This window comes from Sphingomonas sp. ID1715 (genome assembly GCF_013044515.1).
In the GTDB taxonomy this organism is placed as follows: Bacteria; Pseudomonadota; Alphaproteobacteria; order Sphingomonadales; family Sphingomonadaceae; genus Sphingomonas_B.
The window spans coordinates 166,802-279,884 of record NZ_JABEPR010000001.1; the positions used below are offsets into that span (position 1 = coordinate 166,802).

103 protein-coding genes, 4 tRNA genes and 1 other RNA gene (2 of these 108 cut by a window edge) are annotated in these 113,083 nt (G+C 66.4%); 43 read left to right on the forward strand and 65 right to left on the reverse strand.

Annotated features, from left to right (window positions below; all coding sequences use genetic code 11):
- From HJG53_RS00830 to tkt, 5 genes are all read right to left on the reverse strand, one after another.
- Positions 1-433 carry the 5' end (the start) of a fructose bisphosphate aldolase gene (locus tag HJG53_RS00830; RefSeq protein WP_171127350.1) on the reverse strand. Its footprint begins 473 nt before the window's first position, so only the first 433 of its 906 coding nucleotides appear in the window; it begins with the start codon at positions 431-433; the stop codon falls past the left edge of the window.
- 69 nt (positions 434-502) lie between these two features.
- Positions 503-1,684, reverse strand: a complete 1,182-nt coding sequence (pgk, locus tag HJG53_RS00835; RefSeq protein WP_171127351.1) for a phosphoglycerate kinase — start codon at positions 1,682-1,684, stop codon at positions 503-505.
- Complete coding sequence (locus HJG53_RS00840; protein ID WP_368039475.1) at positions 1,681-2,196, reverse strand: MOSC domain-containing protein; 516 nt, start codon at positions 2,194-2,196, stop codon at positions 1,681-1,683. The genes pgk and HJG53_RS00840 overlap by 4 nt, the downstream gene beginning before the upstream one ends.
- Positions 2,139-3,146, reverse strand: coding sequence for a type I glyceraldehyde-3-phosphate dehydrogenase (gene gap, locus HJG53_RS00845; protein ID WP_171127352.1), 1,008 nt, complete (start codon positions 3,144-3,146; stop codon positions 2,139-2,141). The genes HJG53_RS00840 and gap overlap by 58 nt, the downstream gene beginning before the upstream one ends.
- 9 nt (positions 3,147-3,155) lie before the next feature.
- On the reverse strand, positions 3,156-5,123 hold the full coding sequence (gene tkt, locus HJG53_RS00850) for a transketolase (protein WP_171127353.1): 1,968 nt from the start codon (positions 5,121-5,123) through the stop codon (positions 3,156-3,158).
- Between the two features lie 140 nt (positions 5,124-5,263).
- Here tkt and HJG53_RS00855 point away from each other — a divergent pair, with 140 nt between their 5' ends.
- The 3 genes from HJG53_RS00855 to ssrS all read left to right on the forward strand — a co-directional run bounded on the left by HJG53_RS00855 (position 5,264) and on the right by ssrS (position 5,967).
- Complete coding sequence (locus HJG53_RS00855) at positions 5,264-5,455, forward strand: hypothetical protein (protein WP_171127354.1); 192 nt, start codon at positions 5,264-5,266, stop codon at positions 5,453-5,455.
- A 21-nt stretch (positions 5,456-5,476) separates the two neighbouring features.
- Positions 5,477-5,800, forward strand: a complete 324-nt coding sequence (locus HJG53_RS00860) for a cell division protein ZapA (RefSeq protein ID WP_171127355.1) — start codon at positions 5,477-5,479, stop codon at positions 5,798-5,800.
- 11 nt (positions 5,801-5,811) lie between these two features.
- A non-coding RNA gene (ssrS, locus tag HJG53_RS00865) (6S RNA) lies at positions 5,812-5,967 on the forward strand.
- 4 nt (positions 5,968-5,971) lie between these two features.
- On the opposite strand, the gene HJG53_RS00870 is transcribed toward ssrS, so the two are convergent.
- The 7 genes from HJG53_RS00870 to HJG53_RS00900 are packed head-to-tail and all read right to left on the reverse strand — an operon-like array spanning position 5,972 to position 11,151.
- The gene (locus HJG53_RS00870) at positions 5,972-6,724 is read right to left on the reverse strand and encodes an SPOR domain-containing protein (RefSeq protein ID WP_171127356.1); all 753 of its coding nucleotides are present in this window, start codon (positions 6,722-6,724) and stop codon (positions 5,972-5,974) included.
- Positions 6,725-6,775: 51 nt separating this feature from the next.
- Positions 6,776-7,045, reverse strand: a complete 270-nt coding sequence (locus HJG53_RS00875; protein WP_171127357.1) for a DUF1294 domain-containing protein — start codon at positions 7,043-7,045, stop codon at positions 6,776-6,778.
- 42 nt (positions 7,046-7,087) lie between these two features.
- The gene (fabG, locus tag HJG53_RS00880; protein ID WP_171127358.1) at positions 7,088-7,828 is read right to left on the reverse strand and encodes a 3-oxoacyl-[acyl-carrier-protein] reductase; all 741 of its coding nucleotides are present in this window, start codon (positions 7,826-7,828) and stop codon (positions 7,088-7,090) included.
- Between the two features lie 4 nt (positions 7,829-7,832).
- Positions 7,833-8,258: a GxxExxY protein gene (locus HJG53_RS00885; RefSeq protein ID WP_171127359.1), complete on the reverse strand. Its 426-nt coding sequence runs from the start codon at positions 8,256-8,258 to the stop codon at positions 7,833-7,835.
- A gap of 39 nt (positions 8,259-8,297) precedes the next feature.
- Positions 8,298-9,230 carry an ACP S-malonyltransferase gene (gene fabD / locus HJG53_RS00890; protein WP_171127360.1) on the reverse strand — a complete coding sequence of 311 codons (933 nt, stop codon included), beginning with the start codon at positions 9,228-9,230 and terminating at the stop codon, positions 8,298-8,300.
- 37 nt (positions 9,231-9,267) lie between these two features.
- Positions 9,268-10,452, reverse strand: a complete 1,185-nt coding sequence (locus tag HJG53_RS00895; protein ID WP_171127361.1) for an aromatic ring-hydroxylating dioxygenase subunit alpha — start codon at positions 10,450-10,452, stop codon at positions 9,268-9,270.
- Positions 10,453-10,503: 51 nt separating this feature from the next.
- A complete protein-coding gene (locus tag HJG53_RS00900) occupies positions 10,504-11,151 on the reverse strand; it encodes a hypothetical protein (RefSeq protein WP_217352555.1) in 648 nt (215 codons plus the stop codon).
- A gap of 208 nt (positions 11,152-11,359) precedes the next feature.
- Here HJG53_RS00900 and HJG53_RS00905 point away from each other — a divergent pair, with 208 nt between their 5' ends.
- A complete protein-coding gene (locus tag HJG53_RS00905; protein WP_171127363.1) occupies positions 11,360-13,105 on the forward strand; it encodes an amidohydrolase family protein in 1,746 nt (581 codons plus the stop codon).
- Positions 13,106-13,120: 15 nt separating this feature from the next.
- Here HJG53_RS00905 and HJG53_RS18470 read toward each other — a convergent pair whose 3' ends face one another.
- Together HJG53_RS18470 and uvsE are read right to left on the reverse strand one after the other, a co-directional pair.
- Positions 13,121-13,846, reverse strand: a complete 726-nt coding sequence (locus tag HJG53_RS18470) for a PEPxxWA-CTERM sorting domain-containing protein (protein WP_368039476.1) — start codon at positions 13,844-13,846, stop codon at positions 13,121-13,123.
- 185 nt (positions 13,847-14,031) lie between these two features.
- A complete protein-coding gene (gene uvsE / locus HJG53_RS00915; protein ID WP_171127364.1) occupies positions 14,032-15,198 on the reverse strand; it encodes a UV DNA damage repair endonuclease UvsE in 1,167 nt (388 codons plus the stop codon).
- Between the two features lie 166 nt (positions 15,199-15,364).
- On the opposite strand from uvsE, the gene rpsF reads away from it, so the two are divergent.
- The 3 genes from rpsF to rplI are packed head-to-tail and all read left to right on the forward strand — an operon-like array spanning position 15,365 to position 16,612.
- Positions 15,365-15,772, forward strand: coding sequence for a 30S ribosomal protein S6 (gene rpsF / locus HJG53_RS00920; RefSeq protein ID WP_171127365.1), 408 nt, complete (start codon positions 15,365-15,367; stop codon positions 15,770-15,772).
- 3 nt (positions 15,773-15,775) lie between these two features.
- Positions 15,776-16,000, forward strand: a complete 225-nt coding sequence (gene rpsR, locus HJG53_RS00925) for a 30S ribosomal protein S18 (RefSeq protein WP_171127366.1) — start codon at positions 15,776-15,778, stop codon at positions 15,998-16,000.
- A 12-nt stretch (positions 16,001-16,012) separates the two neighbouring features.
- On the forward strand, positions 16,013-16,612 hold the full coding sequence (gene rplI / locus HJG53_RS00930) for a 50S ribosomal protein L9 (protein ID WP_171127367.1): 600 nt from the start codon (positions 16,013-16,015) through the stop codon (positions 16,610-16,612).
- 170 nt (positions 16,613-16,782) lie between these two features.
- On the opposite strand, the gene HJG53_RS00935 is transcribed toward rplI, so the two are convergent.
- From HJG53_RS00935 to HJG53_RS00945, 3 genes are read right to left on the reverse strand one after another with little or no spacing between them, the layout of a single operon-like run.
- On the reverse strand, positions 16,783-17,163 hold the full coding sequence (locus tag HJG53_RS00935; RefSeq protein WP_171127368.1) for a DUF1318 domain-containing protein: 381 nt from the start codon (positions 17,161-17,163) through the stop codon (positions 16,783-16,785).
- Complete coding sequence (locus HJG53_RS00940) at positions 17,160-17,336, reverse strand: YnbE family lipoprotein (RefSeq protein ID WP_171127369.1); 177 nt, start codon at positions 17,334-17,336, stop codon at positions 17,160-17,162. The genes HJG53_RS00935 and HJG53_RS00940 overlap by 4 nt, the downstream gene beginning before the upstream one ends.
- Positions 17,337-17,383: 47 nt before the next feature.
- The gene (locus HJG53_RS00945) at positions 17,384-20,521 is read right to left on the reverse strand and encodes a YdbH domain-containing protein (RefSeq protein WP_171127370.1); all 3,138 of its coding nucleotides are present in this window, start codon (positions 20,519-20,521) and stop codon (positions 17,384-17,386) included.
- Between the two features lie 23 nt (positions 20,522-20,544).
- Between HJG53_RS00945 and radC the strand changes: the two genes are divergently transcribed.
- Both radC and HJG53_RS00955 read left to right on the forward strand, forming a co-directional pair.
- A complete protein-coding gene (gene radC / locus HJG53_RS00950) occupies positions 20,545-21,222 on the forward strand; it encodes a DNA repair protein RadC (RefSeq protein ID WP_171127371.1) in 678 nt (225 codons plus the stop codon).
- 79 nt (positions 21,223-21,301) lie between these two features.
- Positions 21,302-21,514, forward strand: a complete 213-nt coding sequence (locus tag HJG53_RS00955) for a hypothetical protein (protein WP_171127372.1) — start codon at positions 21,302-21,304, stop codon at positions 21,512-21,514.
- A gap of 65 nt (positions 21,515-21,579) precedes the next feature.
- Here the strand turns inward: HJG53_RS00955 and HJG53_RS00960 are convergent, their stop codons facing one another.
- The 3 genes from HJG53_RS00960 to HJG53_RS00970 form a co-directional block, all read right to left on the reverse strand.
- On the reverse strand, positions 21,580-21,798 hold the full coding sequence (locus HJG53_RS00960) for a hypothetical protein (protein WP_254447459.1): 219 nt from the start codon (positions 21,796-21,798) through the stop codon (positions 21,580-21,582).
- 64 nt (positions 21,799-21,862) lie between these two features.
- On the reverse strand, positions 21,863-22,219 hold the full coding sequence (locus tag HJG53_RS00965; RefSeq protein ID WP_171127204.1) for a hypothetical protein: 357 nt from the start codon (positions 22,217-22,219) through the stop codon (positions 21,863-21,865).
- Between the two features lie 79 nt (positions 22,220-22,298).
- Positions 22,299-22,925, reverse strand: a complete 627-nt coding sequence (locus HJG53_RS00970) for a hemerythrin domain-containing protein (RefSeq protein ID WP_171127374.1) — start codon at positions 22,923-22,925, stop codon at positions 22,299-22,301.
- Positions 22,926-23,048: 123 nt separating this feature from the next.
- Between HJG53_RS00970 and HJG53_RS00975 the strand changes: the two genes are divergently transcribed.
- The gene (locus tag HJG53_RS00975) at positions 23,049-23,594 is read left to right on the forward strand and encodes a DUF4142 domain-containing protein (RefSeq protein ID WP_171127375.1); all 546 of its coding nucleotides are present in this window, start codon (positions 23,049-23,051) and stop codon (positions 23,592-23,594) included.
- Here the strand turns inward: HJG53_RS00975 and mtnA are convergent, their stop codons facing one another.
- The 5 genes from mtnA to HJG53_RS01000 are packed head-to-tail and all read right to left on the reverse strand — an operon-like array spanning position 23,595 to position 26,875.
- A complete protein-coding gene (gene mtnA / locus HJG53_RS00980; RefSeq protein ID WP_171127376.1) occupies positions 23,595-24,629 on the reverse strand; it encodes an S-methyl-5-thioribose-1-phosphate isomerase in 1,035 nt (344 codons plus the stop codon).
- Positions 24,626-25,216, reverse strand: coding sequence for an acireductone synthase (gene mtnC, locus HJG53_RS00985; RefSeq protein ID WP_171127377.1), 591 nt, complete (start codon positions 25,214-25,216; stop codon positions 24,626-24,628). Before mtnC ends, mtnA begins: the two co-directional genes overlap by 4 nt.
- The gene (locus HJG53_RS00990; protein ID WP_171127378.1) at positions 25,213-25,710 is read right to left on the reverse strand and encodes an acireductone dioxygenase; all 498 of its coding nucleotides are present in this window, start codon (positions 25,708-25,710) and stop codon (positions 25,213-25,215) included. Before HJG53_RS00990 ends, mtnC begins: the two co-directional genes overlap by 4 nt.
- Positions 25,698-26,291 carry a methylthioribulose 1-phosphate dehydratase gene (gene mtnB, locus HJG53_RS00995; RefSeq protein WP_171127379.1) on the reverse strand — a complete coding sequence of 198 codons (594 nt, stop codon included), beginning with the start codon at positions 26,289-26,291 and terminating at the stop codon, positions 25,698-25,700. The genes HJG53_RS00990 and mtnB overlap by 13 nt, the downstream gene beginning before the upstream one ends.
- On the reverse strand, positions 26,291-26,875 hold the full coding sequence (locus HJG53_RS01000) for an NADPH-dependent FMN reductase (protein WP_171127380.1): 585 nt from the start codon (positions 26,873-26,875) through the stop codon (positions 26,291-26,293). Before HJG53_RS01000 ends, mtnB begins: the two co-directional genes overlap by 1 nt.
- A gap of 62 nt (positions 26,876-26,937) precedes the next feature.
- On the opposite strand from HJG53_RS01000, the gene HJG53_RS01005 reads away from it, so the two are divergent.
- Complete coding sequence (locus HJG53_RS01005; RefSeq protein ID WP_171127381.1) at positions 26,938-28,095, forward strand: aminotransferase; 1,158 nt, start codon at positions 26,938-26,940, stop codon at positions 28,093-28,095.
- Here the strand turns inward: HJG53_RS01005 and HJG53_RS01010 are convergent.
- The 4 genes from HJG53_RS01010 to HJG53_RS01025 form a co-directional block, all read right to left on the reverse strand.
- On the reverse strand, positions 28,084-28,962 hold the full coding sequence (locus HJG53_RS01010) for a phosphodiesterase (protein WP_171127382.1): 879 nt from the start codon (positions 28,960-28,962) through the stop codon (positions 28,084-28,086). The two genes, HJG53_RS01005 and HJG53_RS01010, sit on opposite strands and share 12 nt — an antisense overlap.
- 81 nt (positions 28,963-29,043) lie before the next feature.
- Positions 29,044-31,035: a cytochrome c3 family protein gene (locus HJG53_RS01015; RefSeq protein ID WP_171127383.1), complete on the reverse strand. Its 1,992-nt coding sequence runs from the start codon at positions 31,033-31,035 to the stop codon at positions 29,044-29,046.
- Between the two features lie 16 nt (positions 31,036-31,051).
- Positions 31,052-31,930, reverse strand: coding sequence for a hypothetical protein (locus HJG53_RS01020; RefSeq protein WP_171127384.1), 879 nt, complete (start codon positions 31,928-31,930; stop codon positions 31,052-31,054).
- Positions 31,930-34,455, reverse strand: a complete 2,526-nt coding sequence (locus HJG53_RS01025) for a cyclic nucleotide-binding domain-containing protein (protein WP_171127385.1) — start codon at positions 34,453-34,455, stop codon at positions 31,930-31,932. The genes HJG53_RS01020 and HJG53_RS01025 overlap by 1 nt, the downstream gene beginning before the upstream one ends.
- Before the next feature lie 123 nt (positions 34,456-34,578).
- Here HJG53_RS01025 and HJG53_RS01030 point away from each other — a divergent pair, with 123 nt between their 5' ends.
- Both HJG53_RS01030 and HJG53_RS01035 read left to right on the forward strand, forming a co-directional pair.
- On the forward strand, positions 34,579-35,526 hold the full coding sequence (locus tag HJG53_RS01030; RefSeq protein ID WP_171127386.1) for a tetratricopeptide repeat protein: 948 nt from the start codon (positions 34,579-34,581) through the stop codon (positions 35,524-35,526).
- A gap of 172 nt (positions 35,527-35,698) precedes the next feature.
- Positions 35,699-37,072 carry a class II 3-deoxy-7-phosphoheptulonate synthase gene (locus tag HJG53_RS01035; RefSeq protein ID WP_171127387.1) on the forward strand — a complete coding sequence of 458 codons (1,374 nt, stop codon included), beginning with the start codon at positions 35,699-35,701 and terminating at the stop codon, positions 37,070-37,072.
- Between the two features lie 3 nt (positions 37,073-37,075).
- Here HJG53_RS01035 and HJG53_RS01040 read toward each other — a convergent pair whose 3' ends face one another.
- Positions 37,076-38,104: an aspartate-semialdehyde dehydrogenase gene (locus HJG53_RS01040; protein ID WP_171127388.1), complete on the reverse strand. Its 1,029-nt coding sequence runs from the start codon at positions 38,102-38,104 to the stop codon at positions 37,076-37,078.
- Positions 38,105-38,255: 151 nt separating this feature from the next.
- On the opposite strand from HJG53_RS01040, the gene HJG53_RS01045 reads away from it, so the two are divergent.
- The gene (locus tag HJG53_RS01045; protein WP_171127389.1) at positions 38,256-39,212 is read left to right on the forward strand and encodes a hypothetical protein; all 957 of its coding nucleotides are present in this window, start codon (positions 38,256-38,258) and stop codon (positions 39,210-39,212) included.
- 160 nt (positions 39,213-39,372) lie between these two features.
- Here HJG53_RS01045 and HJG53_RS01050 read toward each other — a convergent pair whose 3' ends face one another.
- The 5 genes from HJG53_RS01050 to HJG53_RS01070 form a co-directional block, all read right to left on the reverse strand.
- Positions 39,373-41,172, reverse strand: coding sequence for a tetratricopeptide repeat protein (locus tag HJG53_RS01050; RefSeq protein ID WP_171127390.1), 1,800 nt, complete (start codon positions 41,170-41,172; stop codon positions 39,373-39,375).
- Between the two features lie 42 nt (positions 41,173-41,214).
- On the reverse strand, positions 41,215-42,165 hold the full coding sequence (locus tag HJG53_RS01055; RefSeq protein WP_171127391.1) for an aldo/keto reductase family protein: 951 nt from the start codon (positions 42,163-42,165) through the stop codon (positions 41,215-41,217).
- Positions 42,166-42,232: 67 nt separating this feature from the next.
- Positions 42,233-42,904: a hypothetical protein gene (locus HJG53_RS01060; protein ID WP_171127392.1), complete on the reverse strand. Its 672-nt coding sequence runs from the start codon at positions 42,902-42,904 to the stop codon at positions 42,233-42,235.
- A gap of 57 nt (positions 42,905-42,961) precedes the next feature.
- Positions 42,962-43,420, reverse strand: coding sequence for a hypothetical protein (locus HJG53_RS01065; RefSeq protein ID WP_171127393.1), 459 nt, complete (start codon positions 43,418-43,420; stop codon positions 42,962-42,964).
- Positions 43,421-43,470: 50 nt separating this feature from the next.
- Positions 43,471-45,084, reverse strand: a complete 1,614-nt coding sequence (locus HJG53_RS01070) for a phosphoenolpyruvate carboxykinase (RefSeq protein WP_171127394.1) — start codon at positions 45,082-45,084, stop codon at positions 43,471-43,473.
- Positions 45,085-45,457: 373 nt separating this feature from the next.
- On the opposite strand from HJG53_RS01070, the gene rpsA reads away from it, so the two are divergent.
- From rpsA to HJG53_RS01085, 3 genes are all read left to right on the forward strand, one after another.
- A complete protein-coding gene (gene rpsA, locus HJG53_RS01075; RefSeq protein WP_171127395.1) occupies positions 45,458-47,170 on the forward strand; it encodes a 30S ribosomal protein S1 in 1,713 nt (570 codons plus the stop codon).
- A 210-nt stretch (positions 47,171-47,380) separates the two neighbouring features.
- On the forward strand, positions 47,381-47,659 hold the full coding sequence (locus tag HJG53_RS01080) for an integration host factor subunit beta (RefSeq protein ID WP_171127396.1): 279 nt from the start codon (positions 47,381-47,383) through the stop codon (positions 47,657-47,659).
- Positions 47,656-48,639: a quinone oxidoreductase gene (locus HJG53_RS01085; protein WP_171127397.1), complete on the forward strand. Its 984-nt coding sequence runs from the start codon at positions 47,656-47,658 to the stop codon at positions 48,637-48,639. Before HJG53_RS01080 ends, HJG53_RS01085 begins: the two co-directional genes overlap by 4 nt.
- A gap of 6 nt (positions 48,640-48,645) precedes the next feature.
- Here the strand turns inward: HJG53_RS01085 and HJG53_RS01090 are convergent, their stop codons facing one another.
- Positions 48,646-49,407 (reverse strand): ABC transporter permease, encoded by a 762-nt coding sequence (locus tag HJG53_RS01090; protein WP_171127398.1) that lies wholly within the window; start codon positions 49,405-49,407, stop codon positions 48,646-48,648.
- Entirely contained in the window at positions 49,404-50,336 is a 933-nt protein-coding gene (locus HJG53_RS01095) for an ABC transporter ATP-binding protein (protein ID WP_171127399.1), read from the reverse strand. Before HJG53_RS01095 ends, HJG53_RS01090 begins: the two co-directional genes overlap by 4 nt.
- Positions 50,337-50,420: 84 nt before the next feature.
- Between HJG53_RS01095 and HJG53_RS01100 the strand changes: the two genes are divergently transcribed.
- Positions 50,421-50,506 (forward strand) — tRNA-Leu (locus HJG53_RS01100).
- Between the two features lie 5 nt (positions 50,507-50,511).
- Here the strand turns inward: HJG53_RS01100 and HJG53_RS01105 are convergent.
- The 7 genes from HJG53_RS01105 to HJG53_RS01135 form a co-directional block, all read right to left on the reverse strand.
- A complete protein-coding gene (locus HJG53_RS01105) occupies positions 50,512-50,937 on the reverse strand; it encodes an OsmC family protein (protein WP_171127400.1) in 426 nt (141 codons plus the stop codon).
- 127 nt (positions 50,938-51,064) lie between these two features.
- Positions 51,065-53,566, reverse strand: coding sequence for an ABC transporter permease (locus tag HJG53_RS01110; RefSeq protein ID WP_171127401.1), 2,502 nt, complete (start codon positions 53,564-53,566; stop codon positions 51,065-51,067).
- Between the two features lie 12 nt (positions 53,567-53,578).
- On the reverse strand, positions 53,579-56,086 hold the full coding sequence (locus tag HJG53_RS01115; protein ID WP_171127402.1) for an ABC transporter permease: 2,508 nt from the start codon (positions 56,084-56,086) through the stop codon (positions 53,579-53,581).
- 66 nt (positions 56,087-56,152) lie between these two features.
- Complete coding sequence (locus HJG53_RS01120) at positions 56,153-56,416, reverse strand: hypothetical protein (protein WP_171127403.1); 264 nt, start codon at positions 56,414-56,416, stop codon at positions 56,153-56,155.
- Positions 56,413-57,093, reverse strand: a complete 681-nt coding sequence (locus tag HJG53_RS01125; protein WP_171127404.1) for an ABC transporter ATP-binding protein — start codon at positions 57,091-57,093, stop codon at positions 56,413-56,415. The genes HJG53_RS01120 and HJG53_RS01125 overlap by 4 nt, the downstream gene beginning before the upstream one ends.
- Positions 57,094-57,106: 13 nt before the next feature.
- On the reverse strand, positions 57,107-58,408 hold the full coding sequence (locus HJG53_RS01130; RefSeq protein ID WP_254447460.1) for an efflux RND transporter periplasmic adaptor subunit: 1,302 nt from the start codon (positions 58,406-58,408) through the stop codon (positions 57,107-57,109).
- A gap of 162 nt (positions 58,409-58,570) precedes the next feature.
- Positions 58,571-58,711, reverse strand: a complete 141-nt coding sequence (locus HJG53_RS01135; protein ID WP_171127405.1) for a hypothetical protein — start codon at positions 58,709-58,711, stop codon at positions 58,571-58,573.
- Positions 58,712-58,909: 198 nt separating this feature from the next.
- On the opposite strand from HJG53_RS01135, the gene HJG53_RS01140 reads away from it, so the two are divergent.
- From HJG53_RS01140 to aroB, 7 genes are all read left to right on the forward strand, one after another.
- Complete coding sequence (locus tag HJG53_RS01140; RefSeq protein WP_171127406.1) at positions 58,910-60,298, forward strand: sigma-54 dependent transcriptional regulator; 1,389 nt, start codon at positions 58,910-58,912, stop codon at positions 60,296-60,298.
- 12 nt (positions 60,299-60,310) lie between these two features.
- On the forward strand, positions 60,311-61,675 hold the full coding sequence (locus HJG53_RS01145; protein ID WP_254447461.1) for a PAS domain-containing sensor histidine kinase: 1,365 nt from the start codon (positions 60,311-60,313) through the stop codon (positions 61,673-61,675).
- A 62-nt stretch (positions 61,676-61,737) separates the two neighbouring features.
- Positions 61,738-63,030, forward strand: a complete 1,293-nt coding sequence (locus HJG53_RS01150; protein WP_171127407.1) for an MFS transporter — start codon at positions 61,738-61,740, stop codon at positions 63,028-63,030.
- Positions 63,027-63,947, forward strand: coding sequence for a cysteine synthase A (gene cysK / locus HJG53_RS01155; protein WP_171127408.1), 921 nt, complete (start codon positions 63,027-63,029; stop codon positions 63,945-63,947). The genes HJG53_RS01150 and cysK overlap by 4 nt, the downstream gene beginning before the upstream one ends.
- Positions 63,948-64,039: 92 nt before the next feature.
- The gene (locus HJG53_RS01160) at positions 64,040-65,206 is read left to right on the forward strand and encodes a cell wall hydrolase (protein ID WP_171127409.1); all 1,167 of its coding nucleotides are present in this window, start codon (positions 64,040-64,042) and stop codon (positions 65,204-65,206) included.
- 41 nt (positions 65,207-65,247) lie between these two features.
- Positions 65,248-65,778 carry a shikimate kinase gene (locus tag HJG53_RS01165; RefSeq protein ID WP_171127410.1) on the forward strand — a complete coding sequence of 177 codons (531 nt, stop codon included), beginning with the start codon at positions 65,248-65,250 and terminating at the stop codon, positions 65,776-65,778.
- On the forward strand, positions 65,775-66,857 hold the full coding sequence (aroB, locus tag HJG53_RS01170) for a 3-dehydroquinate synthase (RefSeq protein ID WP_171127411.1): 1,083 nt from the start codon (positions 65,775-65,777) through the stop codon (positions 66,855-66,857). The genes HJG53_RS01165 and aroB overlap by 4 nt, the downstream gene beginning before the upstream one ends.
- On the opposite strand, the gene HJG53_RS01175 is transcribed toward aroB, so the two are convergent.
- Genes HJG53_RS01175 through HJG53_RS01200 form a run of 6 tightly spaced genes read right to left on the reverse strand, consistent with a single transcriptional unit; the run spans position 66,854 to position 72,630 of the window.
- On the reverse strand, positions 66,854-67,180 hold the full coding sequence (locus HJG53_RS01175) for a DUF423 domain-containing protein (protein ID WP_171127412.1): 327 nt from the start codon (positions 67,178-67,180) through the stop codon (positions 66,854-66,856). The two genes, aroB and HJG53_RS01175, sit on opposite strands and share 4 nt — an antisense overlap.
- Complete coding sequence (locus HJG53_RS01180) at positions 67,180-68,967, reverse strand: monovalent cation:proton antiporter-2 (CPA2) family protein (RefSeq protein ID WP_254447462.1); 1,788 nt, start codon at positions 68,965-68,967, stop codon at positions 67,180-67,182. The genes HJG53_RS01175 and HJG53_RS01180 overlap by 1 nt, the downstream gene beginning before the upstream one ends.
- The gene (locus HJG53_RS01185; protein WP_171127413.1) at positions 68,967-69,392 is read right to left on the reverse strand and encodes an iron-sulfur cluster assembly scaffold protein; all 426 of its coding nucleotides are present in this window, start codon (positions 69,390-69,392) and stop codon (positions 68,967-68,969) included. Before HJG53_RS01185 ends, HJG53_RS01180 begins: the two co-directional genes overlap by 1 nt.
- Positions 69,389-69,907, reverse strand: a complete 519-nt coding sequence (locus HJG53_RS01190) for a CvpA family protein (protein ID WP_171127414.1) — start codon at positions 69,905-69,907, stop codon at positions 69,389-69,391. Before HJG53_RS01190 ends, HJG53_RS01185 begins: the two co-directional genes overlap by 4 nt.
- A 9-nt stretch (positions 69,908-69,916) precedes the next feature.
- On the reverse strand, positions 69,917-71,284 hold the full coding sequence (radA, locus tag HJG53_RS01195) for a DNA repair protein RadA (RefSeq protein WP_171127415.1): 1,368 nt from the start codon (positions 71,282-71,284) through the stop codon (positions 69,917-69,919).
- A gap of 32 nt (positions 71,285-71,316) precedes the next feature.
- Entirely contained in the window at positions 71,317-72,630 is a 1,314-nt protein-coding gene (locus HJG53_RS01200; protein WP_217352557.1) for an erythromycin esterase family protein, read from the reverse strand.
- Positions 72,631-72,736: 106 nt separating this feature from the next.
- On the opposite strand from HJG53_RS01200, the gene HJG53_RS01205 reads away from it, so the two are divergent.
- On the forward strand, positions 72,737-73,447 hold the full coding sequence (locus HJG53_RS01205) for an NYN domain-containing protein (protein WP_171127417.1): 711 nt from the start codon (positions 72,737-72,739) through the stop codon (positions 73,445-73,447).
- Positions 73,448-73,453: 6 nt separating this feature from the next.
- Here the strand turns inward: HJG53_RS01205 and ettA are convergent, their stop codons facing one another.
- Entirely contained in the window at positions 73,454-75,127 is a 1,674-nt protein-coding gene (gene ettA, locus HJG53_RS01210; RefSeq protein WP_171127418.1) for an energy-dependent translational throttle protein EttA, read from the reverse strand.
- A gap of 106 nt (positions 75,128-75,233) precedes the next feature.
- On the opposite strand from ettA, the gene HJG53_RS01215 reads away from it, so the two are divergent.
- From HJG53_RS01215 to HJG53_RS01225, 3 genes are all read left to right on the forward strand, one after another.
- Positions 75,234-76,601: a M20/M25/M40 family metallo-hydrolase gene (locus HJG53_RS01215; RefSeq protein ID WP_171127419.1), complete on the forward strand. Its 1,368-nt coding sequence runs from the start codon at positions 75,234-75,236 to the stop codon at positions 76,599-76,601.
- 85 nt (positions 76,602-76,686) lie between these two features.
- Positions 76,687-76,965, forward strand: coding sequence for a hypothetical protein (locus HJG53_RS01220; protein ID WP_171127420.1), 279 nt, complete (start codon positions 76,687-76,689; stop codon positions 76,963-76,965).
- Positions 76,966-77,069: 104 nt separating this feature from the next.
- Positions 77,070-77,146 (forward strand) — tRNA-Pro (locus HJG53_RS01225).
- Between the two features lie 260 nt (positions 77,147-77,406).
- Here the strand turns inward: HJG53_RS01225 and HJG53_RS01230 are convergent.
- Together HJG53_RS01230 and HJG53_RS18935 are read right to left on the reverse strand one after the other, a co-directional pair.
- Positions 77,407-77,478: transfer RNA gene (locus HJG53_RS01230), tRNA-Ile, on the reverse strand.
- Entirely contained in the window at positions 77,458-79,080 is a 1,623-nt protein-coding gene (locus HJG53_RS18935) for a HAMP domain-containing sensor histidine kinase (protein ID WP_171127421.1), read from the reverse strand. Before HJG53_RS18935 ends, HJG53_RS01230 begins: the two co-directional genes overlap by 21 nt.
- A 154-nt stretch (positions 79,081-79,234) precedes the next feature.
- On the opposite strand from HJG53_RS18935, the gene HJG53_RS01240 reads away from it, so the two are divergent.
- Complete coding sequence (locus HJG53_RS01240; RefSeq protein WP_171127422.1) at positions 79,235-79,744, forward strand: Lrp/AsnC family transcriptional regulator; 510 nt, start codon at positions 79,235-79,237, stop codon at positions 79,742-79,744.
- Here the strand turns inward: HJG53_RS01240 and HJG53_RS01245 are convergent.
- On the reverse strand, positions 79,720-81,000 hold the full coding sequence (locus HJG53_RS01245; protein ID WP_171127423.1) for a hypothetical protein: 1,281 nt from the start codon (positions 80,998-81,000) through the stop codon (positions 79,720-79,722). The genes HJG53_RS01240 and HJG53_RS01245 overlap by 25 nt on opposite strands.
- A gap of 145 nt (positions 81,001-81,145) precedes the next feature.
- On the opposite strand from HJG53_RS01245, the gene HJG53_RS01250 reads away from it, so the two are divergent.
- From HJG53_RS01250 to HJG53_RS01260, 3 genes are all read left to right on the forward strand, one after another.
- A complete protein-coding gene (locus HJG53_RS01250) occupies positions 81,146-81,817 on the forward strand; it encodes an SDR family NAD(P)-dependent oxidoreductase (protein WP_171127424.1) in 672 nt (223 codons plus the stop codon).
- A gap of 122 nt (positions 81,818-81,939) precedes the next feature.
- Entirely contained in the window at positions 81,940-84,690 is a 2,751-nt protein-coding gene (gene gyrA, locus HJG53_RS01255; protein ID WP_171127425.1) for a DNA gyrase subunit A, read from the forward strand.
- Positions 84,691-84,779: 89 nt separating this feature from the next.
- On the forward strand, positions 84,780-85,355 hold the full coding sequence (locus HJG53_RS01260; RefSeq protein WP_171127426.1) for a peptidylprolyl isomerase: 576 nt from the start codon (positions 84,780-84,782) through the stop codon (positions 85,353-85,355).
- Here HJG53_RS01260 and HJG53_RS01265 read toward each other — a convergent pair.
- Positions 85,352-86,146 carry an SDR family NAD(P)-dependent oxidoreductase gene (locus HJG53_RS01265; protein WP_368039478.1) on the reverse strand — a complete coding sequence of 265 codons (795 nt, stop codon included), beginning with the start codon at positions 86,144-86,146 and terminating at the stop codon, positions 85,352-85,354. The genes HJG53_RS01260 and HJG53_RS01265 overlap by 4 nt on opposite strands.
- Before the next feature lie 46 nt (positions 86,147-86,192).
- Positions 86,193-86,268, reverse strand: a tRNA-Thr gene (locus tag HJG53_RS01270).
- Positions 86,269-86,343: 75 nt separating this feature from the next.
- On the opposite strand from HJG53_RS01270, the gene HJG53_RS01275 reads away from it, so the two are divergent.
- From HJG53_RS01275 to HJG53_RS18940, 4 genes are all read left to right on the forward strand, one after another.
- The gene (locus HJG53_RS01275) at positions 86,344-87,210 is read left to right on the forward strand and encodes an oxygenase MpaB family protein (RefSeq protein ID WP_254447463.1); all 867 of its coding nucleotides are present in this window, start codon (positions 86,344-86,346) and stop codon (positions 87,208-87,210) included.
- A gap of 67 nt (positions 87,211-87,277) precedes the next feature.
- The gene (locus HJG53_RS01280) at positions 87,278-87,862 is read left to right on the forward strand and encodes a hypothetical protein (RefSeq protein WP_171127429.1); all 585 of its coding nucleotides are present in this window, start codon (positions 87,278-87,280) and stop codon (positions 87,860-87,862) included.
- Positions 87,863-87,958: 96 nt separating this feature from the next.
- Entirely contained in the window at positions 87,959-92,605 is a 4,647-nt protein-coding gene (locus HJG53_RS01285) for an NAD-glutamate dehydrogenase domain-containing protein (RefSeq protein ID WP_171127430.1), read from the forward strand.
- A 4-nt stretch (positions 92,606-92,609) separates the two neighbouring features.
- Positions 92,610-92,945 carry a TfoX/Sxy family protein gene (locus HJG53_RS18940; RefSeq protein ID WP_171127431.1) on the forward strand — a complete coding sequence of 112 codons (336 nt, stop codon included), beginning with the start codon at positions 92,610-92,612 and terminating at the stop codon, positions 92,943-92,945.
- Between the two features lie 86 nt (positions 92,946-93,031).
- Here HJG53_RS18940 and HJG53_RS01295 read toward each other — a convergent pair whose 3' ends face one another.
- Positions 93,032-93,781: an energy transducer TonB gene (locus HJG53_RS01295; protein ID WP_171127432.1), complete on the reverse strand. Its 750-nt coding sequence runs from the start codon at positions 93,779-93,781 to the stop codon at positions 93,032-93,034.
- Between the two features lie 78 nt (positions 93,782-93,859).
- Complete coding sequence (locus HJG53_RS01300; RefSeq protein ID WP_171127433.1) at positions 93,860-94,783, reverse strand: SMP-30/gluconolactonase/LRE family protein; 924 nt, start codon at positions 94,781-94,783, stop codon at positions 93,860-93,862.
- Between the two features lie 133 nt (positions 94,784-94,916).
- Between HJG53_RS01300 and HJG53_RS01305 the strand changes: the two genes are divergently transcribed.
- From HJG53_RS01305 to HJG53_RS01315, 3 genes are all read left to right on the forward strand, one after another.
- On the forward strand, positions 94,917-96,347 hold the full coding sequence (locus HJG53_RS01305; RefSeq protein ID WP_171127434.1) for an NAD-dependent succinate-semialdehyde dehydrogenase: 1,431 nt from the start codon (positions 94,917-94,919) through the stop codon (positions 96,345-96,347).
- A gap of 162 nt (positions 96,348-96,509) precedes the next feature.
- On the forward strand, positions 96,510-98,159 hold the full coding sequence (locus HJG53_RS01310) for a thiamine pyrophosphate-binding protein (protein WP_171127435.1): 1,650 nt from the start codon (positions 96,510-96,512) through the stop codon (positions 98,157-98,159).
- Between the two features lie 34 nt (positions 98,160-98,193).
- Positions 98,194-99,777 carry an amidohydrolase family protein gene (locus HJG53_RS01315; protein ID WP_254447464.1) on the forward strand — a complete coding sequence of 528 codons (1,584 nt, stop codon included), beginning with the start codon at positions 98,194-98,196 and terminating at the stop codon, positions 99,775-99,777.
- Positions 99,778-99,862: 85 nt separating this feature from the next.
- On the opposite strand, the gene HJG53_RS01320 is transcribed toward HJG53_RS01315, so the two are convergent.
- The 6 genes from HJG53_RS01320 to ndk form a co-directional block, all read right to left on the reverse strand.
- Entirely contained in the window at positions 99,863-100,636 is a 774-nt protein-coding gene (locus HJG53_RS01320) for a MipA/OmpV family protein (RefSeq protein ID WP_171127437.1), read from the reverse strand.
- A gap of 35 nt (positions 100,637-100,671) precedes the next feature.
- Complete coding sequence (locus HJG53_RS01325) at positions 100,672-102,492, reverse strand: DUF885 family protein (protein ID WP_171127438.1); 1,821 nt, start codon at positions 102,490-102,492, stop codon at positions 100,672-100,674.
- Positions 102,493-102,551: 59 nt separating this feature from the next.
- Complete coding sequence (locus HJG53_RS01330; RefSeq protein ID WP_171127439.1) at positions 102,552-103,691, reverse strand: acyl-CoA dehydrogenase family protein; 1,140 nt, start codon at positions 103,689-103,691, stop codon at positions 102,552-102,554.
- A gap of 111 nt (positions 103,692-103,802) precedes the next feature.
- On the reverse strand, positions 103,803-104,996 hold the full coding sequence (locus tag HJG53_RS01335; protein ID WP_171127440.1) for an acyl-CoA dehydrogenase family protein: 1,194 nt from the start codon (positions 104,994-104,996) through the stop codon (positions 103,803-103,805).
- 81 nt (positions 104,997-105,077) lie between these two features.
- Positions 105,078-107,120: a transglycosylase domain-containing protein gene (locus HJG53_RS01340; protein WP_171127441.1), complete on the reverse strand. Its 2,043-nt coding sequence runs from the start codon at positions 107,118-107,120 to the stop codon at positions 105,078-105,080.
- Positions 107,121-107,290: 170 nt separating this feature from the next.
- Complete coding sequence (gene ndk / locus HJG53_RS01345) at positions 107,291-107,713, reverse strand: nucleoside-diphosphate kinase (protein WP_171127442.1); 423 nt, start codon at positions 107,711-107,713, stop codon at positions 107,291-107,293.
- An 88-nt stretch (positions 107,714-107,801) separates the two neighbouring features.
- On the opposite strand from ndk, the gene HJG53_RS01350 reads away from it, so the two are divergent.
- Positions 107,802-108,584, forward strand: coding sequence for a hypothetical protein (locus tag HJG53_RS01350; protein ID WP_171127443.1), 783 nt, complete (start codon positions 107,802-107,804; stop codon positions 108,582-108,584).
- Here the strand turns inward: HJG53_RS01350 and HJG53_RS01355 are convergent.
- On the reverse strand, positions 108,581-110,029 hold the full coding sequence (locus tag HJG53_RS01355) for a leucyl aminopeptidase (protein ID WP_171127444.1): 1,449 nt from the start codon (positions 110,027-110,029) through the stop codon (positions 108,581-108,583). The genes HJG53_RS01350 and HJG53_RS01355 overlap by 4 nt on opposite strands.
- Before the next feature lie 148 nt (positions 110,030-110,177).
- Between HJG53_RS01355 and HJG53_RS01360 the strand changes: the two genes are divergently transcribed.
- Positions 110,178-112,406, forward strand: coding sequence for an LPS assembly protein LptD (locus tag HJG53_RS01360; RefSeq protein WP_171127445.1), 2,229 nt, complete (start codon positions 110,178-110,180; stop codon positions 112,404-112,406).
- A gap of 123 nt (positions 112,407-112,529) precedes the next feature.
- Positions 112,530-113,083, forward strand: partial view of a peptidylprolyl isomerase gene (locus HJG53_RS01365; protein ID WP_368039506.1) — the beginning only. 733 nt of this gene lie beyond the right edge of the window; only the first 554 of its 1,287 coding nucleotides appear in the window; the start codon lies at positions 112,530-112,532; the stop codon falls past the right edge of the window.

A 113,083-nucleotide genomic window follows, 5' to 3' on the forward strand; every position in this document is an offset into this window, starting at 1 on the left:
TGATGACGGACCGTTCCTTGGTGCCGAACACGCCCAGACCCTTGGCGCGGGTGAGCAACTGATCGAGCTCCGGCATCGGTTTCATCAGCTGGACGCCGTCCGCTTCCGCCTCCAGACCCTTGTCGATCTTGATAAAGGGCACCACGCCCTTCTCGATCAGCGCCTGGGGAACGGGCTTGCCTTCCACCTGCCCGTCCATGGTGCGCTCGAACAGGATCGCGCCGATGACCTTGTCGCCGTTGAAACAACCGGCCTTGATGATCCGGCTGCGCATATCGTGGATCAGCGCGAACATCTCTTCGTCGCTGCTCCACGCGCCTTCCTCGATGCCATAGCCCTTGAGCGCCTTGGGCGTGGACCCGCCGCTCTGGTCCAGTGCGGCGATGAAGCCGTTCCCCGCAGCGATCTTCGCAGTCATTTCGGCCGTGTTCATGATATCCCCTGAGATGTGATTTTGCTTCGCGCTAGAGCCGCGCGCCGGATTGCACAACGTATCGGATGCTTAACGGTTCAGCGCCGCGACGCCCGGCAGTTCCTTCCCTTCCATCCACTCCAGGAATGCGCCGCCCGCCGTCGACACGAAGGTGAAGTCGTCGGCCACGCCCGCCTGGTTCAGCGCCGCGACCGTGTCGCCGCCGCCGGCGACGGACACGAGCGAGCCTTCGCGGGTCAGCGCCGCCGCCGTCCGCGCGAGGCTGACGGTCGCCGCGTCGAAAGGCGCCGTCTCGAACGCGCCGAGCGGGCCGTTCCAGACGAGCGTCCGGCAGGTCTTGAGCACATCGGCCAGCGCCTCGGTCGCGGCCGGGCCGACATCGAGAATCATCTCATCCGCCCCCACCTCGTGCACGTTGACGATGCGCGTCGGCGGGTTGGGCCTGAACTCGGTTGCGACCACCACGTCATAGGGCAGGTGCACGGTGCAGTTGGCCCGGTCGGCAGCTTCCAGGATCTGCTCGGCGGTGCCGGTCAGGTCATGCTCGCATAGCGACTTGCCGACATTCACCCCGCGCGCGGCGAGGAAGGTGTTGGCCATGCCGCCGCCGATGATCAGGTGATCGACCTTGGTGACGAGGTGCGTCAGCACGTCCAGCTTGGTCGAGACCTTGGCGCCGCCGACCACCGCTGCGACCGGATGCTCCGGGTTGCCCAGCGCTTTCCCAAGTGCCGCAAGCTCCGCCTCCATCTGCCGCCCGGCAAAGGCGGGCAGCCTGTGCGCCAGCCCCTCGGTCGAAGCATGCGCCCGGTGAGCAGCGGAGAAGGCATCGTTGACGTACAGATCGCCGAGGGCAGCGAAGCGGTCGATCACCGCGGGATCATTCTTCTCTTCGCCGCCGAAGAAGCGCGTATTCTCGAGTAGCGCCACATCGCCCGGCTGCAGCGCCGCCACCGCCTTCGGACCATTCTCCCAATCGATATATTGTACCGGCCGGCCGAGCACCGCCTCAAACGGCTTGGTCACGAGCGCGGTCGAAAACTCTGGCGAGGGCACTTTGGGACGGCCGATATGGGCAAGCACCAGCACGATCGCACCCTTGTCAGAGAGTTCGGCGACGGTGGGCACCGCCGCGCGCAGGCGCGTATCGTCGGTCACCTTGGCTTCGCTCAAGGGCACGTTCAGATCCTCGCGGACCAGCACGCGCTTGCCCCGGATGTCGCCCATATCGTCGAGCGTCTTGTAGGTCATTCCTCACCTTCGATGATGATCGGGTCGCCGACCCGGATTTCGCCGTCGCTCAGCACGCGGCCGAGCACGCCGCCGCGCCAGTCCGGCTTCAGCGCATCCATCAGCCCGGACGCAACCTGCTCCATGCGGATGCAGGGATCGCATTCCATGGTCGTCTCGATCCGCGCGGTCCCGCCGATGCGGATCACGGCGCCGCTGCGCTGCGGCAGGTCCAGGCCGTCGACCAATAGATTGGCACGCCGCTCCTGCCAGGGCACCTCGGCCCCGATTTCACCGAGCGCCGCCTGCCAGTCGCCAAGCTCCATCAGCGACACCTGGCGCTTGTTCTTGCCGTTCTTGACGATCCCGCGCGCGTCGCCCGTCACGCCCATAGCGGTCGAGAGGAAGGCCCGCTCGATCACTTCCATGGGCGCGCCGGGATACGCCTTGCGCGCTATGCCTCTGAGCGTGCCGGTCAGCCGAGCCTCGCCATCGCGGTCGCCGTATCGACCATGCGGTTCGAAAAGCCCCATTCATTGTCGTACCAGCTGACGACGCGGACCAGCTTGCCATCGATCACGGCAGTCTCGAGGCTGTCGACCGTCGACGAAGCCGGCGTGTGCATCAGGTCGATCGAGACGAGCGGCTCGTCGGTATAGTCGAGCACGCCCTTGAGCGCGCCTTCCGACGCCGCCTTGAGCAGCTGATTGACTTCTTCCTTGCTGGTGTCGCGCTTCGGCGTGAAGGTCAGGTCGACAAGGCTCACGTCCGGCACCGGCACGCGGATGGCCGAACCGTCCAGCTTGCCCTTGAGCTCCGGAAGCACCTCGCCAACGGCACGCGCGGCGCCCGTCGTCGTCGGGATCATCGACATGCCAGCGGCACGCGCGCGGCGCAGGTCGGAATGGATCTGATCGAGGATCTTCTGGTCGTTGGTGTAGGCGTGGACCGTCGTCATCAGCCCGCGTTCGATGCCGATCGCATCGTTCAGCACCTTGGCGACGGGTGCGAGACAGTTGGTGGTGCAGGACGCGTTGGAGACGATCGTGTGCCCCGCCTCCAGCTTGTCGTGGTTGACGCCATAAACGACGGTCAGGTCGACGCCCTTGCCGGGTGCCGAGATCAGCACCTTCTTCGCGCCCGCGGCAATGTGCTTCTCGCACGACGCACGGTCGGTGAAAAAGCCTGTGCATTCGAGCACCAGATCGACGGCATTGTCCTTGTGCGGCAGGTTGGCCGGGTCCTTCTCGGCGGTCACGCGAATGCGCTTGCCGTCGATGATCAGGTCATTGCCGTCGGCACTCACCTCGCCCGGATATTTGCCATGCACGGAGTCGCGCTTGAACAGCCACGCGTTCGATTTGGCGTCGGCCAAGTCGTTGATCGTGACAAGTTCCAGCTCGTTCCCGCCCCGCTCCAGCATCGCGCGGGCGACGAGGCGGCCGATGCGGCCGAATCCGTTGATGGCAACTCTGACGGTCATGTTTGCTCCTTAAGATTTCAGCGCCGCAAGGATCCTGGGCGCGATCGCGTCGGGGGTGAGCCCGAAATGCCTGTAGAGGTCGGCGGCCGGCGCCGACGCACCGAACCCGTCGATGCCGAAGTTGAGGCCGTCCGCGCCGGTAAACCGCTCCCAGCCCAGTGTCGTTCCGGCCTCGATCGAAACCTTCAGGGCGTCCGGGGGCAGCAGGTCGGCGCGATATTCGGCCGGCTGCGCCTGGAACAGCTCCCAACTGGGCATCGACACCACGTCGGCGCCGATGCCGGCTGCCTCCAGCAGCTCGCGCACGCCGACGGCGATCTCGACCTCGGACCCGGTCGCCATCAGGATCGCCCGCCGCGGCTGCTCCGCCGCACGGAGCCGATACGCACCCTTGCCCGCGAGCATGCCGCCTTCAGCGCGAAGTTGCGGCAGGTTCTGCCGGCTGAGCGCGAGCACCGCCGGTCCCTGTTTGCGGTTCAACGCAAGTGACCAGCACTCGGCCGTCTCGACCGCATCGCAGGGGCGGTAAACATGCAAATTGGGAATCAGCCTCAGGCTGGTCAGATGCTCGATCGGCTGGTGGGTCGGCCCATCTTCACCCAAGCCGATCGAGTCATGGGTGAGCACATAGATGACCCGGACGCGCTGCAGCGCCGACAGGCGGATCGCGTTACGCATATAGTCGGCAAAGACGAGAAACGTGCCGCCATAGGGAATGACGCCGCCATGCAGTGCCATTCCATTCATCGCCGCGGCCATGCCGAACTCGCGAATGCCGTAATAAAGATAGCGACCGGAATAGTCGTCTTTGTTCAGTGGTTTGGTAGCCGCTGTTTTGGTGTTGTTGGAACCGGTCAGGTCCGCCGATCCGCCGATCAGTTCGGGGATCGAGACCGTGAGCGGCTCCAGCGCCATTTCAGAAGCCTTGCGTGTTGCGACCTTCTGCGGCTCGGCAAGCAAGCCCGTCAGATAGGTTTGCCCGGCGGTATCGTCCTGCGGCAGGTCGCCGCGCATGCGCCGCTCGAACTCTGCGCGGTCGGCGTGGTTCGCAAGCCGGGCGGACCAGTCCGCGCGTACGGGCTCACCGCGCTTGCCCGCCTGCAGCCAGGCTTCGCGGATCGCATCCGGGATCACGAACGGCTCGTCGATCCAGCCGAGCGTCTGACGCGCCGCCGCGACCTCGTCCTTGCCGAGCGGCGAGCCATGGGTCTTCGACGTGCCCTGCTTGTTTGGCGCCCCCTTGCCGATAATCGTGCGGCAACCGATCAGCGAGGGGCGCGGCTCGGCCAGCGCCGCGTCGATCGCCCGCCGGATGTCGGCAGGATCATGGCCGTCGCACGCGACGAAATGCCAACCCGATGCTTCGTAGCGGGCACCGATATCCTCGCTGGTGGACAGGTCCGTCCCGCCGTCGATCGTGATGCGATTATCGTCCCAGAAGACGATCAGCCGGCCGAGCCCAAGATGCCCGGCAAGGCCCACCGCCTCGTGGTTGATGCCCTCCTGCAGGCAACCGTCACCGGCAATCACCCAGGTGCGGTGATCGACCAGCTCACCGCCGAATGTCGCATTCAGATGCCGCTCGGCAATCGCCATGCCGACCGCCATCGCAAAGCCCTGGCCCAGCGGCCCGGTCGTGCATTCGATGCCGGGCAGCTCGAAATTTTCCGGGTGACCCGCACAAGGGCTGCCCAGCTGGCGGAAGTTCTTGATGTCTTCTGTCGTCGGCCGAGCATAGCCTGTCAGGTGCAGCAGCGCATAGATCAGCATCGATCCATGGCCCGCGGAAAGTACGAAGCGGTCGCGGTCGGGCCAGCCCGGCTCCGCGGGATCGAACTTCAGATACTCAGTAAACAACACAGTCGCGACATCCGCCATGCCCATCGGCATGCCGGGATGGCCGGAACTCGCCGCCTCGACCGCATCCATGGCCAAGGCGCGGATCGCGTTGGCGAGCTGGTCGTGCGAAACGGTCATGTGCGGTCCCGAGGACGTGGAGGAGAGGACGCATGAGTCGCGTCCGGGCGCCGGTGCTTTGCGACCTTCGCTGCGGTGCGTCAACCGCCGCTGCGGAACCGGCGTTTGCGTCGGCGCTTATCCGTGCTAGTTAATATTCCGTGACAAACGACCGGCTCGCCAAGGCAATCGGACGGCTCGACCAGGCGCTCGCGCGGGTGGAAAGGGCATCGGACCGCGTCGCCGCACGTCCCGATCCCGAATTCGCGAGACTGGTGCAGAGGCATGCGCGATTGCGGGAGCGGGCGCAGGAGGCGATCCGGGCGATCGATCGGCTGACGGGAGCCGCGTGAGCCGGCTCTTACGGGGGGACTATGGCCGAAGTGACGATCGAAGTCGGCGGGCGCCGCTATGACGTAGCCTGCCGCGATGGCGAGGAAGAACAACTCCGGCATCTCGCGCGCCTGCTCGACGAGAAGGCGACACAGGCCCGGTCGGCAGTGGGTAGTGTCAACGAGGCGCGGCAGCTGCTGATCGCCGGCCTGCTGCTCGCCGACGAGTTGCAGGACCTGCGGAACACCGCGCATGCACCGCTTCCGCCCGATGCCGACGCGGCACTGGCCGATGCGGTCGAACAACTCGCCAGTCGGGTGGAAACGCTCGCCGAGCATCTTGAGAGCCGGGCCGTAACTGCCTAGATTGGTCGTGACGGGTACTGCCTGGTGCGAGCCTCAGCATTATCCCTGAGCCGATTACAGATCCTTGGGGGCTGTCCCTGGCCGGGCCCTGGCCCGATCCACATGGTTCCCACCTGACGTTTGGGCGTCAGAGGATATTCCTGGCCAACGGCCTTGGCGGTCCCGTCACCTTCAGCTTTTCGTCCGTACTTCCAGGCAGTCGCGTTTCTGGCGGCGCTGATTGGCGCAAAAGCGCTCGGCTGCGGCACGCGAAGGAAAGCCGGCCAGACGCAGCCGGGTGATCGCGCGATCGGTCCGGAAGCTGGGCTGGAAGCTCCCGGCGAGTCGGGGCCGCAACTCTTGCCATAGACGCCGAGCATTGCCCGGGACGGCAAAGGCGCCAAGCTGCACTTCCCATTCGGACAAGGGCTTTGCCGGCGCGATCTGGGGCGCCTGCACTGTCACCCGAGGAGCAGGTTGCACGGGTACCACGGCCGGCGTCGCCATGATCGCCAGCGCCTCCCTCGCAGCCGGCAAGCCGGAGCGGGCTGCGCGCGTCATCAGCGCTTTGGCCTGGGCCGGGTCCGGCGGCGCGATTTCGCCGGCAAAGTAAATGGTGCCAAGCGCATATTGCGCGCGCGCATCCCCCGCTTGTGCCGCCGCCTTCAGCCACGGGAGCGCGTCCCTGCCCTTACCGTCCTGGAACAGCACGAGTCCGAGTTCGCCGCCGGCCTTCGGGTGGCCGAGCTGTGCCGCCTTTTCCAGCCAGCGCGCCGCTTCGCGCGTATCGAGCGGCGCCTCGTCACCAAGCTTATAGGCGCGCCCCAGAGCAAAGGCCGCTTCGCGATCGCCCGATATGGCGGCCCGCTTCAGCTCCTCCAGCGTCGGCTGCCCCATCGCTGCCGCCATCGCCAAAAGGCTCGCCAACGCAATCTTCAGCGCCATGCCCCTTCCCCGCTGCCCGCAAACATGCCCGGACGGAAGGATGAGCGCAACTCACCCCATTGCGAGCGAAGCAAGGCCGATCGCGAGGCCCGCATGCGCCGAGGCAATCAGCAGCAGGTAGGTGGCAAAAGGCTGTTTGCGGGTCTTGTGACGCAGCAGCCGCTGCCCCAGCACGGCGCCGAACGAGCCGCCGACCAGCGCCAGGCCGAGCAGCTGGCGCTCCGGCGTTCGGCGGCGACCCAGCACCGCGCTCTGCTTGTCATGCCAGAAGGCGCCAAAGGCCCAAAGGTTGAGCAGGGCCAGACTGAGCGCGATCCGCATGGGCAGGAACTAGCGGTCGGAAGCTTCCGCCTCGTTACCGCCTCAGATCATCGCCATACCGCCATTCACATGCAGCGTCTGGCCGGTGACGTAGCTCGCCTCCTTGCTCGCCAGATAGGCCACCGCAGCGCCCACATCGCCACCTTCACCGAGCCGCCCCGCTGGGATCCGGCCAGTCAGCGCTTCCTTCTGCGCGTCCGGTAGCGCGTCCGTCATCGGCGAGGTGATGAAGCCGGGAGCAACGCAGTTCACCGTGATGCCGCGGCTGGCGAGTTCCTGGGCCAGCGCCTTAGACATCGCGGTCAGGGCGCCCTTCGACGCCGCATAATTGGCTTGGCCCGGATTGCCGGTCGTGCCCACCACCGAGGTGATCGAAATGATGCGGCCGAAGCGCGCCTTCATCATCGGCTTGGCGGCGGCACGGCAAAGTCGGAACGCGGCCTCGAGATTGACGCGGATCACCTGATCCCATTCCTCATCCTTCATGCGCAGGATCAGGTTGTCGCGCGTGACACCCGCATTGTTGACGAGAATGTCCAGCTTGCCGCCAAGCGCCTCGACGGCCTGGGGCACCAGCGCATCGACAGCCGCAGGGTCCGATAGGTTGCACGGCAAGATGACCGCCTCGCCACCCACCTGCCCCGCGACGTCGCGCAAAGCTTCCTCACGTGTACCCGACAAGGCCAACCGCGCGCCCTGCGCCGAAAGCGCCTTTGCGATCGCCGACCCAATACCCCCCGACGCCCCAGTCACGAGCGCGGTCATTCCGCTGAGATCGAACATGTTCTTACTCCTGTATTTGGTTCGCGCAGAGACGCGGAGTCGCAGAGGGGCCGTGCTGGTTGATCAATCTGCGGACATTATCCTTGAGCACTGCTCCACCGAAGTTGATAAGCAGCCCCAAAGGCTGGCCCGTCAGTCTAAGATAGGTCAGCAGCTGCTTGGCATGGGCCGCATTCAGTCTTTCGACCGACTTGATTTCGACGAGAAGTCTATTGTCGACAAGCAGGTCGATCCGAAACGCACCCTCAAACCGTAGGCCGTCAAACGCGATGTCGATTGGCCTTTGACGCTCGACGGCATATCCCTTTCGCGCGAGCCAACCGGCAAGCACCGTTTCATACACGCTTTCCAGCAGACCGGGCCCAAGCTCCTGATGCAGCCTGAAGGCTGCATCCACGACGTCCCCGCTTACAAGATTGATGTCTTTCAATCGCCAGGTCCCTCAGCGTCTCTGCGTCTCTGTGCGAACCTAAAGCGATTTTGTGAGCTGCTCCACGTCGTCCATGCTCACGACGCTCAGCGCTTCGGCGTCGGGGACGATGCGCTTGATCATGGGGCCGAGGACCTTGCCGCCGAACTCGACGAAATGGTGGACACCGGCTTCCTGCATGGCGAGTACGCTTTCCCGCCAGCGGACGGTGCCGGTGACCTGATCGACGAGCAGGCGCTTGATCTCGTCGGGTGCTCCCACGGGTGCGGCGGTGACGTTGGCGAAGACGGGGACCAGCGGCGCGCGGAGATCGGCCTTGCCAAGGGCATCCGCCATCGCGTCTGCGGCCGGCTGCATAAGCGGGCAGTGGAACGGCGCGGAGACCGGGAGCGGCATCGCCCGCCCCCCGGCCGACTTGACCAGTTCCGAAGCGCGCTCGATCGCCGCTTTGTGGCCGGAGATGACCACCTGTCCCGGCGCATTGTCGTTGGCCACGGTGCAGACCTCGCCCTGTGCCGCCTGGCCGGCAATGTCGGCGACCTGGTCGAAGTCAAGCTTCAGGATCGCGGCCATCGCCCCTTCGCCGACCGGCACGGCCGCCTGCATCGCCTGCCCACGCAGCTTCAGCAGCCGCGCGGTCGTGGTCAGGTCGATCGCCTCGGCCGCGCACAGCGCCGTATATTCACCGAGCGAATGGCCGGCGACGAAATCCGCCTTGTCGGCGAGGCGAACGCCCCCTTCCCGCTCCAGCACCCGCAGCGTCGCGATCGCATTGGCCATGATCGCCGGCTGGGCATTTTCGGTCAGCGTCAGCGTATCGGCGGGCCCGTCGGCCATCAGCCGGAACAGGTTCTGGCCGAGTGCCTCGTCGACCTCCTGAAACACTTCGCGGGCGACGCCGCTGGCGTCGGCGAGCGCCTGCCCCATGCCGACCGCTTGGCTGCCCTGACCCGGAAAGATGAATGCGCGCATGTCTGACCCCTTGTCGAAGGGGGTGCGGGTAGAAAGGTCAGGTCGCCGATGCAAGCGGCGGACGACGGCTCCAGCCCGGCGCAGGCGGCCGGGGCAAGCGCGCTTCGGGGATCAGCTGCCTAAGCTTGCGTGCGAAGCTGCGCAGGCAGACCTCGCTCTCGCCGAGCGGCCCCGCCACATAGCTGGGCGACACCATGCCGGCCTGCACCCGCTCGATCAGCTTGGTGTCCTCGGCGTTGACCTGCCGGTTGATGCGCCAGTTGAGATAGCGCGCGGCGCGCATCTCGCGCCGCTCGTCGGGCAGTGCATAGCTGATCTCGCGGATGGTGGTGGTCGTCGGCCCCGTCGGCAGGAACTGCATGAAGTCGATCTGGTCCGGGTAGATGTCGAAGGCGACATTCGGCCAAAGCTTGTAGTAGAGCCACAGCCGTTGTTGCGCCTCGGGCAGGTGATCGACGCGTGGCAGCAGGCGCTGATAGGCGCGCTCGCTCGGATTTGCCGACAGTCGGTCGACCAGCAGGCCCGACATGCGGTCGACATGTTCGTTGGCCTCGATCTCATAGGATCGCCCGAACAGACGCGTGAGCCCCGGATGGCCGACCGGGATGTGCAGCCCATCCGAATAATTGTCGGCAATCGTCTTCCAGTTGAGCGCGCGCGGGCGCAGCGTGACGCGTCCGATCGGCTGCAGATCTTCCAGGCGATACGGCGCGATCTCATCCTCATAGGGAGCCATCATCTCGGCCACCGCCGGCGCACCGGGCTCGAGCGTCACGAAGACGAAGCCGCGCCACACCTCCAAGGTGATCGGCACCAGGCCGAGCTTTGCCTGATCGAGACCGGGATATTCGCTCTTCACCGGCACGCCGGTGAGGCGGCCATCGAGGTCATAGGTCCAAGCGTGGTACGGACAGACTAATCTTTTCGCGCAACCGGCCTCGCCATCGACCAGTCGGGAGCCGCGATGGCGGCAGACATTGGCGAAGGCCCGCACCACGCCGTCATCGCCGCGCAAGACGATGACGCTCTCCCCCAGATAGTCGAGACTCCGCCAATCGCCGGGATGGGCGAGCTCGTTGAGGTGGCAGACGACCTGGGGCGCCGCCCTCAGGAACCGCGCCCGCTCCGCCTCGAAGAACTCGGAATCGTGATAGAGCCAGCCGGGAAGCGACAGGTGATCGTCGGGGTCAACGCCGAGCGCGAGATGGGGCGCAGTGCTCATGGGTGTTCTCTACTCCCGACGACGCTCCTCCGAAAGCCTGAGGCAATGCCCTTACCTGGCACCTTTGCGATAATAGCCGCCGCAGACGCGGTTCAGCCCGAACAGATCGCTGCCAGTCCCGAATTTCGCATCGGCAAAGGTCACCGCTTTGGGCGCGACGCTGGTGTTGGGCATCCGCACTTTCATCATTGCCGCGACCGCCACCAGGTCATCTTCCGAAACTGGCGCAAAGGCGGGCGGGGCCACGGTATCGAAGAAATGCACCGCCTCGCTGTTCCGCGACGTGATCCGCCCGGACGTGATGGCGAGCCGTTCAAGCTCCGTAACATGTTTCCTGGCGTCGAAGTCGCCGAGATAGAGCACTTCGCCGGCGCGGACCGTGAACTGACGGCTGCCACCGTTGAAGCACACTGCCCAATAATCCTGCCGCGACAGGCTGCCGAACACATAGGTGCCCGGTTCGACGTCGGACACATAATAGCCATCGTAGAGCAGCTTCGGCTTGGCAGCGATCGAGCGGCCTGCACCGAACAGGCCTTTCATCACGCCCTCTGCCGGGTCGTAAGGGGCGATATGCAGACGATAGGCCGACTGGACCGTGGGCGGTACCGGCAGCTGCGGCGACTTGAAGATAATCGCCGCCATTTTCGATTCCGGCGTGATCGCAATCTTCTCCGCCCTTTGCTCGGCGTTCGTCATGGCGGGAGAAATAAGCACGGCCAGCGCGCATAAGTGACGTGAAAGCTTCATGTTTCCCCTGAACGACGTGTCGGGCTAGCCCGATAGCGCGAGATGATCAACGAAAGGTTCCGGGCCTGGCATCCCTCGGCTCTCCTCCGAGGCAACAGAGAGGGATGGTCGCACGCTGCTGGTGTGATAGCCTCGCGCATATAAAAGGAGAGGACACATGCACGATCTGGTCATTCGCGGCGGCATGGTGGTGGATGGATCGGGCCGGAAGCCGTTCGTCGCGGATGTCGCGATCGATGCCGGACTGATCAGTGCCGTCGGCACGGTGCCTGCGCCGGGGCGCGAAGAGATCGATGCCGCAGGCAAGATCGTCATTCCCGGCTTCGTCGACATTCACACCCATTATGACGGCCAGGCCACGTGGGACGCGGAAATGGCGCCCTCGTCCTGGCATGGCGTCACCACAGTCGTGATGGGCAATTGCGGCGTGGGTTTCGCGCCCGCCGCGCCCGATCGACATCAATGGCTGATCGGCCTGATGGAAGGCGTGGAGGACATCCCCGGCACCGCACTTGCCGAGGGTATGAGCTGGGATTGGGAGAGCTTCCCGGACTATATGACCGCGCTCGAGAAGCTGCCGCGCACCATCGATGTCGGCTGCCACGTCCCGCACGGTGCCGTCCGCGCTTATGTGATGGGTGAGCGGGGTGCGCGCAACGAGGTGCCGACCGAAGTCGAGATCGCCGCGATGTCTCGCATCGTCGAGGAAGGTCTCCGGGCCGGCGCGCTCGGCTTTTCGACCAGCCGCACCGTCATTCACAAGTCAATCGACGGCGAGCTCGTGCCCGGCACCACCGCCACCGCCGAAGAACTGATCGGGATCGGTCGGGCAATGGCGCGAGTCGGCCACGGCGTGTTCGAAATGGCCTCCGACCTGCAGCCAGACTGGAACGAATTTGGCTGGATGGGAGCCTTGTCGAAGGAGACGGGCCTGCCCGTCACCTTCGCCATGCTGCAGTCACCGCTGAAGGCGATGCACTGGACCGAGCAGATGGCGTCCACACGCGGCGCGAACGACAATGGCGCGAATGTGGTCGCGCAAATCTCGCTGCGCGGCACCGGAATCTTGATGAACTGGCGCGGCACGGTCCACCCGTTCCGCATGCGGCCGAGCTGGCAGGCCATCGCCGACCTGCCTTGGCCGGAACAATTTGCCCGGCTGGCTGACCCGGCGTTCAAAAAGCAGTTGCTCGCCGAGCAGAACCTGCCGCCCGAGCATCCCGACATCGCCCCCCTGCTCATGATCGTCACGGGCGGCTGGGGTATGCAGTTCCCGCTGGGGGACGTGCCGAACTATGAGCCGGGGCCGGACCAAAGCATCGCCGCCCTCGCCGCCGCCAGCGGGAAGAGCGCGGCCGAGATCGCGTACGACCTGCTAATGGCCGACAATGGCAACGGCTTCATCTATCTGCCGCTCCTAAACTACGCCGACGGCAATCTGGATTTTGTCCGCGACCTGCTGTTGAACCGCGACGACATCGTCATCTCGCTGTCGGACGGCGGCGCCCATTGCGGCACCATCTGCGACGCCGCCTCGCCGACCTTCCTGCTCCAGCACTGGGTGCGGGATCGGGCGCGGGGCACCATCCCCCTCGAACTCGCCGTCCGCCGACAATGCCGCGACACGGCGCTGCTTTACGGGTTGAACGACCGCGGGCTGCTCCGGCCCGGCTATCTCGCCGACCTGAACGTGATCGACATGGAGGCGCTGGCGCTCGAAAAGCCGTACCTTGCCTGGGATTTGCCCGCGGGCGGCCGCCGCTTGCTCCAAAGGGCGCGCGGCTATGTAGCGACGGTCAAGTCGGGCCAGATCACGTTCCGCAATGGCGAACTGCAGACGGCCCGCCCGGGCAAGGTCATCCGCGGCCCGCAACCCGAACCGCTCGCCATCGCCGCCGAGTAGCGGCAGCGAGGCTCGTCAGGCGATCGCCGCCCGACGGGCCTTGCGGCGCATGGCCCCGCCGACCAAGCCGAAGCCGCCGATCATCATCGCCCAGGTGGCAGGCTCGGGCACAACGGCCAGGCCGTTCAGCTTGAAGCCATCAATCTTGCCGTCGGCGTTCGTCCAGTCGGAACCGATCAGCCAGAGATTGCCCCAATGCTGCTGGGGATTGATATCGCGGGTGCTGTTGCCGGTCGACGAGGTCAGCGACGAATAGGTTCCCGCGAACAGGCCGTTCAGCACGGACACAGTCTTGTCGTTGATCAGCGGCGCGATGTTGCTGTTCCAGGGATTTTGGGTCCAGCCGTATTTGATCGTGGCGTCGCTGTCCTTGGTCCCGCCCAATACGCTGAACGTGTTGAAGGTCGCCGACATCAGCTTCACCGGCGCGTTGAACTGCAACAGGATGAAATCCTTGCGCACGCTATTGTCGATGGTGTGCCGGTTGTCGGCGCCGCCCGCATCGTCGTCGGAAATGACGCCGAGGCCGCCATCATAGACCATCAGCTTGGAGTCGCGGACATATTCGACGCCGCCAACCTTCTCCAGGCTCCACGCGGTCACCCGCACCTGGAACGTGCCGAGTTGGGGCGAGGTGGCGCTGAAGATGCGCGAGTTGCCGTTCGAGATGTTGTTGTTGCTGCCCTGGGTGAAATCGAACACCGCGGGCGCCGGAATGGCGGCCGAGGCTTCGCTGCTCACGGCAGCGGACAAGAATGAAGCTGCAACGGCAGCACCCAAAGCATAGCGACGCATCTGAATCCCCCTGGTGCCATAGTCGCCACTTTGCCCCAGCAGCGACTATTCCGCCGGCCTTATGGCACAACGCTGGCGTTTCGTCATTAACCTTTGCAGTGCGCCTTGTCCCATGCTGGGACAGAGCGAACCTATTCCGCCGCCAATGCCATATCGCCTTCGTCGACATCCGGCTCCGGGTCAGCGCTGACGCCGCGGTCGAGCGCAGCCTCGTCGGCGAACACCTCAGCGGCGTCTTCGGGGAAGATGCCGAACCGCGCCGCCACGTCCGGCGCGTAGCGCAGCAGATCGGGACGCAGCTTGAGGATCGAGATATCCTTGGCCTTGCCTTCCATCATGACGTCGAAGGTGAGCCCTTCGGCCATGCGCATGAAGGTAGCGAACTCGAACGGATTGGTGAAGTCGCTATGTCCGGTCCAGACCGGCGGCAGCAACACCGTCTTAGTCCGCGCCGTCGCCTTGACTGGCGCCTTGGTCACCTCGCCCATCTTCGAACTGCCCCTCCCGGCTTTGGCGGCCGCGCGCTGTTTCGGCGTGATCGCCCGCTTCACCTCTCGCAGCTCGGTCCGGGGCGAGGAGAAGTGGATCTTCGGCCGCACACCCTTGGGCCAAGTGGCGAGGAAGCGCTCCAGAGTGGCGCGCATATCGAGCCGTTCCGGATTGAGGCACCAGAAATGCTGATAGTCGAAGATCAGGCGTACACCGGTGCGTTCGTGAAGCCACAGCACGTCGGCGGCGGAGAAGCGGAGATCGTCATTCTCCAGCACCAGCCGTCGCCGCACATGGTCTGGGCATTGCTCCCACCCCTCGATCCAGCGCGCGCGGCTGGCCTCCCGATCGTCATAGACGCCGCCGACATGCGTCACCATCACCGCCTCGTCGTCGCACTCCATCCGGTCGAGCATTTCCGCCTGTGAGGCGAAGTCCCAGATGCTCTTCCTGGTGAGCGCCGGATCCGGGCTGTTCAGCAGTACATATTGGGACGGGTGGAAGCTCAGCCTTATGTCATAGGCCCGCGCCTTCGCGCCGAAGGCACGCAGTTCGGCATCGCTTTCCGCGACCATGGCATGGAATTGCGGCATTTCAGGATGGGTGGCGTAGGGCGCCAGGTCCGAGGACAGCCGGTACATGTCCAGCCGCTCCGTGTGCAGATAGTCGAGGATCTCGCTAACATGCTCGAGCGAGCATTTGAGATGTGGGCTCTTCTGCCACCGCCGCGTGTCGTTGCTTTTCAGGCCGGGTTTTCCCATCACCTTCACGGGAAAGCCGAGGCGGAGCGGTCGGTTCGGATCGGTCATGCGACGACAACGGCTTGGCTCCGCTTGCGCTCCGCACCATTTTCGTGCATTGGCGCCGGCGCGGGGCGGGAGCGTGTCTCTCCGCCCTGTTTGCATTTGAGACGACAGCCGGAGGGGCGTCCGCACGGGGCGGCGTCAGCGATCGGCCAACATATGAAGGAAGACCATGGCTCTTTACGAGCATGTGTTCCTTGCGCGCCAGGATCTGGCACAGGCGCAAGTGGACCAGCTGGCGGAAGCCGCTACCAAGATCATCGAAGACAATCAGGGCAAGGTGGTGAAGACCGAGACCTGGGGCCTTCGTAACCTCGCCTATCGCATCGCGAAGAACCGCAAGGCGCATTACGTGTCGCTCGACATCGACGCGCCGGCGCCGGCGATTGCCGAGCTGGAGCGCCAGACGGCGATCAACGAAGACGTGATCCGCTATATGACCGTTCGCGTCGATGCGCACGAGCAGGGTCCGTCGGTGATGATGCGCAAGAGCGATCGTGACCGCGGCGAGCGTGGTGAACGTGGCGATCGTGGCGAACGCCGCCCGCGCCGGGACGACCGCGAAGAGATGGGACTTTAAGACATGGCACGCCCCTTTTTCCGCCGCCGCAAGAGCTGCCCCTTCGCCGCGAAGGACGCGCCGCGCATCGATTACAAGGACGTTCGTCTGCTGCAGGGCTTCGTGTCCGAGCGCGGCAAGATCGTCCCCAGCCGCATCACCGCGGTCTCGGCCAAGAAGCAGCGCGAGCTCGCCCAGGCGATCAAGCGTGCGCGGCACCTTGGCCTCCTGCCCTATATCGTGAAGTAAGGAACCGCCCTCATGGACGTTATTCTGCTTGAACGCGTCGAGAAGCTGGGCGGCATCGGCGACGTCGTCTCCGTGAAGCCGGGCTTTGCCCGCAACTTCCTGCTGCCGCGCAAGAAGGCGCTGCGCGCCAACGAAGCCAATCGCAAGGTCTTCGAAGCCAATCGCGCGCAGATCGAGGCGGACAATGCGAACCGCCGCGCCGACGCCGAAAAGGCGTCGAAGAATGTCGACGGCAAGTCGGTGACCCTGATCCGTCAGGCCTCGAACACCGGCCAGCTTTATGGTTCGGTGTCGGTGCGCGACATTGTCGAGGCGCTCGAAGCCGACGGCGTCAAGGTTCAGAAGAACCAGGTCGTGCTCGACAAGCCGATCAAGGCGATCGGGGTGAACACGGTGAAGGTCGCGCTCCACCCGGAAGTGGCCGTGACGATCACGGTCAACGTCGCCCGTTCGCCGGAAGAGGCGGAGCTGCAGGCTCAGGGCGTCGACGTGATGGCGGAGATGTTCGAGAAGGACGCCGCCGGCTTCACCGAAGCGTTCGATCCCAATGCCGAGCCCGGCGACATCGCCGCGGCCACCGCGGCTCCAGAGGGCGACACGGCTTCGGCCTGATCGCCTCCCGCGCAACAGAAAAAATGGGCTCCGTTCTCGGGTGAGAACGGAGCCCTTTTTGTTCAGCCTAGTGCCGCGTCCCTTCTCGTCATCCCCGCGAAAGCGGGACCCAGCATTCTACACTTCACCCTCTGGGTTCCCGCTTTCGCGGGAATGACGAACAAGAGGATTCAGGGACAGTTGCCCGGCTTCGGCGCCGGATCACCCGCCCCACGAACGGCCCAGCCGCCGCCCAGATTATAGGCCTGTCCCACACCGACCCGCTGCAGCGCCTGGCAGGCGGTCGCAGCCGCAATCGCCTCAACCGCGACGCCGCGATCGGTCGCGCGCTGGGTGTAGAGCGCGCGACGCTTGATATTGATCTGCTCGACCTCCGCGCGGACATCGGCACCGACCGAGCCGCGAATACCCAGATAGCCGTCCGCTCGCTCGCCCACCTGCCCTGCCGCCACCGCCGCGCTCACCGCGCCGCCCTGGGCCAGTGCCACGCCGCCCAGGCCAAGCAGCGCCACCGCGCCAAGGCCGATCAGAATCTTGCTGCGCTTCGTCATTTCGGAAACAACTCCGGGTTTTCCTCGATCAGCTGCTGCGCATCCCGCTGCAGCCGCACGAGCACTTCCTGCTTCACATTGACATTCAGGTTAATCTCGATCGGCCGCTCGGGCGCACTGACCTGCACGCATCCGGCCGACACCATGATCGGGAGCAGCCACAAAGCCCTCATGGCCCTTTGGCTCGCACCCCCTGACGCCCACGTCAACATTGCGTCCTTCATCGCTTATTCCCGCTTTCGGAGGGCTGAACGGTGGTTTCGAAGCCGGGCCCGAGCCGGTCTTCGATCAACAGGCTCGGGTCGCCGAAGCTGCGCGACATCGCGATCAGGCCGCGGAACGGCGCCGTAATCCTGATGTTGAAAACAAACGGGATGCGCTGCAGCTTGCGCGCGAGTTGGCCGCCGACCCGCGCGATCAGGCCGGTGGCGACCGGCTCGATCGTGCCGCGACTGACGCCGGCAAAGCGGATCTGGCTGACCATCTCGCCATCGATGCGGCCGTCGAGCGCGATCGTCATGTTCTGATACTGGATCGATTTGAGAGCATCGAAGGCAATGCCGCCCCAGATGCCGAGGTTCGCGTTCGAGACCTGGCCGTTATAGGCCAAAGTGCCGCCGCCCTGCCGCGAGGCGATCGACCCGCCGACGATGCGGCCGCCGTCGCGATCGAAGATCATCGGCAGGGTGCCGTCGAAGGTTCCGGTGGCGTTGATGTTCGAGAATTCGAGCTGATTGACGAATTTGGCGGCGTCGAGCCCGCGAATGTCGAAGGTCAGGGCACGCGCGGCTTCCTCGGAGAAGTCGAGCAGGGTCGGTCGCAGCAGCAGCTCGCCGCCGGCAAAGGGCCAGCGTCCTGCCTCGATCTGCAGCTTCAGACCCGGCACGATCCGATAGCGGACCTCGCCATTCTCGACGAGGATGCCGGGGTTGACCGTGCCGACCGTGACGGTCTGTCCCGGCGCTGTCTCCAGGCCGAGCAGATCCGTGAAGTGGATATCGGTTGCCACGTCCGTCGCCGGGCCGAACGGCGCGGCAAGCGCGGCGACCCGGATGCGGAAATCACCGCTGCTGGCGACCCGCTCGGGCGTCCACGCGATCCGTCCCTTGCCGGAGAGGCTGCCGTCGACATCCGCGACCACGCCGAGCGTCAGCCGCGTCAGCCGCTCGGGCTGCAGCCCCTCGCGCTCAAAGCGTACGCCATCGACATCAAGGTCCGCGCTGCCGACGCCGCTGCGCAGATCGTGGCGCAATTGCACCGCCACGACGCGCGTGCCGCTCCCGAGCTCGAGCAGATGCCCGGAGGCGCTCAGGCCGCTCCCCCTTATACGGAGCGCGAAGTCGCGTGATACGAGCGGGTTGAAGCGTCCGGGCTGCGGCGCGTCTGACAGGGTCAGGCCACCGCGCAGGTCCAGCACGCCGCCCGAGAATCGCCACTGCCCGGCGGCATCGCTGACCAGCAGCGGCACCTTGCCGATCTGCCCTGAAGCGCCATTGAACCGACCCGACACCCCCTTGCCGAACGCACCGGTCAGATCCGCCACATCAAGGCGACTGATCCGGTCGTCGCGGCCGAGCCGCGCGCTCAGTCCAGCAATGCGGAGATCCTTCCCATCGAATCCAATGCGAGCGGCAGCCAAGGAAATGGGGCTCTCGCCCAGCGTGCCGCGCAGGCGAGGAGCGTCGATTCTGCCGGCCAGCCGGCCTTGGTCCATCAGCGCGCCGCCGCTCGGACAGAGGCGCAGCGTCGCAGGCTGCAGGTTCAGGCCGGAGACGGCCAGGCTGCGAAAGCTGAGCGCCTCGCACTGGCGGTTCAGCACCAGGCCGGCACTCCCGAAGCTGCCGCTCAGCGGGAGGCGGGCACCCTCGACCCGGCCGCCCAGCAGCGGCCCGCTGACGTCCAACACTGTCGCGAACCGGCCGCCCGCGAACCGCACCGGGGCCAGGACGATGCGCGAGTCGCCCGCCGCATAGGGCTCCATCACCGCGACGCCTGACAAGGGTCCGCCCGGAGCCGACTGCCGCAGGTCCGCCGTTATTTGAGGCAGGCCTGCGCCCCGAAGCGTGAGTCGCCCATCCACCTGCGGTCTGCCACTGCCGGGCCAGACGAGCCGGATGCCCTCGCGGCTGGCGAAGCGCAGCGCTGCGTCCTCACTGACCAGTTCCGCGGCACCGATCCTGAGTGCCCCTTCCCCTCCTCGCAGCGATGCACTGAGGTTCGCGTGCAGGTTGCCGGAGTTGGCGAGTGCAGCGCCACGGTCCGCAAGGGCACGGGCAAGCGGTTCGAATGGCGTGCCGGCGGCCCTGCGAGCGATCCCGTCCAGACTTGGTGCATCCGCCACCGCCAGCCGCGAGGCGGAGAGCGCGCCTTCGAAGCGGAGGCTTGCCGCGCGCGGGACACGCGCTTCGTCGAGCCGCTCCGCACGCGCGGTCTCGACTACATATTGACCGCCTATGGAAGCGCTCGCGGCGCTTGCAGGCGCACCGGACGGAGCGACGGCCGTCAGCCGCAGCATGCCGGTAGTGCGGCGCACGTCGCCCGCAAAGTCGATCTGGCCCCGTATTCCCGTCGCGCTCCAGCCGGCTGTGCGCGTGGCCCCGCTCGCTAAGGAGACATCGCCGCGCCACCCGTCAAGCCCCGGTTGCAAGGTCAGGTCAAGCGCGCCGCTGATGCCAGCCACAGCTGCAGAGCCGCATTGAACGCTGCCCGCCTGAACCGGTCCGGCGAAGCGCGGCCGGGAGCCTTGCGTCGTCACTTTTCCCTTCAAGCCCGCGCCCGCCACCTCGCAACCGGAGATGCTGAGCTTGGGCGCCGCCAACGCGAACGCCCCGGCGAACCCGCTCGCCAGATTGCCTTTGCCGGCGACCGCCAATGCCACGGGTCCGGCAGGCGTCGCCAGTATGAGGTGCGCATCGCTGAGCGACACCGGCAGGTCCGGCAGGCGGAACGGTTTGCCCGTGGGCGCCGGCAGCAGTCGGTCGACCGCGCCCAGCCGGAGCCGTCCATCCACCATCCGCCCGCGCAGCCGCACGCCCTGCGCCCGGATCGCCTGCACTTCCGGTGCGCCGAAGGTCGGGCGCAGATCCACTTCCACCCACTCCGCGGTAAGGTCAGGCGCCTTCGGATCGCCGATGCTCAGGCCTTCCAGCCGCTGGGTGCGGAAGCCGATCCGCTTCACTTCGTAGCGCGCCGGCACGCCGCGCCGCGCGAGTTCGCGATCGATGACATTGGAGGCGATCGGCTTGCGCGCGAGCCACAGTGCCAGCAGCAGGATGGCTAGCAGAAGCAACACGGCCAGCGCGAAATGGCGGCCACGCGATCGGCGGCGAACCACAGCTTCCGGCTCGACCTCAGCCATGACAGGCCCTAAGCCTCGCCCTCATGGCGGGGGAAGAGGACGGCGCGGGGCATCGGGCGCGCTTACGCGAGCGGCTGCTGCGGCAGGGCCCGGATGCGCTGCTCGACCACGAGATCGTCGAATATTTACTCGCCCTCGTCATTCCGCGCCGCGATACCAAATCGCTCGCGAAACGCTTGCTGAACGAGTTCGGTGGCATTGGCGGCCTGTTCGCCGCCGACGCCGAGGCGATCGAGCGCGCCGGCTTTTCGGAAACATCGGTGGCTGCGCTCAAGATCGTCAACGCCGCCGCCCTGCGCCTGCTCGCCGCCGAGATCAAGGCGCGGCCGATTCTCGGCAGCTGGAACGCGCTGCTCGACTATCTGCGCGCCGACATGGCGGCGCTGCCGATCGAGCGGGTGCGCGTGCTGTTCCTCGACGCCAAGAACGGCCTGATCCGCAATGAGGCATTTAGCGAGGGCACGACCAGCGAAGCCGCCATGTACGCCCGTGAAGTGATCCGCCGCGCCATTGACCTCCACGCCTCCAGCCTGATCCTGGTCCACAACCACCCGAGCGGCGACCCCTCCCCCTCGAAACAGGACATCGCCGTCACCCGCGACATCGTCGAAGCCGGAAAGCGCTTGGGGATACAGGTGCACGACCACGTGATCGTCGGAGCAAGCGGGCACAGCAGCATGCGGGCGATGGGCTTGCTTTAAGGTAGCATGTGTCGGTTGCCGACCCGTTGGGGACCCGCCTCGGGTAGATTGATGGCTTGCTCCGTGCGATGCTGACGAGATGAACAGTGTCTCGTTCGTAGGTTTTGCGCTTTTGTGCGCCGGCCTTTTCTTCTTCATCTCGGGGATCAGAACCGGCGAGATTTGGGCCGCGAAGGTGCATTTGAAGCTCAGCCGGCGGCACCAGCCGGTGCTCTTCTGGTTCACTGCGGCGGTGTTTCTCTTGCTCGTTGGCGTTGGGGTCGTATTTCTCCTGAACCCGCTCGGACTATAGAACCTGGGCGACGTAATGGCAGTCAACCACCCTCAGCGGGCATTCGATCAACCTTAGGAGCCCAATCAGCTCCTGCTCAGCCGTCGGCGGTTCGCGCGGACCTTTCGCCGGTAATCGGCGACTGCCTTAACGCCTGCGGCCGGCATTGTCGCGCCGAGCTGGCCCAGCATCGCTTGCCGGAACAATGACGAGGCGGCGGCGACCTTCTCGCTGACCATCAGTTCCGCCTCCGCGCTCGCCGCCGCGCCCCCGGCGGCGAGCTTCAGGGTGCGGAGAGCAATCACGGAGGACGACTCCGCCCCCAGCATCCACATGTCGAGGCCGAGCCGGAACCAGGGCCCTAGCGGATCAGCCCTTGTCGGCATCGCGCATGCTGTTCTTCTCCGGATAGTCGTCCGGCGAGACATTGCTCTGGTTTTCGACGGCCTGGTGGATCTGGTCCTCTTCGCCGTCATTGACGCCCGGCGCTTCGGCCAGGTCGCCTCCGCCGCCGACCGCGTCATTGTCATAGTCTTCGCGCAGATTGCCGCCGCCGGCGCCCGCGCCCGATCCGCGCACTTCGCCATTGCCGGCGATGAACGGCCGCTGGCCGCGGTCGCTACCCTCGTCCTCCGGCGTGCGGTTCTTGTCGAGCGTGGCCGAATCCGGCCGCTTCGCGTCGCCGGGCAGCTGATGCTCTGTCGACAGATTGCCTTTGAGGTCCATGTCATCGTCTCCAGACCGAGTGCTCCGGCAAAGGCCGGAGCTCTGCGGCGTAAGGCTCCGGCGTTCGCCGGCGCACGTTTCAGGCCAGCTTGAAACCTTCCTTGTTCATCGCCGCGGTCAGCGCCTTGTTCTGCTCAACGCTGAGCTTCGCCTTCAGCTGCGGGAAGATCTGGTCTTCCTCCTCGCGCATATGTTCCTCGATCGAGGCGCGGAACTCCGCGACCTTCGTCAGGAATGCCGGCGATTCATTCGGCATGTTGTCGAGGTCGTAGAGATACTGCTTCACATAGCCGTGATCGTGGTTGAGGTGATCGGCCTGCTCCGTCTGGCCCGCATCACGCAGCGCCGGATAGACCGCATTTTCCTCCTGCAGCGCATGCTTGGCGAGCGCGTGCTTCAGCTGCATCAGCAGCATCGAACGCTTGGTCGTGTTCTTTTCGGTCGTCGCCTGGAGCGCGTCGAACAGCTTCAGCGTCGCGGCATGCTCGGCGGCCAGCGCCTCGTCCCATTCGCCGGCGAGGAAGGTCGGCGCCTGCACCGCCGTCTTGCGGCCGAGATTGGCCATCAGCCCGACCGCGACACCGGCCGCGGCCGCGCCGATCATCGCGCCGGTCGCGCCACCGAAGATGCCGCCTTCAGTATTGCCGCGGCTCCCGGTGGAGCGCTGCTGGCTGGAGCGGGTGCGGTCGGAAGCGTCGGTCGCCATTGGTGATCTCCTGTCGATGAAAGCGTCAGCGCAACAACCCGCTGCCTCGTCCGCCGTTCCCACAGACCGGAACCCGGATCGCGACGGCGGGTTGAGTCGGCCAACGAAAGCAGGAGACCTGAAATGAAAAGCTTGATTGTCATGGCATTGCTCGCCGGCGCGGCTCCAACCCTCGCCCAACCGGTCCCGCAGGCGCCGCAGCTCCAGGCGCGTGTCGCTGCCCCGACATATGTGGCGACCGCCGCCTCGTCCGACACCTACGAAATCCAGTCGAGCAAGCTGGCGCTGGAGCACGCCACCAACCCCGATGTGCGCAACTTCGCGCAGATGATGGTTTCCGATCACGCCAACACCACGGCGGCCGTAATGGCGGCAGCCAAGCAGGCCAGCATCGGCATGCCCGGCGGCCCGAACCCCAAGCACACCGCGATGCTGAAGGCGCTGCGCGAGATGAAGCACGCCGACATGGAACGCGGCTATGTCGACCAGCAGGTTATGGCGCATGAAGAGGCGCTGGCGCTCCACCAGGGCTATGCCGCGCAGGGCGACAATCCGGGTCTTCGCGCCGCCGCCGCTTCGGCCGTGCCGATCGTGCAGCGTCACCTCGACGAGATCCGGCGCATCCAGACCGCCATGGGCGGGCCCATGGCCGGCCATCGCGGCCATTGATCAGATCAGGTCGATGACGCCGCGTTCCGTGATGTAGCCGGTGACCAGCCGAGCGGGCGTGACGTCGAAGGCAGGATTATAGGCGGGCGAGCCGGTGACTCTGATGGTTGCCGGCTCGCCTGTTCCCGTGGGGCCGCTCAGCCAGGCGAGTTCGTCGCCGTCCCGCTCCTCGATCGGCACGTCCGCGCCGGAAGCCAAATGGCGGTCGATCGTCGTATAGGGCAGCGCGACATAGAAGGGCACGCCATTGTCCCGCGCGGCGAGCGCCTTCAGATAGGTGCCGATCTTGTTACAGACATCGCCATTCGCGGTGACCCGATCGGTGCCGACGATCACCAGATCGACCTGCCCACGCTGCATCAGGAGGCCGCCCACATTGTCCGCGATGACGCTATGCGGGATGCCATGGCCGTCAAGCTCGAACGCGGTGAGCAGCGCCCCCTGGTTGCGCGGCCGCGTCTCATCCACCCAGACGTGTAGCTTCATGCCCCGCTCGTGCGCGAGGTAGATGGGCGCGGTGGCGGTGCCGTAATCGACCGTCGCCAGCCAGCCCGGGTTGCAGTGCGTCAGGATGTTGAGCGGCCGATCCGGGTTCCGCGCGTACAGATCCTCCAGCAGCTTCAGCCCATGCTCGCCGATAGCGCGATTGAGCGCCACATCCTCGTCGCAGATCGAGTCCGCCTTGGCGAAGGCGGCTTCGGCGCGCTCCGACAATGGCAGGTTGCGCACGGCCTCCCGCACCTGATCGAGGGCCCAGCGCAGGTTGACGGCGGTGGGCCGCGCCTGGTTCAGCTGGGCATGGGCCTGGTCGAGCGACAGCGGATCGTCGCGGAGCGCCATCGCCAGACCGTAAGCCGCAACCGCGCCGATCAAAGGCGCACCGCGCGTCCACATCTCGCGAATGGCGCGGAACGCGTCGTCCGCGGTGCGCAATTCGATCCATTCGACGGACCAGGGAAGCTTGCGTTGATCGAGGATGCGGATCCCCGCCTCGGTGCGCGCGACCGAGCGCACCCATTCGCCATTGAGCTTCAATGTCGGATGCTTTCGAACGTGTCGCCACGGGTGCGATCGATCAACTGGGTCTGCAGCCCGGCGTCCTTCGCCGCCTCGATCTCCTGCACATTGTCCGACAGGAACAGGATTGCTGCCGGCTCTTCACCGATCGCCTCGGCAATGCGGCGATAGGATGCGCTTTCGAGCTTGGAGCCGAGCGCCAGATCGAAATAGCCTTCGAACAGCGACGTCAGATCGCCAGCCTCGCTATGGCCGAAGATCAGCCTCTGCGCTGCCACCGAGCCCGAGGAATAGACGAACAGGCGCAGGCCGGCCTCGTGCCAGCGGTTCAGGGCCAGCACGGCGTCGGGATAGACGTGCCCTTTCAGCTCGCCTCGCTCATAGCCTTCCCGCCAGATGCGCCCCTGAATGTCCTTGAGCAGCGGCTCCTTGCGATCCTCGTCGATCCACTGCTCCAGCGTCTCGGCCGACAGGCCGCACGCCTCTTCAGGGTGTGCGGCCAGGTAGGTGCGCAGCCGCGCGCGGGCATAGGGGAACAGCGTCTCGGTCACGAACGCGATGCTGCTCGTCGTGCCTTCGATGTCGGTCAGGATCGCGCGGATCATGCGTCTTCAAGGCGCGGAAAGCGATCGGCGATCGAGTCTCCGGTGAAATCCCCCACCCACCCATCGGGGGTGCGGAAGAAGCGCATGGCGGTGAACTCCGGCCGCGGTCCCATGTCGAACCAATGCCGCATGCCCGCGGGTACGGAGACCATGTCGCCCGCGGTGCACAGTAGGGTGTGGACATGACCGTGCGCGCGCAGTGTGAACAAGCCCTGCCCCGCGAGGAAGAAGCGCACCTCGTCCTCGGCATGGCTGTGCTCGGACAGGAATTTCTGGCGCATGGCGGCCCGATCCGGGTGATCGGGCGCGACGCCGATCGTGTCGATGGTCGTGTAGCCAGCGGCGCGTAGGGCTTCGACCCTGTCCTGATAGTCGCCGACGGGCCAGTGCTCGAAGCGCACGCCGATCCGGTTCAGCGCGCCGGCGATCTCGTCCGGGTCCTGCGTGCGCCCGAGCTCCTCGCCCGTCTCGGTGAAGATGGTCAGCTGCGACATACCCGCAAGCTCCTTTCCGCAACCTCTGCTTCGGCCAGCCACTCCAGCGCTTCGATCACCCGCTCTGCCTCGGCAATGTCGCGGCCCCAGCCATACAGGCCGTGCCCTCGGATCATATAGGCCGGCGCCTTGCCGAGCCGCGGCATCACGGCGGCTTCGATCTCGGCCATGTCCTGGCTGTTCTCGACGAGGGGAATGGTGACCAGCTCTTCGTGACCGGTCACGTCCGGTAACGCCTTGGCGAGCTCATGGCCTTCAATCACCCACTCGTCATCGAGCACGCGGCCAAGCGCCACGGACGGCGCTCCATGACTGTGAAGAACACAGCCCGCCTCCGGGAAGCCGCGGTAGATCGCCAAGTGCAGATGGGTTTCCGCCGATGGGCGGCCCGGCTGGCCGCTGCCCAGCACCATGATATCGCGCGAGGTGAGCCGGCCCTTGTGCGCGCCGGAGACCGTGATCAGGACACGACCATCCGGCAGGCGCGTCGAATAATTGCCCGATGTCGCCGGCGCCCAGCCGCGCGCATGAAAGGCGCGGCCGATATCGATCAGCGCCGCTGCGGCATCTTCCTGGGTCATCAGTAGGGCGGCGCCTGGCGCTGTCGCTGCTGAAGCGCGGCCTCGGCCCACCACTCCAGATCAGCCGCAAAGCGCGGAAAGGCTCGCGCCAGCGCCTTGCCGCCATCGCCCGTGGGCTTGTCCTGCTCGTCCAGCGATTGCGTGATCTGCCCCACGCCGATGGTGCTCGAGATCACGACCATCCCCATCTCGGACAAGGTGCCGTGCCATGTCAGCGCCGAACGGGCGCCGGCGAAGCGTCCTGCTGAATAGCTGAGGATGCCCGCCGGCCGCCAGAACCATTCCTCCAGAAAATGGTCGGTCAGGTTCTTGAGGCCCGGCTGCACCCCCCAATTATATTCGCCCACGACGAACACGAACCCGTCGGCGGCCCTGATCTTTGCGGCAAGCGCGGCCATCGTCGGCGGTGCGTCCCCCGGAGCATATTCCTTGAACATGCGGTCGAGCATGGGCAGCCCGACTTCCATCGCATCGATCAGCTCGACATCATGTCCCCGCCCGGCGAGTTCCGCGACGGCGTAGCGGGCAAGCCGGATGCCGGCGCGGTCCCGCCGATAGGAACCGTAGAAGACGAGCAGGCGCATCGCTCCTCCTTACAGCGCCCGCAGCCCTTGTCGAAGCCCCCGGCTTCTTCTCTAAGGCACCCATGAACCCGCTTTTCGCGACCATGGCGGCGACGATTTTCGAGCGCATGTCGGCGCGGGCGCGGGAGACCGGCGCGATCAACCTGGGCCAGGGCTTCCCGGACTCGAACGGCCCGCCCGACGTGGTGGAGGCGGCCGCCCGCGCGCTGACCGAGCGATCGAACCAATATCCCCCCATGGCCGGGCTGCCCGAGCTGCGCGAGGCCGTCGCTTCTCACTATGCCCGGCACCAGGGGCTCGACCTCCGGCCGGAGGAAGTGATCGTCACCTCCGGCGCCACGGAAGCACTGGCCGCAGCCATTCTCGCCCTGGTGTCGCCTGGCGACGAAGTCGTGCTCTTCCAGCCGCTCTACGATGCCTATTTGCCAATGGTCAGGCAGGCTGGAGGAATTCCGAAACTGGTGCGGCTCGCACCGCCGGATTGGAAGATCACCGCCGAGGCGCTGGATGCCGTCTTCAGCGAGCGGACCAGGGCCGTGATCCTGAACACGCCGCTCAATCCCGCCGCAACCCTGATCGGCGCGGAGGAGCTGGCGCTGATCGCCGAGCGCGTCACCGCGTCCAACGCCGTGCTGATCAGCGACGAAGTGTGGGAGCATCTCGTCTTCGACGGTCTCCCCTATGTATCGCCGATGGCCTGGCCCGGCTTGCGCGACCGCACGATCAAGATCGGGTCGGCCGGGAAAATCTTCTCTCTGACGGGCTGGAAGACCGGCTGGATGTGCGCCGCGCCGGCGCTCGCCCTGCCGCTGTCGCGCGCGCACCAGTTCCTGACTTTCACCACGCCGCCAAACCTGCAGGCGGCCGCCGCCTACGGTCTCGGCAAGAGCGACGATTATTTTGCGGAGATGCGCGCCGGCTATGCCCGGTCTCGAGACCGCCTGGCCAAAGGACTGACCGCCTCCGGCTGGTCGGTGTTGCCGAGCCAGGCGACCTATTTTCTCAACATCGACCTGGCCGCCTCCGGCATCGACCTCGACGATATCGCATTCTGCGATCGTCTGGTGGACGAGTTCGGCGTCGCCGCCATCCCGGTCTCCGCCTTTTATTCGGATGCCCCGGTGGCCAGCATCGTCCGGCTGTGCTTCGCGAAGCAGGATGCGACGCTCGACGCCGCGATCGAGCGCATGGCGAAGGCGCTGAAGGCCTTACGCGGCTGAGCGCTTCTCCGGCACTTCCTCGCTCGGGCGCTCTTCCATCAATGCCTTGACCAGCGGCTGCATCTTGGCGTCGAACTTTGCCAGCATGACATGATCATCGGCATTGTCGAAATGGCTGACCAACTCGCGGCCATTCCATTTGTGGAGCGCAAAGGCGGGGGGATCGGCGATGATCATCGCGCGGTTGTCCGGACGGCCGGGGTCGATCGGAGCGAGGTCGAGAGCAACCTGCGGCGCGGTCGAGGGGCAGATCGAAATGGTGGTGCCCTGCCAGGCCACGCAGATCGGGCGATGGAGATGCCCGCAGATGATTGCCTTTACCTGGTGATGGCCGGCAATGGCGCTCGAGAAGCGCTGCACCCACGGCTCGTCGGGATGCGTCGCCATCCACTCGATGCCGACATCGACCGGGGGGTGGTGCATGACGATGATTGTGTCGCGCTCCGGCTCTTCAGCGAGGCGCTCGCGTAGCCACCGCGCGCGCGTCTCGCAGAAAGCGCCGCCGTGACGCCCTTCCTCCAGCGTGTCGAGAATCAGGAAGCGCAGGTTTCCGCTACTCACCTCATATTGCACAAACTCGTCGGTGACGGGAATTTCCGGATATTCCTCACAAAAGGTTTCGCGCAGGTCGTGGTTGCCGAGGCACGGCCAGACCGGAAAGGGGCAGACGGATAGGGCGTTGCGCAGGCGCTTGTAGCTCGCCAGATCGCCGCGATCGACGAGGTCGCCGGTGGCCAGCAGCAGATCCGGCATGGGCCGCATTGCGGTCAGGATCTTGAGCACGTGATCCAGCCGCTTCCTATTGAACTCGCTGGGGTTGTCCGGCTCGAACCCCAGATGGATATCCGTGATCTGCGCGATCAGCATGCTACTCGCCTGTTCTGCCCAACCACTCCCCATCTCCCGCACCCCTAAACGCGCGAGATGGACGTGTGGTTAAGCGACCCCTCAGCGCCAGCGCACCTGCAGCATCGCCACCTGGTTTGCCGGAGCCGCCTTTCTCCCCCCACGCTTGAGCACCCAGGGCGCCCCCTCGTCGGCGTGATAGTCATGGCACATCGCGCAGCCCGAAGGTGTGCCGGAACGCACAAGCCGTGCGTTGGTCGCACCTTTTTCGCCGGTGTGGCAGGATTGGCAGTTGGCAACGCTCGGCAACAATAAATCGCTGGAGTTGTTCGACTTTTCAGCCGCGTGGCAGTCACGGCAGCCATAGCGGCGATTGCCATTCTGCCCGCGCACGTCGAGATTGTCGTGCGCCCGGTGGTCGAACCATCCCTTTTGCAGATAGCGGACCGGCTGCGCCACCGGTGCGATTCGCACCCCGTCGCCGCCGGTGAAGCTCACCTTGTGGCACTCGCCGCACACGCCGCCCGGCGCGAAGGTCGCGCGGATCAGCGCATCGCCGCGGCCGGGCAACAGGGCGGCGTTGCGCGCCAGATCCATCGAACGGCGCTCGGCATTGACTTCGCCCGGCCGGCTCCGCGTGTAGCGGGCAATCGGCAGTCCGGTCGGGCGGAAGCTCCCGCCCGAGCTGTAGAAAGCGCGAATGTCCGCGATCACCTGCGCGGGCTGGCCATGCGGAAGCTGACGCACCGTACCGCCGACCGTCTGCAGTCCCAGGCTGTGACAGGCCTGGCACGCCGTTTCCATCCGCACCGGCTGGTAGCGCGTGCCGCTCGGATCGGTCTTGTGGCAATCCTGGCAGTCCATGCCTTCACCCTGGCCCGGCGACACGCGACGCCACATCTGCGCGACCCCGTTGGTGGAGGATAGGTGCTGGCCATGGGTGAACTTCAGGCCGTTTTCCATCTGCAGCGGCTTGTCGAGGACCGCGCGCTGCATCTTCCACCCGAGCAGCGGATTGCCGCCTGAGCGCGCATCGCGCCTGTCGAACGGCACGGGATGCGCCTCGTCATAGCCGGCCAGGATCATCGGCCGGAACTGCGGATGCTTCAGCCCGAAGTCGCTCGCGTCGCCGACGCCTGACTTGAAGCCGGCGCTCTGCAGCCGCCCCTTGAGCCCATCGTGGCAGTCGGCACAGAATTGCTGCTGTGTCGCCGGCATCGCTCCGGCACCTTCATGCTCCGTGTGGCAGTCGACGCAGCGGCCCTCCGGCACGTTGAAGGTGCGTTTGAAGAAGGACTTCACCCGACCGCCGAAGTCCGCCTCCCCGCGCGCGGCGAGCATCTGATCCAGGGGGGCATGATCATAGGCGGCCGGCCCCGGACGCCCTGGGCCCGTGAGCGAAGCGCGCTGCAGCCCGGCTGCCTTTTGCTGATGGTTGTCGGTGTGGCAGGCGACACAGGCATTGTCCCGCACCGCGACGAATGCATCCGTGTGGCAGGCCTGGCAGTCATTCTCGAGCTCCGCGTGCGCCTTGCTGAGCTTACCCGTTTCCCAGGTTTTGTCGGCGTGGAAGCCATTCGGGCGGATCTTCTCTCCGCGAGAGGTGGCATAGGTATAGACGGGCCAGGCGAGAAAGGCGGCGAGCACCAGCGCGATGAAGGCATAGGCGCTGATCCGCTTGCCGGGCAGCAGTCCCCGCAGCGTGAAGACCGTCTGCTGGTCCTTTGCCTCCGACGCGTCGGACAGCGCCTCGACGCGCTCGACCGTGATCGTGATTGCGCCGTCTTCCTGGCCCAGCGTCAGGCGGTGGCTGCCGAAGCGCAGTTCGGCACCGCTATTCGCTGGCTCCAACTCGGCCCGCATCACGGTTCGCCCGTCGAACCCGAAGCCGAGGCCCGAGACTGACTCCACGACGATGCGGCCGGGCGATGGCTCGGAGATGACCGCATGCTTGGGCTCGACCGCGAGGTCGGCCAGATGCACGTCGTTGTCAGTCAGCCGGCCGACGCTGATCTCCAGCCCCTGAACGGTCGTCGGACGAACGATCTCGCGCCCATCGGCGGTGCGCGAAACCTGGCGAATAATGAAGCTCATGCCCCCCGACCGCCCCTTACCAGTAGAAGAACACGGAAACGATGTGCGCCGACAGCGCGGCGATCAGCGCGAAGGTGATCGGCACGTGCACGTACAGCCACACCTCCAGCAGCGACTTGATCTTCAGATGTCGCCGCACGCGCGCCAGTATGGCCTCCTTGCGCGTCAGCAGGGCGTCGATCTTCTCGAGCGGATCGTCGCCGACATTGGGACGATAAGCCGTCTCCCGCCGGATCTCGGCCTGGGCGGCGCGCGTCGCGCAGTTCGGGTAGCGCCCGGTCAGCCGCGCCCAGACGCCGCCGCCGAACGCATCCTGCTCCAGCGACGCCTGCACCAGATCGGCGTGACGCTGCTCGAGCGGCTGGGCGGAGTCGTGCAGCTGGCGATCGATCGAGCGCAGCGCCTCCAGCATCTGCGTTTCCGTCATCATGTCGCGATTGTCGCTGAGCATGCGCGGCAGCGCAGCATACATCGAGATGCCGTAAATGCCCGACAGGATCACGACCATCATCAGCGCATAAGCGAGCGTATGGACGTTCCAGCCGAACTGGAACCCGGTGTGCAGCGTCGCGATCACGATCAGCGACAGGCCGAGGTAGACGTGCGCGGAGGTCCAGCTCTTCAGCGACCAGCGCCCGCGCGTCATCGCCCGCTTGCGGACGCCCAGCAGCGTCAGCCACAGGATCAGCAGCGCCCCGATCGTACCCAGCACATAGCCTTCGGCGCTGCCGCCATTGGGCCGAGGCTGTACGTCGATCATCAGATAGGCGACGATCGCCGTCAGCGAGAGGATCGACGCGATCTTTGCCCAACGGAAATTGCGGTAGCGGAGAAAGCCGTCATGGGTAGAGCTGCGCTCGCGCCGGGCAGTGGATTTGAAGGCCTGGGTTGCCATCACGCCTGCTCCAGCCGCGCGATGGTCAGGAACTCCTCAGGCGCGACGCGGATCGCGGCGCCCGTCGGGCAGGCGCGCACGCAGGCGGGGCCGCCCTCTATGCCCGAGCACATGTCGCACTTGATCGCCTTTTTCGGCTTCTCTCCCTGCGAATTACGCTCCGACCATTCATGGCTCGGCTCGCCCGGACCGGGGCCGCGTCCGAAGAACAGCCAGCTGAGCAGGCCCGGCTTCTTGGGGGGCACCTTGTCCATGCGGATCACGCCATAGGGGCAGTTGCGCTGGCAGTTTCCGCAGCCGATGCAGGTGTCGTCGATGAACACCTCGCCGTCCGGGCCGCGATGGATGGCGTTGGGTGGGCAATCGGCCATGCAGTGCGGATGCTCGCAGTGGCGGCATGAGGTGGGAACGTGCAGGTGCGCGTAGGTCTTGCCCGCCTCGCGATCGAGCCGTGACAGGCCATCATGGCTGTCGGCGCAGGCCTTTTCGCAATTGTCGCAGCCGACGCAGAGATTTTCGTCGATCAGCAGCACGTCGGTTGCTTCGCCGATGCCGTTGTCGACCAGGAATTTGGCAGTGGCCGAATACATGTCGACCACGCCCGAAAAACTGTCCTTCTTCGCCTCGATAAAGGCATTCAGATCCTGGCGCGCGGCCATGTCGCGCTGCACACGCTCGGCGAGCGCAGGATTCCTCGCCATCAGCCGCGCAAACGCCTCGCCCGGCAGTCGGATCACGTCCGACTTGATTGCGGCGCGCACCGTGGCGGTCCGGCGGCCGCCCCCGATGAGCGCCATCTCGCCGACGAAGGAGCCCGCCGGCAGATAGGAGAGGAACACCGGCTTGCCGCCGACCGTCTTCTCGACGATCATCGATCCGGAGCGGATGACGTAGATGTCGTTCCCCTCCTCGCCTTCGGTGATCACCGCGTCCCCGGCCTTGATCGTCATCACCTGCGCGCCGGCGGCGACTTCGGCCACGTCTTCCTTCTTCAGGCCCGACTTGAACAGCTGCAGCAGCTGCCGCTCGGTCGAGATGCGCGCGATGGCGGCGCGTGCGGCCGGCACCTGGCTCTGCAGGCGAAGCGCGGCGGTGCGCGGGATTTCGACGACGATCGCCGGCTCGCCCGCGCGCACGGTCGCGCCGCGGCGCCGGCCCGAGATCAGACCGACTTCGCCGAAGATTTCGCCGGTGCCGATCGGCACGGTGATCGCCGGGTTGGTCGGGTCGACCTCGACCAGCACCGACCCCTGAGCGATGCCGAACAGCGACGATCCCGGCTCGTTGCGTTCGAAGATGATCTCGCCCGCGCCGAACGCCTTCACTTCGGAATCGAGCATGAACTCCCGCATCTGCAGCGGAGACATGCCTTCCAGGATGCTGACGTTGGTGCGCAGGAATTCAAGCCACTCGGAAACGCTGCGACCGCCCGGCAGGCCAGCGAACTTCTTCTCGAGGATCGGTTCGTCGGCGGGCTTCAGGTCGAGGTTGCCGTTGATGAACTCGACGACGTCATAGCCCTGGTTCATGCAGTGCTTGATGAGCGGATAGCCGGCGAGCGCGCCGATCACGAAGATGCCCGGCACCGTCGATTCGAACACCGGCGACAGCTTGGGATAGGAGACGCGGTCGGCGCTCGTGAATTGCACGCCGGTGCCTGCCTTCACCCCCTTCATCATCTTGCCGGGGTTGCGCGGGTCCTCCCGGTCCTCGAACTCGGCGCAGCAGCCTTCGACGAACGCGCGCGGCGGGGCGGAACCCATGCGTGCGATCACCCGGTCGCAGCGGATGCGGAGCTCGCCGTCGCGGGTGTCGAAGACGATATGCCCGGGTTCGAAACGGTTGGTGGTCGTCTCGGTCAGGATCTGGATGCGGCCCTGGTCGCGCGCGGCGAGCAGCGCCTTGATGTTGGCGTCCTTCGCGGTCGAGAAGTCGGCCGAGCGATTGATGATGGTGACGGTGTTGCGCTGCTCCGGGTCGGCGGCGAGGCCGAGGGCATTCTCGATGCCCGCGTCGCCAGCGCCGATGACGGTGATATGCTCGTCAACGAACTCGCCCGGATCGTCGAGCGTGTACTGGACGTTCGCCTGCTCGACGCCGGGCACGCGCAGCAGGTTCGGATTGCCCTGCGTGCCGATCGCAAGGACGATGTTCTCTGCGCGGACCTGCTGACCATTAGTCAGCGCGATGGTGAAGTCGCCCTTGGCGCCGGTGATCGCCTTCACCTCGGCGTTGAGCATCACATTGACGCCGTGCCCGGCGGTCTGCTCGTCCCAGGTGCCGAGCACCTTCTCGCGCTTGCCCGCTTCGAAATCGAGATCTGAGCGAAGGACCAGCTGCGATGGCGTCGCCATCACATGCTTGCCCTTCTGGTATTTGTAGATGGTGTCGGACAGATGGTCCGTCTTTTCGAGCAGGACGTGGCTGAGGCCCAGCTGCGCCGCGCGACCCGCCGCGCTCAGGCCCGCAGGTCCCGATCCGACGATCGCGATCCGGAAGATGTCCGACACGATATTCCCCCACATCTACGCGTGACAGCGGCCGCCCGGCGTTCTCGCCGATGTCGGGCCCGCATGCGCCCCGCCCCTTCTTATCAAGTCCACTTCGCCGCGCTAGTGACTGGCTTCACAAAAAGCGGCGGAATGACAATGGTTGAGATCGAAAAGACTGGTGCTGCGACGAAGACGCGGGTTCCCCCCGCCCGGCTTGCGCTGTTCGCGGCGGCGGCGATCGCGATCGTTGCGGTGGGCGTGGGCGTCTCGCGCAACCGCGCGCCCGACGCTGCTCCCGCCCCTGCCGCCTCGGCGAGCGCGCAACCGGACGTCGGCGCGATGATCTCTTCGCTCGAAGCCAAGCTGAAGACCGACCCCAACAATGCCGAAGGCTGGCGGATGCTCGGCTGGTCCTTCTTCGAGACGGGACGCTATGCAGAGTCCGCCACCGCCTATCGCAAGGCGACCCAGCTGAAACCCGACAATGCCGATTACTGGTCCTCCCTTGGCGAAGCGCTGGTGCTGGCCGGATCGGGCGACGTGCCGAAGGACGCGTCGGCCGCGTTCAAGAAGGCGCTGTCGATCGACCCCAAGGACCCGCGCTCGCGATACTTTCTGGGTGTCGAGCAGGACATGGCGGGCAAGCACGCGGAGGCCATCGACACCTGGATCGCGCTGTTGAAGGACACGCCCGCCGGCGCGCCCTGGGAAGCCGATGTCCGCAAGACGGTCGAGCAGGTCGCGGAGAAGGAGAAGATCGACGTCAAGGCCCGCCTCGCCGGGACCAGGCCACCGGCGCCGACCGGTCCGGCCGCGGCGCTGAACGGCATTCCCGGCCCCAGCCGCGAGCAGATGGCGGCGGCGTCCCGGCTGCCGTCGGGCGCGCAGGAGGAGATGGTGCGCGGCATGGTCGACGGCCTCGCCGCCAAGCTGAAGGCCGATCCGAAGCAGCCCGACCGCTGGATGATGCTGATCCGCAGCCGCATGATGCTGGGCCAAGGCCGCGAGGCGTCCCAGGCGCTGCAACAGGCGATCGCCGCCAACCCGGCGTCTCGCGACCAGCTGGTGCAGGCTGCCCGGACCCTGGGCGTGCCGGGGGCGTAAGGGCCAGCATCTACCAGACCCGCTTGGGCTCAGCCTGTCGAGGCCCCCCCTTTCTTGATGCGGGAGCAGAAGGAGGGAGGCCTTCGGCAAGCTCAGGCAAGTCGGGGTTTAAGGCGGCATGCGATCCATTTGGTTGCAATCCCGAGCTGCGGCGCGCAATTGGCGCCGCGTTATGGCGCAGAAATGGACTCCCGACAGCTGGCGCCGCCACGAGGCCCGCCAGCTCCCGACCTATCCCGATCCCGCTGCACTGGACGCGGCAGAGGCGGAGCTGCGCAACTTTCCCCCGCTCGTCTTTGCCGGCGAAGCGCGCGACCTGAAGGCGGATCTGGCCGAAGTCGCCACGGGCAAGGCTTTCCTGCTCCAAGGCGGCGACTGCGCCGAGAGCTTTGCCGAGTTCCACCCGAACAACATCCGCGACACCTTCCGCGTGATCCTGCAGATGGCGGTCGTGCTGACCTTCGCGTCGAAGCTGCCGGTGGTGAAGGTCGGCCGCATGGCGGGTCAGTTCGCCAAGCCCCGCTCGAGTGACCTGGAAGAGCAGGACGGCGTCGCCCTGCCCTCCTACCGCGGCGACAATGTCAACGACATCGCCTTCACACCGGAAGGCCGCGCGCCCGATCCGCGGCGAATGATCAAGGCGTACAGCCAGTCCGCCGCCACCCAGAACCTGCTCCGCGCCTTCGCGCAGGGTGGCTATGCAAATCTCCACCAGGTCCATCGCTGGACGCATGATTTCATGGGCCGCAGCCCGTGGACCAAGAAATATACCGATCTTGCCGACCGCATCGGCGAGGCGCTCGACTTCATGGCGGCGTGCGGCATCAACCCGGATACGGTGCCGCAGCTCAAGGGCACGACCTTCTACACCAGCCACGAGGCGCTGCTGCTCCCCTATGAGCAGGCGCTGACGCGGCAGGATAGCCTGACCGGCGACTGGTACGACACGTCGGCGCACATGCTGTGGATCGGCGACCGCACGCGTTTCGAGGGTTCGGCCCATGTCGAGTTCATGCGCGGCATCGGCAACCCGATCGGCCTCAAATGCGGGCCGAGCCTCGAGCCCGACACGCTGCTGCGCCTGCTCGACACGCTCAACCCCGCGCGCGAGCCGGGCCGGATGACGCTGATCACCCGCTATGGCTATGACAAGATCGAGGCCGGCTTGCCCAAGCTGGTTCGCGCTGTCCTCCGCGAAGGTCATCCGGTCGTGTGGAGCTGCGACCCGATGCACGGCAACGTCGTGAAGGCCGCGAACGGCTACAAGACCCGCCCCTTCGACCGGATACTGGGCGAAGTGCGCGGCTTCTTCGCGGTGCACCGGGCCGAGGGCAGCTTCGGCGGCGGCATCCACTGCGAGATGACCGGCCAGAACGTGACGGAATGCACCGGCGGCGCCGTCGACGTGACCGAACAGAGCCTCGCCGACCGCTACCACACGCACTGCGACCCGCGCCTCAACGCGGCGCAGAGTCTGGAGCTGGCATTCCTGCTGGCCGAGATGCTGAACCAGGAGCTCGCCGAGCGGCGGAAGGCGGCGGCTTAGCCTCTATGCCGCTTTCTGCAGGTGCCTCCGCCCCAGCAGTTCGGCGATCTGGACGGCGTTCAGGGCGGCGCCCTTTCTCAGGTTGTCGCTGACGCACCAGAAGGCGAGGCCGTTTTCGACGGTCGGGTCTTCGCGGACGCGGCTGACATAGGTGGCAAACTCGCCGACACATTCGATCGGAGTGACATAGCCACCATCCTCGCGCTTATCGACCAGCATGATGCCGGGCGCTTCGCGTAGCAGGCGCTGGGCGTCCTCGGCCGAGAGCTCATTTTCCATCTCGACATAGATGGCTTCAGAATGGCCGACGAACACGGGCACGCGGACGCAGGTGGCGACGACCTTCACCTTGGGATCGAGGATCTTCTTGGTCTCGACCACCATCTTCCATTCTTCCTTGGTCGAGCCATCGTCCAGGAAGCTGTCGATGTGGGGGATCACGTTGAAGGCGATCTGCTTGGTGAACTTCTTGGGCTCCGCCTGCTCGCCGACGAAGATGTTGCGGCTCTGTTCGAACAGCTCGTCCATGCCGTTCTTGCCGGCGCCGGAGACCGACTGATAGGTCGCGACGACCACGCGCTTGATCTTCGCCGCGTCGTGCAGCGGCTTGAGGGCGACGACCATCTGCGCGGTCGAGCAATTCGGGTTCGCGATGATGTTCTTGCGAGTGTAGAGATTGATCGCGTCCGGGTTCACCTCGGGCACGATCAGCGGCACGTCCGGATCCATCCGGTAGAGCGACGAGTTATCGATCACCGTGCAGCCGGCGGCCGCGAACTTGGGCGCGTAGATCTTCGTCGCTTCCGAGCCGATGGCGAACAGGGCAATGTCCCAGCCCTTGGGATCGAAATGCTCGATATTCTGGACCTTGTAGCGGCGGCCGGTCTCGCCGAACTCGACCTCGTCGCCCTGGCTGCGCGACGAGGCAAGCACCGCCAGGTCGTCCAAGGGAAATTCCCGCTCGGCGAGGATGTTGAGCATCTCCCGCCCGACATTGCCGGTGCCGCCGGCGACCACCACCCGATAACCCATTCCGTCCTCCAAATACGTCCGATTGCGGACACTAGATCGTTCGCGAGCGGACACTTCGATGACGTTTGTAGTCGAAAAGCCGCGGAAATCCTTGGGCGATCGCTTTGGCCCGTCTCTTGCGAGGAAGCGAGATAGATATTCGGGAGGTATTATGAAAGTCGCCTTTGCGCTGCCGCTGCTGATGATGCTCAATCCTGCCGCCGACGCACCGCCGGTTGCCGCGACCGCTCAGGCGGCCGCTGCGGATAATCTTTCGGTCGAGGCGCCCTGGACGGCGAAGCTCAGCAAGTCGGACGCGGGCAAGCTGCAGATCAGCGTGATGGAGCGGCGCGGATCGATGCTCGGCGTCGGCGTGGCGCTGGCGGAGCTGGAGGGGCTGACCGCCGCCGATCTCGCCAGCAACCGGTCGGTCACCTTCGTGCTGCGGCGCGAGGCGGGCACCGTCACCTTCAGCGGCCGCTTCAAGGATGGGCTGGGCGAAGGCACGCTGCGCTATACCGGCAACCCGGACTATTGGGCGAAGATCGCGGGAATGGGCCTGCGCTGGGACGAGGGCGAACGGCGCGCGCAGCTGCTCGCGCTGCCGCTGCTGGATGTACGCACCGACTATATCGCCGCGCTGCGGCGGGAAGGCGCGATGGGGACTTTGGGCGACTATGTGGGCATGAAGGCGGTGGGCGTGGCGCCGGAGATGGTGCGCGAAGTAAAGCCGCTGATCGCCGGCGAACTGCAGCCGCACGACCTGATGTCGTTCGCGGCGCTGGGCGTGACGCCGGATTATGCGCGCGAGATGCGGGCGGCGTTCTCGAGCCTGCGCGGCAATGACCTGAGTTCGATGAAGGCGATGGGAGTGAGCGGCGCAGACATCGCGCGGATCAAGGCGCTGGGGCTGGAGGTCACGCCGCAGGGCGCTGCCGGCATGAAGGCGCTGGGGGTCACGCCCGCCTATGTCCAAGAAATGCGGGCGGCGGGCGCGCGCATCCGGACCGCCAACGACGCGCAGAGCTTTCGTGCGCTCGGCATCACGCCGGCGGCGGTGCGGCGGGCGGTCGAGCGGGGTCGCGCCAATCCGAGCGCGTCCGACGTGATGGAAATGAGCATGCGTTAACCCTCCTCCACCTGGAGGGTTGGGGGCGGCTCTGTAGGGGAGAGCCGCCCCTCCTTTTCTTATGCGATCCCGCTCGTCCCGAGCGAAGTCGAGGGGCGCCTGTACCGCGCCCTTCGACTATACGCTGGGCGCTCCGCTTAGGACGAGCGATGTGGGCAGATCAAACCGGGAGCGCGTCGAAGGCGACGGTGAGGCGGGGCTGGTCGCTTTCGAACGGCAGGGTGCCGTGCCACATATAGGAGGGGAAGATGACCAGCCGGCCGACCTTAGGCAACTCGACGCGGCGGGGCGGCAGGTCGAGGCCGAGCGTGGCGTCGGGGATGCCGAAAGCAAGTGCGCCCGCCTCCCCCTGCCCCACTTCCGCCGGCAGGCTGACATAGAGGGCGGAACTCATCCAGCCGGTCTGGTGGATATGGCTGATGTGGAAGCCCTCGCTGCGCAGGCGGACGGACCATGAGGCTGGGAAGCTGATCGCGCTCGCCTTGCGCGAGAGGAACGGATGGGTCGGATCGTCGGGCAGCTGGCGGAGGCGGTTCTGCACGCCGGTCCGTACCTGGGCGACGAGGCGCTGGATCAGCGGGTCCTTGCGGTCGAACAGGTTGCCGCGGGTCTGGGTGCCGCCGCGCAGCGACTGCTCCGCGGGATGCTCGCGCATCGTGTGCAGCTCGGTCAGGCCCGCGGCGAGTTCGGGGAAGAAGCCTTCCGCTGCGTCGAGGTCGACGGGCATGACCAGCCGCTCATAATCGGCGAGCCAATGCTCGCGCGGATCGTCGAGCAGGCGCCAGATGACGGTGAGCAGAGCCCAGGGCGCCTGGTCGAGCGCGTCGATCTTCGTGGCCTTGAGCGCGTGCGCCTCGGCCGGCTTCGGCTCGCCGGCGGCGACCAGACAATGCGCCAGATGCTGGTGAGCTACCGCGAGTTCGGGCGAGCGGGCAACCACGTCGCGCAGAATGTCGATCGCCTGGGCATGCTTGCCGAGCCGGGAGAGGGCGGCGGCACGGGCGATGCGGATCTCCGGATGCGGCCCGACGGCGCGCGCGGCCTGCATGGCCCATTCGCCGAGCTGTTGAAAATCGCGCAGGTCGAAGGCTGTGCGGAGAGCCGAGCTCCAGAGAGCGGCGGAGTCCGGCCGCACGCCCAGCGCCCAGCGATAGGCCTGGAGCGCCTCGTCCCCCCGCCCCAGCTGCGGCAGCAGTTTTGCGAGGGTCTCGTGCGCGTCGGCATGTTCGGGCGCATGCTGGATGATGTCGCGATAGGCCTTCACCGCCTGGTCGCTGCGATCGAGCTGGGCAAGAAGATGGGCGTGGAGCGTGGCCGTTTCGACCGGAACGGACGGGAGCGCGACCGCCGCGCTCGTCTCCGCCAGCGCCTTCTCGGGCTCGTCCTGCTGGCGGAGCAAGACGGCCAAGTTGTGACGGCTGCGTACGTCCTCGGGGTCGATCTCGATCGCACGACGGTATAGTTGCTCGGCGACATCGACCATGCCCCGTTTGGCTTCGAGATGGGCGAGCGCCGCCCAGCCGCGGGCGACCTTCGGCAGCCTGCGGATAAACGTCTCGAGTGCCTCTTCGCCGACATCGAACCGACCGGCATTGGCGGCGACGATGCCGAGATTGATCAGGAAGTCGCTGTTGTCGGGCGCGATCTCCACGGCACGTCGCAGCGCCGAGACCGCCGCCTCCCCCTCCCCCAGATCATCGAGCAGGCTGCCATAGGCATCGAGCAAGGCGCCCGACGCGGGGGCAAGGGCGATTCCTTGCTCGAAAGCTTCCCGCGCCTCTGGCAGCTTGCCGAAGCGGTGCAGGATCGCTCCCCGCGCCAGGAGGCCGTTGGGATGCGCCTGCGTGCCCGGGGGAAGCGCCTCATAGGCGTCCAGCGCGCCCATCAGGTCGCCGGCGCGCAGGCGGATCTGAACGTTCTTGAGAGCCTTGAGCTCGGAAGCAGCAATGGGTCGAACCATGGCGGCTCTGTGCGCGGCAAGCGACGCGCTGGCAAGCCGCCCTCAGCCCTGCGGCAGCGCCTCCGCCAGGATCCGCTCGGCCTCGGCAAATAGGGCCGGATCGACCTGGGCGCCCGAGGCTGCGGCATTCTCCTCGACCTGCGCCGGCCGGCTGGCGCCGACGATCGCGGAGGCGACGTTCGGTTCCTTGAGCACCCAGGCGAGTGCGAACTGACCGAGGCTCAGCCCTGCCTCCGCCGCGAGCGGCTTCAGCCGCTGCACGGCTTCCAGCACCGGGCGTTGCATCAGACGGTCGATGAAGACGCTCATCTCGCTTGACGTGGCGCGCGTTCCGGCTGGCGGCGGGGCGTCCGGCAGATACTTGCCCGTCAGCACGCCCTGCGCGAGCGGCGACCAGACGATCTGCGAAATGCCATTGTCGCGGGAAAGCGGGATGATCTCCTCTTCCGGCCGGCGCCAGAGCAGCGAATATTGCGGCTGGCTCGACACGAACTTCTCCGCGCCGGGGACGGCGAGCGACTCCCGCACCCGCTCCGCGGGCCATTCGGAAAAGCCGAGATAGCGCACCTTTCCTGCCTTCACAGCGTGGGTCAGCGCCATCATCGTCTCTTCGATCGGCGTGCCGGGGTCGTGACGGTGACACTGGTACAGGTCGATCACATCGACCCGCAGCCGCTTGAGCGAAGCGTCGAGCTGCTTTTCCACCTGCGCGCGGGAAAGGCCCCGATCGGTTTCGGTCATCGGAAAGAACAGCTTGGTGGCGATCAGATATCTGTCACGCGGGATGCCGCTCAGCACCGCCCCGAGAAAACTTTCGGCGGCGCCGCGACCATAGATATTGGCAGTGTCGATCAGGTTGATGCCGAGATCGAGCGCGCGGTGCACGCAGGCGGCGGCATTCTCGGCATCCACCCCGACGCCGTAGGTCAGCCAGGAGCCGAGCGAGATTTCCGAAACATGCAGGTCGCTCGAGCCGAGCTGTCGATAACGCATCAAGGTGATCCTCCCGCCAGCCGAACGACTGATGCTGCAGGTCGATCCTTGGAAACAAGCCTGACGATCAGGATTGCCGTTGTGCGTCCGTGCCGTCGGGGGCGCGTTCGAACTGGACCAGCCCCTTCACCCAGGCGTCACCCGCGGCGTCCGCGTGGATCAGCGCCGCCTGGCCGGTCGCGAGCCAATAGGGGAAAGGAACGCTGGTTGGTGCTGCTGCCAGGCAGCGCGATACGAATTCGTCCGCTTGACGCTGAACATCGGGATCGCTGCTGAAGGTGGCGTTGTCCGATAGCACCTCAATGACTTCATAGTGCAGGCCCTTCGGCAGCGGCTCGCTGCGCGACCAAACCAAGGGCGGCATCAGTTGCAGCGGGAACGGCGACCCCCAGGGCAGGAAATAGGGGCCCAAGTCGATGATCCGATTTGCCGTCGCCACCCACAGATGCGGAAAGCGCTCCGGCCCTGACTCGAAGCCCTGCAGCGCGTAGCGATCGCCATGGCGCGATACCACGAGAGAGGTGAAGCGACCGCCTACCGCGTGGCTGCCGACACCGTCGCGGGCCAGCAGTGCGCGGATGGCATAGGCGGAAAAGGCGCAACGGCGGAAAAAGTCGCGCGGAAAGGTCTCGAGCAGGCATGTGAGGACAACGCCGAGCAGCTGTCCGATCCGCTCGGCCTCAATATTCTCGTGCAGCGCGCCCGCGTCTGCATCGCGCAGGACGGGCGCCCTCCCCATCACATCCATCGGCGGAGCCCCCCAGCTCCGCCGGGGAGGGTAGAACAAGGGCTGGCGTTACGTCTTGGATGGAATCGACATCGCGTCCGCCTCCGGCGGCACGTACGTCAGGCGCGCCTCGGGCGAAAAAAGCCGCTCGGCGGTATAGAAGCGGAGCGGCCAATCGCGCCGCCCGCGTTCGCTCAACAGCAGGGCGTTCGTGCGCGCGCGCAGCTCCTGCACCTCAGTTTCACGCGCATGGTCGCGAATGGCTGAAAGATAGGTCAGCGTGATCGTGTGGTGATAGCCTTCGGTGGCCGTGTTCTTGCCGCCGACACTCTCGTTGAAACGGCGGATGAAGCCGGGCAGTTCGGCGTCGAGGTCGAGATCGGGGCGCTCGACGACGAGGTAAAGCGTGGCGCCGAGATGCGCTTCGTGCGTCCAGCGGGCGCGTTCAAGCGTGCAGGCGATCAGGCCTTCGCCAAGGCGCCGGATCTCGGCGGCCGTGGCGAACAGGCGGGGCGAATGGTCCGTCATCGGGATCGGGCTCCTGGTCGTGGCGCCCGATCCGTCAGTGACCGGGCTGATTAGGCGGCTTTGGGGGCGCTTTGGCGGACACCCTCGTCGACATGGCTTTCGAATTGCGCGAAATTGTCGATGAATTGCTGGACCAGCTTGCGCGCGGTCTGGTCGTAGGCATCCTTGTCCGCCCAGGTGCTCCGCGGATCGAGGATCGATGCGTCGACGCCGGGCACGCTCACCGGCACCTTGAAGCCGAAATTCGGGTCGGTGCGGAACTCGGCATTATTGAGGCTGCCGTCGAGCGCGGCGTTGAGCAGCGCGCGGGTCGCCTTGATCGGCATGCGGCTGCCGGTGCCGTATTTGCCACCGGTCCAGCCGGTGTTGACCAGCCAGCAATCGACGCCGCCCTTGGCGATCCGCTCCTTCAGCAGATTGCCGTAGACCGACGGGTGACGCGGCATGAACGGCGCGCCGAAACAGGTCGAGAAGGTCGCATCCGGCTCGGTCACGCCGATCTCCGTTCCCGCGACGCGGGCGGTGTAGCCGGAGAGGAAGTGGTACATGGCCTGATCCGGCGTCAGCTTCGCAATCGGCGGCAGCACGCCATAGGCGTCGGCCGTCAGGAAGATCATGTTCGCCGGCACCGGCCCGAGATTCTTCTCCGAGGCGTTCGGGATGAACTCGATCGGATAGGCGCCGCGGCTGTTTTCGGCGAGCGTGTTGTCGTCGAAGTCCAGTTCGCGCGTGACCGGATCGATCACCACATTCTCGAGCACCGTGCCAAACCGCTTGGTGGTCGCGTAGATTTCCGGTTCGGCCTCGGGAGAAAGCCGGATCATCTTGGCATAGCAGCCGCCCTCGAAGTTGAAGACTGCGGTATCCGACCAGCCATGCTCGTCATCGCCGATCAGGGTGCGGCTGGCGTCGGCCGACAGCGTGGTCTTGCCGGTGCCGGACAGGCCGAAGAACACGGCCGTGCGGCCGTCCGGCCCGACATTGGCCGAGCAGTGCATCGGCATCACGCCCTTGGTCGGCAGCAGGTAATTGAGGATGCCGAACACGGACTTCTTCATCTCGCCGGCATAGGCGGTGCCGCCGATCAGGATCAGCTTCTCGCTGAAGTTGACGGCGATCACCGTCTCTGACCGGGTGCCGTGACGCTCGGGATCGGCCTGGAAGCTCGGCAGGTCGATGATCGTATATTCGGGCTGGAATCCGGCGAGATCAGCCTCTCCCGGCCGCACCAGCAGCGTTCGGATGAAGAGATTGTGCCACGCGAACTCGTTGATCACGCGGACGCGCACCCGGTGCTCGGGTTGCGAGCCGCCGAACAGGTCCTGCACGAACAGGGTCGGCTTCGTCTTCAGATGGGCGAGGAAATCCTGCTTCAGCGCCTGAAAATGGTCGGGGGTCATGCCCTTGTTGGTCTTGCCCCACCAGACGCTCTGCTCGGTCTCGGCATCGCGCACGATGAACTTGTCGTTGGCCGAGCGGCCGGTGTGCTTGCCGGTGGCGACCACGAGCGGGCCGTCCTTCGCCAGCACGCCTTCGCCCCGGCGGACCGCATGCTCGACCAGCGGCGCGGTGGTCAGATTCCAGTGGAGCTCCGCTCCGGTTTCAATGCCCATATGAGCGAGCGTGTAAGCAGGCGCGCGGTTGGCCAAGAGGACCCTCCCCATACAAAGACAAAGGGCGCGCCTCCGAGGACCGGGGCACGCTCCGTTAAGCCGCCGAACTACTCCGGCGGTTCCTTGCCGTCAAATGAACGAGATGGTGAACGGGTTCCCGCGCCGGTTTCGCTTGCCTCTGCAAGGGCTTTCCACTAAGGCGCGCGCGTCCGGCGAGCCCAAGGTCTCGCGGAGGGAGGCGCAACGGGATTCCGGTGCGCCCTTTTGGCATTCTTGTCGATCACCTCTGCGCAACTCGGGTCCGCCTGATGCCTTGCCGGCATGGGGCCGGCGAGGCGGATTGGCCTTGTCCCGACCCAGGTCGGGATAGACCGCCGGAACCAACCGGCTGGCCAGCAACTGTGATTAGGAAGACCAACTCCTTATGGCCACTGCGGCTTTTCCCACGCGCTCCGACTTCGAAGCGCTTCTCAACGAAACTCTGGGTGGTGCGAACGAAGGCTTTGAAGGCCGCGTCGTCAAGGGCACCGTCACCGCGATCGAGAACGACATGGCCGTCATCGACGTCGGCCTGAAGTCGGAAGGCCGCGTGCCGCTGCGCGAGTTCGCGGCGCCGGGCCAGAAGGCCGAACTGAACGTCGGCGACGAAGTCGAAGTGTTCGTCGACCGCGTCGAGAACCACTCCGGCGAAGCGATGCTGTCGCGCGACCGCGCGCGTCGCGAAGCCGCCTGGGACAAGCTTGAGGGCGAGTTCGCCGCCGGCAACCGCGTCGATGGCGTGATCTTCGGCCGCGTGAAGGGCGGCTTTACCGTCGATCTCGGCGGCGCCGTGGCCTTCCTGCCCGGCAGCCAGGTCGACATCCGCCCGGTTCGCGACGTGCAGCCGCTGATGGACATCCCCCAGCCCTTCCAGGTGCTGAAGATGGACCGCCGTCGCGGCAACATCGTCGTGTCGCGTCGCGCAGTTCTCGAAGAAACCCGCGCCGAGCAGCGCACCGGCCTGATCCAGAGCCTGCATGAAGGCCAGGTGATCGACGGCGTCGTCAAGAACATCACCGACTATGGCGCGTTCGTGGACCTGGGCGGCATCGATGGCCTGCTCCACGTCACCGACCTCAGCTACAAGCGGGTCAACCATCCGTCCGAAGTGCTGAACATCGGCGACACGGTGCGCGTGCAGATCATCCGCATCAACCGCGACACGCAGCGCATCTCGCTCGGCATGAAGCAGCTCGAGAGCGATCCGTGGGAAGGCGCTTCGGCCAAATATCCGATCGGCGCGAAGCTCCATGGCCGCGTGACCAACATCACCGAATATGGCGCCTTCGTCGAGCTGGAAGCCGGTATCGAGGGTCTGGTCCACGTCTCCGAAATGAGCTGGACCAAGAAGAACGTGCACCCGGGCAAGATCGTCAGCACTTCGCAGGAAGTGGACGTGATCATCCTCGAGGTGGACGAAGAGAAGCGCCGCATCTCGCTCGGCCTGAAGCAGGCGCAGCAGAATCCGTGGGAAGCCTTCTTCGAGAAGCACCCGGTCGGCAGCCAGGTCGAAGGCGAAGTCAAGAACGCCACCGAATTCGGCCTCTTCATCGGCCTGGAAGGCGACGTCGACGGCATGGTCCATATGTCGGACATCGCCTGGGGCATTTCGGGCGAGGACGCGCTCAACCTGCACCGCAAGGGCGAGACCGTGCAGGCGGTCGTGCTCGACGTGGATGTCGAAAAGGAGCGCATCTCGCTCGGCATGAAGCAGCTCGAGCGTGGCGCCCCGTCGGGAGCCGCCGCCGATGCCTCGCGCCTGCGCAAGGGCGAGGTCATCACCGTCACCGTGCTTGAAGTCCGCGACGGCGGCCTTGAGGTGCAGGCGGGCGACGATGGCGCCACCGGCTTCATCAAGCGTTCGGACCTGGGCCGCGACCGCGACGAGCAGCGCCCCGAGCGCTACCAGGTCGGCCAGAAGTTCGACGCGATGGTGACCGGCTTCGATCGTTCGAAGAAGCCGACCTTCTCCGTCAAGGCGATGCAGATCGAGGAAGAGAAGAAGGCAGTCGCCCAGTACGGCTCGTCCGACTCGGGCGCGTCGCTCGGCGACATTCTCGGCGCGGCCCTCAACAAGGCGCGCGAAGAGAACAAATAAGACGATGGGAAAGCCGCCACTCCGCAAGGGGTGGCGGTTTTTTCCAACTCGACTCGCAAGGCTGCTCGCCTTGCGCTATGCTGTACCAAGTAAGGTAGCGTATTCAGTCGAATGGCGGTCTGGGGGGACCGTCGAAGGTTGGTGGGGGACCAGCGCTCCGGCATGCGGAGGACGCTCCAGCTTTGGCCCGCCAGGCATGAAAGGGAGCCTATGATCCGGTCCGAACTCGTCCAGATGTTGGCCGCCGATAATCCCGGCCTGTCCAATAAGGAGATCGACACGATCGTCTCCATCTTCTTCGACGAGATTTCCCAGCGGCTGGCCGAGGGCGGCCGGGTCGAGCTGCGCGGCTTCGGCGCCTTTTCAACGCGCGCCCGCGACGCCCGCACGGGCCGCAACCCGCGCACCGGCGAGACGGTCGATGTGGACGCCAAGCGCGTCCCCTATTTCAAGCCCGGCAAGGAAATGCGCCAGCGCCTGAACGTATGACGACAATCGCGCGCGCCGCTCGGATCAACCGCACGGGCGGTCCAGATGTGATCGACATCGTCGACGCCACGCTGGCACCGCCCGGCTTGGGCGAAGTCCGGATGCGGCACACGGCGATCGGCCTCAACTTCATCGACACCTATCACCGCAGCGGCGTGTATCCAGTCGAACTGCCGTCGGGCCTCGGCCTCGAGGCAGCGGGCGTGGTCGAGCAGGTCGGCGATGGCGTGACCTTTTGGCGCGCCGGCGACCGGGTCGCCACTTTCGGGCCCCATCGCGGCGCCTATGCGAGTGCGCGCAACCTGGCGGCGGACGCGCTACTGCCCATTCCGGACGACATCTCCGACGAGATCGCGGCGGCGGCGCTGCTCAAGGGCTGCACCACCGAATTCCTCGTCGAGCGCTGCGCGCGGGTGGAAGCCGGCTGGCCGGTGCTGGTCCACGCGGCGGCCGGCGGGGTCGGGCTGATCCTGGTGCAATGGCTGAAGGCAATCGGCGCGCGGGTGATCGGCACGGTTTCGACCGAGGCCAAGGCGGCACTAGCGCGCGAGGCCGGCGCGGACGAGATCATCCTCTACACGCAGGAAGACACGGCCGCGCGCGTGCGGGAGCTGACCGGTGGCGCCGGCGTACGCGTCGTGTTTGACGGGGTCGGCATGGACACCTGGGCGGCTTCGCTGGCGGCCACCGCCCTGCGGGGGATGATCGTCAGCTATGGCAATGCCTCGGCACCGGTTTCCGGGGTGAATCTCGGCGAACTGGCAGCGCATGGTTCCCTGTTCGTCACGCGCCCGACACTGTTCGACTATTACAGGACAGCCGAAGAGCGGCGCGCAGGGGTCGATCGCCTGTGGCAGATGCTCCGCTCGGGACAGGTGCAGGTCACCATCGGCCAACGCTACTCGCTCGAACAGGCCGCGCAGGCGCATCGCGATCTGGAGAGCCGCCAGACCAGCGGCTCGACCCTCCTCCTGCCCTGATCGCGCTCAGCTCTTCAACCGATAGCCGGTCCTGAAAATCCAGGCGACCACGGCCAGGCAGATTGCGAACACCGCGAGCGTGATCGCAAAGCTCGTCGCCACCGGCACGTCGGCAATGCCGTAGAAGCTCCAGCGGAAGGCACCGATCAGATAAACGATCGGATTGAACAAGGTGATCGTGCGCCATGGCTCCGGCAGCATGTCGATCGAGTAGAAGGCACCGCCCAGAAAAGTCATCGGCGTGACGATCAGCAGCGGCACGACCTGCAGCTGCTCGAACCCTTTCGCCCAGACACCGACGATGAAGCCGAACAGGCAGAAGGTAGCGGCGATCAGCAGCAGGAAGGCGATCATCACCAGCGGATGCTCGATCCGCACCGGCACGAACAGATTGGCGGTTAACAGGATGACGAGCGCGACGGTCACCGACTTGGTCATCGCCGCCCCGACATAGCCGAGCACCGTCTCGAACGCCGACAGGGGCGCCGACAGAATCTCGTATATGGTGCCGGTGAAACGCGGCATGTGGATGCCGAACGAGGCGTTGAAGATGCTTTCGGTGAACAGCGACAGCATCATCAGCCCCGGTACGATGAACGCCCCATAAGGGACGCCTCCAATCTCCGTCATGCGCGAGCCGATCGCCGACCCGAACACGATGAAGTAGAGCGAGGTGGTGATGACCGGCACCGCAAGGCCGGTCCACAGCGTCCGTTTGAACCGGTGCATTTCGAACCGGTAGATGGCGAGCACGCCGCGCAGGTTCATGCGCCCCTCCCCTCATGCACCAGATTGACGAAGATATCCTCGAGCGAGCTCTGCCGCGTCGCCAGATCCTTGAAGCCGATGCCCAGGTCCGTCATCCGCTTGATCAGCGAGGCGATGCCGGTTCGCTCCGCCTTGGCGTCGAAGGTGTAGAGCAGTTGATTGCCCTCGTCGCGCAGCTCCAGCTGCCATTCGGCAAGCTCCGGCGGAATGGCTGAAAGCGGCTCGGCCAGGCTGAGCGTCAGTTCGCGCTTGCCGAGCTTCGCCATCAGCGCGTGCTTGTCCTCCACCAGGATCAGCTCGCCGCGGCTGATCACACCCACGCGGTCGGCCATCTCCTCGGCTTCCTCGATATAATGCGTGGTGAGGATCACGGTGACGCCCTGCTCCCTGAGCTCGCGGACCATCTGCCACATGCCCCGGCGCAGCTCGACATCGACGCCGGCGGTCGGCTCGTCGAGGAACAGGATGCGCGGCTCATGGCTCAGTGCCTTGGCGATCATCACCCGGCGCTTCATGCCCCCCGACAGTTCCTTGATCTTCGTGTCGCGCTTGTCCCAGAGCGAAAGCTGCTTGAGGATGCGCTCGATCAACGCCGCGTCGCGCGGCTTACCGAACAGGCCGCGGCTGAAGCTGACCGTATCCCACACCGTCTCGAACTGATCCGTGGTCAGCTCCTGCGGCACCAGCCCGATCGCTCGCCGGCTCTCGCGATAGTCTGTGATGATGTCGTGGCCGTCGACGGTCACCGTTCCGGCGCTGGGCCGGACGATGCCGCAGATGATCGAGATCATCGTCGTCTTGCCGGCGCCGTTCGGCCCCAACAGCGCGAAGATCTCCCCGCGCCCGATCTCCAGATCGACGGGCTTCAGCGCCTGATGGCCGGAGTCATAAATCTTGGTCAGTCCGGCGATACGGATGATCTGGTCCATGCAGTGGCGCCTAGCCGCTCAACCGCCCGGCCGGCAACCACAGGCTTGACCGCACCGCCGCCGCCCCCGATCAAGCGCCGGCGTGCGGACGTGGCGAAATCGGTAGACGCAGCGGACTTAAAATCCGCTTCTCCATGAGAGTGCGGGTTCGAGTCCCGCCGTCCGCACCAGCCGCTCAGCCGATGGTGACTTCCAGCGTCATCTCGGCGTTGAGAAGTTTCGAGACCGGGCAATTGGCCTTGGCGCCTTCGGCGAGTTCGCGGAGGCGGTCTTCGGCGAGGCCGGGGACGGAGGCGGTCAGCTGCAGGTCGGAGCGGCTGATGCGGAAGCCCTCCCCTTCCTGGTCGAGCTTGACACGGGCGGTGGTCTCCAGCGTGCCTTCCTCGATCCCCTGCGCGGCAAGCGCGAAGGACAGGGCCATGGTGAAGCAGCCGGCATGCGCGGCGGCAATCAGCTCTTCGGGGTTGGTGCCGGGCTCGTTTTCGAAGCGGGTGCCGAATCCATACCGCTGATCGGTCAACACGCCCGACTGGGTGGAGATCCAGCCCTTGCCGGCCTTGCCGGTGCCTTCGTAACGGGCGCGTGCGGTGCGGGTGATCATGATCGTTGGCCTCCGATATCGCGGATGCGGAATGATCCGCTCTGCCTCAGCCGTGACGCGGGAGAACCGGACGAGTCAAATGGAAAGCCTCCGCCCCGGCGCTTGCAACCGGGGCGGAGCAGTTGGCCTACTCGTATCGAAGTGCCCGGATCGGATTGGCGCTGGCGACCTTCATCGCATGGCCGGCGATCGTGCCGACGGCGATCAGCAGCGCCAGCGCTCCCGCGGCGAGGAACGGCGTCGGCCCCAGTGCGATGCGGTCGTCGAACTTGTTCAGCCAGTCGCGCATCAGCCACCAAGCGACCGGCCAGGCGATCAGGTTGGCGACGATCACGGGCCGCGTGAACTGCCACACGAGCAACCGGACGATGTCCCGCGTGCGGGCGCCCAGCACCTTGCGGATGCCGATTTCCTTGGTGCGGCGGTCGGCTGTGAAGGCGGCGAGACCGAACAGGCCGAGGCAGCCGACGATCACCGCCAGCACGGCAAAGGCGGCGAAGATCTGCGCCCGGGCCTCTTCGGCATTGTAGAGTTCCTCGACGACATCCTCGCTGAAGCGGCCGTCGAACGGTACGTCCGGCGCGGCCGACTGCCAGGCCTTTTCAACGCCGCGGCGCACGGCCACGGGGTCGCCGTTGAACCGGACGATCATGTGGGTGTGTCCGCCGGTCGAGGAGTTTACGAACATCATCGGGTCGAGCGGCTCGCGGATCGAGCGAAACCGCGCGTCCTTGACGACCCCGATGATCGTGACGGGCATCAGCCCGGCTTCCTCGCTGAACATGGCGACCCGGAATGTCTTGCCGATGATCGCCTTGGGATCGTTATAGCCCAGCCGCTTGGCCGCAAGCTCGTTGATGACGATGTTGCCGCCGCGGGCGGTCAGCTGCGCCTCGGCCACCTTGTCCGGCGGATAGGGGGCGTTGACCTCGTCCATCGGAGCGTCGGTGCGGTACCAGCGGCCGGCGATCAGGGTCATCCCGATCGCGTCCTTCAGGCCCTGATCGACCGAGTAAATGCCGATGGTCACCGGGTCCTTGCGGCCGGGCACCATCACGCCGGTGTTGCTGTTGTTGGTGGTCGCGACGCCGATGCCGGTACGGCCGACCGCCTGAACGCCGGGCACGCGCTTGGCCGCATCGGCGATTTGCTGGCCGCGGCCGATCAGCTGGTAGCGGCTCAGTTCGTCGACCTGCAGGATATGATCGCGCTTGTAGCCGGGATCGACGGTGCGGGCGTAGACGGTCTGGGCATAGACCACGCCGGTGCAGATGATGAGCCCGATCGAGACGGCGAACTGGCAGACGACAAGCGCCTGCCGCAGGCGGCCGGTGCCCGGCGTTTCCGCCGACGACTTGTTCGCCTTCAGCACCGAAGCCGGCTGGAAGCGCGACAGGAAGAAGGCGGGATAAAGGCCACCCAGGATGCCGACGACGAGCACCAGCCCGATCACCGGTAGGATGATCCCGTCCGCGCCGAAATAGCGGAGCCGGATATTGGCATCGAGAAACGCCGAAAAGGCGGGTGTGAGCAGTTCGGCCAGCGCCAACGCGATCAGCATTGCCAGAAAGGCAACGAGCACGGACTCACCGATGAACTGGATGATGAGCTGCCGGCGGTCGGCGCCCAGCACCTTGCGCAAGGCAACCTCGCGCGCGCGTTGGCTCGCCCGTGCGGTGGCGAGATTGGTGAAGTTCACCACCGCCATGCCGAGGATCAGCAGGGCGATGACGGCAAAGGTCGTGATCGTGCCCTTGTCGTTGCCGGGGCGCATCGCGCCGTCCTGGCCTTCACCCAGATGGATGTCCTTCACCTTGACCAGGTGCCAATCCTGTTCCTCGCCGGCGTCGAAGGTGGCTTCGCCGGTGCGCTGGATCGGGATGTTGCGTTTCTCCCAGGCAGGAAGCTGCGCCTCGATCGACTTGGGGTCGGTGCCGGGCCGCAGCTTCAGATAGACGAAGCCATTCTGGCACCCCCAGCAGTCGAGCGCGTCGGGCGTGTCCGCATTCCACGCCACATAGTCGATCCGCGCGATCGCGTTCGCCTCGATATGGCTATTCTTCGGGATGTCCTGGAACACGGCGACGATGCGGAAGTCCCGGCTCTTGCCCCGGCTGATCACGGTCAGCGTGCGCCCGACGACATTGTCGGTACCGAACCGGGCAATCGCCTGCGAGCGGGAGACGGCGGCGGTGCCGGGTGCGTTCAGGTCCGCACGGTTGCCCGAAAGCAATGGCAGTTGGATGACCTCGAGCAGATTGCCGTCGGTGTAGATGAAGTCCTTGATCGTGATGGCGACGCCTTTTTCGATCATCACCGGCTCGGTCGTAAAGGCATAGACCTCCTTTTCGATCTGCGGGAAATCCTTGGCGGCGGCCTTGCCCGCCGGCCAAGGCGTCATCTGGAGCTTGTTGTCCTCTCCGGTCTCCTTCGACTTATACCAGCTCTGGAACTGGTAGACATTGTCGCTGTTCGGCAGCCACTGATCGTAGCTGAATTCATAGCGTACGAAGAGCAGGATCATCAGGCAGGCGGCCATGCCGATGGCGAGGCCTAGGATGTTGATTGCGGCGTAGACGCGGTTCTTGAGCAGTGAACGGACGCCGACAGTCAGGTAATTGCGCCACATCGGGCGGTCTCCTTATTCGTAGCGCAGCGCGCGAATGGGGTTGGCGCTGGCCACCTTGATCGAGTGGGCTGCGATGGTGCCAATGGTGATCACGAGCGCGATGCCACCGGCCAGGATGAAGGGCGTCGGCCCCAATGCGATGCGATCGTCGAACTTGTTCAGCCAGTTGCGCATCACCCACCAGGCGATCGGCCAGGCGATCAGGTTCGCGATGATGACCGGCCGGGTGAACTGCCAGACGAGCAGCCGCACGATGTCGCGCGTGCGGGCTCCGAGAACCTTGCGGATGCCGATCTCCTTGGTGCGGCGGTCGGCGGTGAAGGCGGCGAGCCCGAACAGGCCGAGGCAGCCGACGACGATTGAGAGGACCGCAAAGGCGGCGAAGGTCTTCGCCCGCGCGTCCTCCGTCTCGTACAGCTTGCCGATGATATCGTCGCTGTATTTGGCGCTGAACGGCACTTCGGTGGTGATGCCGCGCCACATCTGCTCGAGCCCGCGACGGACCGCCTCCGGATCGCCCTGATAACGCACCATCAGGTGGGTGAGACCGCCGCCGCCGGTGCGCTGGTTCACGAACATGATCGGGTCGAGCGGCTGCTTGATCGAGCGGAAGCGACTGTCCTTGACCACGCCGACGACGGTGACGGGCACGAGGCCGATCTCATTGTCGACGATCGCCGCGCGGAAGGTCTTGCCGACCGCATCGGCGGGGTTGCGGAAGCCGAGCCGCTGCGCGCCGAGTTCGTTGATCACGACGTTGGCGCCGCGCGCGGCGAGCGCCCGCTGCGCTGCGTCGTCCGGCGGGAATGGCAGGCTGGAATCGTCCAGCGGGCGCCTGTCGTCGAACCAGCGGCCGGCGACGAGTTGCAGCCCCATCGCATCAAAAAAGCCCTGGTCAACGCCGTAGAAGCCGATGCTCACCGGATCCTTGCGGCCGGGCAGCATGACGCCGGTATTGTTGTTGTTATCGGTGGCGATGCCGATGCCTGTGCGGCCCGCCGCGACCACGCCGGGCACGCGGCGCGCCCGTTCGACCAGCATCTCGCCCTTGTCGAGCAGCTGATAGCGGCTGAGCTCGCTCACCTGAATGACATGGTCGCGCTTGTAGCCGGGGTCGACGGTGCGCGCGTAGACGGTCTGCGCGTAGATGACGGCCGTGCAGATGATCAGGCCGATCGACACCGCGAACTGTCCGACCACCAGCACCTGGCGCAGCCGGCCTGAGCCCGGCGTTTCGGCCGAGGACTTGTTGGCGCGCAGCACCGATGAAGGCTGGAAGCGCGAGATGAAGAAGGCCGGATAGAGCCCGCCCAGCACGCCGACCGTGGTGACGAGCAGCAGCACTGGCAGCAGGATGCCCTGCCCGCCCAGATAGGACACCTCGATATCGGCATCGAGAAAGGCGGCGAAGGGGGGCACCAACAGCTCGACCAGCGCCAGCGCGATCACCATCGCCACCAGAGTGACGGTGATCGATTCACCGATGAACTGGATGATCAGCTGCCGGCGGGTGGCGCCCAGTACCTTGCGCAGCGCCACTTCGCGTGCGCGCTGGCTCGCCCGGGCGGTCGACAGGTTGGTGAAGTTCACCACTGCCATGCCGAGGATCAGCAGCGCGATGACGGCGAAGGTGATGATCGAGCCGCGGTCATTGCCGGGCGTCAGCGCGGCTTCCTGCGCCTTGCCCAGATGCACGTCGGGCAGGCTGACTAGGTGCCAGTCGCCGGTGTCGCCGGCATTGAACCGCGCTTCGCCGGCATTCTGGTCGGGAATGTTGCGCTTCTCCCAGGCCGGCATCTGCGCCTGCAGGGCGGCCATGTCGGTGCCCGGTTTGGTGCGCACGAACACCCAGCCCGAGTTGCAGCCCCAGCAGGTCAGGAAGTCAGGCTCGGTCGCGAAGAAGCTCTGAAAGTCCATGCGGCCGATCATGCTGGCGCTGAACGAGCTGTTCTTGGGAATGTCCCGGAACACGCCGGTTACGCGGAAATCGCGCTGCTTGCCCTTGGAGATGACTGTGAAGGTCTTGCCGACCACATCGACGGTGCCGAAGCGCTTCACCGCTTCGGTTTCGCTCACGATCGCATTGCCGACCTGTTTCAGCGCATCCTTGCTGCCGGCCACCAGGGGCAGAGGAATGGTGTCGAGCAGGTCGCCATCGACATAGCGATAGCCTTCGGTCGAGGTCGCCTGCCCATCCTTGTAAAAGACCGGCTCGGACGACAGTACATAGACCGAGCTGACGATCTGCGGGAAATCCTTTCGGAGCGCAGCCTGTGATGTGTAGGTCGACATCTGGCCGAAGCTTTCCTCGCCCGTGTCCGGGTCGCGGAACCAGGTCTGCACCTGGTGAATGTTCTTCGCCTCGGGCAGCCATTGATCGTAGCTGAACTCGTAGCGCACGAAGAGCAGGATCATCAGGCACGCGGCCATGCCGATCGCCAGGCCCAATATGTTGATGAAGGCATAGGCCCGGTTCTTCAGAAGCGACCGGATTCCGACCGTCAGATAGTTGCGCCACATGGGTCTGGTCCTACTCATCGAAGAGCGGGTGACGGCGAGCGTCGCAACGCTCGTCAGCCGCTTCGTTCAGTGGTTCTGGACGTGCGTCTGTTCGGGAGCCGTCGGGAAGCCGACGGGCATCAGGTTCATCGCCCGCAGCGTCTCCGTCAGGTCGTTGCGCCTGAGGCGCCGGCGAACGGCGTTGGTCCGTTCGCCTTTCGCCATCCGCCGGAGCTGCCCCGCCGCCGGCGAGGGCGCCGTGGTGGGAGCGGCGACGGGCCGAGCCACCTCAGCCGCGCCCTCGAACGGGCCCGTCACGCCGATCAGCAGCAGGAGCGAGCTGCCGATCATGCAGCCCGCCGACGTTCGACGAGCACGCGGCCGTCGAGCATGTTGACGACGCGGCCGGCATAGTCCGCATGCGCCGGCGAGTGGGTCACCATCACGATGGTCGATCCTTCGCTGTTGAGCTTCTGTAGCATGCGCATCACTTCCTCGCCATGTTGTGTGTCGAGATTGCCCGTCGGTTCGTCGGCGAGGATCATCTTCGGTTCGCCGACCACGGCGCGGGCGACCGCGACGCGCTGCTGCTGTCCGCCCGATAGCTGGCTGGGGCGGTGCTTCGCGCGGTGCGCGATGCCGACCTTGTCCATCACCGCCTCGACGCGTGCCTTGCGCTCCGAGGCGGGGATGTCGTGGTAGAGCAAGGCAAGTTCGACATTCTCACGCACCGACAGCTCGTCGATCAGGTTGAAGCTCTGGAAGATGAAGCCGATGTGCTTCTTGCGGATGTCGGCGAGCTTCGCCTCGGGAAGGCCCGCGACTTCGCTGCCGTTGAAGACATAGGAGCCGCTCGACGGGCTATCGAGCATGCCGATCACGTTCAGCAGCGTCGACTTGCCGCAACCGGACGGACCCATGATCGCGACGAACTCGCCATCCGCGATTTCGAGGTCGATCCGGTCGAGCGCGGTCGTCTCGACGGTGTCGGTGCGGTAGACCCGCGAGAGTTCACGCATGCTCAGCATGTGACGCTTCCTTTCACTGCTTCTGGAGGTCGAGCCGGTCTTTGTCCGCAAAGCCGGTATAGGGAGAGGTCAGCACCTTCTCGCCGGGCTGCAGCCCGTCGAGGACTTCGATGTAATCGGCATTGCGGCGGCCGAGCCGGACCTGGCGCTTGACCGCTTCCGACCCGTCGGGGGTCACCACGAACACCCAGGCGCCGCCGGTATCGTTGTAGAAGCTGCCATTGGGGATCAGCAGCGCAGGCGCCGGATCGCCGAGCGTCAGCTTCGCCTGCAGGGTCTGGCCGCGCTGCAGGCCCTGGGGCTCGCCGCCGACGAACTGCAGGTCGACCTCGAACTGGCCATTGCGGACTTGCGGGTAAATCTTGGTGACCTTCATCTGGTAGGTCTTGCCGCCCTGATCGATCACCGCCTTCTGGCCGACCTGGACGCGGCCGAGATAGAATTCGTCGACGCCCGCGATCAGCTTGTTGGAGCCCGGGCTGTCAATCTGGCCGACGCGCTCGCCGCGGTTAAGCGACTGACCGACCTGGATCGAGAAACCTGAAAGCTGGCCGGAGACCGGCGCGCGCAGGTTGAGCGAGTCCAGATTGGCGCGGGCGAGCGCCAGGCCGGCGTTCATCGACTGGGCGGCCTCGCGCAGCTGCGACAGCTGGCTGGTCTGTAGGCGCTCGTCGGTTGCGCGGGTGCGCTGCTGCACGGCGTAGCGGCCGCGATTAAATTCGAGGTCGGCGCGCGTATCCTCGAACTGCTTGCGGGCCATGAAGCCGCGCTCGGCGAGCGCCTTCTCGCGCGCGAATTGCCGCTCCGACTTGTCGAGCGCGGCTCTCGCTTCATACAGGCCGCGCTCGTCGGCCAGCCGGGTCTGCGCGAGCGCGAGTTCCTGGCTGCGCAGCGAGTTGATCTGCTGGGTAACCTCGGTCTGGCGCGCGAGCACAGAGAGCTGCAGCTCGGCGTTCGATAGGACTGCCAGCAGCTGCCCCTTCTGCACGCTCGCGCCGTCCTCGACGAGCACCTGCTCGACGCGGCCGCCTTCAACCGAGTCGAGATAGACGGTCAGCAACGGCGTCACGCGAGCACGCAGCGGCAGGAAGTCGTCGAATGTGCCCTTCTCGACGGTCGAGATGGTCAGCCGTTCGGCCGCAACGGTCTGCGAATTGCTGCTGGGGGCGTAGGAATAGAAGGCGATGCCCGCGACGGCGATCGCGCCGGCGGCGATGCCGGCCTTCATGCGGTTGGTCAGGCCGCGCCGTTCGACGACCTTGTCCATCGCGCCGCCGCTCACCGGCTCGCGGGGGGACTTGGCCTCAGAATTCATTCGAACGACGCTCATTCACGGGTCTCCACAGGCAGTTCAGCAAGCATCGTGCCAGCCACGAAAACAGATGTAGTCGAGAGAGGATGTCGGGTGTGCGGCTCTCCACCCTGTTCGAAAGCGAACATGACTGTCCGATCCCGGACAGGGTGCCCGCTGCCGGCATCAGGCAAGCACCGGTGCGTCGGCATAATCGGCACAGGCGGTAACCCCCGCATTCGCCGGTTGCGGCATGACGGTTACAAATGTAGTCAATGACGCGGCGACCATGGCCGCGATCGCGAAGGTGAGGCGAATCTTGAACATCCCTCGACTCCTTGAAACAGCTTCACCGGACGGATCGCCCGGACGCGGAATGTTCAGCGAAAGCCGTGCCAAGCCGCGCGAAGCCGCGGAAATCCTCGCTTTTTTCAACCTCGCCACCTTCGGCCATTCCGCGTATGCAAGGCAGCGGCACTTGGCCTATGTCCGTTTTCGAACACGAACTGTGCGGAGCCGGACGCGGTGAGCGCCAAGCCTTTCGACCTTGCTCTCGTCGTCGATGACGACCCCGATATCCTGCTCGCGGCGCGCCTGCTGCTGCGCGAGATGTTTGCCGAAGTGATCGTGGCCGAGCAGCCCGAGGAGGCGCTTGCGAAGACCGCCGGCCGCAGCCCCGACGTGATCCTGCTGGACGCGAACTTCGCCCGCGGCGCCACCAACGCGGCGGAGGGGTTCGAGGCGCTCGCCCGCTTCGTCGAACGTGACCCCGAAGCCGTCGTCGTGATGATCACCGCCCATGGAGGAGTGCAGATTGCCGTGGAAGCGATGAAGAGAGGCGCGACCGATTTCGTGTCCAAGCCCTGGTCCAATGAGCGGCTGCTCGCAACGGTGCGCACCGCAGCGGCGCTCCGCCAGTCGCGCAAGGCGGTCAGCACCGAACGGCAGAAAGTGGTGGCGGCAGCCTCCCCGGTCGCCGGGGGTGAGACGCCACTGCTGGGCAACTCACCCGCGATGCGGCGGGTACTGCAGTTGATCGAGCGTGCGGCGCCAACCGATGCCAACGTGTTGATCCTGGGCGAAAACGGCACCGGTAAAGAGCTGGTCGCGCGCGAGCTTCATCGCCGTTCGCGCCGTGCGGACCGCGTCATGCTGTCGGTCGACCTGGGTGCGGTTGCCGAAACCCTGTTCGATTCCGAGCTTTTCGGTCACACCAAGGGCGCCTTCACCGACGCCCGTGCGGATCGGGTTGGCCGACTGCAGGCAGCCGATGGCGGCACCCTCTTTCTCGACGAGATCGGCAATCTCCCCCTGCACCTGCAGCCGAAACTTCTCACTGCATTGGAGCAGCGACGCGTGACGCCGGTCGGTTCCAACAAGTCGGTGCCGATCGACGTCCGCGTCGTCGCCGCGACCAATCTCGCGCCGCAAGCGTTGTCGGACGAGAGCCGCTTTCGCCCCGACCTGCTTTTCCGGCTCAACACCGTCGAGATCGAGATCCCGCCGCTGCGCCAGCGCCGCGAGGACATCCCGCTCCTCCTCGACCATTATATCAGCCTTTATGCCCGCAAGTACGACAAGCCGGTGCCGCCGCTTTCCGAGGACGTACTGGCGGCGCTCACGGCCTATGACTGGCCGGGCAATGTCCGCGCGCTGCGCCACGCTGCCGAGCGCGCCGTCATCCTGTCCGACGGCGGTCCGCTCGGCGTCGACGATTTCTCGATCCGGCGCCAGGCCGAGCATATCCCGGTCGTGGCGGTGACAGGCGACGCGGACCTGAACCTCGAGCGCGCCGAAAAGCAGATGATCGAGCGCGCGCTGAAGAAGCACGCCTATAATATTTCGCTCGCCGCCAACGAACTGGGGCTGACCCGCGCCTCGCTTTACCGCCGGATGGAGAAGCATGGGCTGTAAGGGCATGGCGGCTTGGCGCTGACGGTCGACTCCGCCGGCTTCAAGGGGCGGTTTGCGCTGGGTCTTGCCTGGCGGATGCTGTTGCTGCTGGCAGCGCTGGCGGCGTTTGCGGGGGCGCTGTCCAACCCGGACCTGGGTGCGGCGCGGATCATCGCGGCCGCGCTCGTGCTTGGCGCGGCGACGATGCTCTGGAACTATATCCAACGCACCAATCACGAAGTCGCCCGCTTCATCGAGGCGATCCGTTTCGGCGACATGTCGGCGAGCTTCGCCCGGCCCAATGCGGGTTCGGGGTTCGAAGCGTTGGGGGAAGCGCTCGACAGCGGCATCCGCGCGATGCGCGACGAGCGGTCTCGCCTGGCCGACGAGAGCCGTTTCTACCAGGCGATCGTCGACGACCTGCCGGTCGCGCTGCTGCTGGTGGACCAGAAACTGCGCGTCGAGCCCGTCGGCAAGACGGCGCGGCGGAAGTTCGGCGCCCTCGATGGGGTGCGCGTCGAGGACTATGAGGTGTTCGGCCAGAGCTTCGCGCAGGCGTTGCGCGGCATGGAAGCCGGTCGTCGTCAGCTGGTCACCCTCACGCTCGAAGGCGGCAGCACGCAGCGGGCGCTGCTGCGCGCCGCGGCCGTCCATCGACTGGGAGGGGCGCACCGGGTCATCACCGTGCAACCGATCCAGGAGGCGCTGAACGCCGTCGAGATCGCCACACAAAGCGACCTGGTGCGGGTGCTGACCCACGAGATCATGAACTCGATGACGCCGGTCACGTCGCTGGCCCGCACTGCCGCCGACCTGATGAAGGGCGCCGACACAGGCCAGGACGAGACGATCGCCGATGCGCGCGCGGCGGTGGAGACCCTGGCGCGGCGCGCCGATGGCGTAATGCACTTCGTCGAAAGCTATCGCCAGATAAGCCGCACGCCGCAGGTCAACCGGCAGACGTTTGTGGCCGCGCCCTTCGCCGGCGAACTGAAGCGCCTGTTCCAAGCCGATTGGCCAGCCGACCGGATCGGCTTCACGCTTAGCGTCGCACCCGAATCGATGATGCTCGATGCCGATCCCGACCTGCTCGCCCAGGTGCTGATCAACCTGCTCCGCAATGGTGCCGAGGCGGCGGAGAGTCACACGGATGCGCCTGAGGTAGCACTGAGCTTTCAAGCGATCCGCGGCAGCGGCGCAACCATTCTGGTCGAAGACAATGGTCCGGGCGTGCCCGAAGCGAAACGGGCGGAGGTCTTCCTCCCCTTCTTCACCACCAAGGCGAAGGGCACCGGCGTCGGCCTCAGCCTCGCCCGCCAGATCGTGCTCGCCCATGATGGCAGCATCGATGTCGAGGACAGCGAACTCGGCGGCGCCCGCTTCCGCATTATCATCTAGCTTCTGGCGCTGAAAGCCGAAGCTGGTTGCCGCTTCGATATGTCGCACCTAGGAGCGGCCGGGTGACCGTCGCGCTGCCCGCCTCTCCCCTCACGATCCCCGATTATCGCTTCTTCTGGATCGCGCGCTTCTCGGCGGTGCTCGCGACGACAGCGATGGTGGTGGTGATCGGCTGGCAGCTCTACGACGTGGCGCGCGCCGAATATGGCATGTCGGTGCGGGACGCGGCTTTCCAGCTGGGCCTGCTCGGCGCCGTGCAGTTCGTTCCGCTGGCGCTGCTGACGCCGGTCGCCGGCTGGGTCGCCGACCGGTTCGAGCGCCGGCTGGTGGCGCGGCTCGCCAACGGCATCGATCTGCTGATCGCCCTGTCGCTGGGCCTGGCGACGGCGACCGACAGCCTGTCCCTGCCCCTGCTTTTCGGCCTGGCCGCGATGCACGGGGTCGCGCGCGTGTTCACCGGCCCCGCCATGGCCGCGATCGCGCCGAACATCGTGCCGCCGGAGCTCCTGCCCCGCGCCATCGCGATGAACTCGATCGCCTGGCAGAGCGCCTCGGTCGCCGGCCCGGCGATGGGCGGAGCGCTCTATGCCGTGGGCGCGGACCTGGCTTATTGGGTCGCCTCCGGCTTCCTGCTGCTGGCGATCGTGGCGCTGACGCCCGTCCGCCGTGTGATGCCGCCGCCGATCGCCGGCAGCGCCCATCCGCTGCGTCAGATGGCGGACGGCCTCTCCTATGTGAAGAACCACCGCTTCCTGCTTGGCGCGATCTCCCTCGACCTGTTCGCGGTGTTGCTCGGCGGCGCGACGGCGCTGCTGCCGGTCTTCGCGCGCGACATATTGAAGGTCGGCCCGGAAGGATTGGGATGGCTGCGCGCGGCGCCTGCCATTGGAGCAGCGGTGATCGCGCTCTGGTTCGCCTGGCGGCCGCTCCACAACAATGTCGGGGTCAAGATGCTGCTTGCCGTCGCGGGGTTCGGCGTGGCGACGATCGTCTTTGGCCTGTCGACCTCGATGCTCGTGTCGATGATCGCCTTGGTGGTGCTGGGCGGGGCCGACATGCTGTCGGTCTATGTCCGCTCCTCGCTGGTGCAGTTGCACACACCCGACACGATGCGCGGCCGCGTGTCGGCAGTGTCGGGGCTCGCCATATCGGCATCGAACGAGCTGGGCGAACTCGAATCCGGGCTGCTCGCCGCGCTGCTCGGCCCGGTCGGCGCGGTGGTGTTCGGCGGGGTCGGGGCGATAGCCGTGACCGGATTTTACGCTTATTGGTTCCCGGAGCTTCGCCGCGCCCGCACCTTCGATCCGCCCGAGACCATCCTTTCCGAAGCCGTGATGCAGGAGAAACCCGCATGAAAGCCGCGAACATCCTCGAAACCATCGGCCAGACGCCGCACATCCGTGTGAACCGGCTGTTCCCGAACAGCGAGGTCTGGATCAAGTCGGAGCGCTCCAATCCGGGCGGCTCGATCAAGGACCGCATCGCGCTCGCGATGATCGAGGATGCCGAGCGCTCGGGCCGGCTGCAACCGGGCGGCACGATCGTCGAACCCACCTCCGGGAACACCGGCATCGGCCTCGCGATGGTGGCCGCGGTCAAGGGCTATAAGCTGGTGCTGGTCATGCCCGAGAGCATGTCGATCGAGCGCCGCCGCCTGATGCTGGCCTATGGCGCGACCTTCGACCTGACGCCGCGCGAAAAGGGCATGAAGGGCGCGATCGAGCGGGCGCTCGAGATCGTCGACACGACGCCCGGCGCCTGGATGCCGCAGCAGTTCGAAAATGCTTCGAACATCGAGGTGCATGTGCGCACCACCTCGCAGGAAATCCTGAACGACTTCCGTGACACGCCGCTCGATGTGCTGGTCACGGGCGTCGGAACGGGCGGCCACATCACCGGCTGCGCCCAGGTGCTGAAGCGCGAATGGCCGAGCCTGAAAGTCTTTGCGGTCGAGCCGACGCTGTCCCCGGTCATCTCGGGAGGCCAGCCCGGCCCACACCCGATCCAGGGCATCGGCGCGGGCTTCGTTCCCGCCAATCTCCACACCCGGCTGCTCGACGGCGTGATCCAGGTCGATCCGGCGGTCGCCAAGGATATGGCGCGGCGGGCGGCCCGTGAGGAAGGCATGCTGGTCGGCATCAGCTCGGGCGCGACGCTTGCCGCGATTTTGCAGAAACTGCCCGATCTGCCCGACAATGCCCGCGTGCTCGGCTTCAACTACGACACCGGCGAACGTTACCTCTCGGTGCCGGATTTCCTGCCCGAGGCTTGATCGCGCTAACCATCAATCTCATCTCAACCATAACTGACAGCGCGGGCGCGTTCTGATATGCGCCCGCGCTTCGTTCTGGAGGCTGTGGATTGTTGGCCCGACTGAAAGCGCATCGTGACACCCGCGACTGGCTGGCGGCGGCATTCGTCATGCTGCTGGTCGCGGCCGGCATCTGGGCGGCACAGGTCCGCAGCGCCGGCTTCATCAGCGGATCGACGGCAGTCGTGCAGTTGAGCGAGAGCGCGCCCCTGCCCCGCAACCTGCCGCCGGCGCCGCCCGTCGAGCCGGTGCAATATGCAGAGATCGCGCCGGAAGACGCGGTCAAGATCAACGCCGAAGTGCCGTTTTCGACCGCGCCCAACCCAGCCGCCCGGCCGTTCAAGCTGTCGGTCGGCGGCGAGGACGAGGCCCGCGCGGTCGATTGCCTGACCGCAGCGGCCTATTACGAAGCGGCGACCGAAGGCACGGACGGCATGCGCGCTGTTGCGCAGGTAGTGATAAACCGCCTGCGTCATCCGGCTTTTCCGAAGTCCGTTTGCGGCGTCGTCTTCCAGGGCTCTGAACGGTCGACCGGCTGCCAGTTCACCTTCACCTGCGATGGAGCACTGGCGCGGACGCCGATCCCCTCGCTCTGGCGCCAGGCGCACGACGTCGCGGCCGCCGCCCTCACCGGCAAGGTGTACAAGCCGGTCGGTCATTCGACGCACTATCACACCAACTGGGTCGTGCCTTACTGGAGCGGCTCGCTCGACAAGGTGGCGCAGGTCGGCACGCACCTCTTCTTCCGCTGGCAGGGTTGGTGGGGAACGCCTGGCGCCTTCCGGGGCGGCTATGCGGGCTCGGAACAGCCGATCGCCAAGATGGCTGCCCTGTCGCCGGCGCATGTAGGTGCCGCCGATGTGCAGATGGCGGAGAGCGACAAGCCGGTCTCGCCCGAGCAGCTAAAGGACCGCGGCGCCAAGGCGCTGAAGATCGTATCGCCCGGCGGCGACGCGTTCGTCGTGGTGCTCGACCGCAAGGTGCCGGCGAGCCAGTATCCGGCTCTCGCCCTCGCCGCCTGCGGACAGAAGGAGTTTTGCAAGTTCATGGGCTGGACCGATCCCGCCCTCGCACCGAAGGGCTTTCCCATTGCCGAGCAGGCGCACCAGGCGCTGTCGTTCAGCTACCTGCGCAACCGGTCCAATGGCTTCGAGAAAATGCTGTGGAACTGCAAGGAGTTCGCACGGCCCGATCAGTCCCAGTGCATGAAGTCGAGCTGAAGCGACTTGGCGGGGGGCGGCAGAGCCCTTAGCCAAGCCGGATGACTGCCGCCCCTTCCCCTGCGATCGACCGGCCCGTCGTGCTGGTCGGGCTGATGGGCGCGGGCAAGACCACCGTGGGCCGGCGGCTGGCGCAGAAGCTCGCCATCCCCTTCGTCGACGCCGACGAGGAGATCGAAGTTGCCGCGGGCCTGAGCATTTCGGAGATCTTCGCGCGTTTCGGCGAGCCCTATTTCCGCGACGGCGAGCGGCGCGTGATCGCCCGGCTGATCGACGGCAGCCCGAAGGTGATCGCGACCGGCGGCGGCGCCTTCATGAACGAGCTGACCCGGCAGCTGATCCTCGACCGCGCGACCGCCGTGTGGCTCGAAGCCGATATCGATACGTTGGTCGATCGCGTCCGCCGGCGCTCGACCCGGCCGCTGCTCAAGGACCGCGATCCGCGCGAAGTGCTCACCGAACTGGCGGCGGTCCGCAATCCCATCTATGCGCTGGCGCCGATCCATGTCCGCAGCCAGCCCTCTCCCCACGACGCCACAGTGCGCGCGATCCTGAAGGCGCTGGCCGGATGACGATTGTGCCCGTTTCGCTCGGTGCCCGCAGCTATGACGTGCTGATCGAGGCCGGCGCGCTCGATCGCGCGACGGAGCTGCTCGCGCCTTATGCGCAGGACCGGCTGATCGTGATCACCGACGAGACGGTCGCGGCCGCGCAACTGCCGCGTATGCGTCACCCGAACCTCGTTCCGATCGTGCTGCCCGCCGGCGAAGCAACCAAGAGCTGGCGCCAGCTCGAAAGCCTGTGCGACCGCCTGCTCGAGCTGGAAGTCGAGCGCGGCGAACATGTCGTAGCGCTGGGTGGAGGCGTGATCGGCGATCTGACCGGCTTTGCCGCTGCGATCGTCAAGCGCGGCATCGGCTTCGTCCAGATCCCGACCACGCTGCTCGCACAGGTGGACAGCTCGGTCGGTGGCAAGACGGCGATCAACGCGCGCGCGGGCAAGAATTTGATCGGCGCGTTCCACCAGCCCAGCTTCGTGCTGATCGATCCAACCGTGCTCGACACCCTCCCAGCCCGCGAGTTGCGCGCCGGCTATGCGGAAGTGGTCAAATATGGGCTGATCGACGACGCGAATTTCTTCGCCTGGTGCGACCAACATGCCGCGGCATTGCTGGCCGGCGACCCTGATGCGCGCACCCACGCGATCGCGCACAGCGTCTCGGCCAAGGCCAGGATCGTGGCCGCCGACGAACGGGAAACGGCGGACCTGCGCGCGCTGCTGAACCTCGGCCACACCTTCGGCCACGCACTGGAAGCCGAAACGGGCTTCGGCGCGGCACTGCTGCACGGGGAAGCGGTCGCGGCGGGCATGGGCCTCGCATTTCGCTTCTCGGCCGAGCGGGGCCTCTGCCCGGAAGGCGATGCGGCACGCGTTGTCGAGCATCTTCGGCGCCTCGGCTTGCCCCATGACGCGGTGTCGGCGGGGGTGGGTGCCCCCGGCGAACGGCTCGCGGCCCATATGGCCCATGACAAGAAGAAAGCCGGTGGCCGCGTGCCCTTCATTCTCGCACGCGGCATCGGCCAGGCGTTTGTCGACAAGAGCGCGGAGCTTGGAGAGGTGGCAGAGTTCCTGGACCGACTGCGCGCTTAACGCAGCCGCCAGGCGAGCCAGAGCCAGCCGACAATCATCAGCGCGCCTCCGATTGGCGTGATCGCACCGAGCGAGCGCGGTGCGCCGAAGGCCATGGCATAGAGCGTCGCCGCGAACAGCGTCGCTCCGCCGAGCAATACCCATAGCGCTGCAGGCGCGACCTGCCGGGCGAGCGCCAGCACCACCACGGCGTGCAGCAGCTGGTAGAGCCCGCCGGTCCGCAGCCACTCCGCCTCCTTGCCCGCAAAGCGGTGCGCACCGAGCGCGCCGGCGGCGATCGCGATCGCGGCGGACAGAGCCGCCAGCTTCTGCAGCCACGGCATCAGCCGCTCTCCGCCGGGATGGGAATAGAGGCGGCCGGGAGCTCCTCGCCGGGGCGGATCATCATCTCGCTGCCCGCGTGCAGATCGTTCGCTTCGGACTGGACACTGAGACGGCGCGTATCGAGGTCGCGATAATAGGCCTCGGCCCGCTCGATCTCCTCGGGTCCGATCTCGAGCGCGGTCATCGCCTGGCGAGCCATGCAGATCGCCGATTCATAGACTTCGCGGACCGTGCCCGCGACTGGCGCGCCGTGCAACGCCATGAGGTGGCGCCGATCATAGGCGCGTACGAAGATCTGCGCATGGGGGAAGCTGTGCGCGATGATCTCCATCTGGCCGCGGTCGAGCGTCGTGCCGTCGATGCAGAACAGGATCAGCTGGGCATCGGCCGCCCCCGCTTGGCGCAACAGATCGAGCCGCGTGCCATCGCCGAAATAGACCTTCATGCCGAACTCGGAACTGACGTCGATCTGGGACGCCTTCTTGTCGATCATCGTCACCGACAGTCCCTGCGCCGCCAGCATGAAGCCGACCGTCTGCCCGAAGCGGCCCCAGCCGACGACGATGACGCTGGCGCCGTCATGCGACGGACCGTCGAGATCAGTCCGTTCGGCCTTGGGCGGTTCCCGGAAGCGACGGCTGAGCTGCATCAGGAACGGCGTCGTGGCCATCGACAGGGTGACGACCGCGCCGAACAGGCTCGCTGCCTCGGGCGCGATCAGCAGTGCGTTCTGCGCCTGGGCGAAGAGCACGAAACCGAACTCGCCGCCCTGGCTAAGCAACAGGCCGATGGCGAGCGCCGGCCGCCACTCCATGCCGAACACGCGCGCGATGGCGAAGATGATCAGACCCTTGATGGCGACCACGCCGGCGGCGGCCGCAATCACCAGCAGCGGCCGTTCGGCGATCGCGCCCAGATCGAGCAGCATGCCGACGGCGATGAAGAACAGGCCGAGCAGCAGCGAACGGAACGGCTCCACATCGGCTTCGAGCTCGTGGCGGTAGGGCGAGTCCGCCAGCATGACGCCCGCGACAAAGGCGCCGAGCGCGCTCGACAGGCCCAGCGCCTGCATCAGCGCGGCGCTGGCGAGCACCGCGAACAGGCCGGCGGCGACGAACAGTTCGCGCTCGCCAAGCCCGCCGATCAGGCGGAACAGGGGCGTGAGGATATATCGCCCGGCCAGCACCAGGCCGAGCACCGCGCCGACCGTGTAGAGGCCGAGCAGCCACCCCGGCGGTGCGTTCGCCGCCTCCGGTGCCCGCGACAGGGCGGCCACGATCGTGATCAGCGGCACGATCGACAGGTCCTGGAAGAGCAGCACGGAAAAGGCGCGCTGGCCGAACGGCGTTCGCAGCCGACCGGCGGATTCGAGCATCGGCAGAACCTGCGCGGTCGAGGATAGCGCGAGGGGCAGACCGATGGCAGTGGCGGCCGCCAGGCTGAGCGGCGTGATCGCATAGACGAAGCCGGTCAGGGCCACCCCACACAGGACGACCTGCAGCAGACCGAAGCCGAAGATGTCGCGCTTCAGCCGCCACAATCGCGAGGGCGACAGCTCCAGCCCGATCAGGAACAGCAGGAGCGCAATGCCGATCTCGGCAATTCCGAGCTTCGATTCCGGGTCGCCGACCAGCCCCAGCATCTCGGGCCCGATCAGCACGCCGCTGAGCAGATAGCCAAGCGTGGCCCCCAGGCCGAGACGGCGGAACAGCAGCACCAGCACCAGCGCCGCGCCGAGCATGACGAAGCCGTCGCGGACCAGTGAAGCGGTGCCGTGCGCCTCCATCAGCGGCGGGCGTCGGCGACCGCGTCGACGATCGCTTCGAACGGCAGGCGGATGGCGCCGTGCCGGCCAGGATGCGCCCGCGCGCGCACGATCCGCTCCAGCCCCGGCCAGGTGCCCGGATCGTCGCGCTCGCCGGCGAGCCAGGTAGCCAGCGCGTCTCGCGCCTCAGTCAGCTCGCCGAGCCGTCGTCCGATCGCATGCGAGGCCATCAGGTTCGCGGAAGCCTGGCCGAGCGCGCAGGCGAAGACGTCGAGGCCGAGTGCGGTGACGCGGCCCTCTTCATCGAGCTTCACATCGGCGATGACCCGGCTGCCGCAAACCGGCGAGCGCCGCTCCGCAGAGCCGTCCGGCCCTTCGAGACGGCCGAGATGGGGAATGGTCGCCGCCAGCCGCAACAGCGCCGTGTCGTAAAGCGGGGCGTTCATCGGCTCTGCGCGGCGGGCGTAGCGGTCCTCCGCCGGTTCACCCAATCCGCCATTGCCCGGCTGCTCGCGTCGAGCAATGTGTAGCTGCGCGCATTCTTCAGCCATTCCGGGCGGTTGGCCGGCCCACCTCGCACCGTGTCGACGACGAGGGTGGCGAGCAGGAACAGTAGCGAGGCCAGGATCAGCCCTTTGACGAAGCCGAAGCCGAGCCCGAGGACGCGATCGACCGGTCCAAGCACCGAGGTGCGGGTGCGCTTGCCGAGGGATTGGGCGAGGAGCTTGCCGAGCAGGAAGGTCAATCCGAACAGAATAACCACCGCAAGCGCGGCGGCGCCGGAGCCGCTTCCCACCGGCGAGGCCAGGGCGTTGGTCACCGGGGTGTGGAGGAATTTGACCGCCAGCACCGCCAGCACCCAGGCGATCAGCGACAGCGCCTCCTGCACGAAGCCGCGCATCGCGCCGATAACGGCGCCGCCGCCGAGCAGGACCAAAGCGATGATGTCGAGCGCCGTCATGACGTCCGGCTAACCCCGGCCAAGCAGATGGTCAACGAGCCCGCCGAGCCGCGCGAAGCCGGACAGGCGGACTCCGGCGCCGTCCTTGATACCGGCCGGCACCAGCGCGCGCTCGAAGCCGAGCTTGGCCGCTTCCTTAAGGCGCAGGGGGCCATGGGCCACCGGCCGCAGTTCTCCCGACAGCGCCACTTCGCCGAAGGCGACGGCATCGGCGGGGATCGGCCGCTCGCTGAGCGCCGACACCAGAGCCGCCGCCACGGCCAGATCGGCGGCGGGATCGGAGAGGCGGTAGCCACCCGCGACGTTCAGATAGACTTCGGCGCTGGAAAAACTGAGTCCGCAGCGCGCTTCCAGCACGGCCAGGATCATCGCCAGGCGACCCGCATCCCAGCCCACCACCGCGCGCCGGGGCGTGGCGCCGCTCGCCAGCCGGACAACCAGGGCCTGGATCTCGACCAGCACCGGACGAGTGCCCTCCAGCGCGGGAAAGACGATGGCGCCGCTGACATTCTCGTCACGGTGCGTGAGGAACAGGGCGGAAGGGTTTGAGACTTCATCCAAACCGCCCTCGCCCATCGCGAACACACCGATCTCGTCGGTGCCGCCGAACCGGTTCTTGATCGCGCGCAGGATTCGATATTGGTGGCTCCGCTCCCCTTCGAAGCTGAGCACCGTGTCGACCATATGCTCCAGCACGCGCGGGCCGGCGATCGCCCCGTCCTTAGTCACATGCCCGACCAGCACCACAGCGGTTCCGCGCTCCTTGGCGAAGCGGATCAATTCGCCGGCCGAGGCGCGGACCTGGCTCACCGTCCCGGGTGCGCCTTCGATCAGGTCGGAATGCATCGTCTGAATCGAGTCGATGACCAGCAGGTCGGGCGCGCTGGTCTGCAGCGTCGTCAGGATGTCGCGCACCGAGGTCGCCGCCGCGAGCTGCACCGGCGCCTGCCCCAGGCCGAGCCTGCGCGCACGCAGCCGCACCTGGTCGGCTGCCTCCTCACCAGATACATAGGCGACGTTCTTGCTAGCCGATGCGAGCTTTGCCGTCGCCTGCAGCAACAGCGTCGATTTGCCGATTCCGGGATCGCCACCGATCAGCGTTGCCGAGCCGGCGACGAACCCACCGCCCAGTGCCCGGTCCAGCTCTGCGATGCCCGTCGGCATGCGCGCCGGCAGCGGAATGTCGGCATTCAGCCCGACGAGTTCGATCGACCGCCCGCCGGACTGGAGGTTGTGCCGGGCCTGGAAGGGCGTGACGACCGCGCCTGCATCTTCGACCAAGGTATTCCATTCGGCACAGTCGGCACACTGCCCCGCCCATTTCGGCGACACCGATCCGCACGCCTGGCAGACATAACGCTTCTGGGGCTTGGCCATGCCCCTGCTTTAGGAACAAAGCGGGACCAACGCTAGAGGCCGAAGGGCCAGGTGTCGTCGCTAGAGCCGTGGTCCTCAGGCCCAGACAAGGCAGTCACTGCCCGAGTCTCGTCGAACCAGACGAAGGCGTCATATTGCCGCGCCAGCGACGCTTCCGAATAGTGGCTCCATCGTTCGGTGTCGGGTCGGTAGATGACGCCGATATAGCGCTCCAGCCGCCCCTCGGTGAGCGCCTTCCGGACCTCTGCATCGGCGCCGTGCAGGTCGAGTAAAAAGCGCGGCACGCCGCTGTTATGCATCAGCCGCTCGAAGCTGTCGGGTCGCGACGGGTTCACCCGCTTGATCTGCATCGGCTCGTCCCAGTCGTCGGCTGCCGCCACGGTGCCGGTGTGAGTGCCGAAGCCGATCAGGCGGACAGCCGCTTCACCCTGTCCTTCGCGGACGAGCTGGCCGAGATTCCACTCGCCGCGGCTCTCGCCCATGTCGGTGAAGCGGGCGTCGCCGATATGGCTGTTATGCGCCCAGACCACCGCCTTGGCCTGCGACCCCTTCCAGCGCAGCAACAGCTGGAGCGTGTCGGCCATATGCTCGTCGCGCAGGTTCCAGCTGGCCGCCGAGCCATGGTACATGGCGCGGTAATAGGCCTCCGCATTGGCGACCAGACGGGCGTTCTGCGCGGCGTCGAGGAACGCATCCGGGTTATCCTGAGCATAGATGGGCTCGCGCGCGAACAGGTCGCGGAGCATCTGCACCACCCCCTCCTCGCAACGGCCAAAGCCTTCGCTGCGGGCGATGGCGCCGTAAACCGCGGGCTCCTCCTTCCAAGGCTTCAGGCACCCATAGCGGCGGCGCGCATCGCCCGCCGCCTCGGGATCGGTCCTCTCCAGATAGCCGATCACCGCCGCAATCGACGCGTTCATATTGTACAGGTCGAGACCGTGAAAGCTGACCGGGTCGGCGACGCTCTGGTTGTGGTCGCGGAGCCATTCGACAAAGCCGGCGAACTCGGCATTGCGCCACATCCAGGTTGGAAAGCGCGTGAACGGCGTCTCCGCCTCAGGGGGAGCAGGCTTGCCGCGGATGGCGCGATCGATCGCCGCCGCATCGGGCCAGTCCGCCTCGACCACAACCAGATTGAAGCCGTGCCGCTCAATCAGCCGCCGCGTGATCGCCGCCCGCGCAAGGTAGAATTCCGACGTGCCGTGGCTCGCCTCGCCTAACAGCACCACCTGCGCGCCGCCGAAGCGGTCGAACGCGTCCGCAAAGGCTGGATCGTCCAACTTCGGGAGCGGCTCCGCCGACCGAGCGATCATCTCGGGAATGGCGCGGGTCTCGACCTCCAGCATGTAATCCTCCGGTCCGATCGATGCAGAACGGATGGGACGAAGAGAGGTTCTGGCTTGTTCACGAGCGAAACGCCTGTTTGAACAGGGCTGGACGAAGGAGTGAGGCATGAATGGGAATGGCGGACCGATCGGCAACGTCGCCTTGTTGATCGATGCGGACAATGCCTCGCCCGACTCGCTGGACGCGGTCCTGACAGTTCTGGCCGAGTTGGGCACCGTGAACATTCGCCGCGCCTACGGCAATTGGAGCAAGACTTCGCTCAAAGGCTGGGCTTCCATGACACACCAACATGCCATTGAACCCCAACAACAGTTTGACGTGACCAAGGGCAAGAGCGCGACCGACATGCGGATGGTCATCGATGCGATGGACCTGCTGTATCGCGGGCGGGTGACCGGCTTCGGCATCATGTCGAGCGACAGCGACTTCATGCCGCTGGCCATGCGGCTTCGGCAGGAGGGTCTGCCCGTCTATGGCTTCGGCACAGCCAAGACACCGGAGTCGTTCCGCCAGGCCTGCACGCGCTTCATCGACGTCGGAGCGCTCGCCGCCTCCGAAAGGGAGGAGCCGGCCCAGTCCGCGTCGAGCGTGGATGAGACGCTGCTCGACCTGCTCGGCGCTGCCTGGAAAGCCGCCAAACGAGACGAGCGCGGGTTCGCAAAGCTCTCCGAAGTCGGCCAGCTCGCCGGCAACCGCTCTTCGTTCGACACCCGCAATTATGGCTATAAGCGACTGTCGGACCTGATACAGGCACTTCCCAACTTCACCACCGAGCGCAGGGACGATGGCGTCCTCTACGTCCGCCGCGTGCGCTGACCCGTTCTACCGGGTCAGCTTCTTGTACGCCAAACGCGTCGGGCGGTCGGCGGCGTCGCCGAGGCGGCGGCGCTTGTCTTCCTCATAGGCTTCGAAATTGCCTTCGAACCATTCGACATGGCTGTCGCCTTCGAACGCGAGGATGTGCGTGGCGAGACGGTCAAGGAAAAAGCGGTCGTGGCTGATGACCACCGCGCAGCCGGCGAAATTCTCCAGCGCTTCTTCCAGCGCACGCAGCGTCTCGACATCGAGGTCGTTGGTCGGCTCGTCGAGCAGCAGGACGTTGCCGCCCTTTTTCAGCATCTTCGCCATGTGGACGCGGTTGCGCTCGCCGCCTGACAGCTGACCGACCTTCTTCTGCTGGTCAGGTCCCTTGAAGTTGAACGCACCGACATAAGCGCGGGTCGACATCTCGTGCTTGCCGACCGTCATCAGGTCGTGCCCGCCTGACACTTCCTCCCAGACATTCTTGTTCGGATCGAGCGCGTCGCGGCTCTGATCGACATAGCCGAGCTGCACGGTCGGCCCGATATCGACGGACCCGGTGTCCGGCTGTTCCTGGCCGGTGATGAGCTTGAACAGGGTCGACTTACCCGCGCCGTTCGGCCCGATGACACCGACGATACCACCCGGCGGCAGCGTGAAGCTCAGATCCTCGAACAGCAATTTGTCGCCGTAGGCCTTGGAGATGCCCTCCACCTCGATGACCTTACCGCCCAGCCGCTCGGGCACCTGGATGACGATCTGCGCCTTGCCGGGCGCACGATTCTCCTGCGCCTCGACGAGCTGATCGAACGCACGGATACGTGCCTTGGACTTGGACTGGCGGGCCTTGGGGCTCTGCCGGATCCACTCCAGCTCTTCCTTGATCGCCTTCTGCCGGCCGGCATCCTCGCGCTCTTCCTGCTCGAGGCGCTTCGCCTTCTTCTCGAGGTAGGTCGAGTAATTGCCCTCGTACGGATAATAGCGGCCGCGATCGAGCTCGAGGATCCAGTTCACGACATTGTCGAGGAAGTAGCGGTCGTGCGTGATCATCAGCACGTTGCCGGGATATTCGCGCAGATGATTTTCAAGCCACTGGACGCTTTCGGCGTCGAGGTGGTTGGTCGGCTCGTCCAGGAGCAGGATGCTCGGCTTCTGGATCAGCAGCCGGGTCAGCGCCACGCGGCGGCGTTCGCCGCCCGACAAATTCTCGACACCAGCATCCGAGGGAGGGCAGCGCAGCGCCTCCATTGCGATCTCGAGCTGGTTGTCGAGCGTCCAGCCATCGACCGCGTCGATCTTGGTCTGGAGGTCGCCCATCTCCTCCATCAGCGCGTCGAAATCCGCGTCCGGTTCGGCCATCAGGGCGGAAATCTGGTTGAAGCGATCGACCATGTCGGCGGTCGCGCGGGCGCCGTCCTTCACATTTTCCAGCACCGTTTTCGACGGATCGAGCTGCGGCTCCTGCGCCAGATAACCGACGGTGATGCCCTCGCCCGCCCAGGCCTCGCCGGTGAACTCGGTGTCGATGCCGGCCATGATCTTCATCAGCGTCGACTTGCCGACGCCGTTCGGGCCGACGATGCCGATCTTCGCATCGGGGTAGAATTGCAGGTTGATGTTACTGAGGATCGGCTTGGGGGCGCCAGGGAAAGTCTTGGTCATCCCGTGCATGACAAAGGAATATTGCGAGGCCATGGGCCCGGATCTCCGCTCTTGAAATGGTGCTGTAAGGATTTGGCGCGCCCCTAGCTTATGCGACCGGGGCTTGGCAAACGCTCGCCCCCATAGTTAGGGCGCTGCCATGCTGAAACAACGCCTTGCGCTGCTCGCCCTGCCCTTCCTCGTCGCGGCGGCGCCGCACGACGCCGAAAAGCTGCGCGACGCCGCGCTGAACGACGACATCGCCTGGCAGCTGACCGAAGGGCTGACGACCGAGATCGGCCCGCGCCTGGCCGGCAGCGAGGCGGAAGCACGCGCGCGTGACTGGGCGGTGCGCAAGCTCCGCGCCATGGGATTCAAGAATGTTCGCATCGAACGCTTCACCATCCCCGGCTGGACGCGTGGCGAGGAACGCGGCGAGATCCTGGCACCCTTTCCCCAAAAGCTCGCGCTGACTGCGCTCGGCTATAGCGGCGCGACGCCGGATCAGGGCGTGGAAGCGCAGCTGGTCGCCTTCGACAGCGTCGCAGCGTTGGAGGCTGCGCCCGCCGAACAGGTGCGCGGCAAGATCGTCTATGTGGGCCACGCCATGCGCCCGGCCCAGGACGGCTCCAGCTACGGCTATTTCGGGACCGTGCGCCGGACCGCGCCGAGCATCGCGGCGAAAAAGGGTGCGGCGGCGATCGTGATCCGGGGGCTGGGCACCGACAGCCACCGCGTGCCCCATACCGGCACCACCAACTTCGAAGGCGTGCAGCCCATCCCCGCCGCCGCCCTGTCCAACCCTGACGCGGACCAGATCGAACGGCTGCTCCGGCAGGATCAGCCGATCCGGCTGCGGTTGCTGATCACGCCGCGCCAGCTCGGCACGATCGAGTCCGGCAACGTCATCGCCGAAGTGCCAGGCACCGATCCGAAAGCCGGCATCATCGCGATCGGCGGCCATCTCGACAGCTGGGACCTCGGCACCGGCGCGATCGACGACGCGTCCGGCGTGGCGATCACGGCAGCGGCGGCCAAGCGCATCATGGATGCCGGCCGTCCGCGCCGGACGATCCGCGTGATCTGGTTCGGCAGCGAGGAGATTGGCGGGCTGGGTGGTCAGGCCTATTTCAACGCACACCAGAATGAGCCGCATGCGCTCGTCGGCGAATCCGACTTCGGCGCCGATCGCGTCTGGCGGTTCGAAACGAAGCTAAACACGGGCGCGGCCGGACTTACCACCAAGCTGGAGCGTGTGCTGGCGCCGCTCGGCATCGCGAAGGGCAGCGGCAATGCGACCGCTGGCGCCGACCTTGGCCCTTGGGCGCGGGCGGGAACCAACGCCGTCGACCTGGATCAGAGCGGCCTGCGCTATTTCGATATCCACCACACCGCGGACGATACGCTCGACAAGATCGACCGCGAACAGCTGGCGCAGAATGTCGCCGCGTGGACGGCGATGTTGGCCGTTGCCGCCAATGCTCCCGAGAATTTGATCAACGACTCGGCGCAATCTCTACCTAAATAGTTTGACTGAACCTCGACTTTTGCTAATCACCCGCGCTGCGACGGCATCGGGCCGCGCGCACGTTATTCCCTTGGGGAGCACAGGAATGAAGAAGCTGATCGTTGCTGCCGCTGCCGCCGGCCTGATGTCGCTGGCCGCTTGCGGTGAGAAGAACGCGAACGAAGCCGCTGCGGAGAACACCTCGGCCGCGATCGAGAACACGGCGGACAATCTCGAAGCCGCTGCCGACAACGCGACCACCGCGAACGCCGAGAACGCGCTCGAGAACGCCGCTGACAACGCGCACAGCGCTGCTGACAACGTCGCCGACAACGAAGCGACTGCTGCCGACAACGCCGTCGCCGCGAACGCGACCGGCAAGTAAGCCGCTTCGGCTTTCGAGCCGAGACGAAAAGAAGGGCGGTTCCCACGCGGGAGCCGCCCTTTTTCTTGCGCACGCCGAAATCAGGCGGCATGGCACGCAGCCGTCGGGGAGTAGCGCAGTCTGGTAGCGCATCTGCTTTGGGAGCAGAGGGTCGCAGGTTCGAATCCTGTCTCCCCGACCACGGCGCAGCGCGAGCCGAAATAGCGAAGCTATTTCGCCTTCGCGCAAGCCCGGCCGGCCTCGCCCCGGCGAGGACCGACGACACGGGCTTTGCCCGTGTCGGCATTTTCAGCGCTGGGTTCCCGCTTTCGCAGGAATGACGAGAAACAAAGAACATCGGACGCGCCGCGGCAAAGCCGCGTCGTCGGACCTCGCTTCGCGAGGCCGGCCGCGCTTGCGCGCAGTGGGAATAGCTTGGCTATTCCCGCTCGCGCTGCGCGGTGGGCCCGGAGGGATTCGAACCCCCAACCAAGCCGTTATGAGCGGCCAGCTCTACCGTTGAGCTACAGGCCCCACCGCGCCCGCGGGCGATAGCGGAGCGGCGTTCACCGTGGCAAGCGGCGACCGCGCCTCGACGTTTGAGTGGCCATGCCCGGCAGAGACGGTCGGCAGACGGAGGCGAAAGCAATCCGGCGTAAAGGCGAGCTGTCCGCCGCAGCTTTCGGCCACGCTGCGCACCAGCCGCAGGGTAAAGCCCAGACCCAGAGGAGAGGCGGCGGCGAGCGTCTCGTCCTCGTCCGGCTGCAGCGCGTCGAGCAGGCGCTGCTCGTCATGCCCCTGGGTGCAGGCCGGCCGACTGACCGCAATCCAGGTCTCGGGCAGGCTGCCGTCGGCGGGCGCGGCGCTGATCTCCACTCGCTCCCCCTCGCCGCCCAGCGCAATGGCGGCACTAAGCAACCGGCTGGTCATCCGCTCGGCGGCCACCGGGTTGAGCAGGGCGGACTCGCACCGCGGCGCGATGGCGAGCGCGACCACCACGCCCCGCTCTGCCGCGAGCGGAGCCAGGGTGCCGGCAATGCGTGCGATCAGCTGGCCGCAATCGACCGGTTCGGGTGCGGCAGGCGGGGCATCGCCGGCGATCCGGCCCGCTTCCTCCAGATCGTCGAGCACCTGCTCGATCCGCCGCGCTTCGGCGAGGATCGACGCGGCGCGAGCGCGGTAAGGCGCGGCAGCAGGCCCAAGCATTTGCTGGTCGATCATCTCGGCAAAGCCGGCGATCGCATTGAGCGGCGTGCGCACTTCATGCGCGAGCTGGCGGAGCGAATCGCTGGTCAGCGTCGAGCCGAGCAGGCCGAGCGGTTCGGCACGTTCGCCCACGCGCGGGCGCCGCGCAACCCCGCGATAGCCGGTGAAGCGGCCGGTCGGTGGATCGAAGCTCGGCACGCCGGAAATCGTCCAGCCCCCGCCTGCCGATCCCGGTGCGGGCAGCAGCAGGCGCGCATCGCGGAACGGACTGCGGCGGCGAAACGCGCCCGCCGCCTGCCCGTCGACCCCCGCCGCGCCGGGTGCCGCGGGCTCGGCGATCGAGATGCCGATCGCCGCGCCGCGGTCGACAAGGTCGCACCAGCGGATCAGCCCGTCAGCCCCGGTCTCGAACGCGAACTCGGGCTGGGCTGGGACAACGGCCGGTTCGAGAGGGGGGGCGGCGGCTTCCGACCTCGGGAGGTCCAGCGAAGCCGGCCCGTCCAGCACCAGATCTCCAGCCGCGAACAGGTCGAGCGCGCGCCGTGCCTTTTTGGGCAGGTCGCGGCGATGACGCAGCAGCGCGCGGGCGACCGGCGACAAATCCGGGATCAGCTGCGCCCAATCCTCGCCGCCCATTTCGGCCACGGCCAGAAAGGGTGCCGATACGATCGTCAGATCCTCGGCAAAAAAGGCGACCAGGTCGGCCGGCAGCTTGCGTCCGCCGAGCAGCAATCCGGCATGTTGGCGGCCGGCGACCGGCACTTCAACCCGCCACTCCCGCAGCCGCTCGAAGGCCGGTTCGCGCAGGGGAGAGTCTTCCGATCCCGATTGGCCGAGCAGATCGACGATCTGCCGCCACAGCGCCTGGCGCGCGGCAGGGCTTTCGGCCGGCTGGCCGAGCGCCGTTGCCAATCTGTCGTCGAATCGCACGCCCGCGCTTCCCTGCCCCCTTGAAGGCTAACGGGATAGCAACCTTGCAACTCCTTCGACAGAGGCGAAAATCCACCGTCGCAAAGTGAGACAATTGCGCCGCTGGGCAATTATCTTCTAAGAAGCGGGCATTACACTGATGAGGTATTGCTTAATGCCAAGCGCGGCACTCGACGCCGTCGATCTCGAAATTCTGGCCGCCTTGCAGGATGACGGCCGGATGACCAATGTCGACCTGGCCGCCAAGGTCGGGCTGACCGCCCCGCCCTGCCTGCGCCGCGTGCGGAGCCTGGAGCAGCAGGGGATCATCGAAGGCTATCACGCCAAGCTCGCTCCCGTCGCGCTCGGGTATCAGATCACCGTCTTCGCGCTCGTCAGCCTCAAGAGCCAGGCCGAACATGAATTGCGCGCCTTCGAAGAGCATGTCGCGATGCTGCCGCTGGTGCGCGAATGCCATATGCTGAACGGCGAGATCGACTTCATCCTGAAAATCGTGGCATCCGATCTCCAGTCTTTCCAGCACTTCCTGACGTCGGAGCTGACGACCGCGCCGAACGTGGCGAGCGTCAAGACCTCGCTCACCATCCGCACGTCGAAGGACAGCCCCGGAGTACCGATCCCCGGGGCCGTCCCTCAAGGTCAGGACGCGGTGCGCGCGCCCTGATCGACCCACAAGGTCCAGAACTGAGCGATCTCAGCCCGCGGACCCGAAGTAACCTGCGCGAAGGCCTGCTTGGCCTCGGCCGCCTGGCCAGCCTTGGCGAGCGCCATGCCGAGCCGCAGATTGGCGGTGTTCGCATCGATGCCACCCTTCTGCAGCGCGAGCCGGTAGAGCGTGATCGCCTTCTGGTAATCGCCATAGCCAAAATAGGCATCGGCGGTGCCCAGAGCCGCCCGGCCGTTCGCCGCGGCGCCGGCGCTCTTTTCGGCAGCGGCGAGCGACGCGCGGTCGGCCGCGACCTTGGTGCCGGCGAGCGTGCCGATCTCATTGATCGCCTTGCTGCTGGCATTATAGGCGCCCTTCGCCTTGCCCTCGTCGACGATCGCCTTGGCTTCGCCAGGCAGACCGACCTTGTCGGCGAGCAGCGCATATTCATAATAGTCGCGCTCGCCCGACAAGGCACCGGCGAAGCGTTGCAGCCGCATCAGGTCGAGCTGGGTCTGATCGTCGAAGCGGTTGGCGTCGCCGAAGATGACCAAAGCGCTGCGCCAATTCTCGGCGGAGGGATAGTCGACCACCTGCGCGCGGGTCCATTTCGCGACCTCGGGCATCACCTTGGCCTTATAGGCCATCGAGGCGGCGCGGCCGTACCATTCCTGCGGCGGCTTGCGGCCGGCGGCCTTCTCCGCCTTGATCGCCTGATCCACGGCGGCGAGGCCCTGCTGGACCTGGTTGCCTTTGAAGTAGGATTCGGCGAGCAGCAGGTTCAGGTCCTGCGTCGGCTGGCCGTTCGCGTCCTTGGTCACATAACCGGCCTGCTGGGCTGCACTAAGCGCCTGGATGGCGGCCGGAAAGTTGTTGGCCTTGTAGGCGAACTGGCCCTGATAGAAGAGCAACTGCCCCTTCATGTCGGCGGGGCCGGAGCCGGACGCGATCATCTCGTTGACCGCCGCCTGCTGTGCGGTGGCATCGTTGGTGCCGGTCGCGATCTGCAGCTTGAACTGGCCAAGCACGAACTTCTCGTCAGCCGTCTGGGCCGCGGAAGTCGCCGCCGGCAGCAGCGACGATGCGGTCGCATAATCCTTCGCCTGAATCGCCTTTTGCAGCGGCGCGGCGGCGTTGCGGAACGCCTTGCCGAGCTGGGGAGCCCAGGCGGCCGGAGCCGCGGCTTCCTTCTTGTTCTTCTGTGCGAGCAGCGGGCTCGTCATGCCGAAGCCGGCGACCAGCGCCAGGCTCAGCGCCAGTTTTGAAACCTTCATCTCCAACACTCTCCTCTCGAGGGACCTCTCGGGCGAATGGATCGCTGGCGCTCCCCTAAACCCCGACCTTGCGCCAAACAAGCGGCGGCATTGCGGGTTGCCTTGGCCGTTTGCCACTGAACCGCGCTTGAACTAACCGGCCGCGATGCAGCGAAATGCGGTGGTGATCGGAGCAGGTGGCGGCATCGGCCGCGCGCTGGTGGAGGCGCTTGAGGAAGAAGGCGTCGCGGTGCAGGCCTTCTCCCGTCCACAGCTTGATCTGCTCAATGAAGCCAGCATCGCGGGAGCGGCTGCAACGGTCACTTCCCGCCCAAGCCTGATCGTGGTTGCCACAGGCTTGCTACACGATGGCGACCATGGCCCGGAAAAGAGCATGCGCGAGCTCGACGCCGCCTGGCTGCAGCGCAACTTCGCGATCAATGCGATTGGACCTGCCCTCGTCGCGAAGCACTTCCTCCCATTGCTGTCCAAGGGCGAACGCTCGGTGTTCGCAGCGCTGTCGGCACGAGTCGGCAGCATCTCCGACAATCGGCTGGGCGGCTGGTACAGCTATCGCGCGTCGAAGGCGGCGCTGAACCAGCTGATCCGCACGCTGTCCATCGAGATGAAACGCGTGAACGATCGCGCTATCGTCGTCGGGCTGCATCCGGGCACGGTCGACACGAAGCTGAGCAAGCCGTTCCAGGGCAATGTCGCGCCGGGCCAGCTGTTCGACCCTGGCCGCGCCGCCGTCCAGTTGCTCGACTTACTCGATGGCTTGGGCGTCAAGGACAGCGGCAGCCTGATCGCGTGGGACGGCACCACCGTCACGCCATAGCATAGGCTATCCACATCTCACGCGCGCGTACGCGTGCGCGCGGGGTGGCGTTCCGCTCCCGCCCCCGCTAGGACGATTTTACCGGCGCGATCCGCGCACCACCAGAAAACACGGAACCCCACTTGGCCACTCTGCCGCCGCCCTCTGCCCCGTCGAGCGACATCGAACCGATCTCCATCGTCGATGAAATGAAGTCGAGCTATCTCGACTATGCGATGTCCGTCATCGTCGCCCGCGCACTGCCCGACGTGCGCGACGGACTGAAGCCGGTGCACCGCCGCATCCTCTATGCCTGCCAGGAAGCGGGCTATGTGGCCGGGCGGCCCTATCGCAAGTGCAGCCGCATCGTCGGCGACGTGATGGGTAAATATCACCCGCACGGCGACAGCGCGATTTACATGACCCTCGCGCGCATGGCGCAGGACTGGTCGATGCGGGTGATGCTGGTCGACGGCCAAGGCAATTTCGGATCGATGGACCCGGACGATCCGGCCGCGATGCGCTACACCGAGGCGCGGCTGGCCAAGGTCGCCAACGCGCTGCTGGAAGACCTGGATAAGGACACGGTCAACTTCCAGCCCAACTACGACGCGTCGGAGCGCGAGCCGCAGGTGCTGCCCGCGCGCTTTCCGAACCTGCTGGTCAATGGCAGCGGCGGCATCGCCGTCGGCATGGCGACCAATATTCCGCCGCACAATCTCGGCGAAGTCGTCCGCGCCTGCCTCGCCTATATCGATAATCCGGCGATCTCGGCGGAAGAGCTGATCGAATATGTCCCGGGGCCGGACTTCCCGACCGGAGCGATCATCTTGGGCCAGGGCGGCGCACGCCAGGCCTACACGACCGGTCGTGGCTCGATCATCGTCCGCTCGCGCCACGTGATCGAGGAAGGCCGGGGCGATCGCCGCTCGATCGTGCTGACCGAAATCCCGTATCAGCAAGGCAAGAACGCGCTGGTCGAGCGAATCGCCGAAGCTGCCAAGGACAAGCGCATCGAAGGCGTGTCCGACATTCGCGACGAGTCCAACCGGCTGGGCGTTCGCATCGTCATGGACCTGGCGCGCAACGCCCAGGTGGATGTCGTGCTCAACCAGCTGTGGCGGCACACGCCGGCCCAGCAGAGCTTTTCGGCCAACATGCTCGCCATTCGCGGCGGCCGGCCGGAGCTGCTCAACCTCCGCGACATTGTCGAGAGCTTCGTCAAGTTCCGCGAAGAGGTCATCACCCGTCGCTCGAAGTTCGAGCTCGCCAAGGCGCGGGACCGGGCGCACATCTTGCTCGGCCTCGTCATCGCGGTCACCAACCTCGACGAAGTGGTGCGGATCATCCGCGCCTCCTCGAGCCCCGCCGAAGCCCGGGCCAGCCTGCTCGCCCGCGAATGGCCGATCGAAGAGATCGCGCCCTATATTCGTCTCGTCGAAGCGATCGAGCATGAAGTCGAAGGCTCGACCTACAAGCTGTCCGACGCGCAGGTCCGCGCGATTCTCGACCTCCGACTGCACCGCCTCACGGCGCTCGGCCGCGACGAGATCGGCGAGGAGCTGCGCGAGCTCGCGACTAGCATCGGCGCCCTGCTCGAAATTCTCGCCGACCGCGTGAAGCTCTATGCCGTCATGCGGACCGAGCTTGAAGCGGTCGTTACGGAGTTCGACACACCCCGCAAGACGCAGATCGCGGCCTCGTTCGAGGGCATCGACGACGAGGACCTGATCGAGCGCGAGGAGATGGTCGTGACCGTCACTCTTGGCGGCTACATCAAGCGCACGCCGCTCGATGCCTTCCGCGCCCAAAAGCGTGGCGGCAAGGGCCGCGCCGGTATGGCGACCAAGGACCAGGATGCGGTCACCAACCTGTTCGTGACTTCGACCCACTCGCCGGTGCTGTTCTTCTCGAACCTCGGCCGCGTCTATCGCATGAAGGTTTGGCGCCTGCCGGAAGGCGGGCCTGCCACCCGCGGCCGGCCGATGGTCAACCTGCTCCCGCTCGCTGCGGACGAGACGATCACCACTGTGCTGCCGCTGCCCGAGGACGAGGCGAGCTGGAGCGACCTTCACGTCATGTTCGCGACCTGCAAGGGCAATGTCCGCCGCAACAGCATGGACGCGTTTGCGAACATTCCGACCGCCGGCAAGATCGCGATGAAGTTCGAAGGCGAGGATGCCGACGACCGGCTGGTCGGCGTCGCTCTGCTCACCGAGAATGACGACGCGCTGCTCGCGACGAAGGATGGCAAGGCTATCCGCTTCCGCGGCGACGACGTGCGCGAGTTCCAGTCGCGCAACTCGACCGGCGTGCGCGGCATGACGCTGCGAGCAGGCGACCAGGTCATCTCGCTGTCGATCCTGCACCGCTCCGGCGCCAACCAGGAAGAGCGTGACGCCTATCTGCGGGCCGCGCCGTGGAAGGAGAATGACCGCGCGCCCGAGCTCAGCGATGAGCGCATGGCCGAGATGTCGGCCAAGGAGCAGTTCATCCTCACCGTCTGCGCGAACGGCTATGGCAAGCGCAGCTCGGCCTATGAATATCGCCGTACCGGCCGCGGCGGCCAGGGCATCACGAACATCGACAATCTGGAGCGCAACGGCCCGGTGGTCGCCAGCTTCCCGGCCGCTAATGGCCAGCAGTTGATGCTCGTCACCGATCAGGCCAAGCTGATCCGCATGACCGTCGGCGACCTGCGCGTGATCGGCCGCGGCAGCGCCGGCGTGCGCCTGTTCAACGTCGCCGAAGACGAGCATGTCGTCGCCGCGGCCTTGATCGACGACAGCGGCGAGGAGGAAGTGGAGACCGCGGAAGGCGGCACGATCGCCCCCGAGCCCGGTGCCACGGTCGGCGAAGACCTGGCGGGCGGGGATGAGGACGGGACTTCCTGATCATTCTCGTCATCCCCGCGCAAGCGGGGACCCAGGAGTCGTCAGTTCAGGAACAAGAAAGCTGGGTTCTCGCTTTCGCGAGAATGACGATGATGAACAAATTTGCCTTCGCTGCAGCCGCTCTCCTCACTGCCTCCCCCGCCCTTGCCGGGCCGAAAGTCGCGATCGAGACCAGCCTCGGCACCATCGTCGCCGAACTTTACGACAAGCAGGCACCGATCACGGCGGCCAACTTCTTGCGCTATGTGGTGAACGGCAAATTCGACGGCACGACCTTCTACCGTGCCGCCCGCAACAAGGCGAACCCGAAGATCGGCTATGTCCAGGGCGGGATCGACAAGGATTATCGCCGCGCCTTTTTCTCGATCGATCACGAGCCGACGAGCAAGACGGGCCTGAAGCACACCGACGGCACGCTCTCCATGGCGCGCAACCTGCCCGGCACGGCAATGGGCGAGTTCTTCATCACCGTCGGCCCCGCACCCTATCTCGACGCACGGCCGGGGAATGTCGGCTATGCGGCGTTCGGGCGCGTGCTCAAGGGCATGGATGTGGCGAAGAAGATCCTGGCCTCTCCTACTTGGATCGGCCGGGGCTCCGGCGCCTTCAAGGACCAGATCATCAAGAACCGCGTCAAGATCATCCGCGCGCGGCGGATCGGCTAGTCGCCCGGCGACACCGCCGATCCGGCCAGCAGGCCACCGTCGAGGGTGAACTCCGCACCCGTGGCATAAGCGGATTCGTCGGACGCGAGATAGACGCACAGCGCGGCCACTTCCTCCACCGTACCGAACCGTTTGAGCGGCGTATCGGCCACCATTGCCGCCATCCGGCTCTCACGATCCGGTCCGTTCCCGATCAGCTTTTCCCACATCGGCGTCAGCACGGCGGCGGGATGCACCGAGTTGCAGCGGATCCTGAGCCCCTGCTGCGCGCACCAGAGCGCGACCGACTTGCTGTGGTTGCGGATCGCGGCCTTGGACGAGGCATAGGCCGCAGCACCAGGGATCCCGACCAGCCCTGACCGCGACGAGATGTTGATGATCGACCCTGTGCCCTGCGGACGCATCGCCCGGATCGCCGCCCGGCAACCAAGGAACGTGCCGTCGAGATTCACGGCGTGCACGGCGTGCCACTCAGCGAGGCTCGCATTTTCCGGATCGTGGGGCCCGGTGCCCGTCTCGAAGCCGGTGACACCCGCATTGTTGACGAGAATGTCGAGCCGGCCATCCCGCGCGAGCAGCGTCGCCACGGTCTGGTCCCAGGCGGATTCGTCCCGCACGTCGAGGACGGCCGAGCGGGCATTAGGGCCCAGCCCTCGTGCGACATCGCCAGCCTCATCGATATCGGTCAACCAGACGGTCGCACCTTCCCGTACAAACGCACGGGCAATGCCTGCACCGATGCCCCGCGCCGCTCCGGTGACAAGCGCGATCTTTCCATCCAATCGCATCACTGGGCCTCAACAAGGCGCGGAACAGCTGGCCGAGTCAGCCGCGAAATGGTGCCGCCTACAGGACTCGAACCTGTGACCCCCGCATTACGAATGCGATGCTCTACCAACTGAGCTAAGGCGGCCGGTGCTTGGAGTGGGCGCGATTATCAGCCGGTTCGGGCGCTGGCAAGCGGCGCATTCCTCACTAAATGCGAGGCATGGCGCGTCCTGCTCCTCCCGCGCTGCCGCCACTGCCGTTCAGCGGGATGCTGAAGCGGCGTATCGCGAGCGAAATCGTCGCGATCTTCAACGACCCCGCACGCGACGAGCGGCCGGTCGTGCGGCGGCCGGATGGGCTGTTCGGACCACGGTCGGTGACCTGGCGGGTGCATGGCGACGTGACTTCGATGATGGTCGGCGGGATCAGCAGCCTGTTACTGCAGATGCTGCACCCGGCAGTGCTGGCGGGCGTGTGGGATCATTCCAACTTTCGCGGCGACATGCACGGCCGGCTGCGGCGCACGGCCAAGTTCGTCGCGCTCACCACTTATGGCGGGCGTGAGGACGCCGAGGCGGCGATCGCCCGCGTTCGCGCCATCCATGGCAGCCTCGGCGGCACTCTGCCGGACGGCACCGCCTATCGCGCCGACGATCCGAAGCTGCTCGCCTGGGTGCATGCGACGGAGACGGTGAGCTTCCTCGCCGGGTGGCGGCGCTACGCCGAACCGCGGATGAGCCTGGCCGATCAGGATCGCTATTTCGCCGAGATGGCGCAACTGGGCGAGGCCCTTGGCGCCAATCCGGTGCCCTGCAGCCGGGTCGAAGCGCTGGCGCTAATCGATACAATGCGCCCGGAGCTGCTAGCCGACGAGCGGACGCGGGAAGTCGCGCAACTAGTGCTGCGCGCACCCGTGCATCGCCGGGCCGCCGAACCGCTACTCCGCCTGACGATGCAGGCGGCGGTCGATCTGCTGCCCGTCTGGGCGCGGCGGATGCATGGTTTGGACAGGCCCGCGCCGCTCATTCCGCTCGTTCGCGCCGGCACGCTCGGGGTCGCGCGAACGCTGCGCTGGGCGTTCGGCTGAGCCGCTTTACGAGGCGTTTACTCCTTTGGCCGCATCATTGCCGCGCAAGACCGTGAAGGAATGAGCGATGGACGCGGCTTATGGCTTCGAGCGCGATGAGGATCCGGCGGACGAAGTGATCATCGAGGCACCGCCACCGGTGATCGGTGGCGCCGAACGGCGTCTGCACGTCCGGGCCTATGAGCATTGGGTGTCGCTGCTTTGCGGTCGGGCCTTCCCGAGCATCGCCGATCTCGACTTTGATGCGCTGGCGGACTTCGAACCGCGTTCGGTGCTGATCGACTATACCGGCGACGTGACCGCGCCGCGCATCGCTCGCATCGGCGCCACGCTACGCGACGAATGCGCCGTTGCCGGCATCGAGTCGGTCGCCGACGTGCCCCGCGGCTCGCTGCTGTCGCGGCTGACCGATCATTATCTGGAGATCATCGCCACCCGCGCGCCGATCGGGTTCGAGGCCGAGTTCACCAACCACCAGGGCATGCCCACTCTTTATCGCGGCATCCTGATGCCCTTTTCCGCCGACGGCGACACGATCGACCATGTACTGGGCGTGATCAACTGGAAGCACACGCTGCCCGACGACCTCACCGACGCGCTGCAGCGCGAAATGGCTAAGCTGGGCGGCCCCGGCAACAGCACTCGTCACTGACCGCGCCCCCGCGGGGTTGAGATCGGCGCCTGCCCGGCGCATAGCGCCTGCTTGGAAGGCCCGCGCTCGACGGGCAACAATCGCAGGCGGAGTTTCATGGCGACGGCCACGCGCAACCGGCAGGACACGCCGGACCAGCAGCTTATCACCGACCTTTCCCAGGCGCTGATCAAGGGCGCCTTGCCAGGCGAACTCGATGATTTCGATGGTCAGGCCCGCGCCGAAGCCGCGGCCTTCATTGCCGAGGCCGCCGCCAAGCGGACGCCCGGCGAGCCGTCGATCCGGCTGGAGTCGGTCGGCCATGGCCGCCGTTACATGCGCCTCGCCCTCGTCAACGACGACATGCCGTTCCTCGTCGATTCGGTAGCCGGCACCATCAGCGCGCACGACCTCGCGATCGACCGCGTGCTTCATCCGGTGCTCGGCGTGCGCCGCAACGAGGATGGCGAGCTGCTAGGCCTGCTGCCTGCCAGCGAGAGCGGCGCGCGCCGTGAGTCAATGATCTACATGGAGCTCGAACGCGCCGACGCGCGTGAGCGCCGTGCGTTGGTCGAGGAACTCGAAGCAGTCCTCGCGGACGTGCGGGCGGCGGTCGATGACTGGCCGCTGCTGCAGCGAGCGCTCAAGGCCGATGCCGATCGACTGCCGGACGGTGAAGGCGCCGCGCTGCTGCGCTGGTTCCTCGACGCGCACTTCACCCAGCTGGGCCATGAGCTGCGGGACCGCGACAATGGCCGTCGCGACCCGCTCGGCATGTCGCGCGCCGGCGGTCATGAGTATCTCGCGCCCGCTTCGCTCGACCGGGCGTTCGATTGGTTCGACAATGGCGGCGAAGCGCCGCTGCTGATCAAGTCGAACCTGCTCGCCACGGTCCATCGGCGCGCGCCGCTCGACCTGATCCTGCTGCCGGTCCGCGACAAGGGTGCGATCACCGCGCTCTCGATCCATGCCGGGCTGTGGACCAGCAGCGCGCTCGGCACACCGCCGAACAAGATCCCGATCCTCCGCGCGCGCCTGTCGGCACTGCAGGAGAAATACGGCTTCGACCCCGCCGGTCACGCCGGCAAGGCGCTGACTCATGCCCTGGCTGCCCTGCCCCACGATCTGCTGATCGCCTTTGCGCCCGGCGAGCTCGAGAAGCTGGCGCTCACCTTCATGTCGTTGGCCGATCGGCCGCGACCCAAGCTGGTCACGGTGACGGGGGCGCTGGGCCGTCACGTCTTCGCGTTCGTCTGGCTGCCGCGCGACGAACTCACCACCGCCCGCCGCCTGACGATCGGGCGCCTGCTGGCGGACTCGGCCCAGGCCAAGATCCTCAACTGGGGCGTTGCGCTCGAAAGCGGCGATCTCGCCCTGATCCGCTACACGCTCGACATTCGTGAGGGGCGTGTTCCCGACACCGAAGCGCTCGACCGGCGCATCGCCGAAATGGTGCGCGGCTGGGCGCCGGGCATCGAAGCGACGCTGGCCGAGCATGTCGACGCCGGCCGCGCCGCCCGGCTGCGGCTGCGTTACGCACAATGCTTCCCGGCCTATTACCGCGGCCGCTACACGCCGGCCGAGGCGGCGCTCGACGTATTGCGCCTGTCCGAACTCGAAGGAGCGCAGGCGCGAGATGTCCGCCTGCATCGGTTCGAGCGCGACGGCGAGCGGCAGCTGCGGCTGAAGATCTTCAATGTCGGCGGCTCGGTGCCGTTGTCGGCGGCGGTGCCGACGCTCGAAAATTTCGGTTTCCGGGTCATCGAGGAAATGCCGGCCAAGCTGGACGACGGGCTCGGCAGCATCCACGACTTCCTGCTTGAGGTGGAAGACGGCCAGCAGGCGGAGGCCTTGCTCGCTCGCGCCGACATCATCGAGCCGGCGATCGCCGCAGTGCTGTCCGGCACCGCCGAGAACGACGCCTTCAATCGCCTGATCGTCACCAACGCGATGCTGCCGCGCGAGGCAGTGCTGTTCCGCGCCTGGTTTCGTTATCTGCGACAGACGGGACTGTCCTACGGCCTGATGACGGTGGTCGATGCGCTGCGCCGTGCACCGGCGGTCGCCCGCGGCATCATCGACCTGTTCGACGCGCGCCACGACCCGGCCAGTGCGTCCGACGCCGGCGCGGACAAGGCCGCACGCGCGATCGACGCAGGATTGAGCCAGGTCCAGGCGGCGGACGACGACCGCATCCTGCGCATGATCCGCAGCGTGGTGGCGGCCACGCTCCGCACCAACGCCTTTTCGCCGGCCGCGGTCGAGGCGTTGGCCTTCAAGCTCGACAGCGCGGCCATTCCCGGCCTGCCGGCGCCGCTGCCCTGGCGCGAGATTTGGGTGTACAGCCCGCGTGTGGAAGGCATCCACCTGCGCGCCGGGCCGGTCGCGCGCGGCGGCCTGCGCTGGTCGGATCGGCGCGACGACTTCCGCACCGAAATCCTCGGCCTGATGAAGGCGCAGCGGGTGAAGAACGCCGTCATCGTGCCGACCGGTGCCAAGGGCGGCTTCTTTCCCAAGCAGCTGCCGCCGGCATCGAACCGGGACGCCTGGCTCGCCGAGGGGACGGAATCCTACCGCGTCTTCATCCGCTCGCTGCTTTCCGTCACGGATAACATCGTCGGGGGCTCGGTCGTGCATCCCGATCAGGTGATCGCCCGCGATGGCGACGATCCCTATTTCGTCGTCGCCGCCGACAAGGGCACCGCGACCTTCTCGGACGTGGCGAACGCGATCGCGCTGGAACGCGGTTTCTGGCTGGGCGATGCCTTCGCGTCGGGCGGCAGCCAGGGCTATGACCACAAGGCGATGGGCATCACCGCCAAGGGCGCCTGGGTGTCGGTGCAGCGCCACTTCGCGGAGCAGGGCATCGACGTGCAGACGCAGACGATCCGCGTGGTCGGCTGCGGCGACATGTCGGGCGACGTGTTCGGCAACGGCATGCTGCTCTCCAAGGCGATCAAGTTGGTCGCCGCCTTTGATCACCGTCACATCTTCATCGACCCCGATCCTGATCCCGCCACGAGCTGGGCGGAGCGCGACCGGCTCTTCGCCCTGCCCCGCTCCAGCTGGGCCGACTATGACGAGAAGCTGATCTCCAAGGGCGGCGGCGTCTTCCCGCGCAGCGCCAAGACGATAACCCTGTCGCCCGGGGCCCAGGCGGCGCTCGGCATTACCGAGGCCGAGCTGGAGCCGGCTGCGGTGATCTCCGCGATCCTGAAGAGCCCGGCCGACCTGATCTGGTTCGGCGGCATCGGCACCTATGTGAAGTCGCGCACCGAATCGAACGCCGAGGTCGGTGACCCCGCGAACGACGCGCTGCGCGTCAATGCCGAGGAACTGCGGGCGCGAGCGATCGGCGAAGGCGCCAACCTCGGCGTCACCCAGGCCGCTCGGATCGCCTTCTCGCAGCTCGGCGGCCGCATCAACACCGACTTCATCGACAACTCGGCCGGCGTCGACTGCTCGGACAATGAGGTCAACATCAAGATCGCGCTCAACCGCGAAATGAACGAGGGCCGGCTGTCGTTCGAGGACCGTAACGCGCTGCTCGCCCGGATGACCGACGACGTCTCCGAACTGGTGCTCGACGACAATCGCCACCAGACGCTGGCGCTGTCCGTGGCGGAGTCCGGCGCGTCGGCCGGCCTGCGCTCCTATGTCCGGCTGATCGAGACGTTCGAGGCATCGGGCCGGCTCGACCGCGCCGTCGAAGGCATTGCCGGCAATGACGAGCTGCTGCGCCGCGCCCAGGAGCATCGCGGGCTGACCCGACCCGAGCTGTCAGTCCTGCTCTCGACCGCCAAGCTCGCGCTGCAGGATGCGGTGGAGGCCAGCCGGATCGGTGAGGACGAGAGCCTGGTGCCCGACCTGCTCGCCGCCTTTCCGACCGAGATGCGGGAGCGCTTCTCCGGGCCGATCGCGCAGCATCAGCTCCGGCGCGAGATCCTCGCGACCAAGATCGCCAACCGCATCGTCAACCGGATGGGCATGATCCATCCCTATGAGCTGGCCGAGGAAGAAGGCGCGGCGCTGGGCGACATCGCCGCCATGTTCGTTGCAGCCGAGCGCCTGTTCGGCCTGCGCGAACTTTGGGACGCGATCGACGCTTCGACGATGAGCGAAGCGGCGCGCATCGCTTTGCTCGAAGCGCTGGCGATCGGCGCGCGCGCACAGATGGCCGACCTGCTCCGCGCCACCGATCCCGGCACCCTCCCGGGCGACCTGGTCGCGCGGATCGGACCGGGGATCGCGCGGCTCGACGCCCAGCTCGAAGGGCTGCTTGAGGAGGAGGCCCAGGCTGCCTCCGCGACGCTGTCGCGCCGCCTGCTCGATTTCGGCGCGCCGCCGGAGTGCGTGCGGCGGGTTGCACGGCTGTACGAGATGGACGGCGCAGTAGGCCTCGCCACGCTGGGGGTCGAAACGAAGACGGACGAGGTCGTGCTGACGCGCGCCTTCACCGGTCTCGGCGAAGCGCTGGGGCTCGACTGGGCGCAGGCGACGGCGGCACGGCTCACCCCGACAGACCCGTGGGAGCGGCTGCTCGCCGCGGGCCTGGCCCGTGACTTTCAGCAGATGCGCCTCGACTTCCTCGCCCGCGCCGGCGGCAAGGACCCGCAGGTCTTTGCCGGTGAGTGGCTGGAGCGCCAGTCGGGCCGGGTCGCGCAGTTCCGTGACCTGATCCACCGTGCCCGCGCCACCACGGCACCCAACGCCGCGATGCTCGCCCAGATCGCCGGGCAGGCGCGCGTGCTGCTTGGGCGGTAACGGCGTGGCGTCGGATCCGAACACCGTCTCCTTCCTCCTCGACCAGCTCGGCGCTGGCGGAGCGGAAGTGACGGCGAAGAAAATGTTCGGGGAATATGGCCTGTACTTGGACGGGAAGATGGTCGCGATGGTCTGCGACGACCAGCTGTTCGTGAAGCGGACGGCGGGGGGCGCAGCGTTCACCGGCCCGGTCGAGGAAGCACCGCCCTATCCGCAGGCGAAGCCGCATCCGCTGATCGATGCGGACCGCTGGGACGACGCCGACTGGCTCGCCGAGCTGTTCCGCATCACGGCGGCGGAGCTGCCGGCGCCCAAGCCAAAGAAGGTCAAAGCCAAATAGTCCGTTTGTTTCGAGCGAAGTCGAGAAACGAGCGTAACGCTACGCGCCGCTTCTCGACTTCGCTCGAAGCGAACGGCTGGAGATGATCAGCGCTCTTCCGGCGGGAGGTCGTGGATGACCCATGTATGGTTCTGCACGATCGTCGCGGGCACCGGCCGTCCCTCAGGATCGCGCGAGGGTTCATAGCGGAAGCGTTCCACGATGAGGCGGCAGGTGGTGTCGTCAAGCACCGGACTCCCGCTCGACCGCGTCACGTCGCAGCGCGATACGCGACCGTCGGGCTCGACCACGAAGCGGACGCCGACCGTTCCCCCGACGCCTTCCTCGCCCGCCGCTCGCGGATAATCGGAGTCGCGGATGCGGCCTTTGCGCAGGCGTGGCGGCGTCCAGCCACCATCGCCATCCCCGTCGCCATAACCGCCAGCACCGCGGCCATTGCCCCAACCGCCGGCGCCATAGCCCGGTCCGGCGATGTCCGCCGAACCAGCCGAAGGTGCATTGCCGACGCCCGCAATGGGAGCGACCGGAACCGGGTTCGGCGAGGGCATCGGAACTCTCGGCGGCGGCAGGACGATCTGGGTCGGTTCGGCGCGCAGGTTGGGCGGCGATGCCTCTCCTTGCGGCCGCTTGGCCTTCACCTGGCGAGGAACCTTCGTCTGCGGCTTGGGCGGATCCGGCAGCGGCAGCACATCGATCAGCTTCAGCTCTTCGCTGACCCGCCGCGGCAGGTCGAGCCGCAGGCCCGTCAGCAGCACATAGCCAAGCAGGGCGTGAACCAGCGCCACGCCCGCCGCCGATGCGATCCTTTCCCTGCTCCAGCCTCGATCACCGTACATGCCAGCCTCGCGCGCGAAAACGCATGAGGTGGCATTTCTACGTCACCGCCGCTGAACGGCGGCGGAGCGGCGCGTTCGTCAGCGGTTCAGATAATGAAGCGCCAGGCCCGGCCGCGGCCACTCCATGCTGACCAGCCGCCCCGTGCCGGACAGCGTGATGTAGGCCGTGCGCAGTTCGTGTCCGCCCCAGCAGATGTTGGTGGTGAAAGGATCGCCCGTGTCCACGAACTCGACCAGCTCGCCCTTCGGCGATACGACCGAGATCCCGCCATTGCCGATCGTCGCAACGCACACATTGCCGGCGCTGTCCACGCCCAGGCTGTCGAACCAGCTGTAACCGCCCGCGCCGTAGAGGAAGTGTCCGCCCGATCCGGTCAGGCTCTCGCCTTTGGCGAGCTTGCCCGGCCCCTCGATGTCGAACGCCCACAGCTTGGCCGTGTAGGTCTCGGCGACATAAAGCCGCTTGCCATCGGGGGAGAGGCCGATGCCGTTCGGGTTTTCGAGCGGGAAGATGGCTTCCTCGATATGGCTGCCATCTGCCTTGGCGTAGAAGACGCCGACCACGTCGCGCGAGCGCTCGAACGTCTTGCCGTGGTCGGTGAACCAGAAGCCGCCCTGATCGTCGAAAACGATGTCGTTCGGCCCCCGCAGCTGCACGTCGCCGGCATGAGTGTAGAGCGTTTCGATGCGGCCGCTATTCGGGTCGATGCGCTGGATCGACCCGCCGCTCCAGCCCTTCGCGGCGCCGTGCGGGATCAGCAGCCCCTGCGCCTCCACATATTCGAAGCCGCCATTGTTGCAGAGATACAGCATGCCGTCCGGCCCGACCGCCAATCCGTTCGGCCCGCCGCCCGGCACCGCGACCGTCTCCGACTTGCCTTCGCCCCAACAGCGCGTGATCCGCCCCGCCTCGATCTCGACCAGGATCACGCTGCCGTCCGGCATGGCGACGGGTCCCTCGGGAAAGCGCAGGCCGCTGGCGATTTCGATGAACGCTTGCATGACTCTTCTCCCGGTGCGGGCTGAGCCTGTCGAAGCCCTCCCTTGTTCTTGCCGGCACATTAAGGAGAAGGGGAGGGCTTCGACAAGCTCAGCTCAAACCGGCTATGGGGGCGCCAAACACGGAGTTCTAATCATGGCCACAGCAACCTACGACGCCGACCTCAAGCTGTTCGTGAACGGTGCCTGGCGAGCCGGCGAGGGGCGCCAGGCCGTGCTGAACCCCGCAACCGGGCAGGCTCAGGCCGAAGTGCCGCTGGCGAGCGCGGCCGACCTCGACGAGGCGCTCGCCGCGGCCGATCGCGGCTTCAAGCTGTGGCGGGCGACCGATGTCGATGCCCGCGCCGCCATCCTCCACAAGGCGGCCGACCTGCTGCGCGCACGCGCTGATCAGATCGGCACGCTGATGACGCTCGAACAGGGCAAGCCGCTCGGCGAGGCCAAGGGCGAAGTAATCGGCGCGGCGCAGCTGTTCGACTATTATGCCGAAGAAGCGAAGCGGGCTTACGGCCGCGTGCTGGTGCGGCCGACGGGCCAGCGCTCGATCGTGATCAAACAGCCGGTCGGGCCGGTCGCGTCCTTCACCCCCTGGAACTTCCCTGTCTACCTGATGGCCAAGAAGCTTGCCGCCGCGCTCGCCGCCGGCTGCTCGGTGATCGCCAAGCCGCCCGAGGAGACCCCGGGCTGCACCTCCGCCGTGATGCGGGCGCTGGCCGATGCCGGGCTGCCGGCCGAAGTCGCGCAGCTCGTCTTCGGCGTGCCGGACACGGTCAGCCGCCACCTGCTTGCCTCCCCGGTGATCCGCAAGGTCAGCTTCACCGGCTCGGTGCCGGTCGGCAGGCATCTGATGCGGCTTGCGGCCGATGGCCTGAAGCGGGTGACGATGGAGTTGGGCGGCCACGCGCCGGTGCTGATCTTCGACGATTGCGATCTTGAGCGGACGTTGGACATGCTCGTCCCCCAGAAGTTCCGTAACGCCGGCCAGGTCTGCGTTTCGCCGACACGCTTCTATGTCCAGCAGGGCATCTACGAGCGCTTCGTCGAGGGGTTTGCGGCGCGCACCGCCAACTACCCGGTCGGCAGCGGCCTTGATCCCTCCAACAAGATGGGTCCCCTCGCCAATCCGCGCCGCCCGGACGCAATTGCCGCGCTGGTCGATGATGCGGTGGCCAAGGGTGCGAAACTCGCGGCGGGTGGCGAGCGGTTTGGCGACGGTTTCTTCTACAAGCCGACCTTGCTCGCCGACGTGCCGCTCGAGGCGCGGATCATGAACGAGGAGCCGTTCGGCCCGGTCGGCGTCGCCCGCCCCTTTGCGACCGAAGAGGAAGCGATCGAACAGGCCAACCGCCTGCCTTTCGGCCTTGCCGCCTTCGCCTTTACCGAGAATGGCCGGCGCGCCAATCGGCTGGGCGACCTGATCGAGTCCGGCATGGTGGGCCTGAACACCTTCGCGATCTCCGGCGCCGATACGCCGTTCGGCGGGATCAAGGACAGCGGCTTCGGCAGCGAAGGCGGGCCGGAGGGCCTCGACAGCTATATGGTCGTGAAGGCGATCCACCAGGCCTGACCGCTACGCCCGTCATCCCGGACTCGTTTCGGGACAAGCTGTCCGGACGCGAGATGCCGGTCGTCAAGGATCGAGTTCGACACCGGCCTTGTCCCGAAACAAGTTTGGGATGACGATGCAGCGTGCGTGGACGTTCGCGTGCTGGCTTCTTACAGGAGCGGCATGACAGCGAAACGAACCGGCGGGCGCATCCTGGTCGACAATCTGGTCGCACAGGGCACGGACCGCATCTTCACCGTGCCGGGCGAGAGCTTCCTGGCCGTGCTCGACGCCCTGCACGACACGCCGAGCATCGAAGTGGTGGTCTGCCGGCAGGAAGGCGGCGTCGGCTTCATGGCCTGCGCGGACGGCAAGCTGACCGGCCGCCCCGGCATCGCCTTTGTCACCCGTGGTCCGGGCGCGACCAATGCCTCGATCGGCGTTCATGTCGCGATGCAGGACTCGTTGCCGATGATCCTGTTCGTCGGCGACGTGGCGCGCGGCGACCGCGACCGCGAGGCATTCCAGGAAGTTGATTTCGGCCAGATGTTCGGGCCGCTATGCAAGAAGGTCCTGCGCATCGACCGTGCCGAGCGCATCCCGGAATACACCGCCCGCGCCTATGCGACGGCGATGTCGGGCCGGCCGGGACCGGTCGTTGTCGTGCTGCCGGAGGACATGCTTCTGGAGGAAGTGGAGGCAGTTGATCGGCCGCAGCTTGGACGGCCGCTTCAGGTCCCCTGCCCGCAAGAGATCGCGCGCATCGGCGAGGCGCTCAGAGCGGCCGAGCGCCCGATCGCCATCATTGGCGGGGCGGACTGGTCGCAAGCTGCGACGGATGCATTCGCCGGCTTTGCCGAAGCATGGGACCTGCCCGTCGCGACCGCATTTCGCCGGCAGGATTGCTTCCCAAGCACGTCGCCGGTGTTCGCCGGCAATCTGGGTTATGGCCCCAATCCGAAGCTGCTCGAACGCATTCGGCGTGCCGACCTTTTGCTGGTCGTCGGCGCGCGATTGGGCGAGGCGACGACTGACGGCTACACGCTGATCAGACCGGATCATTCCGGCCAGAAGCTGATCCACATCCACCCCGACCCGGAAGAGCTGAACAGCGTCTACCAGGCCGATCAGGCGCTCTGCGTCGACATGACGATCGGCTTGGCGTTGCAAACTCTGGAGGCCCCCGCGGTCCAGAGCCGCAAGGGGGGAGAAGCCCACGCCGAATGGCTGGACTGGTCCACCCCCAAGCCTCGTGAAAGCGCCCGCCTCGATCTTGGCCAGTGCGTGCTGGCGATGCGGGAGGCGATGCCGGCGGATACGATCATCTGCAACGGCGCCGGCAACTTCTCCGGCTGGTGGCACCGTTATTGGCGTTACGAAGGCTATGGCACGCAGCTCGCGCCCACCGCGGGGGCGATGGGCTATGGCGTGCCGACCGCTGTTGCCGCGTGCCTCAGGCGGCCGGAGCAGAAGGTGGTGGCGGTCGCGGGCGACGGCGACTTCCTGATGAACGGGCAGGAGCTGGCGACCGCCGTCGCCTATGGCTGCGACATGCTGGTGATCGTCGTCGACAATGGCTGGTACGGCACGATCCGCATGCACCAGGAGCGCGAATATCCCGGCCGCGTCTCCGGCACGCAGCTCCACAATCCGGACTTCGCCGCCCTTGCCCGCGCCTATGGCGGCTGGGCGGAAACGGTCGAGGAAACTGATCGGTTCGCGCCCGCCCTCGCCCGCGCGCTTGATAAGAAGGGCGTCAAGCTGCTCCACCTGAAGACGGATGTCGAACAGCTCACGCCTGCGATCACGCTCAGCCAGCTCCAGCGAAAATAATTCGTTCGTATCGAGCGAACGGTCGGGGATGATCATGAAAAGAATGTTTGCCACTGCGCTGCTCGCCGTCACGCTGGGAGCTGCGCCGGCCCCGGAGCGCGACCTGAACCCGGCGCCAGCCCGAAGCGAGGGACGCGGCCCTTTCCCCAAGCTTGTCATTCGCGGTGCAACGCTGATCGACGGCACCGGCTCGCCGCCGCTCGGGCCGGTCGACATCGTGATCGAAAACAACCGCATCACCGATATTCTGATCGCGGGCACGCCCGGCCTGCCGCTCGCCGCCAACCGGCCTCCCCAAGGCGCGGAAGAGCTGGACGCGACCGGCATGTATGTGCTGCCCGGCTTCGTTGATACGCACGTCCATGGCGGCGACCTCACCAAGGCGCCCGATCTGGAATATGCCTATAAGCTGTGGCTCGGGCACGGCGTGACGACGGTGCGCGGCGTGCCGCTTGCCGGCGCCGCGGTGTCCGCGTCCGAAAAGGCGCGAAGCGCCCGGAACGCGATCACCGCGCCGCGCATCTTCAACTATCAGACACTCGGCTCGGGATGGGGCCGCGTCGACAGCCCGGCAAAGGCGCGCGAATGGGTGCGCTGGGCCGCCAAGAACAACATCGACGGCATCAAGTTCTTCAACCGCTCCGAAGAGACGCCGGAGATCATCGGCGCCGCGATCGACGAGGCGAAGAAGCAGGGGCTCGGCACCGTCGCGCACCTGTCGCAGACCGGCGTGGCGCAGCTCGACGCCGTCGAGGCGGGGCGGCTCGGGCTCGGCACCGTCACCCACTTCTACGGCCATTTCGAAAGCCTGCTGAAGGACGGCACGATCCAGTCCTTTCCGACCGACTATAACTATCTGAACGAATATGACCGGTTCGGGCAGGTCGCCGCGATCGCCGCGCAGAGTGTGGAGCCCGGCTCGCCCGAATGGTGGGCGTATCTGGAAGAGCAGAAGAAGAACGGCGTCGTCTTCGATCCCACCCTGACCATCTACAACGCCAATCGCGACCTGATGCGCGCGCGCACCGCCGACTGGCACCGCGACTATACGCTGCCGGCGCTGTGGAATTTCTACCAGGCCAGCCGCGAGAACCACGGTTCCTATTTCTACGACTGGACCACGGCGGACGAAGTCCGCTGGAGGCAATTCTACACCAAGTTCCAGCGGCTGATCGGCGACTATCACCGGATCGGCGGGCGGGTGACGACGGGTTCGGACTCCGGCTTCATCTATCAGCTCTATGGCTTCGGCTACATCCAGGAACTGGAGCTGCTGCAGGAGGCCGGCTTCACGCCGCTGGAGGTCGTGCAGGCGGCGACCCGTGACGGCGCGCGCACGCTGACCGAGCCTAAAGGTCAGGCGCCCGAGTTCGGCACGGTTCGCCGCGGCATGCTCGCCGATCTGGTGATCGTGCCCGAAAATCCGCTCGCCAACTTCAAAGTGCTCTACGGCACGGGCCGGCTGCGGCTGAACCCGAGCTCCGGCAAGCAGGAACGCGCCGGCGGCGTGCGCTGGACGATCAAGGACGGCATCATCTATGATGCCCCCGCCCTCCTCGCCCGCGTCCGGGCGATGGTCGCGGAGGCCGAGAAGACGAACCCTAAGGTCGTGCCGTAGCGTGCTGTTCCCCGGCGAAGACCGGGGCCCACATCTCCTGTTCGGAGCGGGTCTCTCCTGGACCCCGGCCTTCGCCGGGGCACGACTAGCGCACCACGAAGGTGTAGGTCAGCGCCAGTCCGCCCGAAAACTGGTCGCGTGACCCATAGCGCCGCACCAGCGGAGAGTCGGCCGCATCGCCGACCAGCCGATCATAGCGGGCATAGCCGAACGCGCCCCATTTGTCGGAGAACTGATAGACAAGTCCCGCCGTGCCGCCGACCGACTGCACGCCGCCGCCCGGCGAATAGCTGGTCAGTCCGGTGGCCGCCGACTGGGCGGGTGTCACGCCGAAATAGGCGCGCTGATAATCCTTATCGGTGATCGTCACGCGCGGACCGATCGAAAACACGTAGCGGTCGCCGTCGCGCATGATGAAGTCGGCGCTGACGTCGCCGATCAGCCCGTCATGGCCGCCCAGCCCCTTGCGAAGCTCGGCGCGGAGCCGCCAATTCTCGCGATACTGGTACTGGACGAAGCCGCCGGCCTCGACGGTCGTCTTCACCTTGCCGATCGGAACGCCGACATCCTTGTCCTTGCGACTGCCCTGGAGGCTGACGGCGGGGCCGATCCCGAAGCCGTCGCGGCCGAGCAGCGAAAAGCCGAAGCTTTCGTCCGGCGCTTCGAAGGTGAAGGTGCGGCCGACCCGCGCGATCGACAGGTCGCCGAACGGACCGACGCTCACTTCGTCCGCGCCGGGATAGGACGGCGTCAGTTGCGCGCCCACGCCCACCCGAACGCGGCGGCCTCCCTCCTGCTGGGCCGCGGCCGATGTTGCAATCAGGGCGAAGGCGGCCGGCGCCAGGATCAGGATACGCATCGTGCCCGTAACGGTCGCTGCGGCCGATGGTTGCGTCAAGCCCTGTGCGCCGCGACGTAGCGATCGACGATCCCGTCCAGCACCGTCATCGGCGCCGGGCCGCCCAGCACCAGCGCGTCGTTGAAGCCGCGAAAGTCGAAGCGGTCGCCGAGCGTGGCCTTCGCCTTGTCGCGCATCCGGTTGATATAGCTGTGGCCGACCTTGTAGCCGCACGCCTGTCCCGGCCAGGAACAATAGCGGTCGACCTCGCCCGACACTTCGGCGACGCTCGATCCGTTCGTGGTCGCGAACCAGTCGATCGCTTGGCTGCGCGTCCAGCGCTTCGCGTGCAGGCCGGTATCGACGACGAGCCGGCAGGCGCGGAAGCCGAGGCTCTGCAGATAGCCGAGCCGCTCGATCGGGTTCTCGCGATACACGCCCAGCTCGTCCGCCAGCTGCTCGGCATAGAGCGCCCACCCTTCCGAATAGGCGTTAAAGGCGAGCAAGGTGCGGATCAGCGGCAGCTTGAACGTATATTCGCCCTGCCAGCCATGGCCCGGAATCGCCTCGTGATAGGCCAGGTCCGGCAGCGCATAGCGCGGCCACAGCTCGGTCGTGCGCAGGTTGATCCACAGCCGGCTCGGGATCTTGCCGTCGATGCTCCCCGCGCCGCCGAAGGCGCCCGGAGCGCCGGGCTCTTCGGCGAGCGGCAGCCGCTTCACCTCGACATTGCCGCGCACCAGCGTGTGGAACGCCTTCGGCATTTCCGATCGGATCTGCGCGATGCGATCTTCGAGCAGCTTGATGATCTGCGCGCGGCCCTGGTCGTCGTTCGGAAAGGTGAAGCGCGGGTCCTTGCCAAGCGCAGTCATGCGCGCGCCGACCGTGCCTTGGGTGTAGCCGAGGCCGCGCAGGATCGGATCCATCTGCCGCTGCAAATCGGCGAGCTGATCGAGGCCCATCTGGTGCACTTCGTCCGGGCTCAGCCGCGTCGTCGTGCCGGCCCGTAGCGCCCAGGCATAATATTCCTCGCCGCGCGGCAGCTTCCACACGCCCGCGCGGCTGTCCGCCTGCGCACGGTGCAGGCGCAGCTCTGCCACCTGCCGGGCAAGCGCCGGCGCGACCCGGTTGCGTGAAATCGCCGCTGCCCGCGCCGCATAGCCGCCTTTCATCTGGGCCGTACGCTTGGCCAGCGAAGTGACCAGGCCCCAGTCTTCGGGACGCCCCTCCTGCGCCACCGCCAGCTGCTTGAGTGCCTTGTCGAGGAGGAAGTCGGGCGCGATCACGCCCTGGCCGCGGGCCGCCTTCAGCCGCTCCGTCTCGCCGTCCAGCTGCCCTGCATAGGCGTTCAGCCGCAGCAGATAGGCTTCGGCATCGGCGCTGGTCTCGACCAGATGGTCGTTGTCGAGCAGCTTGGGCGTGTCGAGGAACGCGCCGACATTCTGGATCACGACATAGGGTGAGTTGCGGTAACCGCCGACTGCCACATCGCCATAGGGAAAGGCAAAGCCCTCCAGCGCGAGTTCGAATGCGGTGCGCACAACTTCGACATTGGTGCGTATGGTCGGGCTCAGCGCATCGAGTGGCAGGGGCTTCAGCTGCGCGAGCCCGGCCCGAAGATGATCCGCCAGCTGGCGCTTGCCTGCCGCCGAATTGTCGGTGAGCTTCGCCTTCAGGCCGGCCCGCGCGCCCTTGTCGATGCCGAGCCCGGTCGCGCTCTCCGGCGAATCGCGGAGCATCTGCTCGGTAATGGCGTCCAGGATCTTCGACGCCTGCGCGTCGGCCGAACCGTCGGCGGCCATCACTTCGGCCGGAAGACCAGCCGCCGCGGCTGCGACGGTGGACTGAAGCAACAAGTCGCGGCGGGTCAGGCGCATTCACAATCTCCCGGAGTCTTGCAGCTTGCTAAGCGCTCCGGCCGGAGAGTGCAAAGCGGTCAGTCCGGCATGCTGAGCCGCTCGAAGCGGGCGAGATGGTGATCGATCGAGCCGAACTGGCCCTCGATCATCGTGGCCCGCTTGAAATAGTGACCGATCGCCAGCTCGTCGGTGATGCCGATACCCCCATGGATCTGCACGGCGCTCTGGCCGGTGAATTTCAGCCCCTTGCCGACCTTGGCCTTGGCCTGGCTGACCGCGGCCATGCGCTCGGCGTCCGGCAGATCGAGCTTCAGCGTCGCCATCAGTGTCATCGATGCCGACTGTTCTACCTCCATGAACATGTCGACCATGCGGTGCTGCAGCACCTGGAAGTCTGAAATCGGACGACCGAACTGCTTGCGCTGGCGGGCATAGTCCTGCGTGCCGGCATGCAGCCGCCGCATAACGCCGACGCCTTCGGCGCAGACGGCGGCGGTGGCCTCGTCGACGATCCGCTCGATCAACGGCAGCGCGCCGCCCTCCTCCCCGATCAGCGCATCGCCCGGCACGGACGCATTCTCGAAGTAGATTTCGGACGCGCGGAAGCCGTCGACGGTCGGATAGTCGCGGCGGACGATGCCCGACCGGTTCGCCTCGACCAGGAACAGCGACACGCCGCCCTGCTCCCGCTGCGATCCGCCGGTGCGCGCGGTGACGAGGAGATGCGTCGCCCAGGGGGCGGCATAGACGACGGCCTTGTGGCCATTCAGCACCCAACCCTCGCCCTCGCGCCGGGCGCTGGTGCGGAGATTGTGCAGCTCATACCGGCCCTGCGGCTCGGCATAGGCGAAGGCGATCACCGCTTCGCCGCCGATGATCTGCGGAATCAGCGCCTCGGCCAGGGCACCGCCGGACGCCTTCAATGCGCCGCCGCCGATCACCACCGTCTGCAGATAGGGCTCGATCGCGATCGCCTCGCCCAGTTGCTCCATCACGATCATGTTCTCGACCGCGCCGCCGCCAAGGCCACCCTGCTCTTCCGAGAAAGGCGCGCCCAGAATGCCGAGCTCCGTCGCCAGCGCACGCCAAACGCCCGGATCGCGACCGCTGTCCGACGCGACCATCTTGCGCCGCGTCTCGAAGTCGTAAGTGTCGCCCAGGAACCGCGCGAGCGTGTCGCGCAGCATCTGCTGCGTCTCGTTATAGCTGAAGTCCATCAGTCTGCCCCTTTGCTCGTCATCCCCGCGAAAGCGGGGACCCAGCCGCCGCGCAGCGGCCATACAGAAAATCTGGGTTCCCGCTTTCGCGGGAATGACGAAAAGTTGGTGTCAAAGCCCCAGCACCATCTTCGCGATGATGTTGCGCTGGATCTCGTTCGAACCGCCATAGATGCTGGTCTTGCGGCCGTTGAAATAGGTCGGCGCGGCTCGGTGCGCGTAATCCGGCCCGATCGGGTGCTCGTTGTCGCCTTCGCCGAAGCCGCGGAAATAGGGCGCGCCGTAATGGCCCACCGCTTCCAGCGCGAGTTCGGTGATGCGCTGCTGGATCTCCGTGCCCTTGATCTTGAGCAGCGACGATTCCGGCCCGGGTCCGCGACCCGATGCTTCGGAGGCGAGCGTCCGGAGCTCGGTATATTCGAGCGCGGTCAGGTCAATCTCCAGCTCGGCGACCTTGCGCTTGAAGAAGGGGTTGGCGAGCAGCGGCTTGTCGCCATCCATCTCGGTTCGCGCGATCGTCTTGATCCGCTCTACGCCCCGCTTCGACCGCGCGACGCCGGCGATGCCGGTGCGTTCATGGGCGAGCAGGAATTTGGCGCAGGTCCAGCCCTTATTCTCTTCATAGATGCGCTGGTCGATGGGCACGCGCACATCCTCGAGCCACACTTCGTTGACTTCATGCTCGCCGCCCAGGGTGATGATCGGGCGCACGGTGATGCCGGGCGACTTCATGTCGATCAGCAGGAAGGAGATGCCCTCCTGCGCCTTGGCGTCCGGGTCTGTGCGGACGAGGCAGAAGCCCCAGTCGGCATGCTGCGCAAGCGTCGTCCAGGTCTTCTGGCCGTTCACGACATAATGGTCACCGTCGCGCACCGCGCGCGTGCGCAGCGAAGCAAGGTCCGAACCAGCGCCCGGCTCCGAATAGCCCTGGCACCACCAATCCTCGCCCGACAGGATGCGCGGCAGGAAGCGAGCCTTCTGCTCGGCGGTGCCGAACGTGTAGATGACCGGTCCGACCATGTTGATGCCGAACGGCAGGATCGGCAGCGTGTCGGCGCGTGCGAGTTCTTCCGACCAGATGAAGCGCTGCGTCGTGGTCCAGGCCGGGCCGCCATATTCCTTCGGCCAGGCCGGTGCGACCCAGCCCTTCTTGGCGAGGATCCGGTGCCATTTCAGATAGTCTTCCTTCGCGAGCTCTTCGGCGTCGGCGATCTTCGCGCGCAGCTCGGGCGGGTAATTTTCGGCAATGAAACGGCGCGCTTCCTCGCGGAACGCCACGTCTTCGGGGCTGAACTCCAGGTCCATCTCACCTCTCCTTGGTTGGAGACGTGTTAGGAGCGCTTTACGTTAACGGCAAGCGGGAGCGCGCCGACGCTACGGCAAGCTTCAGCGCTCGTCCTCGGGTCCAACCGGCTCCAGCTCGAGCGGTGGCGCGCGCGATTCGGACGGTGGCGATGGAGGCCCATCCTCGCGCGGATCGGCCGACACGGAGACACCATTCTCGTCCAGGGAAATGCCCAGTTGCACGCCACCGACATCGGCGCTGCCCGACAGTCCATCCTCGTCGACCACCACGACCGGCTCAGGATTGGCGGGCACCGGCGGCGCCTGGATCGCAGCGCCCGGGATCGCCCGGCTCATGAAATCGCGCCAGACGCGCGCGGGGGCGCCCCCGCCGGCAAGACCCGGCATCGGCTTGTTGTCGTCGCGCCCCACCCAGACGCCGACGACCAGATCGCCGGCAAATCCGACGAAGATCGCGTCGCGGGCGTCCTGCGTCGTCCCCGTCTTGCCGAAGCCTTCGACGGACAGTCGCGCGCCGCGTCCGGTGCCGCGCTCGATCACGCCCGAGAGCAGATCGAGTAGCATCTCGCGATCGCGGTTGCTCAGCCGCTTGGGCCGATTCCAGAGCGATGCGATCCAGCCCTGTGGCTCCTTCGGGAGGCCATAGGCACGGACGGGCAGATTGTTGCCTGCCACCGCCGCATAGGCTGAGGTGAGCTCCAGCAAGGTCACGCCCGATGTGCCGAGCGCCAGGCTCGGCTGGTCGGCCAAGGGGCTGGTAATGCCGAGGTCTCGCGCGGCCTGGATCACCGCCTTGGGGCCGACCTGTTGTGCCAGCCGCGCGGCGGCGACGTTGCTGGAAACGGCGAAGGCTTCGCGCAGCGTGATCTTGCCGCGATAGCGCTTGTCGTTGTTGGTCGGTGACCAGCCGTCGATCGTGATCGGCCGATCCTCGACCAGGCTGTCAGGCGTCATGCCCGAGCGCAGCGCCGCCAGATAGACGAACAGCTTGAAGGTCGAGCCCGGCTGCCGCCGCGCCTGGGTCGCCCGGTTGAAGGGGCTGTCCTTATAATCGCGGCCACCAACCATCGCGACCACCCGCCCGTCCGGACGCATCGCAACCAGCGCAATCTGGGCGCCCTTGATCGCCCCTCGCCCGGCCGCCGCGACAGCGAAGCGCTGCAGCCGGGTGTCCAATGTCGTCTGGATCTCCTGCCGTTCGTAGACGGCGCCGGCCTGGTCGCGCGCGGCGGGCATCACCCAATCGGCGAAATAGGTGCCGGTCGGCATGTCCTTTTCGCGCTGCACCTTCAGCCGGACCGGTGGCTGCGCCTTCGCCTTGGCTTCGGTGATGAAGCCCGCATCGGCCATCGCCTGCAGCACCACCCGGCTCCGCGCCCGTGCGCCCGAAAGGTTCCGCGTCGGCGCCAGCCGCGACGGCGCCTTCACCAGGCCCGCGAGCAGCGCCGCCTGGCCGAGCGTCAGCTCTTCGGGGTCGCGGCTGTAATAGTGGCGAGCGGCGGCGCGGAGGCCGTAGACATTGTCGCCGAAATAGACGTTCGACAGATAGCGTTCGAGGATCTCGTCCTTGGTCAGCCAGGCTTCGAGCCAGAAGGCGATCAGCAGTTCCTGGCCCTTGCGCCCGAAGGTGCGGCGGTCGTTCAGGAACGCATTCTTGGCAAGCTGCTGCGTCAGCGTGCTGCCGCCCTGCGAAACGCCGCCGCCGACCAGATTGCGCCACGCGGCCCGGGCGATGCCCCGGGCGGAGATACCGATATGCGAGCGGAAGCTGCGGTCCTCGATTGCGATGAACGCCTCGGGCACATGCTTCGGCAGCTCGGCGACGCGCACCGGCTGGGCGAAGATCGCGCCCTTGCGCGCAATCGGCGTGCCGTCGCTCGCCAGCAGCGTGATGCTGGGCGCGGCAATCGGCTGCAGCGAGCGGCTCAGCGGCGCCGTGATCGCCAGCCACCCGATCGTGAGCATGAACAGCAGGACGATACCCGCCGCGATATGCCGCTTGCGCAACCAGCGCCTTCGCGGCGGCTGCACATCGGGCGAGCCGTCGTCATCGAGCAGGGGATCGAGCGGCGGCAGCGGCTCGAGTGCGTCGAGCCGCTCGTCCCAATCCCGATCGTAGCGCATCCGTTCGTCCATAACGCCGGAACTGTTCTATGCGCCTATGACAGTGAAGGGAAGTCCTTCGAGACGCCGTTTCGACTTCGCTCAACGGCTCCTCTGGATGAGCGATCTCTTACCACGCGCTCATCCTGAGGAGGGACTGAGCTTGGCGAAGGCCCCCCTCGAAGGAAGAATCAGCCGACAATCTCTTCCGGCTTGAAGAAATAGGCGATTTCGATCGCCGCATTCTCGTGGGAATCCGAACCGTGGACTGAGTTTGCCTCGATCGATTCCGCCAGTTCCTTGCGGATCGTGCCCGGTTCCGCATTGGCCGGGTTGGTGGCGCCCATGATGTCGCGGTTGCGCTGCACGGCGTTGTCGCCTTCCAGCACCTGCACCACGACCGGGCCCGAGATCATGAACTCGACCAGGTCGTTGAAGAAGGGCCGCTCGCGGTGCACGGCGTAAAAGCCCTCGGCCTGCTCGCGCGACATGCGGATGCGCTTCGACGCGACCACGCGCAGCCCGGCTTCCTCCAGCATCTTGGTGACGGCGCCGGTCAGGTTGCGCCGGGTGGCGTCGGGCTTGATGATCGAAAAAGTGCGGTTCGCGGCCATGACTGGTCGAGGCTCCATTGCTTCGGTGTTGCGGGATTTGCCGCGCGCCCTAGTCTCAACCGCCAAGCAAGACAAGCCAGGGGGATGAGTGGCACAGCGTTGGTGGAGGACGGAGCGCGGCCGCAAGCGCCTCGCGGAGATCGGCGATATCGTCCTCGGCGTGCTCATCGCGCTCGCGTTGGGCGCGGTGGCAACGTGGATCGGCTGGCAGATCGACGTTGCCGACGCGCGGGACTCCCTCGGCGACGAGCTGGGCGAGATTGCGGGCCAAGGCCGTTTTCGGGAACGAACCTATCCTTGCGCCGAACGCCGGCTGGACCAGGTCGCGACCATCTTGGCTGATGCGGAAAAGACCGGGCGGCTGCCGCCGGTGGGACCGATCGGCGAACCCGTTTATCTGTCCTGGTCGCGGGGCGTGTGGGACAGCGCCATCGCGTCGGACACGGCAAGCCATTTCGGCCGGGAAGAGCTGGACAACCTGTCCGGCGTCTATGAGTTTGTGGACATCATCCGCACCCGCACGCAAAGCGAGCTCGACGCCTGGACCCGTCTATATGCGATCGTCGGGCCGGGTCGCCCGATCGGGGCGTCGGAGATCGCCGAGCTTCGTGCGGCGCTGTCCGCCGCGCGCCAGGCCAATCGGCAGATCGCGATCGCAGCAGCGCGAGCGAACCAGACTATCGCGGCCTTCGACCTTCCGCTCAGCCGCGACACGGTGGAGGAATATGCCCAAGTCGATCCGGCGCGCTACTGCTCGGCCATCGCTCCGGCGGACGGCCGGCCCTATGGCCAGGCCCCACAGGACGGTGCGCTGGACCGCGTGCTCGCCAACCCGATCACGCGCGAGCGGATCGGCGTGCCAACCCGTTAGCGCTGCTCGAAATTATCCGCGACGAAGCGGTCGAGCAGGCGCACGCCATAGCCCGTCGCGCCCTTGTCCCAAGTGCTGGACGGCTTGGACGCCCAGACCATCCCGGCTATGTCGAGATGCGCCCAGCGCACGCCATTATCGACGAAGCGCTGGATGAACTGTGCGGCCGTGATCGAGCCCGCCTCGCGCGGGCCGACATTCTTCATGTCGGCGATGGGGCTGTCGATCAGCTTGTTATACGCGTCGCCGAGCGGGAAGCGCCACAGGGGATCGCCCACCGCCTTACCCGCCGCGATCAGCTGATCGGCCAAGGAATCGTCGTTCGAAAACAGCCCGCCATGCTCGTTGCCAAGGCTGATGATCATCGCGCCGGTGAGCGTGGCGAGGTCGACGATCGTGCGCGGCTTGTGATTCTTCTGCACCCAGGTGATTGCGTCGCAGAGCACCAGCCGCCCTTCCGCGTCGGTGTTGATCACTTCGATCGTCTGGCCGGACATGGACGTGACCACATCGCCCGGCCGCTGCGCCTTGCCGTCCGGCATGTTCTCGACGAGGCCACAAACGGCGACGACATGCGCCCTGGCCTTGCGTAGCGCGAGCGCCTTCATCGCGCCGGCGACTGCGCCGGCACCGCCCATGTCCCACTTCATGTCTTCCATGCCGGCTGCGGGCTTGATCGAGATGCCGCCGGTGTCGAAGGTCACGCCCTTGCCGACCAGCGCCAGCGGCTCCTTGACCGCGCCGCCGGTGCCGTCCCACCGCATCACCAGCAGCTGGGCCTCGCGCTCGGAGCCCAGGCTGACGCCGAGCAGCGCGCCCATGCCGAGCGCGCGCATCTCCTCCTCGCCCAGCACCGTGACCTCGACGCCCAGCTCTTCGAGGTGGCGGCAGCGTTCGACGAAGCTCTGGGGATAGATGATATTGGCCGGCTCGCTGACCAGCTCGCGGGTCAATGCCACGCCCTCGACGACCGCGCGCTGCCGCTCCCAACCGCTGCCATCGGCGCCCAGGATCACCAGCTCCTTGAGGGTCGGCCGCTGCTTGGCAGGAAGTTTGGTGCGATAGCGGTCGTGCCGCCAGGAGCGCATACTCGCCGCGGCGGCAAAGGCGGACGCCGCCTCGGCAGCGACGCCGTTCAGGTCGACGACGAGTGTTTCGGTCCCCGAGGTGAGCAGCCTGGCGACCAGGGAGCCCGCGGCCTTTTGCAGGTCGTTCACCTCGCCCCTGCCCGCGCCGACGACCAGCAACCGTCGCGTCGTGCCCTGATCGGCGACGAACAGCTCGACCACCGAACCGGCCTCACCTTCGAAGCGGGAAGCCTTGAGCGCGTCGGCCACCAGCGCGCCGGCGCCCTCGGGAACCCCTGCCGGCGTCCCTCCCGCGGCTGCGACCAGGGCCAGATCATAAGCACCTTGGGGACGAGTATCGGCGAAACGAACCTGCATCGAGACTTCCTGCTGCACAAAGCTACTGATCCACGGCCTGTAAGCCTCCGCGCGGCGGTCGCAACCCCGTCGGAACGATTTGCAGCCCGCCCGCTTGAGTGCGATAGGCGCCGGCAAAGCCGAATGGCGACAGAGTTTCGGGGTAGGCGTGACGGCAAAGCGGGCGATCTGGCTTTTGGGTGCGGCGTGGAGCTGGTCGGCGACGGCGCAGGACCTGCAGGATCGGCCGGCCGCTCCGCCCCCGCCGTCCGCGAACCCCGCGCCGGCCGACGCGAACACCGTCGACTTCAGCGCCGACGCGCTCGAATATTCCAGCGACACCGATACGGTGCTTGCTTCCGGCGACGTGCGCATGTTCCGCGAAGGCAATCGCCTGCGCGCCGACAAGGTGACGTGGAACCGCACGACCGGCGAAGTCCGCGCCGAAGGCAATGTCGCGGTCACCAATCCGCAGGGCGATGTCGCCTATGGCGACTCGGTCCAGCTGACCGACAGCCTGCGCGACGGCGTGGTCGACAATCTGCTCGTCGTACTGGAAGGCGGCGGCCGGCTCGCCGCCAAGCGGGGCACGCGCAAGGGCGACATCTACACGCTCGAAAACGCCGCCTATACCGGCTGCCCGGTCGAAGAGCAGACCGATTGTCGGCCGAAGGAGCCGAGCTGGAAGATCACCGCCGTTCGCGTCACCTACGACATGGGCCGCAAGCGCGTCTTCTACCAGAATGCGCGCTTGCACCTGTTCGGCCTGCCGCTGATCCCCTTACCCCTGCTGTCGCACCCGACCGGCAGCCAGGGCGGCAGCGGCGTGCTGGTGCCGGACGTGCGCTTCAGCCGGGTCAACGGCTTCGAAATCGCCCTGCCCTATTATCTGCAGATCGCGCCCAACCGTGACCTGACGCTGACCCCGCATCTCTATTCCGACGTGCTGCCGGCGCTGGAGGCACGGTACCGGGCGCTGACCGGCAAGGGTGCCTATCAGGTCGGCGGCATGGTCACCTACAGCCGGCGTCAACCCGCAGTGCTGTCGCCGGTCACCACGTCCGAGCGCGACGTGCGCGGATATTTCGACGCGAGCGGCCGGTTCCAGCTCGATCCCTATTGGAGCATCAGCGGCTCATTGCGGCTGACGACCGACCGCACTTTCCTGCGCCGCTACGACATCTCGCGCGACGACCGGCTGCGCTCCACGATCCGGGCCGAGCGGATCGACCCGAACACCTATTTTTCTCTGACCGGCTGGGCCACGCAGACGCTGCGCATCAACGATGTGCAGGGCCAGCAGCCGATCGCCCTGCCCGAACTCGATTTCCGCCACCGCTTCGACGATCCGATCGCCGGCGGCCGTGTCGAAGTGCAGGCGAACACCCTGGCGATCGGCCGCACCGACGGACAGGATACCCAACGCGCCTTTGCGAGCGCCCGCTGGGACCTGCGGCGCCTGACGCCCTGGGGCCAGGAAGTGACGCTCACCGCCTATGCCCGCGGCGACGTCTACCACTCGGACGAGAACGGCCTGACGCCGACGCTCATCTATCGCGGCAATCCCGGCTGGCAGACGCGGGCCATCGCTGCTGCTGCAGTCGATGTCCGCTGGCCGCTGGTGGGTCCGCTCGGCAGCGGCACGCAGCGGATCACGCCGCGCATCCAGCTGGTCGCGACGCCGCCCATTCGCAACATGAGCATCCCGAACGAGGATGCCCGCGCGATCGAGCTCGAGGACTCCAACCTGTTCGCGCTCAACCGCTTCCCCGGGTACGACCGGTTCGAAGACGGGGCGCGGGTCACCTATGGCGTCGATTATGCGCTGACGCTGCCGGGCATCGCGATCGACGCCAATATCGGGCAGAGCTATCGCCTGTCCGACCGTCCGCAGCTCTTCCCCAACGGCGTCGGACTGCGCAACAACCTGTCGGACTTTGTGGGGCGCACGACCGTGCGCTTCCGCGACTTCGTCTCGCTCACCCACCGCTATCGCCTCGACAAGGACAGCCTCGCGATCCGGCGGAACGAGATCGATGCGACGATCGGCTCTCGCCAGACCTATGTGTTGCTCGGCTATCTACGCCTCGACCGCGACATCGACACGTCGATCGAGGATCTGCGCGACCGGGAGGAGCTCCGCGTCGGCGGGCGGGTGCAGATCGGCCGCTATTGGTCCGCCTTCGGATCGGCGATCGTCGATCTGACGGACCGCAAGGAGGACCCGCTCTCGACCGCGGACGGCTTCCAGCCGATCCGGCACCGGCTGGGCCTTGCCTATACCGACGAATGTCTGGACCTCGGCATCACCTGGCGGCGCGATTACCAGAACACCGGCGATGCACGGCGGGGCAATACTTTCCTGCTGAGGCTTTCTTTCAAGAACCTTGGCCGCTAAGCCACGGTTCAGCCGCTCGAGCCTAGGCGATTGCGCATTGCTTTCCTTGTCATGGGAATGATTTCGAACGTGACGACCCTATCCTTTCGCCCGTTTCGCTGGGCGCTGCTTGCCGCAACTGCAATCGCCTGCGCCGCGGTCGCGCAAACGGAAGAGCCGACCTCCGGCGGCGGCCTCAACATTCCCGCCGATGTCGTGGTGTTCGGCAAGAACGATCCCGGCGTCCGCAAGCCGACCGCGATCGTCAATGGCGACATCATCACGCGGACCGATGTCGAGCAGCGGCTCGCCCTCATCCTGGTCGCCAATGCGAACGCCAAGCTGCCGCCCGAAGAGGTCGAGCGGCTGCGCACCCAGGTGCTGCGCAACCTCATCGACGAAGTGCTGCAGATCCAGGAGGCCAAGGCCAACAAGATCGAGGTGACGCGCCAGGAAGTGAATGACAGCTTCGAACGCGTCTCCCGCAACTTCAAGCGCAATCCCGTGCAGATGGCCGAATATCTGAAGCAGATCGGCTCGTCCGAAGGATCGCTGAAGCGCCAGATCGAGGGCGAGCTTGCCTGGAACCGGTTGCTCCGCCGCCGCATCCAGCCATTTGTCAACGTCGGCCAGGAAGAGGTGCAGGGCATCATCTCCCGCCTCAACGCCTCAAAGGGCGCCACCGAGGTGCGTGTCGG

Bases quoted from the DNA above. Each gene is read 5' to 3' on its own strand.
- pgk (WP_171127351.1), bottom strand. From the start codon at position 1,684: ATGACCTACAAGACGCTCGACGATATGGGCGACATCCGGGGCAAGCGC.
- HJG53_RS00840 (WP_368039475.1), bottom strand. From the start codon at position 2,196: ATGGGGCTTTTCGAACCGCATGGTCGATACGGCGACCGCGATGGCGAG.
- gap (WP_171127352.1), bottom strand. From the start codon at position 3,146: ATGACCGTCAGAGTTGCCATCAACGGATTCGGCCGCATCGGCCGCCTC.
- tkt (WP_171127353.1), bottom strand. From the start codon at position 5,123: ATGACCGTTTCGCACGACCAGCTCGCCAACGCGATCCGCGCCTTGGCC.
- HJG53_RS00860 (WP_171127355.1), top strand. From the start codon at position 5,477: ATGGCCGAAGTGACGATCGAAGTCGGCGGGCGCCGCTATGACGTAGCC.
- HJG53_RS00870 (WP_171127356.1), bottom strand. From the start codon at position 6,724: ATGGCGCTGAAGATTGCGTTGGCGAGCCTTTTGGCGATGGCGGCAGCG.
- HJG53_RS00875 (WP_171127357.1), bottom strand. From the start codon at position 7,045: ATGCGGATCGCGCTCAGTCTGGCCCTGCTCAACCTTTGGGCCTTTGGC.
- fabG (WP_171127358.1), bottom strand. From the start codon at position 7,828: ATGTTCGATCTCAGCGGAATGACCGCGCTCGTGACTGGGGCGTCGGGG.
- fabD (WP_171127360.1), bottom strand. From the start codon at position 9,230: ATGCGCGCATTCATCTTTCCGGGTCAGGGCAGCCAAGCGGTCGGCATG.
- HJG53_RS00895 (WP_171127361.1), bottom strand. From the start codon at position 10,452: ATGAGCACTGCGCCCCATCTCGCGCTCGGCGTTGACCCCGACGATCAC.
- HJG53_RS00900 (WP_217352555.1), bottom strand. From the start codon at position 11,151: ATGACGAACGCCGAGCAAAGGGCGGAGAAGATTGCGATCACGCCGGAA.
- HJG53_RS00905 (WP_171127363.1), top strand. From the start codon at position 11,360: ATGCACGATCTGGTCATTCGCGGCGGCATGGTGGTGGATGGATCGGGC.
- uvsE (WP_171127364.1), bottom strand. From the start codon at position 15,198: ATGACCGATCCGAACCGACCGCTCCGCCTCGGCTTTCCCGTGAAGGTG.
- rpsF (WP_171127365.1), top strand. From the start codon at position 15,365: ATGGCTCTTTACGAGCATGTGTTCCTTGCGCGCCAGGATCTGGCACAG.
- rpsR (WP_171127366.1), top strand. From the start codon at position 15,776: ATGGCACGCCCCTTTTTCCGCCGCCGCAAGAGCTGCCCCTTCGCCGCG.
- rplI (WP_171127367.1), top strand. From the start codon at position 16,013: ATGGACGTTATTCTGCTTGAACGCGTCGAGAAGCTGGGCGGCATCGGC.
- HJG53_RS00935 (WP_171127368.1), bottom strand. From the start codon at position 17,163: ATGACGAAGCGCAGCAAGATTCTGATCGGCCTTGGCGCGGTGGCGCTG.
- HJG53_RS00940 (WP_171127369.1), bottom strand. From the start codon at position 17,336: ATGAGGGCTTTGTGGCTGCTCCCGATCATGGTGTCGGCCGGATGCGTG.
- HJG53_RS00945 (WP_171127370.1), bottom strand. From the start codon at position 20,521: ATGGCTGAGGTCGAGCCGGAAGCTGTGGTTCGCCGCCGATCGCGTGGC.
- radC (WP_171127371.1), top strand. From the start codon at position 20,545: ATGGCGGGGGAAGAGGACGGCGCGGGGCATCGGGCGCGCTTACGCGAG.
- HJG53_RS00955 (WP_171127372.1), top strand. From the start codon at position 21,302: ATGAACAGTGTCTCGTTCGTAGGTTTTGCGCTTTTGTGCGCCGGCCTT.
- HJG53_RS00965 (WP_171127204.1), bottom strand. From the start codon at position 22,219: ATGGACCTCAAAGGCAATCTGTCGACAGAGCATCAGCTGCCCGGCGAC.
- HJG53_RS00970 (WP_171127374.1), bottom strand. From the start codon at position 22,925: ATGGCGACCGACGCTTCCGACCGCACCCGCTCCAGCCAGCAGCGCTCC.
- HJG53_RS00975 (WP_171127375.1), top strand. From the start codon at position 23,049: ATGAAAAGCTTGATTGTCATGGCATTGCTCGCCGGCGCGGCTCCAACC.
- mtnC (WP_171127377.1), bottom strand. From the start codon at position 25,216: ATGATCCGCGCGATCCTGACCGACATCGAAGGCACGACGAGCAGCATC.
- HJG53_RS00990 (WP_171127378.1), bottom strand. From the start codon at position 25,710: ATGTCGCAGCTGACCATCTTCACCGAGACGGGCGAGGAGCTCGGGCGC.
- mtnB (WP_171127379.1), bottom strand. From the start codon at position 26,291: ATGACCCAGGAAGATGCCGCAGCGGCGCTGATCGATATCGGCCGCGCC.
- HJG53_RS01000 (WP_171127380.1), bottom strand. From the start codon at position 26,875: ATGCGCCTGCTCGTCTTCTACGGTTCCTATCGGCGGGACCGCGCCGGC.
- HJG53_RS01005 (WP_171127381.1), top strand. From the start codon at position 26,938: ATGAACCCGCTTTTCGCGACCATGGCGGCGACGATTTTCGAGCGCATG.
- HJG53_RS01010 (WP_171127382.1), bottom strand. From the start codon at position 28,962: ATGCTGATCGCGCAGATCACGGATATCCATCTGGGGTTCGAGCCGGAC.
- HJG53_RS01015 (WP_171127383.1), bottom strand. From the start codon at position 31,035: ATGAGCTTCATTATTCGCCAGGTTTCGCGCACCGCCGATGGGCGCGAG.
- HJG53_RS01020 (WP_171127384.1), bottom strand. From the start codon at position 31,930: ATGGCAACCCAGGCCTTCAAATCCACTGCCCGGCGCGAGCGCAGCTCT.
- HJG53_RS01025 (WP_171127385.1), bottom strand. From the start codon at position 34,455: ATGTGGGGGAATATCGTGTCGGACATCTTCCGGATCGCGATCGTCGGA.
- HJG53_RS01030 (WP_171127386.1), top strand. From the start codon at position 34,579: ATGGTTGAGATCGAAAAGACTGGTGCTGCGACGAAGACGCGGGTTCCC.
- HJG53_RS01035 (WP_171127387.1), top strand. From the start codon at position 35,699: ATGGCGCAGAAATGGACTCCCGACAGCTGGCGCCGCCACGAGGCCCGC.
- HJG53_RS01040 (WP_171127388.1), bottom strand. From the start codon at position 38,104: ATGGGTTATCGGGTGGTGGTCGCCGGCGGCACCGGCAATGTCGGGCGG.
- HJG53_RS01045 (WP_171127389.1), top strand. From the start codon at position 38,256: ATGAAAGTCGCCTTTGCGCTGCCGCTGCTGATGATGCTCAATCCTGCC.
- HJG53_RS01050 (WP_171127390.1), bottom strand. From the start codon at position 41,172: ATGGTTCGACCCATTGCTGCTTCCGAGCTCAAGGCTCTCAAGAACGTT.
- HJG53_RS01055 (WP_171127391.1), bottom strand. From the start codon at position 42,165: ATGCGTTATCGACAGCTCGGCTCGAGCGACCTGCATGTTTCGGAAATC.
- HJG53_RS01060 (WP_171127392.1), bottom strand. From the start codon at position 42,904: ATGGGGAGGGCGCCCGTCCTGCGCGATGCAGACGCGGGCGCGCTGCAC.
- HJG53_RS01065 (WP_171127393.1), bottom strand. From the start codon at position 43,420: ATGACGGACCATTCGCCCCGCCTGTTCGCCACGGCCGCCGAGATCCGG.
- HJG53_RS01070 (WP_171127394.1), bottom strand. From the start codon at position 45,084: ATGGGGAGGGTCCTCTTGGCCAACCGCGCGCCTGCTTACACGCTCGCT.
- rpsA (WP_171127395.1), top strand. From the start codon at position 45,458: ATGGCCACTGCGGCTTTTCCCACGCGCTCCGACTTCGAAGCGCTTCTC.
- HJG53_RS01080 (WP_171127396.1), top strand. From the start codon at position 47,381: ATGATCCGGTCCGAACTCGTCCAGATGTTGGCCGCCGATAATCCCGGC.
- HJG53_RS01085 (WP_171127397.1), top strand. From the start codon at position 47,656: ATGACGACAATCGCGCGCGCCGCTCGGATCAACCGCACGGGCGGTCCA.
- HJG53_RS01090 (WP_171127398.1), bottom strand. From the start codon at position 49,407: ATGAACCTGCGCGGCGTGCTCGCCATCTACCGGTTCGAAATGCACCGG.
- HJG53_RS01095 (WP_171127399.1), bottom strand. From the start codon at position 50,336: ATGGACCAGATCATCCGTATCGCCGGACTGACCAAGATTTATGACTCC.
- HJG53_RS01105 (WP_171127400.1), bottom strand. From the start codon at position 50,937: ATGATCACCCGCACCGCACGCGCCCGTTACGAAGGCACCGGCAAGGCC.
- HJG53_RS01110 (WP_171127401.1), bottom strand. From the start codon at position 53,566: ATGTGGCGCAATTACCTGACTGTCGGCGTCCGTTCACTGCTCAAGAAC.
- HJG53_RS01115 (WP_171127402.1), bottom strand. From the start codon at position 56,086: ATGTGGCGCAACTATCTGACGGTCGGAATCCGGTCGCTTCTGAAGAAC.
- HJG53_RS01120 (WP_171127403.1), bottom strand. From the start codon at position 56,416: ATGATCGGCAGCTCGCTCCTGCTGCTGATCGGCGTGACGGGCCCGTTC.
- HJG53_RS01125 (WP_171127404.1), bottom strand. From the start codon at position 57,093: ATGCTGAGCATGCGTGAACTCTCGCGGGTCTACCGCACCGACACCGTC.
- HJG53_RS01130 (WP_254447460.1), bottom strand. From the start codon at position 58,408: ATGAATTCTGAGGCCAAGTCCCCCCGCGAGCCGGTGAGCGGCGGCGCG.
- HJG53_RS01135 (WP_171127405.1), bottom strand. From the start codon at position 58,711: ATGTTCAAGATTCGCCTCACCTTCGCGATCGCGGCCATGGTCGCCGCG.
- cysK (WP_171127408.1), top strand. From the start codon at position 63,027: ATGAAAGCCGCGAACATCCTCGAAACCATCGGCCAGACGCCGCACATC.
- HJG53_RS01165 (WP_171127410.1), top strand. From the start codon at position 65,248: ATGACTGCCGCCCCTTCCCCTGCGATCGACCGGCCCGTCGTGCTGGTC.
- aroB (WP_171127411.1), top strand. From the start codon at position 65,775: ATGACGATTGTGCCCGTTTCGCTCGGTGCCCGCAGCTATGACGTGCTG.
- HJG53_RS01175 (WP_171127412.1), bottom strand. From the start codon at position 67,180: ATGCCGTGGCTGCAGAAGCTGGCGGCTCTGTCCGCCGCGATCGCGATC.
- HJG53_RS01180 (WP_254447462.1), bottom strand. From the start codon at position 68,967: ATGGAGGCGCACGGCACCGCTTCACTGGTCCGCGACGGCTTCGTCATG.
- HJG53_RS01185 (WP_171127413.1), bottom strand. From the start codon at position 69,392: ATGAACGCCCCGCTTTACGACACGGCGCTGTTGCGGCTGGCGGCGACC.
- HJG53_RS01190 (WP_171127414.1), bottom strand. From the start codon at position 69,907: ATGACGGCGCTCGACATCATCGCTTTGGTCCTGCTCGGCGGCGGCGCC.
- radA (WP_171127415.1), bottom strand. From the start codon at position 71,284: ATGGCCAAGCCCCAGAAGCGTTATGTCTGCCAGGCGTGCGGATCGGTG.
- HJG53_RS01200 (WP_217352557.1), bottom strand. From the start codon at position 72,630: ATGCTGGAGGTCGAGACCCGCGCCATTCCCGAGATGATCGCTCGGTCG.
- HJG53_RS01205 (WP_171127417.1), top strand. From the start codon at position 72,737: ATGAATGGGAATGGCGGACCGATCGGCAACGTCGCCTTGTTGATCGAT.
- ettA (WP_171127418.1), bottom strand. From the start codon at position 75,127: ATGGCCTCGCAATATTCCTTTGTCATGCACGGGATGACCAAGACTTTC.
- HJG53_RS01215 (WP_171127419.1), top strand. From the start codon at position 75,234: ATGCTGAAACAACGCCTTGCGCTGCTCGCCCTGCCCTTCCTCGTCGCG.
- HJG53_RS01220 (WP_171127420.1), top strand. From the start codon at position 76,687: ATGAAGAAGCTGATCGTTGCTGCCGCTGCCGCCGGCCTGATGTCGCTG.
- HJG53_RS01240 (WP_171127422.1), top strand. From the start codon at position 79,235: ATGCCAAGCGCGGCACTCGACGCCGTCGATCTCGAAATTCTGGCCGCC.
- HJG53_RS01245 (WP_171127423.1), bottom strand. From the start codon at position 81,000: ATGAAGGTTTCAAAACTGGCGCTGAGCCTGGCGCTGGTCGCCGGCTTC.
- HJG53_RS01250 (WP_171127424.1), top strand. From the start codon at position 81,146: ATGCAGCGAAATGCGGTGGTGATCGGAGCAGGTGGCGGCATCGGCCGC.
- HJG53_RS01260 (WP_171127426.1), top strand. From the start codon at position 84,780: ATGATGAACAAATTTGCCTTCGCTGCAGCCGCTCTCCTCACTGCCTCC.
- HJG53_RS01275 (WP_254447463.1), top strand. From the start codon at position 86,344: ATGGCGCGTCCTGCTCCTCCCGCGCTGCCGCCACTGCCGTTCAGCGGG.
- HJG53_RS01280 (WP_171127429.1), top strand. From the start codon at position 87,278: ATGGACGCGGCTTATGGCTTCGAGCGCGATGAGGATCCGGCGGACGAA.
- HJG53_RS01285 (WP_171127430.1), top strand. From the start codon at position 87,959: ATGGCGACGGCCACGCGCAACCGGCAGGACACGCCGGACCAGCAGCTT.
- HJG53_RS01295 (WP_171127432.1), bottom strand. From the start codon at position 93,781: ATGTACGGTGATCGAGGCTGGAGCAGGGAAAGGATCGCATCGGCGGCG.
- HJG53_RS01300 (WP_171127433.1), bottom strand. From the start codon at position 94,783: ATGCAAGCGTTCATCGAAATCGCCAGCGGCCTGCGCTTTCCCGAGGGA.
- HJG53_RS01305 (WP_171127434.1), top strand. From the start codon at position 94,917: ATGGCCACAGCAACCTACGACGCCGACCTCAAGCTGTTCGTGAACGGT.
- HJG53_RS01310 (WP_171127435.1), top strand. From the start codon at position 96,510: ATGACAGCGAAACGAACCGGCGGGCGCATCCTGGTCGACAATCTGGTC.
- HJG53_RS01315 (WP_254447464.1), top strand. From the start codon at position 98,194: ATGAAAAGAATGTTTGCCACTGCGCTGCTCGCCGTCACGCTGGGAGCT.
- HJG53_RS01320 (WP_171127437.1), bottom strand. From the start codon at position 100,636: ATGCGTATCCTGATCCTGGCGCCGGCCGCCTTCGCCCTGATTGCAACA.
- HJG53_RS01325 (WP_171127438.1), bottom strand. From the start codon at position 102,492: ATGCGCCTGACCCGCCGCGACTTGTTGCTTCAGTCCACCGTCGCAGCC.
- HJG53_RS01330 (WP_171127439.1), bottom strand. From the start codon at position 103,691: ATGGACTTCAGCTATAACGAGACGCAGCAGATGCTGCGCGACACGCTC.
- HJG53_RS01335 (WP_171127440.1), bottom strand. From the start codon at position 104,996: ATGGACCTGGAGTTCAGCCCCGAAGACGTGGCGTTCCGCGAGGAAGCG.
- HJG53_RS01340 (WP_171127441.1), bottom strand. From the start codon at position 107,120: ATGCGCTACGATCGGGATTGGGACGAGCGGCTCGACGCACTCGAGCCG.
- ndk (WP_171127442.1), bottom strand. From the start codon at position 107,713: ATGGCCGCGAACCGCACTTTTTCGATCATCAAGCCCGACGCCACCCGG.
- HJG53_RS01355 (WP_171127444.1), bottom strand. From the start codon at position 110,029: ATGCAGGTTCGTTTCGCCGATACTCGTCCCCAAGGTGCTTATGATCTG.